Origin of the sequence: Burkholderia sp. MSMB1078WGS (assembly GCF_001528895.1) — a bacterium.
In the GTDB taxonomy this organism is placed as follows: domain Bacteria; phylum Pseudomonadota; class Gammaproteobacteria; order Burkholderiales; family Burkholderiaceae; genus Burkholderia.
The window spans coordinates 1-115,343 of the sequence record NZ_LPDI01000071.1; the positions used below are offsets into that span (position 1 = coordinate 1).

General features: G+C 66.6%; 102 protein-coding genes and 1 pseudogene (1 of these 103 running past the window's edge). 46 read left to right on the plus strand and 57 right to left on the minus strand.

From position 1 onward, the window contains the following. Positions 1 to 862 precede the first annotated feature (862 nt). The 4 genes from WT24_RS17050 (at position 863) to WT24_RS17060 (ending at position 4,504) form a co-directional block, all read left to right on the plus strand. Positions 863 to 1,069 (plus strand): DUF2191 domain-containing protein, encoded by a 207-nt coding sequence (locus WT24_RS17050; protein WP_059506299.1) that lies wholly within the window; start codon positions 863 to 865, stop codon positions 1,067 to 1,069. Next, positions 1,066 to 1,449, plus strand: a complete 384-nt coding sequence (locus WT24_RS35820; RefSeq protein WP_082742207.1) for a type II toxin-antitoxin system VapC family toxin — start codon at positions 1,066 to 1,068, stop codon at positions 1,447 to 1,449. Before WT24_RS17050 ends, WT24_RS35820 begins: the two co-directional genes overlap by 4 nt. Positions 1,450 to 2,011: 562 nt before the next feature. Next, positions 2,012 to 4,057 carry a transketolase gene (tkt, locus tag WT24_RS17055; protein ID WP_060035087.1) on the plus strand — a complete coding sequence of 682 codons (2,046 nt, stop codon included), beginning with the start codon at positions 2,012 to 2,014 and terminating at the stop codon, positions 4,055 to 4,057. 132 nt (positions 4,058 to 4,189) lie between these two features. After that, positions 4,190 to 4,504 carry a hypothetical protein gene (locus WT24_RS17060; RefSeq protein WP_034209161.1) on the plus strand — a complete coding sequence of 105 codons (315 nt, stop codon included), beginning with the start codon at positions 4,190 to 4,192 and terminating at the stop codon, positions 4,502 to 4,504. A gap of 107 nt (positions 4,505 to 4,611) precedes the next feature. Here WT24_RS17060 and WT24_RS17065 read toward each other — a convergent pair whose 3' ends face one another. The 8 genes from WT24_RS17065 to WT24_RS17100 form a co-directional block, all read right to left on the minus strand. Continuing rightward, entirely contained in the window at positions 4,612 to 5,805 is a 1,194-nt protein-coding gene (locus WT24_RS17065) for a porin (protein ID WP_060035089.1), read from the minus strand. 144 nt (positions 5,806 to 5,949) lie between these two features. After that, the gene (locus WT24_RS17070; RefSeq protein WP_060035243.1) at positions 5,950 to 7,359 is read right to left on the minus strand and encodes an MFS transporter; all 1,410 of its coding nucleotides are present in this window, start codon (positions 7,357 to 7,359) and stop codon (positions 5,950 to 5,952) included. Positions 7,360 to 7,524: 165 nt separating this feature from the next. Then, complete coding sequence (locus WT24_RS17075; RefSeq protein ID WP_060035091.1) at positions 7,525 to 8,850, minus strand: FAD-dependent oxidoreductase; 1,326 nt, start codon at positions 8,848 to 8,850, stop codon at positions 7,525 to 7,527. 34 nt (positions 8,851 to 8,884) lie between these two features. Then, positions 8,885 to 9,340: an aconitase X swivel domain-containing protein gene (locus WT24_RS17080; protein ID WP_082742208.1), complete on the minus strand. Its 456-nt coding sequence runs from the start codon at positions 9,338 to 9,340 to the stop codon at positions 8,885 to 8,887. Next, positions 9,337 to 10,623, minus strand: a complete 1,287-nt coding sequence (locus WT24_RS17085; protein ID WP_060035092.1) for an aconitase X catalytic domain-containing protein — start codon at positions 10,621 to 10,623, stop codon at positions 9,337 to 9,339. The genes WT24_RS17080 and WT24_RS17085 overlap by 4 nt, the downstream gene beginning before the upstream one ends. Then, positions 10,624 to 11,541 carry a TauD/TfdA family dioxygenase gene (locus WT24_RS17090; protein ID WP_060035094.1) on the minus strand — a complete coding sequence of 306 codons (918 nt, stop codon included), beginning with the start codon at positions 11,539 to 11,541 and terminating at the stop codon, positions 10,624 to 10,626. Beyond that, positions 11,531 to 12,913, minus strand: coding sequence for an MFS transporter (locus tag WT24_RS17095; RefSeq protein ID WP_060035095.1), 1,383 nt, complete (start codon positions 12,911 to 12,913; stop codon positions 11,531 to 11,533). Before WT24_RS17095 ends, WT24_RS17090 begins: the two co-directional genes overlap by 11 nt. A 1-nt stretch (position 12,914) precedes the next feature. Continuing rightward, a complete protein-coding gene (locus WT24_RS17100) occupies positions 12,915 to 14,630 on the minus strand; it encodes a dihydroxy-acid dehydratase (protein WP_060035097.1) in 1,716 nt (571 codons plus the stop codon). 88 nt (positions 14,631 to 14,718) lie between these two features. Between WT24_RS17100 and WT24_RS17105 the strand changes: the two genes are divergently transcribed. Continuing rightward, entirely contained in the window at positions 14,719 to 15,681 is a 963-nt protein-coding gene (locus WT24_RS17105; protein WP_060035098.1) for a LysR family transcriptional regulator, read from the plus strand. 19 nt (positions 15,682 to 15,700) lie between these two features. On the opposite strand, the gene WT24_RS17110 is transcribed toward WT24_RS17105, so the two are convergent. Continuing rightward, entirely contained in the window at positions 15,701 to 15,988 is a 288-nt protein-coding gene (locus WT24_RS17110) for a helix-turn-helix domain-containing protein (RefSeq protein ID WP_236872845.1), read from the minus strand. Positions 15,989 to 16,175: 187 nt separating this feature from the next. Here WT24_RS17110 and WT24_RS17115 point away from each other — a divergent pair, with 187 nt between their 5' ends. Continuing rightward, positions 16,176 to 17,030 carry an SDR family oxidoreductase gene (locus WT24_RS17115; protein ID WP_060035100.1) on the plus strand — a complete coding sequence of 285 codons (855 nt, stop codon included), beginning with the start codon at positions 16,176 to 16,178 and terminating at the stop codon, positions 17,028 to 17,030. A 209-nt stretch (positions 17,031 to 17,239) separates the two neighbouring features. Here the strand turns inward: WT24_RS17115 and WT24_RS17120 are convergent, their stop codons facing one another. From WT24_RS17120 to WT24_RS17165, 10 genes are all read right to left on the minus strand, one after another. Beyond that, positions 17,240 to 18,136 (minus strand): amidohydrolase, encoded by an 897-nt coding sequence (locus WT24_RS17120; protein WP_060035102.1) that lies wholly within the window; start codon positions 18,134 to 18,136, stop codon positions 17,240 to 17,242. Between the two features lie 88 nt (positions 18,137 to 18,224). Then, complete coding sequence (gene rhaM, locus WT24_RS17125; RefSeq protein ID WP_034209484.1) at positions 18,225 to 18,539, minus strand: L-rhamnose mutarotase; 315 nt, start codon at positions 18,537 to 18,539, stop codon at positions 18,225 to 18,227. Between the two features lie 17 nt (positions 18,540 to 18,556). Further along, positions 18,557 to 19,345 (minus strand): SDR family NAD(P)-dependent oxidoreductase, encoded by a 789-nt coding sequence (locus tag WT24_RS17130; RefSeq protein ID WP_059506121.1) that lies wholly within the window; start codon positions 19,343 to 19,345, stop codon positions 18,557 to 18,559. Between the two features lie 93 nt (positions 19,346 to 19,438). Continuing rightward, on the minus strand, positions 19,439 to 20,617 hold the full coding sequence (rhmD, locus tag WT24_RS17135; RefSeq protein WP_059506123.1) for an L-rhamnonate dehydratase: 1,179 nt from the start codon (positions 20,615 to 20,617) through the stop codon (positions 19,439 to 19,441). Between the two features lie 104 nt (positions 20,618 to 20,721). Further along, on the minus strand, positions 20,722 to 21,657 hold the full coding sequence (locus tag WT24_RS17140) for a dihydrodipicolinate synthase family protein (protein WP_060035104.1): 936 nt from the start codon (positions 21,655 to 21,657) through the stop codon (positions 20,722 to 20,724). A 78-nt stretch (positions 21,658 to 21,735) separates the two neighbouring features. Then, entirely contained in the window at positions 21,736 to 22,620 is an 885-nt protein-coding gene (locus WT24_RS17145; protein ID WP_034209155.1) for a glycosyltransferase family 2 protein, read from the minus strand. 155 nt (positions 22,621 to 22,775) lie between these two features. Next, complete coding sequence (locus tag WT24_RS17150; protein ID WP_059506129.1) at positions 22,776 to 23,477, minus strand: GntR family transcriptional regulator; 702 nt, start codon at positions 23,475 to 23,477, stop codon at positions 22,776 to 22,778. Between the two features lie 90 nt (positions 23,478 to 23,567). Then, the gene (locus WT24_RS17155; RefSeq protein ID WP_059506131.1) at positions 23,568 to 24,365 is read right to left on the minus strand and encodes an aspartate/glutamate racemase family protein; all 798 of its coding nucleotides are present in this window, start codon (positions 24,363 to 24,365) and stop codon (positions 23,568 to 23,570) included. Continuing rightward, positions 24,362 to 25,738 (minus strand): D-amino acid dehydrogenase, encoded by a 1,377-nt coding sequence (locus WT24_RS17160; protein WP_156441825.1) that lies wholly within the window; start codon positions 25,736 to 25,738, stop codon positions 24,362 to 24,364. The genes WT24_RS17155 and WT24_RS17160 overlap by 4 nt, the downstream gene beginning before the upstream one ends. Continuing rightward, positions 25,630 to 25,980, minus strand: a complete 351-nt coding sequence (locus WT24_RS17165) for a RidA family protein (RefSeq protein WP_059794321.1) — start codon at positions 25,978 to 25,980, stop codon at positions 25,630 to 25,632. Before WT24_RS17165 ends, WT24_RS17160 begins: the two co-directional genes overlap by 109 nt. Positions 25,981 to 26,298: 318 nt before the next feature. On the opposite strand from WT24_RS17165, the gene WT24_RS17170 reads away from it, so the two are divergent. The 15 genes from WT24_RS17170 to dctA all read left to right on the plus strand — a co-directional run bounded on the left by WT24_RS17170 (position 26,299) and on the right by dctA (position 39,923). After that, positions 26,299 to 27,399, plus strand: coding sequence for an ABC transporter substrate-binding protein (locus WT24_RS17170; protein WP_059794324.1), 1,101 nt, complete (start codon positions 26,299 to 26,301; stop codon positions 27,397 to 27,399). A gap of 36 nt (positions 27,400 to 27,435) precedes the next feature. Further along, positions 27,436 to 28,329: a branched-chain amino acid ABC transporter permease gene (locus WT24_RS17175; protein WP_059506137.1), complete on the plus strand. Its 894-nt coding sequence runs from the start codon at positions 27,436 to 27,438 to the stop codon at positions 28,327 to 28,329. Next, the gene (locus WT24_RS17180) at positions 28,322 to 29,209 is read left to right on the plus strand and encodes a branched-chain amino acid ABC transporter permease (protein ID WP_082742209.1); all 888 of its coding nucleotides are present in this window, start codon (positions 28,322 to 28,324) and stop codon (positions 29,207 to 29,209) included. Before WT24_RS17175 ends, WT24_RS17180 begins: the two co-directional genes overlap by 8 nt. Continuing rightward, positions 29,206 to 29,991, plus strand: a complete 786-nt coding sequence (locus tag WT24_RS17185) for an ABC transporter ATP-binding protein (protein ID WP_060035108.1) — start codon at positions 29,206 to 29,208, stop codon at positions 29,989 to 29,991. The genes WT24_RS17180 and WT24_RS17185 overlap by 4 nt, the downstream gene beginning before the upstream one ends. Continuing rightward, positions 29,988 to 30,707, plus strand: coding sequence for an ABC transporter ATP-binding protein (locus WT24_RS17190; RefSeq protein WP_059794332.1), 720 nt, complete (start codon positions 29,988 to 29,990; stop codon positions 30,705 to 30,707). Before WT24_RS17185 ends, WT24_RS17190 begins: the two co-directional genes overlap by 4 nt. Beyond that, positions 30,704 to 32,101, plus strand: coding sequence for an MFS transporter (locus tag WT24_RS17195; RefSeq protein WP_060035110.1), 1,398 nt, complete (start codon positions 30,704 to 30,706; stop codon positions 32,099 to 32,101). Before WT24_RS17190 ends, WT24_RS17195 begins: the two co-directional genes overlap by 4 nt. Before the next feature lie 108 nt (positions 32,102 to 32,209). Continuing rightward, entirely contained in the window at positions 32,210 to 33,106 is an 897-nt protein-coding gene (gene rfbA, locus WT24_RS17200; RefSeq protein WP_059506144.1) for a glucose-1-phosphate thymidylyltransferase RfbA, read from the plus strand. Next, entirely contained in the window at positions 33,103 to 33,684 is a 582-nt protein-coding gene (rfbC, locus tag WT24_RS17205; RefSeq protein ID WP_060035112.1) for a dTDP-4-dehydrorhamnose 3,5-epimerase, read from the plus strand. Before rfbA ends, rfbC begins: the two co-directional genes overlap by 4 nt. Beyond that, positions 33,681 to 34,565, plus strand: coding sequence for a dTDP-4-dehydrorhamnose reductase (rfbD, locus tag WT24_RS17210; RefSeq protein ID WP_060035115.1), 885 nt, complete (start codon positions 33,681 to 33,683; stop codon positions 34,563 to 34,565). The genes rfbC and rfbD overlap by 4 nt, the downstream gene beginning before the upstream one ends. Then, positions 34,562 to 35,578, plus strand: a complete 1,017-nt coding sequence (gene rfbB / locus WT24_RS17215; protein ID WP_059794342.1) for a dTDP-glucose 4,6-dehydratase — start codon at positions 34,562 to 34,564, stop codon at positions 35,576 to 35,578. The genes rfbD and rfbB overlap by 4 nt, the downstream gene beginning before the upstream one ends. 369 nt (positions 35,579 to 35,947) lie before the next feature. Then, a complete protein-coding gene (locus WT24_RS17220) occupies positions 35,948 to 36,391 on the plus strand; it encodes an Hsp20/alpha crystallin family protein (RefSeq protein WP_060035116.1) in 444 nt (147 codons plus the stop codon). Positions 36,392 to 36,427: 36 nt separating this feature from the next. Beyond that, the gene (locus WT24_RS17225; RefSeq protein WP_059506302.1) at positions 36,428 to 36,853 is read left to right on the plus strand and encodes an Hsp20/alpha crystallin family protein; all 426 of its coding nucleotides are present in this window, start codon (positions 36,428 to 36,430) and stop codon (positions 36,851 to 36,853) included. A 172-nt stretch (positions 36,854 to 37,025) separates the two neighbouring features. After that, the gene (locus WT24_RS17230) at positions 37,026 to 37,322 is read left to right on the plus strand and encodes a hypothetical protein (protein WP_060035118.1); all 297 of its coding nucleotides are present in this window, start codon (positions 37,026 to 37,028) and stop codon (positions 37,320 to 37,322) included. A gap of 311 nt (positions 37,323 to 37,633) precedes the next feature. Further along, a complete protein-coding gene (locus WT24_RS17235; RefSeq protein WP_059506156.1) occupies positions 37,634 to 38,557 on the plus strand; it encodes a LysR family transcriptional regulator in 924 nt (307 codons plus the stop codon). Positions 38,558 to 38,591: 34 nt separating this feature from the next. After that, entirely contained in the window at positions 38,592 to 39,923 is a 1,332-nt protein-coding gene (gene dctA / locus WT24_RS17240) for a C4-dicarboxylate transporter DctA (RefSeq protein WP_060035120.1), read from the plus strand. A 24-nt stretch (positions 39,924 to 39,947) separates the two neighbouring features. Here the strand turns inward: dctA and WT24_RS17245 are convergent, their stop codons facing one another. Then, a complete protein-coding gene (locus WT24_RS17245; protein WP_034209133.1) occupies positions 39,948 to 40,730 on the minus strand; it encodes a substrate-binding domain-containing protein in 783 nt (260 codons plus the stop codon). A 55-nt stretch (positions 40,731 to 40,785) separates the two neighbouring features. Beyond that, entirely contained in the window at positions 40,786 to 42,081 is a 1,296-nt protein-coding gene (locus tag WT24_RS17250; RefSeq protein ID WP_059794353.1) for an MFS transporter, read from the minus strand. A 324-nt stretch (positions 42,082 to 42,405) separates the two neighbouring features. Here WT24_RS17250 and WT24_RS17255 point away from each other — a divergent pair, with 324 nt between their 5' ends. Continuing rightward, entirely contained in the window at positions 42,406 to 43,926 is a 1,521-nt protein-coding gene (locus WT24_RS17255) for a diguanylate cyclase (protein ID WP_060035249.1), read from the plus strand. A 94-nt stretch (positions 43,927 to 44,020) separates the two neighbouring features. Here WT24_RS17255 and WT24_RS17260 read toward each other — a convergent pair whose 3' ends face one another. Further along, a complete protein-coding gene (locus WT24_RS17260) occupies positions 44,021 to 44,920 on the minus strand; it encodes a LysR family transcriptional regulator (protein WP_060035122.1) in 900 nt (299 codons plus the stop codon). A 110-nt stretch (positions 44,921 to 45,030) separates the two neighbouring features. On the opposite strand from WT24_RS17260, the pseudogene WT24_RS17265 reads away from it, so the two are divergent. Further along, a pseudogene (locus WT24_RS17265) lies at positions 45,031 to 45,893 on the plus strand (SDR family oxidoreductase). A gap of 80 nt (positions 45,894 to 45,973) precedes the next feature. Here WT24_RS17265 and WT24_RS17270 read toward each other — a convergent pair. From WT24_RS17270 to WT24_RS17335, 14 genes are all read right to left on the minus strand, one after another. Then, positions 45,974 to 46,876 (minus strand): GNAT family N-acetyltransferase, encoded by a 903-nt coding sequence (locus tag WT24_RS17270; RefSeq protein ID WP_060035251.1) that lies wholly within the window; start codon positions 46,874 to 46,876, stop codon positions 45,974 to 45,976. 196 nt (positions 46,877 to 47,072) lie between these two features. Further along, positions 47,073 to 48,260 carry a M20 aminoacylase family protein gene (locus WT24_RS17275; protein WP_082742210.1) on the minus strand — a complete coding sequence of 396 codons (1,188 nt, stop codon included), beginning with the start codon at positions 48,258 to 48,260 and terminating at the stop codon, positions 47,073 to 47,075. Between the two features lie 65 nt (positions 48,261 to 48,325). Further along, entirely contained in the window at positions 48,326 to 49,783 is a 1,458-nt protein-coding gene (locus WT24_RS17280) for an aldehyde dehydrogenase family protein (protein ID WP_060035123.1), read from the minus strand. Then, positions 49,780 to 51,057 (minus strand): FAD-binding oxidoreductase, encoded by a 1,278-nt coding sequence (locus WT24_RS17285; RefSeq protein WP_059506309.1) that lies wholly within the window; start codon positions 51,055 to 51,057, stop codon positions 49,780 to 49,782. The genes WT24_RS17280 and WT24_RS17285 overlap by 4 nt, the downstream gene beginning before the upstream one ends. A gap of 123 nt (positions 51,058 to 51,180) precedes the next feature. Next, positions 51,181 to 52,506, minus strand: a complete 1,326-nt coding sequence (locus tag WT24_RS17290; RefSeq protein ID WP_060035125.1) for an FAD-binding oxidoreductase — start codon at positions 52,504 to 52,506, stop codon at positions 51,181 to 51,183. Positions 52,507 to 52,508: 2 nt separating this feature from the next. Further along, positions 52,509 to 53,243, minus strand: coding sequence for a cupin domain-containing protein (locus WT24_RS17295; RefSeq protein WP_060035127.1), 735 nt, complete (start codon positions 53,241 to 53,243; stop codon positions 52,509 to 52,511). Between the two features lie 120 nt (positions 53,244 to 53,363). Next, complete coding sequence (locus WT24_RS17300; RefSeq protein WP_059794367.1) at positions 53,364 to 53,795, minus strand: helix-turn-helix domain-containing protein; 432 nt, start codon at positions 53,793 to 53,795, stop codon at positions 53,364 to 53,366. 23 nt (positions 53,796 to 53,818) lie between these two features. Beyond that, positions 53,819 to 55,096, minus strand: coding sequence for an FAD-binding oxidoreductase (locus tag WT24_RS17305; protein ID WP_060035129.1), 1,278 nt, complete (start codon positions 55,094 to 55,096; stop codon positions 53,819 to 53,821). A 194-nt stretch (positions 55,097 to 55,290) separates the two neighbouring features. Then, entirely contained in the window at positions 55,291 to 57,165 is a 1,875-nt protein-coding gene (locus WT24_RS17310) for an ABC transporter ATP-binding protein (RefSeq protein ID WP_060035131.1), read from the minus strand. Next, on the minus strand, positions 57,165 to 58,124 hold the full coding sequence (locus WT24_RS17315; RefSeq protein ID WP_059506177.1) for an ABC transporter permease: 960 nt from the start codon (positions 58,122 to 58,124) through the stop codon (positions 57,165 to 57,167). The genes WT24_RS17310 and WT24_RS17315 overlap by 1 nt, the downstream gene beginning before the upstream one ends. A 31-nt stretch (positions 58,125 to 58,155) precedes the next feature. Further along, a complete protein-coding gene (locus tag WT24_RS17320; protein WP_059506180.1) occupies positions 58,156 to 59,109 on the minus strand; it encodes an ABC transporter permease in 954 nt (317 codons plus the stop codon). Between the two features lie 79 nt (positions 59,110 to 59,188). Further along, positions 59,189 to 60,772 carry an ABC transporter substrate-binding protein gene (locus WT24_RS17325; RefSeq protein WP_060035132.1) on the minus strand — a complete coding sequence of 528 codons (1,584 nt, stop codon included), beginning with the start codon at positions 60,770 to 60,772 and terminating at the stop codon, positions 59,189 to 59,191. A 693-nt stretch (positions 60,773 to 61,465) separates the two neighbouring features. Continuing rightward, entirely contained in the window at positions 61,466 to 63,004 is a 1,539-nt protein-coding gene (locus tag WT24_RS17330) for a methyl-accepting chemotaxis protein (protein ID WP_060035134.1), read from the minus strand. 174 nt (positions 63,005 to 63,178) lie between these two features. Beyond that, on the minus strand, positions 63,179 to 63,847 hold the full coding sequence (locus WT24_RS17335; protein ID WP_060035136.1) for a haloacid dehalogenase type II: 669 nt from the start codon (positions 63,845 to 63,847) through the stop codon (positions 63,179 to 63,181). A gap of 465 nt (positions 63,848 to 64,312) precedes the next feature. Between WT24_RS17335 and WT24_RS17340 the strand changes: the two genes are divergently transcribed. The 6 genes from WT24_RS17340 (at position 64,313) to WT24_RS34445 (ending at position 70,168) form a co-directional block, all read left to right on the plus strand. Continuing rightward, complete coding sequence (locus WT24_RS17340) at positions 64,313 to 65,173, plus strand: GNAT family N-acetyltransferase (RefSeq protein ID WP_059794380.1); 861 nt, start codon at positions 64,313 to 64,315, stop codon at positions 65,171 to 65,173. Positions 65,174 to 65,185: 12 nt separating this feature from the next. Then, positions 65,186 to 66,112, plus strand: a complete 927-nt coding sequence (locus WT24_RS17345) for a glyoxylate/hydroxypyruvate reductase A (RefSeq protein WP_059794383.1) — start codon at positions 65,186 to 65,188, stop codon at positions 66,110 to 66,112. Positions 66,113 to 66,273: 161 nt separating this feature from the next. Continuing rightward, positions 66,274 to 67,674 (plus strand): aspartate aminotransferase family protein, encoded by a 1,401-nt coding sequence (locus WT24_RS17350; RefSeq protein WP_060035139.1) that lies wholly within the window; start codon positions 66,274 to 66,276, stop codon positions 67,672 to 67,674. A gap of 85 nt (positions 67,675 to 67,759) precedes the next feature. Continuing rightward, positions 67,760 to 68,251 (plus strand): Lrp/AsnC family transcriptional regulator, encoded by a 492-nt coding sequence (locus WT24_RS17355; RefSeq protein ID WP_006749694.1) that lies wholly within the window; start codon positions 67,760 to 67,762, stop codon positions 68,249 to 68,251. A 109-nt stretch (positions 68,252 to 68,360) separates the two neighbouring features. Then, positions 68,361 to 69,833 (plus strand): NAD-dependent succinate-semialdehyde dehydrogenase, encoded by a 1,473-nt coding sequence (locus WT24_RS17360; protein WP_060035141.1) that lies wholly within the window; start codon positions 68,361 to 68,363, stop codon positions 69,831 to 69,833. Between the two features lie 14 nt (positions 69,834 to 69,847). After that, on the plus strand, positions 69,848 to 70,168 hold the full coding sequence (locus tag WT24_RS34445; protein WP_156441826.1) for a hypothetical protein: 321 nt from the start codon (positions 69,848 to 69,850) through the stop codon (positions 70,166 to 70,168). Here WT24_RS34445 and WT24_RS17365 read toward each other — a convergent pair. After that, the gene (locus WT24_RS17365; protein WP_060035143.1) at positions 70,140 to 70,853 is read right to left on the minus strand and encodes a DUF4396 domain-containing protein; all 714 of its coding nucleotides are present in this window, start codon (positions 70,851 to 70,853) and stop codon (positions 70,140 to 70,142) included. The two genes, WT24_RS34445 and WT24_RS17365, sit on opposite strands and share 29 nt — an antisense overlap. A gap of 389 nt (positions 70,854 to 71,242) precedes the next feature. Here WT24_RS17365 and WT24_RS17370 point away from each other — a divergent pair, with 389 nt between their 5' ends. Continuing rightward, positions 71,243 to 71,476, plus strand: a complete 234-nt coding sequence (locus WT24_RS17370; RefSeq protein WP_011549124.1) for a hypothetical protein — start codon at positions 71,243 to 71,245, stop codon at positions 71,474 to 71,476. A 184-nt stretch (positions 71,477 to 71,660) separates the two neighbouring features. Here WT24_RS17370 and WT24_RS17375 read toward each other — a convergent pair whose 3' ends face one another. After that, positions 71,661 to 72,311, minus strand: coding sequence for a GntR family transcriptional regulator (locus tag WT24_RS17375; protein WP_257127506.1), 651 nt, complete (start codon positions 72,309 to 72,311; stop codon positions 71,661 to 71,663). A gap of 53 nt (positions 72,312 to 72,364) precedes the next feature. Here WT24_RS17375 and WT24_RS17380 point away from each other — a divergent pair, with 53 nt between their 5' ends. Beyond that, positions 72,365 to 73,528 (plus strand): pyridoxal phosphate-dependent aminotransferase, encoded by a 1,164-nt coding sequence (locus tag WT24_RS17380; protein ID WP_060035147.1) that lies wholly within the window; start codon positions 72,365 to 72,367, stop codon positions 73,526 to 73,528. Positions 73,529 to 73,705: 177 nt separating this feature from the next. Here WT24_RS17380 and WT24_RS17385 read toward each other — a convergent pair whose 3' ends face one another. Further along, positions 73,706 to 75,052 (minus strand): MFS transporter, encoded by a 1,347-nt coding sequence (locus WT24_RS17385; RefSeq protein ID WP_059794416.1) that lies wholly within the window; start codon positions 75,050 to 75,052, stop codon positions 73,706 to 73,708. Positions 75,053 to 75,350: 298 nt separating this feature from the next. Here WT24_RS17385 and WT24_RS17390 point away from each other — a divergent pair, with 298 nt between their 5' ends. From WT24_RS17390 to WT24_RS17420, 7 genes are all read left to right on the plus strand, one after another. Further along, a complete protein-coding gene (locus tag WT24_RS17390; RefSeq protein ID WP_082741971.1) occupies positions 75,351 to 76,388 on the plus strand; it encodes a LacI family DNA-binding transcriptional regulator in 1,038 nt (345 codons plus the stop codon). Between the two features lie 189 nt (positions 76,389 to 76,577). Then, positions 76,578 to 78,359: an IlvD/Edd family dehydratase gene (locus tag WT24_RS17395; protein ID WP_059506212.1), complete on the plus strand. Its 1,782-nt coding sequence runs from the start codon at positions 76,578 to 76,580 to the stop codon at positions 78,357 to 78,359. A gap of 32 nt (positions 78,360 to 78,391) precedes the next feature. After that, positions 78,392 to 79,573: a fumarylacetoacetate hydrolase family protein gene (locus WT24_RS17400; protein ID WP_060035149.1), complete on the plus strand. Its 1,182-nt coding sequence runs from the start codon at positions 78,392 to 78,394 to the stop codon at positions 79,571 to 79,573. Positions 79,574 to 79,857: 284 nt separating this feature from the next. Further along, positions 79,858 to 80,799 carry a LysR family transcriptional regulator gene (locus tag WT24_RS17405; protein WP_059506215.1) on the plus strand — a complete coding sequence of 314 codons (942 nt, stop codon included), beginning with the start codon at positions 79,858 to 79,860 and terminating at the stop codon, positions 80,797 to 80,799. A gap of 74 nt (positions 80,800 to 80,873) precedes the next feature. Beyond that, entirely contained in the window at positions 80,874 to 82,280 is a 1,407-nt protein-coding gene (gene tcuA / locus WT24_RS17410) for an FAD-dependent tricarballylate dehydrogenase TcuA (RefSeq protein WP_059506217.1), read from the plus strand. Then, complete coding sequence (gene tcuB, locus WT24_RS17415) at positions 82,267 to 83,469, plus strand: tricarballylate utilization 4Fe-4S protein TcuB (RefSeq protein WP_095211876.1); 1,203 nt, start codon at positions 82,267 to 82,269, stop codon at positions 83,467 to 83,469. Before tcuA ends, tcuB begins: the two co-directional genes overlap by 14 nt. A gap of 66 nt (positions 83,470 to 83,535) precedes the next feature. Next, positions 83,536 to 84,852, plus strand: coding sequence for an MFS transporter (locus WT24_RS17420; RefSeq protein ID WP_059506220.1), 1,317 nt, complete (start codon positions 83,536 to 83,538; stop codon positions 84,850 to 84,852). A gap of 86 nt (positions 84,853 to 84,938) precedes the next feature. Here the strand turns inward: WT24_RS17420 and WT24_RS17425 are convergent, their stop codons facing one another. Then, positions 84,939 to 86,756, minus strand: coding sequence for a methyl-accepting chemotaxis protein (locus WT24_RS17425; protein ID WP_060035151.1), 1,818 nt, complete (start codon positions 86,754 to 86,756; stop codon positions 84,939 to 84,941). 253 nt (positions 86,757 to 87,009) lie between these two features. Here WT24_RS17425 and WT24_RS17430 point away from each other — a divergent pair, with 253 nt between their 5' ends. Further along, positions 87,010 to 88,596 carry a methyl-accepting chemotaxis protein gene (locus tag WT24_RS17430; protein WP_060035153.1) on the plus strand — a complete coding sequence of 529 codons (1,587 nt, stop codon included), beginning with the start codon at positions 87,010 to 87,012 and terminating at the stop codon, positions 88,594 to 88,596. 188 nt (positions 88,597 to 88,784) lie between these two features. Beyond that, complete coding sequence (locus tag WT24_RS17435) at positions 88,785 to 90,746, plus strand: phosphatase PAP2 family protein (RefSeq protein ID WP_059506226.1); 1,962 nt, start codon at positions 88,785 to 88,787, stop codon at positions 90,744 to 90,746. Here the strand turns inward: WT24_RS17435 and WT24_RS17440 are convergent. From WT24_RS17440 to WT24_RS17480, 9 genes are read right to left on the minus strand one after another with little or no spacing between them, the layout of a single operon-like run. Further along, the gene (locus tag WT24_RS17440) at positions 90,727 to 91,023 is read right to left on the minus strand and encodes a hypothetical protein (protein WP_059506228.1); all 297 of its coding nucleotides are present in this window, start codon (positions 91,021 to 91,023) and stop codon (positions 90,727 to 90,729) included. The genes WT24_RS17435 and WT24_RS17440 overlap by 20 nt on opposite strands. Before the next feature lie 55 nt (positions 91,024 to 91,078). Then, positions 91,079 to 92,602 (minus strand): UxaA family hydrolase, encoded by a 1,524-nt coding sequence (locus WT24_RS17445; protein WP_060035155.1) that lies wholly within the window; start codon positions 92,600 to 92,602, stop codon positions 91,079 to 91,081. After that, the gene (locus WT24_RS17450) at positions 92,599 to 93,777 is read right to left on the minus strand and encodes a D-mannonate oxidoreductase (protein ID WP_059506231.1); all 1,179 of its coding nucleotides are present in this window, start codon (positions 93,775 to 93,777) and stop codon (positions 92,599 to 92,601) included. The genes WT24_RS17445 and WT24_RS17450 overlap by 4 nt, the downstream gene beginning before the upstream one ends. 31 nt (positions 93,778 to 93,808) lie before the next feature. Continuing rightward, positions 93,809 to 94,819 (minus strand): zinc-binding alcohol dehydrogenase family protein, encoded by a 1,011-nt coding sequence (locus tag WT24_RS17455; protein WP_060035157.1) that lies wholly within the window; start codon positions 94,817 to 94,819, stop codon positions 93,809 to 93,811. A gap of 22 nt (positions 94,820 to 94,841) precedes the next feature. Further along, positions 94,842 to 95,717 carry an amidohydrolase gene (locus WT24_RS17460; protein ID WP_060035159.1) on the minus strand — a complete coding sequence of 292 codons (876 nt, stop codon included), beginning with the start codon at positions 95,715 to 95,717 and terminating at the stop codon, positions 94,842 to 94,844. Further along, positions 95,714 to 96,730, minus strand: a complete 1,017-nt coding sequence (locus WT24_RS17465) for an aldo/keto reductase (protein WP_060035161.1) — start codon at positions 96,728 to 96,730, stop codon at positions 95,714 to 95,716. Before WT24_RS17465 ends, WT24_RS17460 begins: the two co-directional genes overlap by 4 nt. Before the next feature lie 36 nt (positions 96,731 to 96,766). Beyond that, the gene (locus tag WT24_RS17470) at positions 96,767 to 97,714 is read right to left on the minus strand and encodes an ABC transporter substrate-binding protein (RefSeq protein WP_059794465.1); all 948 of its coding nucleotides are present in this window, start codon (positions 97,712 to 97,714) and stop codon (positions 96,767 to 96,769) included. A 42-nt stretch (positions 97,715 to 97,756) separates the two neighbouring features. Next, the gene (locus WT24_RS17475) at positions 97,757 to 98,788 is read right to left on the minus strand and encodes an ABC transporter permease (RefSeq protein ID WP_060035162.1); all 1,032 of its coding nucleotides are present in this window, start codon (positions 98,786 to 98,788) and stop codon (positions 97,757 to 97,759) included. Beyond that, positions 98,781 to 100,325 carry a sugar ABC transporter ATP-binding protein gene (locus WT24_RS17480; RefSeq protein ID WP_060035165.1) on the minus strand — a complete coding sequence of 515 codons (1,545 nt, stop codon included), beginning with the start codon at positions 100,323 to 100,325 and terminating at the stop codon, positions 98,781 to 98,783. Before WT24_RS17480 ends, WT24_RS17475 begins: the two co-directional genes overlap by 8 nt. Positions 100,326 to 100,558: 233 nt before the next feature. Here WT24_RS17480 and WT24_RS17485 point away from each other — a divergent pair, with 233 nt between their 5' ends. Together WT24_RS17485 and WT24_RS17490 are read left to right on the plus strand one after the other, a co-directional pair. After that, positions 100,559 to 101,260, plus strand: coding sequence for a FadR/GntR family transcriptional regulator (locus WT24_RS17485; RefSeq protein WP_034209092.1), 702 nt, complete (start codon positions 100,559 to 100,561; stop codon positions 101,258 to 101,260). Between the two features lie 147 nt (positions 101,261 to 101,407). Then, on the plus strand, positions 101,408 to 101,935 hold the full coding sequence (locus tag WT24_RS17490; protein WP_257127507.1) for a hypothetical protein: 528 nt from the start codon (positions 101,408 to 101,410) through the stop codon (positions 101,933 to 101,935). Here WT24_RS17490 and WT24_RS17495 read toward each other — a convergent pair. After that, positions 101,932 to 103,341, minus strand: a complete 1,410-nt coding sequence (locus tag WT24_RS17495) for an alpha/beta hydrolase domain-containing protein (protein WP_257127508.1) — start codon at positions 103,339 to 103,341, stop codon at positions 101,932 to 101,934. The genes WT24_RS17490 and WT24_RS17495 overlap by 4 nt on opposite strands. 688 nt (positions 103,342 to 104,029) lie before the next feature. Here WT24_RS17495 and WT24_RS17500 point away from each other — a divergent pair. Together WT24_RS17500 and WT24_RS17505 are read left to right on the plus strand one after the other, a co-directional pair. After that, positions 104,030 to 105,334 carry an alginate export family protein gene (locus tag WT24_RS17500; RefSeq protein ID WP_060035167.1) on the plus strand — a complete coding sequence of 435 codons (1,305 nt, stop codon included), beginning with the start codon at positions 104,030 to 104,032 and terminating at the stop codon, positions 105,332 to 105,334. 253 nt (positions 105,335 to 105,587) lie between these two features. Then, positions 105,588 to 106,541 carry a helix-turn-helix domain-containing protein gene (locus WT24_RS17505; protein WP_060035169.1) on the plus strand — a complete coding sequence of 318 codons (954 nt, stop codon included), beginning with the start codon at positions 105,588 to 105,590 and terminating at the stop codon, positions 106,539 to 106,541. Between the two features lie 209 nt (positions 106,542 to 106,750). Here the strand turns inward: WT24_RS17505 and WT24_RS17510 are convergent, their stop codons facing one another. The 7 genes from WT24_RS17510 to WT24_RS34465 form a co-directional block, all read right to left on the minus strand. Then, positions 106,751 to 108,007 carry an NAD(P)/FAD-dependent oxidoreductase gene (locus WT24_RS17510; RefSeq protein ID WP_060035257.1) on the minus strand — a complete coding sequence of 419 codons (1,257 nt, stop codon included), beginning with the start codon at positions 108,005 to 108,007 and terminating at the stop codon, positions 106,751 to 106,753. Between the two features lie 378 nt (positions 108,008 to 108,385). Further along, a complete protein-coding gene (locus WT24_RS17515; RefSeq protein WP_257127509.1) occupies positions 108,386 to 108,739 on the minus strand; it encodes a 2Fe-2S iron-sulfur cluster-binding protein in 354 nt (117 codons plus the stop codon). Between the two features lie 62 nt (positions 108,740 to 108,801). Continuing rightward, positions 108,802 to 109,803 carry a sterol desaturase family protein gene (locus WT24_RS17520; protein WP_060035172.1) on the minus strand — a complete coding sequence of 334 codons (1,002 nt, stop codon included), beginning with the start codon at positions 109,801 to 109,803 and terminating at the stop codon, positions 108,802 to 108,804. A 184-nt stretch (positions 109,804 to 109,987) separates the two neighbouring features. Beyond that, complete coding sequence (locus WT24_RS34450; protein WP_156441827.1) at positions 109,988 to 110,242, minus strand: hypothetical protein; 255 nt, start codon at positions 110,240 to 110,242, stop codon at positions 109,988 to 109,990. Positions 110,243 to 110,364: 122 nt separating this feature from the next. Beyond that, a complete protein-coding gene (locus tag WT24_RS34455; RefSeq protein WP_156441828.1) occupies positions 110,365 to 111,663 on the minus strand; it encodes a hypothetical protein in 1,299 nt (432 codons plus the stop codon). 565 nt (positions 111,664 to 112,228) lie between these two features. Further along, positions 112,229 to 113,557: an MFS transporter gene (locus WT24_RS17530; protein ID WP_060035176.1), complete on the minus strand. Its 1,329-nt coding sequence runs from the start codon at positions 113,555 to 113,557 to the stop codon at positions 112,229 to 112,231. 258 nt (positions 113,558 to 113,815) lie between these two features. Beyond that, positions 113,816 to 114,148: a hypothetical protein gene (locus WT24_RS34465; protein ID WP_179949363.1), complete on the minus strand. Its 333-nt coding sequence runs from the start codon at positions 114,146 to 114,148 to the stop codon at positions 113,816 to 113,818. On the opposite strand from WT24_RS34465, the gene WT24_RS17535 reads away from it, so the two are divergent. Together WT24_RS17535 and WT24_RS17540 are read left to right on the plus strand one after the other, a co-directional pair. Next, the gene (locus WT24_RS17535) at positions 114,137 to 115,045 is read left to right on the plus strand and encodes a helix-turn-helix domain-containing protein (protein WP_257127510.1); all 909 of its coding nucleotides are present in this window, start codon (positions 114,137 to 114,139) and stop codon (positions 115,043 to 115,045) included. The two genes, WT24_RS34465 and WT24_RS17535, sit on opposite strands and share 12 nt — an antisense overlap. A gap of 291 nt (positions 115,046 to 115,336) precedes the next feature. Beyond that, a protein-coding gene (locus WT24_RS17540; protein WP_060035178.1) for an APC family permease crosses the window boundary here: on the plus strand, positions 115,337 to 115,343 show its beginning. 1,433 nt of this gene lie beyond the right edge of the window; the window shows 7 of its 1,440 coding nt (coding positions 1-7); it begins with the start codon at positions 115,337 to 115,339; the stop codon falls past the right edge of the window.

The following is a 115,343-nucleotide window of genomic DNA, read 5'->3' on the forward strand; positions in this document are numbered from 1 at the left end:
CTCGGTCAGCATCTACAACCCCGAGAACGTCGCGGCCTATACGGACGCGATCGCCGCCCTCTATCGCGACGCGTGACGCGCCGCCCTTTCCGGACTCCGACATTAACGCGCACCAGCACCTCACCCGCGCCAAATGACTGATTGGCCGCGCCGTTCGTGTAGACGCGCTTCAAGCAGGACCACTTCGCGGCGCAGATGCAGCAGGCACGCCGGTCGGTCAGTGCGGTCAAGCGAATCAGTCGAATCGATCTGGAGCGGTATTCGACGTATCGCGATCTTGCCTGTATGCGTACCGAGAGCGTGCCCAGCGCGTTGACGCCGAGCGCGTGGCGTTGCGTAGCCGAGTACACGAGCTATTCGTCGAGAGCCGAAGCTCTGTTGGCAGCCGCAGCATCATGGGCAAATCGGACAGCGCGGGCATGTTGACAGCCCAACCGGTTCTGTTGGCAGAATGACTTAACATAATGCTGTTTATCGCTTTATTGGGGTCCGAGTTAAAATTTACAGTCCGGACTAGGCAGGCATGTCGGTTTCCGGCTATGCCGAAATAATACAAATAAGCCTTCAATCGCAACGGCTTTCCAGTGCCGGTAATTGTGCAGCAGCCCATTACACAATTATCGTGGTGGCACGACATGCTTGACGACACCTCACACCCGCCTTGGTGCGAGCATAGAGATCGAAACGGTTGCCCATGCGGGCGCCAGCGACGTTCGCCAACTTCTAACGCCACCGTAGTCGGATCTCCTTGGCGAAAGCGTCACGGCCCCACTTCAGGCCGATTGGTGATCCGCTTGTCAATGACCGAATCGCTGTTGAATTGATGCTAAAATTGATGCGGAAAAGCATCAAAGGAGCCATCATGCGTACCACCGTCACCGTCGACGACGCTCTCTATGCGCGCGCACTCGAACTCGCCGAACCTGGCATGCCGCCGGCCGACCTATTCCGGACGGCACTTGAAACCTTCGTGCGCGTCCAGGCCGGTCAACGCCTGGCCGCCCTGGGCGGTCGCGCGCCCGACATGGCAGATGTCCCGCGCCGCGCTCCCGAGGTAATCGTCCGATGAGTGTGTTGGTCGACACGTCCGTGTGGGCCGAGCATTTCCGGCGGCCACTACCAGTGCTTATCCAACTTCTGAGCGTCGATAACGTCCTTACACATCCACTGGTGATACTTGAGCTCACGTGCGGGACGCCGCCCGAACCGCGGGCACGAACGCTGGGAGATCTCGCGTTATTGCGCCAAACGCGCCGCGCGACGCCAGGCGAAGTAGCGGACTGGATCGAGCGGGAACGGCTGTATGGGCGCGGATGCGGTGCCGTGGATTGCACGCTGCTTGCATCGGTGCTGTTGACCCCGAACACCCGACTCTGGACGCGCGATCGGCGGCTCGCGCAACTGGCAGAGCAATTCGGGGTTCACTACGTACCGCCTGACCTGCATTGAGCGAAGCAGTTGCCGACTTCTTTGCGCGGTCTGTCGCCGTGCCTAGGCGCGGTCCCGCTTCGCTCCTCGCGATTAGGTCGCCCGCTTCTGGGCGGGCCGCCCATCCGTGCGGCAAGTGCCAGAAAAACCAGATCAGACTGCAGGCCTACCGATTCGTTGCACGTCCGCAGTGCGTGGCGTTGATAGATCACGGCCCGTTACCAATCCAGAATGCCTTTTAGCGCCTGCTCCATCTCTTTCTGCTTTGGGGACATAGTGTGGTGGCGCCCCATCCCGGACGCTGCGTTAAGTTTCGCATGCGTCGAGTTGGTCGCGCGGCGGGCTGAATCGAACTGAACCGCTATTAAAGCAGGGGCAGTTGGCGTGGATCTCGTGTGGATACCGAGACGAGGTCGACATCCTTCCCGACACGTTGCATCCAGGCAATGACGGGGACGCGCACCCCATCAACGATTAAGTCGAAGACAAACGCTTCGAACATCTCCGCATATCCTCGCCATCGCCGAGAAGGTATGCATATTGCACCGTGGCCTCATCTTTCCCAGCCAACACAGGAGAACCGATGAGCGATCCCACCGCAAATTCCGGGACGACTGCGAAAGCGGTGCCGTCCCCACGAGACCCCCATCTGCGCGCGCTGGCGAACTGCATCCGCTTCCTCGCCATGGATGCAGTCCAGAAAGCCGACAGCGGTCATCCCGGTGCGCCAATGGGGTTGGCTGACGTCGCGACGGTCCTGTTCAAGGAGTTCATGCAATTCGATGCATCGGACCCTCACTGGATCGACCGAGACCGGTTTGTGCTTTCCAACGGACACGCGTCGATGCTCCTCTACAGCCTTCTCTATCTGACGGGCTATTCGGACATGACCATCGACGAGCTGAAGCGGTTCCGGCAAGTCGGCAGCAAGACACCCGGTCATCCGGAGTACTCGCACGCCGAGGGAATCGAACTGACTACCGGCCCCCTCGGACAAGGCATTGCGGACTCCGTCGGCATGGCGTTGGCCGAGCGCGTCATGAATGCGCACTTCGGCGACGATCTCGTCGATCACTACACGTATGTATTTCTCGGTGACGGTTGCCTGATGGAAGGCATCAGCCACGAGGCCATTTCGTTGGCTGGCCACCTCCGGTTGGGCCGACTGATCGCGTTCTGGGACAACAATTCGATTTCGATCGACGGCGCCACCAAACTCGCGGTCTCGGACAACGAGATCGAGCGCTTTCACGCAGCTGGATGGCACGTCCTGGAAATCGACGGCCACGACACGGATGCGATACGGAGCGCCATCGAGACCGCCCGGACAACGCATGATCGACCGACCTTGATCGCATGCAGGACGATCATCGGATTCGGCTTTCCGACGAAGGCTGGAACCGAGAAAGCCCATAGCGATGCCCCGGGCGAAGATGAAATCTCGGGCGCACGCCAGGCGCTCGATTGGCATTCGCCGCCGTTTGAAATCCCGGATGACCTGCTGCAAGCATGGCGGGAGATCGGCGCGCGTGGCCGCAAGACGAGGCTCGCGTGGGAGGAGCGCGTCCGCCAGGCGCCGCATGCGCTGCGTACCGAATTCGACCGGCGCAATGCCGGAAAGCTTCCGGATAACTGGAAGGCGGCGATTGCGGCGGCACGGCAGGCGTTTATTGCCGGTGGCAGTGCAATGGCCACCCGCAAGGCCAGCGGTGCGGTGCTCGACTATCTCGTCGACGCGATTCCGGAATTGCTGGGCGGCTCGGCCGACCTTACGCAGTCCAACAATACGAAAACGAAGAATCAAGTCGCGATCGAGCCCGGCCGGTTCAACGGTTCGTACCTTCATTACGGCGTCCGCGAACACGGCATGGCCGCCGCCATGAACGGCATTGCCCTTCATGGCGGCCTGATTCCGTACGGCGGCACCTTCCTTTGTTTTTCGGACTACTGTCGACCGGCAATCCGGTTGAGCGCGATGATGCGGGTGCGGTCCATCTTCGTGATGACGCACGATTCCATCGGCCTCGGAGAAGATGGCCCGACTCATCAACCCGTCGAACACCTTGCCGCCCTTCGGGCCATTCCCCAACTCGCGGTCTATCGGCCAGCCGACCCAGTCGAAACGGCAGAGTGCTGGGAACTGATTCTCGAACACCCCCGCCGGGCTGCCCTCCTCGCATTGTCACGACAGCCGGTCCCGCTCCTGCGCAACGAGCCTGGAAACGAAAACAAGTCGGCACGCGGTGCCTATATTTTGCGGGAGGCCGATGGCGGGCCGCGCCAACTCACGTTGCTCGCGACAGGTTCGGAGGTCGACCTCGCCGTCCAGGCACGCGACGTCCTGCAGCACGAAGGCGTGCCGACGGCCGTCGTATCGATGCCGTGCCGCCTGCTGTTCGAGGAGCAGCCACGCGATTACCAACGGGCCGTGCTGGGCGCTTCTCCCGCGAGGGTCGCGGTCGAGGCGGCGGTCGAACTGGGATGGGAGCGGTACATCGGTCCGGAAGGCCGGTTCGTCGGCATGCACAGCTTCGGCGAGTCCGGGAAAATCAAGGACGTGTACGACAAGTTCGACATTACGGTCGATGCGGTTGTTCGCGCGGCGCGTCAGGTGTTATCCGAAGTGTGACATTGCTGCGATCCGCTCGAGATGCGATGACCTCGCAGGGTTCGTGGATGTGCCTGGAGAAGTGGGCGCGGTCGATTTTCGATGGATTCTCGCGTAGCGTTAGAATAGCGCCCCTTCTCATGGGAGACGACAATGTCCTGGTTCGTTTACGAAGTGCCTGAATATCACGAAGACGCTGCGCGCATCGAGCCCTTCAGCGACCTGCGCAGCCGTGTGCTGCAAGTCAGTGGCGTGGCCATGGCCGACGAGTTGGAAAGCGTTCGCGAGAATGCCGCGGCGACGGCGGACACCCCCGATCGTCCCCTGCGTACGCCGGAAAATCCGCATGTCTTTCCGATTCCTTACGCCGACTCCATGATCCTCGTCGGGTTCATCTTCGATTTGAAACGCGAATTCCGGCAACTGGTCGTGTCACCCGTGGAAATGCCCTGGCTGAAAGACGCGTAAAGCGTTGCGTCGGCGGGATTTCATACTCGGCGGCCTATTCGTTGCTCGTCGCGACGATGCTGTCCCGTTCGGCAACGCGCGCAGGCCCGCCGCGCGCCGTTCGTACGCTAGAAACGATGCCGCAGCCCCGCCAGCACCGCGATCTGACTGCTACGCCCCACCCCCGCCGGTCCGAAGAAGTTGATCGCGACAGTGCTCGCATCGCCGGCTCGCCGCTGATAGACCATCGACATGTGCAGATCCGTGCGCTTCGACAGCAGGTAGGTGACGCCCGCATCCACTTGATGCCATTTCGGTCGGTCGCCGGTCGCGAACGACGTCGCGCCGCTACCGGCATACCCGTGGCCATCCGTGAAGATGTAGCCGACCCCGCCGATCAGCACCGGTGTGAAGTTGTAGCGCCCGTTGATCTCGTAGTTGTCGATGCGCAGGCTGTGGCCGCCGCGATAAACGAGGCGCGTGTCGGTGACGACCAGATTCACCGCTGCGGCGCCGAACGAATAGCCGGCGCCCAGCGCCGAGATTCGCTGATGCTCGACGAACCCCGCGTTGTAGAAGATGCTGGTCGAGCCACTGTACTCGTCGCCGATCGCGCCGTTCGGATTGTTCCCCGACGACGCAATACCTGCCGACGGATTGTTCAGTTGCAGGTAGCTCGCGACCACATGCAACGGTCCGCGCAGGTAATCGAGCCCGAAGCCGTACGCGCGGTTGTTGGCGAAGCCCTGCCCGGCGCCGCCGCCCGCCTGGTTGCTGAACGCATAGATCGCGCCCAGCTTCAGTCCCGCGAGCGGACTCGCCTCGTACTTGACGCTGTTGTTCAGGCGAAACGTCTGGAAGCTATCGTCGACGTCCCCGATGTGTGCGCCATAGATGCTGCCGAACTGAAGCCACGCCATCAGCGGTGCGACGTAGTCGAACGTGTAGTCATACTGACGGCCGAGCGTCAGCTTGCCGTACTGCTTGCTTGACAAGCCGACGTACGCCTGCCGCCCGAACAGCCGGCCGCCCTGCGAAGACGTGCCGTTCAATCCGCTGAAACCCGCTTCGAGCTGGAACACTGCGGAGAGGCCGCCGCCGAGATCCTCGCGTCCGAGGAAGCCCAGGCGGTCGCCGCTGCCCCAGCCGGTCGCCATCGACCAGCGCGACGCGCCCCGGGTCCTGATCGACGACGCGACCGTATTCGTCCAGGCGATGCCCGTGTCGATGATGCCGTACAGCGTGACCGAGCTTTGCGCATGGACCGCGAACGGCGCCGCGAGGGCGCAAGCCGCCGCAGCAGTGCAGACTGCTGTTTTCATCGTGCTTCTCCGGTTTCGATGGAGTGAGGTGATGCGGATCGAAGGCGGCGGGAGCGAGCGTCGGGCGCGAACGCGCCGCATGTATCGCTCCGGCGACCGTGCGCGGCACGGCGCCCCCGGCCTCCCCCGCCGCTGCCGCTATTCCTAGCGTTCCGCCGCAGGCAGCGAAGGCTCGGCGCCCGCGGGATCGCACGCCGCGAGCCCGTCGTCGTGCGTATCGACCGGCCGATACATGCGACCGAGCATGAACATCAGCGCCGCGACGGTGACGACCGGCAGCGCCGCGACCTGGAACAGCTCGCGCACCGGCACATGCGCGGCGAGCAGCATCCCGCCGATCATCGGGCCCGAGATCGAGCCGATCTTGGCCACGCCGATCGCGGTGCCGGTGCCTTTCGAGCGGAAGCTGGTCGGATAGACGATCGACGCGACGGCATTGAGGCCGGCCTGAGTGCCGGCGACGCAAAAGCCGACGCCGAACACGGCGGCCGTCAGCCACGCCGTATCGAGGTTCATGCCGAGCGCGGCGACGAGCGGAAAACCGACGAGCGGCAGGCAGGTGACGAGCCGCACGCCATGGCGGTCGATGAAGCGCATCAGTACGAGGCCGCCGAGCGTGCCGCCGACCGAGAACAGCGTGGTCATCAGCGCGGCGCGATGGGCGGCAACGCCGGTCGCCTCGATCAGCACCGGCAGCCAGTTTTGCAGGAAGAACAGCGCCATCGAATTCGCGATGTACGCGAGCCACAACGCGGTGGTCACGTAGCGCAAGCGGCCGGCGAACAGCATGCGCGGAGAGAACTTCGCGACGCGGCGCTCGTCGGTCACGACGAAGCGCGCATCCGGCGGCAATGCGAGTTCGGGCCGCATGCGTGCGGCGGTCGCGGCAATACGGTCGCGCGGCCAGCCGTTGAGCACCTGATAGCGCAGCGACTCCGGCATCACGAACGACAGCGCGGCAGCCACCGCGAGCGGCGCGAGCCCGCCGACCACGAATACCGCGGGCCAGCCGAAGTGCGGCACGAGCCACACGGCGACGCCGCCGCCGAAGCCCGCCCCGAGCGTATAACCGGTGAACATCAGCGTGACCCAGGTGGCTCGCAGTCGCTTCGGCGCGAATTCCGATACGAGCACGAACGCGTTCGGCACCGCGCCGCCGATGCCGATGCCGATGCCCGCAGCGAAGCGCAGCCACAGCAGGTGGTCGACACTCGATGCCCATGCGGTCGCGAGCGTGACGAGCCCGTACCAGCACGCACCGAACAGGATCGCGCGCTTGCGTCCGATCCGGTCGCCGATATAGCCGAACAGGATCGAGCCGATCATGATGCCGAAGACGTTGGCGCCGAACACCGGCCCGAGCACGCTGCGCTCGATGTGCCACGCGCGAATCAGCGAAGGCGCTGCGAACGCCAGCGCACTGAGCTCGTAGCCGTCGGTCAGCATCACGAGCCACGTCGACGCGATCAGCACGAACGCGAAGCGGCCGATCCGTTGTTCGTCGATCAGGCGCGACACGTCCACCGTGCGCGCATCGGGCAGGGTTTGAATCATCGTCTCCTCCTCAGGTACCGCGTCGGCGCGCCGGCAGATCCGGCGCGTCGCGCGTTCCGTCATTGCGTCTCTGGCCGGCGCGGCAGTGGGTGCTGGTCGCGAGCGCGCGTTGCGGAGCGCCCGATGCACCTCTTTGGTATTGCCGCGCCGCCGGCTAGTCGTGCGTCAGTTCTTCAGATGGGGTGGATCGATTCGATCGACGTTGTCGGCGAGTCGCTCGCGCAGCATGCCGCGATCGATGTCGTGGACACTGCCGCCATCCGCGAGGTCGAACGCGTGTGCCGCGGCCGCACCCATCGCGATGCACGGTCCCATCACCCGCACACTCGACAGCGCGGTCGCGTCCGCGTCGATGCAGCGGCCGACCGCGATCAGGTTGTCCGCATCCTTCACGACGAGGCTGCCGAACGGCACGGTATGCAGATGGTCGTCGCCGAACGGCTTCCATTCGTAGCCTTCGGCGCGATCGTGCAATTCGATCGGCCAGGAGGTGCGTGCGACCGCGTCCGGAAACTGCGTGGCGGCGATCACGTCCGCCGAGTTCAACTGCTGGGCGCCGACGATCCAGCGCGTCTGCCGGATGCCGGGCAGCCCGTAGCTGCGGATGTGCGCGTTGCGATAGATGTGCGGATACTCGGCGCGCAGAAACTCGAATGCGCGGTCCGCCTGATCGCGGCCGACGAGTGCGGTGCGCGACGCCGCCATCGGTTCGAGGGGCGTCTCGATGTGCGTCATGTTCGCAATGCCGATGTTGCGGCCACGGAAATAGAACACGAGCCCGTCCTTGCGCCCCAGCCCATACGCGTGCGCCTTTTCCTCGACGCGCTCGCGAAACGCGGTCGGCGTCGGCAGATCGGTCTCGTCGAGGTTCTCGAGCACGATCATCTGCGTACCGCGAATCGGCGTTTCCGGCTCCTGGCAGTCGAACCCGGCCAGCCACGTGAGCGCGGCATCGCCGCTCGCGTCGACGAAGCCGTCGGCCGCGATGCGCACGTCGCCGTAGCGCGTCGCGACGTCGAGCTCGCGCACCCGCCGCCCTTCGCGTACCACGTCGCGCAACACGGCGCCGAGCACGACGGTGATGCCTGCGTCGAGAATCCTCTGCTCGATCCAGCGCGCGAGCGCGACTTCGTCGTACAGCACGACGGTCGTCAGCGGCCCTTCCTTGTAGTGCAGCGCGCCCTTCTCGCCGAGATCGCGCAGGATGCCGTCCGCGATGCCGTGCGTCACCTGGAAGCGCTTCGGTCCGTTCGAGAACAGCCCGCAGAACGTGCCGATGATCGAGTTGACCGCCTGGCCGCCGAGCGCGGGCAGACTGTCGACCAGCACGACCTTGCGTCCCAGCGCGGCCGCTTCGAGCGCCGCCGAGGTGCCGGCGATGCCCGCGCCGACGATGCATACGTCGGCGTCAAGTTTCCAGCCCGTCGGTCGGCCGTCGCGGCGGACGATACGAGTACCCGTGTTCAAAACATGTTCTCCTTGAAAATCCATCGCGGTGGCGCGCGGGCGACGCCGCGCGCCGGAATCAGGCGCGGCCGCGCTTGAGCACTTCGACGACGCCACGCTCGGCATCGACGCGCACCCAGTCGCCCGTTTCGATCACGTCGAGCGGATCGATGTCGAAGTCGGTCAGCGACGGCGCGTGGGTCACCACCGCGCCGAGCGCGATCTTCGTGGTCATTTCGTTGAACAGCATCGCGGCCGGCGCGGTGCCGGCGATCCGCGCGATATGGAACTGGCTGGACCATCCCGACGAACCCTTCGCGCCGGGAAATACCAGCACCTTGTTCGCGAAGCTCTGGCCGCGCAGCTCGTGACGCGTCTCGATGATCGTGCCGGTGCGTGGGTCGATGCCGCCCCAGCCGGAGATACGGTCGCGCGTGACGAGCGCCTCGCCCTCGACACAGCCGCCGACCACCTTGCGTCCGCGCAGCACGACCGGCGTGCCGGCCTTGCCATTCATGCCGTGATGCGTGCTCATGCGCGCAGTCCTCCGTTCCAGCGGCCGCTCACCGCGGCCTCGATACAATCGGCCGTGGTGCCGAACCAGGCCTGCACGCCCATGATTGCCGGCAGGTAGTGCGCCTGCTTCGCCGAGTCAAGCGCGACGACGCGCGTGCCCTTGGGCATCACGCGGCCGATCGCCGAGCATGTGTCGGTCATCAGCACGCCGCCCGCGTCCTCGATCAGCTTCGTATAGCCGGCCTGGTCCGCCAACTGCCGGGTCGCGCGCGCGGTGAATATCCACAGTTCGGTATTCGCGCCGATACGGCGGCCTTCGAGCAACTGGCAGACCTCCCAGATCTGCTCGATCGAATAGTGCGGACAGCCGAGCATCACGAAGTCGACCTGAGCGTCTTTCGCGGTGGTGTTGACGCGCTCGTACGCGATGCGCCGCTCGGCCGCACCGTAGCGGATCGTCTCGACCGGCTTGCGGCCGCGAAACGCTTCGTCGCGCGTGCGCGCCTCCGGCGTCTGACCGACGATGTGGTACATCTCGACGCCGCCCGACGAGGCCGCGGCCGCGCCGAAGTGCTTGAGCTTCGGCAAGTTCGGCACGTCGCGCAGCCCGTCGATCACCGGAATGCGGTCCTGCACGAGTTCGCCGACGTAGTAGCCGAGCAGCCCCCAGTCCTGCACCGTGTTCACGTCGACGTCGAGTTCGATCAGATGCGTGCCGCCGCGGTTTTCGTCGAGGTGCAGGCCCCAGTACGGAATCTTGCCGGTCAGCATCGCGGCGCCGGTGCTCTCCCGCCCCTCGGCATTGGTGCGCGCGCCGAGCACCGCGTTGATGTAGATCACCGCGGACGACTCCATCCACGCGCAATGCTCGCCGCGCACCGGCACGTTGCCGGTCAGGTACGGCGCGCAGGTATTGAGCGGCTGAATGCCGAGCCGCCCCGTGAACGCCTCGCCCTGGCGGTACAGCTTCACGATCTCGCCGTCGACGCCCTGACGCTGCGCATGCTGAGGGTCCAGCCCCTGCTGCAGATGGCTACTGAACACCTTCGCCTTCGGCACCTCGACCACCTCGGGGCTATCGAGGTTGAATTCGGAAAACACCGCGTCGAGACCGCCGTGCTTGGCCGCGTAATCGCGCAGGAACGGCATCGTCGCGCCGACCGTGCCGCACACGTTGTTCGTGTCCACTAGGCGGGACGCGCCGAGCGCTTCGCCGTAGCGCACCAGCAGATCCATCGCACGCTGCACGGCCGCGCCGTCGCGGCCATCGAGCATCGCCCGTTCGTCGTCGTTCAACTGCATTTAGCATGCTCCCTGTACAGGTTCGAGTTGCTCCGCCGGTGGCGCCGCGTGCCGGTCGACGTCGACCGTCGTCGCGCGTCGCAGTTCGCGGCGCACCGACGGGTCGTGACGGCGGCCGCGGTGCAGCGTGCACCGGTTGTCCCAGATCACGAGGTCGCCGGGCTGCCAGCGATGCGAATACACGAAACGGCGTGCGGTCGCATGTTCGAGCAGATCCATCAGCAACACGCGGCCTTCGGCCAACGTGCGATCGACGACATGCGTCGCGTGCGCGCCGATGAACAGATGCCGGCGCCCCGATCCGGCGTGCTTGCGCACGAGCGGCCAGCGCACCGGCGGCAACGCGTTGCGCTGCTCGTCGGTGTAGTCGGTATCGCCGAGCAGGAAGCGCGAGTGCAGCGCGTAGTGTTCCGCTTCGAGCCCGTCGAGTTCGCGTTGCGTGCGAGGTTCGAGCGCATCCCACGCGGCGCGCATGTCCGCGTACTCGGTCTCGCCGCCCCACTCCGGCACGACGACCGCATGCAGCATCGAATAGCGCGCCGCCGGTTGCTGAAACGAACTGTCGCTGTGCCACAGCTGGTTCGCGAGATTCCCGACGATGCGCCGGTGCGCGCGGTCCGCGATCCGTCCGGACTCGTCCACGTTCGAGATGTCCGCGAGTTCCGGGTATGCGAGCCGCGCATGCGGACGCGCCACGCGCTTGAAACCGAAATCGAGCGGCCCGAGCGCACGCGCGAACGCGAGCTGCTGGTCCTGCGTGAGCGGCTGACCGCGGAACACCAGCACCGCGTAGCGGTTCATCGCGGCGTCGATCGCGCACGCGAGCGATTCGGAAACGGGCGCCGTCAGATCGATGCCGTTCGCGAGGCCGACGAAATCCGGACGCGCGGCATCAATGGGAACGACTTCAAGCGACATGGGCAGCTCCTGTCTGAGAATTGTCCGGTGCTGCATCGTCGCGACGACGATGCAGGCGGCCGAGCGCGAACGCGAGCAGCGCGACGCATGCGACCGGTACCGCGCCGAGGAAGAACATCCGCTCGACCGGCAGATGCGCGGACATCAGCATCCCGCCGATCACCGGCCCGGCGATCGCGCCGATCTTCTGGATGCCGACCGCCGCGCCCGTGCCTTTGGCGCGCAGCGCGGTCGGATAGACGAGCGCCGCGACCGCGTTCAGGCCAAACTGCGTGCCGACCACCGTGAAGCCGGTCATGAACACCGCCGCGACCAGCATCGGGGCGGGCAGTCCGGTGCCGAGCAACGCGACGAGCGGCGTACCGACGAGCGGCAGCACGGTGATGATGATGGCGCCGCGCGTGTCGACGAAGCGCATCAGTGCGAGCCCGCCGAGCGTGCCGCCAAGCTGGAACATCGTCGAGACGAGCGCCGCGTCGCGCGGCGCGAGACCCACGCTTTCGATCAGCGCCGGCAGCCAGCTACTGAGAAAGAACAGCGCCATCGAGTTCGCGATGTAGACGGCCCACAGCACCGGCGTCAGCGCGCGCAGCCGGCCTGCGAACAGCAGCCGCAGCGAGCCGTCGCGGCGGCGCTCGTGTGCGTGAGCCTGCGACGCGCTGCCGATCACGAAGCGGGCACGCGGCGCGACGACGACACCCGGCGCGATCCGCGCGACGATTCGCGCGACTTCGGCGTGACGGCCCTTGAGCGTCAGGAAGCGGATCGACTCCGGCACCGCCCACCACAACATCGCGCTCGACACGAGCGGCGCGATGCCGCCGATCACGAAAACGACCTGCCAGCCGAACTTCGGGACGAGCCACGCCGACACGAGACCGCCCGCGCTGCTGCCGATCGTATAGCCGGAATACATCAGCGTGACCCACGTCGCGCGCCAGCGTTTCGGCGCGAACTCCGTCGTGTACGCGATCGCGTTCGGCACCACGCCGCCGATGCCGATGCCCGCCAGAAATCGCAGCACCAGCAGCTGTTCGAGGCCGGTTGCGCGCGACGCGGCGAGCGTGAAGCCCGCGAGCACGACGCTGCCGATCACGATCATGCGTTTGCGGCCGATCACGTCGCCAAGATAGCCGAGCACGAACGCGCCGATCATCGTGCCGAACACGAATGCGCCGAACACCGGGCCGAGCACGCCGTGTTCGAGGTGCCACGCGCGGCTGAGCGCCGGGGCCGCGAACGCCATCGCGGCGAGGTCGTAGCCCTCGGTCATCATCATCACGCCCATCGCGACGATCAGCAGCACGCCGAAGCGGGTGGTCTGCTGCCGCTCGATCACCGTGCCGATGTCGATTGCGGTTTCGTCGCTCATCTCAACGCTCCCGGGCCGGCCGGTCAGCGCCGAGCACCGCGCCTTGCGGCATCGTGCCGACCGTCGCGCGGTAGATCTTCAGCCAACCGGTATCGTTGACCGGCGCGGGTCGCTGCCACGCGGCGCGGCGGCGCGCCAGTTCGGCTTCGTCGACCTTCAGATCGCAGACGCGCCGGTCCAGATCGATTTCGATCGTGTCGCCGTCCTCGACGAACGCGAGCGGGCCGCCGGTCGCGGCTTCCGGGGCCACTTCCGCGACCACCAGCCCCTTGCAGACGAGCCCCGACAGATGCCCGTCGGTGAGCATCGCGACCTGCTCGGACAAGCCCGCGCCGTCGATCGCGAACACCACGCGCGACGCCCCGCCGCCCATCGCCGGGCCGCCGCACACGCCCGCGCCGCGCATCACGACGACCTTGCCCGGTTGCACGCGGCCGTCCTTGATCGCGGCGATCGCCTCGTCGGAGGTCGAGAAGCAGATCGCGTCGCCGGTGAACGCGCGCTGCTTGGTCGGCGAGATGCCGAATTTGACGATGCCGGCCTGCGGTGCGAGGTTGCCGCGCACCAGCACGATGGCCGGATGGTTCGCGAACGCGCGCTGCGGCTGACGGATCACGTCGTCGTCGGCGACGCGCGCATCGGCGAGGTTGTCCTTCACCGTGCGCCCGGTCACCGTCAGCGCACCGGTGTCGAGCCAGGCTTCGAGTCGCTTCATCACGCCGCGCCCGCCGCCCGCCGCTTCCAGTTGCTCGATCGTATGCGCACCGACCGGACGCACGCCGGTCAGCACCGGGATCTGCGCGGCGAATTCTTCGAACAGCGCGTACACGTCGACGTCGAGCCGGCCTTCGGCCGCGATCGCCTGCAAGTGCTTGACCGTATTGATCGAGCCGCCGACCGCAAGCACCGTCTTCACCGCATTCCCGAACGCACCGCGCGTGAGGATGTCGCGCGGCTTCAGGTCGTCGCGCACCATCTCCACGATGCGCGCGCCGGCTTCGCGCACGAACGCGAACATCCTGTCGCTGTTGGCGGCGACCGGTGTGCTGCCGGGCAACGACATGCCGAGCGCCTCGCTGACCATGTGCATCGAGTTTGCCGTGCCGAGGCCCGAACACACGCCGGGGCCGCGAATCGCGTTCTGGCTCATGCCGATCAGGTCCTCGACGGGCAGCTTGCCGGTCAGCGCATGCATCGCGCCGACGAACACGTCCTCGATGTCCACGTGCTCGCCGCGATATTCGCCGCTCGGCTGATAACCGCACGCGACGACGATGGTCGGGATATTCAGCCGCGCGGCGGCCATCAGCTGGCCCGGCACGGTCTTGTCGCACGACGCGAGGCACACCATGCCGTCGAGCTGTGCGCCCTCGACGGCCACTTCGATGTCGTTCGTGACGAGGTCGCGCGCGGCCAGCATGTAGGCGCCGCGCGCGCCCGCGCCGGTGATGAAGTCGCTCGGCGCCGCAGTGCGGATCTCGAACGGCAGCGCGCCCGCGGCGCGGATCGCCTGTTTCAGTTGCGCGGCGATGCCGTCGAGGTGGCTGAAGCAGGTGGCGAGTTCGGACGAGGAATTAACGATGGCGATTTTCGGCTTGTCGAGGTCTTCCTCGCTGATGCCGAGATTGCGCCACTGGGCGGCGCGCACCGCGCCGAGGTAGGAACCGCGCGGGAAATTGCTGCGCAACGGGCGTTGCGGCTTGCGTCCATCGGACATGGTGTCTCACTCCTTTGTTGTGGAAACGATGGTAGGAAGCCCGATAAAATCCGTCAATTATGTGAAATCGATAGGTATCATCCAAACCATGGATATTCGTCAGGTCGACCTGAATCTGCTGAAAGTGTTCGATGCGCTGCTGAAAAAGCGCCATGTGACGCAGGCGGGCGTCAGCATCGGGCTCAGCCAGCCGGCGATGAGCTACGCGTTGTCGAAGCTGCGCGAGCTGTTCGAGGACCCGCTGTTCGTGCGCACGGGCCGCGGCATGGAGCCGACGCCGCGCGCGCAGGCGCTTGGCGAGCCGGTGGCGCGGCTACTGGATCTGGTGCAGACCGAAATCCTGCCGATGCCCGAGTTTCGTCCCGCCGAGTCGTCGCGAAACTTCGTGCTGTGTATGTCGGACATCGGCGAAATGGTGTTCCTGCCCCGCCTCGAGCACTTTCTCGACAAGGCTGCGCCGCACGTGAGCATCAAGACGGTCGCGCTCGGCATGGCGGAGCTGGAGGAAGGGCTGGCGAGTGGCGACGTCGACCTCGCGATCGGTTACTTTCCGGGGTTGAACAGCGAATCGCTGAAGCGCAAGGCGCTGTACCGGCATTCGTACGTGTGTATCGCCCGCGACGGCCATTCGGAAATCGGGGACACGCTGTCGCTCGATCAGTACCGTGCCGCCGCGCACGTGATGGTGCACCCCGAAGGCCGCGAGCAGGACGTGCTGGCTCGCACGCACGAGCGCCTCGGGATTCGCGTCAACGTCCGCTTCAGTACGCCGCGTTTCATCGGCGTGCCGTTCGTCGTCGCCGGGTCGGACATGATTGCGGCGGTGCCTCAGGCCGTCGGGCGGCGCTTCGCGGAACTCGTGAACGTCAAACTGTTGCCGCTGCCCTTCCCGGCACCCACGTACGAGCTTTATCTGCACTGGCATCCGCGCTTTCATCACGAGCCGGCCAACCGCTGGATCCGCGACGCGATGAGCGAACTCGTCAAAGGGCCGATGCAGCACGAGCCGTTGCCGAATACGAAGCGCAGGCGTTCGACGGGGGCTCGCTAGCCCGTGCGGTCGCGAATGGCTAGCGAGGCCGGTCGCGAAGCAGCAGACGCGACCCGACTTCCACGATCGACGTAATCGCCGGCAGCAGTTCCCGGCCCAGCGACGTCAACTCGTATTCCACGGACGGCGGCGACGTCGGCAACACGCTTCGCCGGATCACGCCCCGCTCCTCGAGATCGCGCAGCCTGCCGGTCAGCACCTTCGCGGTGATGGTCGGGTTGTCGCGCCGCAACTCCGAAAACCGACGCGGGCCGTTGCTCAGGCACCAGATCAGTTCGGGCGTCCACAGGCCGCCGATCAACGCCATGCATTTCGACATCGGACAGCCGGGAAGCGGCTCCACCTTCTTTCGCATTCTCAAGCCCATCGTCGTCCCACCGAGGTTTCCATTTGGTTACTTGAAAATGATGGTAACCGATGGATAGGTGGTTTCCAACGGAAACCTTCATCCCTACACTTGGAACCTCACCTACCGATACACGGAGAGAACGAACATGTATGCAATAACGGGAGCATCCGGACAGCTCGGGCGCCTTGTGATCGACGCGTTGCTTGAAACCGTGCCGGCCAGCCGGATCGTCGCGGCGGTCAGGGATCCCGCGAAGGCGCGCGACCTCGAGGCGTGCGGCGTGGTGGTGCGCGAGGCCGACTACAAGCGGCCTGAAACGCTCGCCACCGCGTTCGTCGGTGTCGACAAGCTCCTGCTGATCTCGTCGACCGAAGTCGCCGGCCGCTTGCCGTTGCATCGCGCGGTGATCGATGCGGCCGGGCAGGCCGGCGTCTCGTTGCTCGCCTATACGAGCATGCTGCACGCCGACACTTCGCCTGCCCGGCTCGCGATCGAGCATCGGCAGACGGAAGAAGTCATTGCGGCGTCGGGCCTCCCCGCCGTCATCCTTCGCAATGGCTGGTACACCGAGAACCACATGATGGCCCTTCCAGCGGCGCTCGAGCACGGCGCGTTCATCGGGGCCGCCAAGGCGGGGCGCTTCTCTGCCGCCGCGCGGAAGGACTATGCCGAGGCGGCAGCCGTGGTACTGACGACGGACGGCCACGCAGGAAAGACGTATGAACTCGCGGCCGACGATGCGTTCACGCTGGCGCAGCTAGCCGCGGAGGTTTCGCGGCAGTCCGGCAAGACCGTCGTCTACAACGATCTTGCGCAGGACGCCTATGCGGACGCGCTGACGAGCGCCGGGTTGCCGCCCGAGCTTGCCGGCATCCTGGCCGATGCCGACGTGGCCGCCTCGCGCGGTGCGCTGTTCGACGACGGCGGCGCCCTCGCGCGACTGATCGGTCGACCCACGACGCCGTTGGCGAACGTCGTCGCGACTGCGTTGCGCGGTTAAAGCAGGCAAGCTCCGGGAAGGCGCGGGCCAGCACCGCTCGACGTCGGGCAGTGTGGCCGGCGCCTGCACAGCCGCATCGATCTCGCCGGCTGCCCCGCTGCTCGCGGCCCGTCGGAACCGGCGGATGCGCGCGTTGCGGCGCGGTGCAAATCACGCCGATCGACGACGCGCGCATTGCACGTCCGTTGACGTTCACAGTGGCACGTGGCTCACAACCGGTAAGTTCGCAGCGCATTGTGGACGAACAGTGCTTCGCGCTCATCGTCGCGGGCGCCCGCGACGATCTCCGCATAAGCGTGCCAGAGCGCTTGATAGCCGGCATGGAGCCGATCGACCGGGAAATTCGACGCGAACATGCAGCGCGCCGCGCCGAACACGTCGATCGCCTCCAGCACGTACGGGCGGAAACTCTCGACCGACCAACGATGGTCGAACATCGCGAGCCCGGACAGCTTCATCGTCACGTTCGCTCGCCGCGCGAGCCCGCGCAGTCCGTCGCGCCATTCGCGCCAGCCGTGCACGCTGGTCCGGTCGACGAACATGCCCGTATGGTTGACGATCACGGGCGTGTCCGGGTGCGCATCGATGACGGCGAGCGCGGCGCCGACCTGGGCCGGGTACAGCTGCAGGTCGAACGACAAACCGAACTCGCTCAGCAGCCCGAAGTTCTCGCGCCAGCGCGGCTCGGCCAGATAGTCCACGTCGACGTAGTTGTACCAAGGGTCCGGATGCCGGTTCAACACTTGCCGGATGCCGCGCACGTTGGGATGCGCCGCCGCGTCGGCGAGCCGGATGCGTGCGTCCGGCGCGAACAGGTCGACGCCGGCGACGATGCCGTCCGGCATCCCGCCGCTCGCCGGCGCCTCGGCAAGCGCCTGCAGCCAGTCGACTTCGCTCGGCGTTGTCCACGCATCGTGGATCGCCTCGACATGCACGACCTTCAGCACGTCGATATCCGCGCCGGCGTCCGCACGCAGGTCCGCGGGCAGGTAGCGGCGAGGCAAATCCGCCACCGCGCCGGAGAATGCCGGCTGAGCGCGATCGAGCCAGCCGTAACTCAGCGCATCGGCGTCCCAGAAATGGACATGGGGATCGACAACCTGCATGTGGGCTCCGTGAGTTCATGCGACACGATGATCCGCTGCAACGGTTCGGCGCACGTCGAGCGCTGCCGATCCGTTGAACGGGCCGACCTCATTCCAGATGAAACATCGGCGCCAGCGCTTTCTCCACAGGACGTCCGTCCGGTCCGGTCGCCATCAGGTCGGCCATGTACGCCCACCAGCGACGCATCACGTCCGTTTCGGCAAGTTGCGCGATCCGATGATCGGCCGGCCGTTTGAGCACGGCGAATAGGTGATGGGTGTCGTCGTCGAGAAAGATCCAGTAGTCCGAGATGCCCGCTGCACGAAGCGCGTCGGCCAGTTCCGGCCAGATCGCATCGTGCCGGCGCCGGTATTCGTCCTGCTTGCCGGGGTGCAGGCGCATCCTGAAGGCGATCGTTTCCATGCCCATGCCTCGCGGTGTCATTGCAGGTTCACGTACATGCCGCCGTCGACGAGCAGCGCGGCGCCATTCACGTAGCGCGCCATGTCGGACGCGAGAAACACGACGCAGTCGGCGACGTCGTCCGGCTCGCCGAGGCGGCCGAGCGGAATCCGGCGCTCGAAGTACTCGGTCTTGCCGGGCGCGGCGAGATCGTCGTCGTTGATCTCGGTGCGGATCGTGCCGGGCAGCACCGAATTGCAGCGAATCCGATGCGGCGCGAGCGCAACCGCGCACGACTGCATCAGCGCATGGACGCCGGCCTTGGTCGGCGTGTAGTGCGTCTGCATGCCGCCGCCGACCAGCGCGCTGATCGAACTCGTCGCGACGATCGCGCCGCCACGCCCTTGCGCGGCCATTTGACGTGCGGCGGCCTGGGTCATGTAGAACGCGCCGTGCAGGTTCACTGCCATCGTTCTTTGCAGCAGTTCGGGCGGCAAGTCCAGGAAGCCATGGAACGGGCAGATTCCGGCATTGCTCGCCAGCACGTCGATCCGGCCGAATCGCTCGACCGCGGCCGCGACGAGCGCGCTGGCCGTGTCGGGCTGCGCGACGTCGCCCGGTACGGCCAGCGCATCGCGCCCCGTCGCGCGGATCGCGTCGACGAGCGCGTCGATCTCGTGATCGGCCTGCGCAGGCAGCAGCGGGTTCGTCCAGTAGTTCACGACGATGTCGGCGCCATGCCGCGCACACGCCAGCGCGATCGCGCGGCCGATCCCGCGCGATCCGCCTGTCACGACGACGATCCTGTCTTCGAGCAACTTCGTCATTGCGCCCTCCTCTCTCGACCATCACGCGTTCGGTAGCGGCCGCCGCCGTTCGAGCCGGCCGGCCTCACGATGCGGGTGCACGCCTGCGCGCGCTCAGTGTTCGTACGGGCGCTGCATGCGCACGTCCGGATTCAGGCGCACGCCGAAGCCGGGCGTGTCGGGCACCTTCATCCGTCCGCCGACCGGCACCGGCTCGTCGAGTAGCAGCGGATCGAACATCGGCACGACACGATCCGCCTGCGGCGCCATCATCAGGAATTCGGCGAACGGGCTGTTGTGCCGCGTCGCGACGAAGTGGTAGCTGTAGACCGACGAGCCGTGCGGAATCACCAGCACGCCGCGCGCGTCGGCGAGCGCCGAAATCCGGATCAGCTCGGTGAGCCCGCCGCACCAACCCACGTCCGGCTGAATGATGTCGCAGCACTCCATCTCCAGCAGCATCCGGAAGCCCCAGCGGGTCGCCTCGTGCTCGCCGGTCGTGACGAGCATGCCGCGCGGCACGTCGCGGCGCAGCTTCGCGTAGCCCCAATAGTCGTCGGGCGGCAGGCATTCCTCGATCCATTTCAAACCGAGTGCGTGCGCTTCGTGCGCGAGCCGCGTCGCATACGGCACGTCGAGACTCATCCAGCAATCGAGCATCAGCCAGAAATCGGCGCCGACGCGCGAACGCATCTCGGCCAGCGCCTCGAGATTGCGGCGCAGGCCGGCCTCTCCCTCGGCCGGGCCGTGATGCAACGGCAGCTTGCCGCCGATGAAGCCCATCTCCTTCGCGAGATCGGGCCGCGCACCGGTCGCGTAGAACTCGAGCTCGTCGCGCACCTTGCCGCCGAGCAACTGATGCACGGGCTCCCGCCGGACCTTCGCGAGCAGATCCCACAGCGCGAGATCGACGCCGGAAATCGCATTGAGTACGACGCCCTTGCGTCCGTAGTACAGCGTCGCGTAGAACATCTGATCCCACATCTTCTCGATGTCGGTCACGCGCTGCCCTTCGATGAAGCGCGCGAGATGCCGCTCGACGATGAACGCGCCGATCTCGCCGCCGGTCGTCACCGCAAACCCGACCGTTCCATCGCTGGCCTCGACTTCGATCACGAGCGTGCCGAGCACGTTGATGCCGAACGACTGGCGGCTCTGCCGGTATTCGGGGTAGCGCGACATCGGCGTCGCAATGTGGTCGTCGATCCAGTGACCGGTATCCTGATCGTGATAGTCGGCACCGCCACCACGCACCGTCAGCGCGCGGACCGCGCGTATCGTCGGCATGCTCATTCTTCGGATTCCTTGGTTGGGTTATCGGGTGCGAAGGCCGCCCGTACGCGTCGTGCGCACCGGCTGCGGCGCAAATCGCCACGTCGTGCCGCGAGGCGGCCGCGTCAGCGTGCCCAGCGCAGCACCAATGCGTCGAGCCGTCGCGCAATCTCGATCAGGCCCGCGCGCGTCGCCGGATGCAGCGGCGCGAGCGGGCGGCGCGGCGCGTCCGATGCGATCACGCCGCCCTCCTTCATCAGCGCCTTCGCCGCCAGCAGGCCGGCCTGACGGTTCTCGTAATTGATCAACGGCAGCCATTGCTCATAGCGCGCGACCGCGTCGTCACGCTGCCCGGCCAGATACGCGGCGAGAATCGGCTGCAGCCCGTCCGGGTAGCCGCCGCCGAGGATGCTGCCGGTCGCGCCCGCATCGAGATCGGCGAGCAGCGTGATCGCTTCCTCGCCGTCGAACGGCCCTTCGATCGCATCGCCGCCGAGCGCGATCAGTTCGCGCAGCTTCGCCGCCGATTGCGGCACCTCGATCTTGAAATAGCGCAGATTCGGAATCGTGTGCGCGATGCGCGCCAGAAACGCGGCCGATACCTGCGTGCCGCTCATCGGCGCATCCTGGTACATGATCGGAATCGCGATCGCGTCGGAGAGCTCCGCATAGAACTGCTCGATCGCGGCCTCGCCGCAACGGATCGTCGCGCCGTGGTACGGCGGCATCACCATCACCATCGCCGCACCGGCCGCCTGCGCGGCGCGGCTGCGCGCCGCGCAGATCGCCGGATTGAAATGCGTGGTCGTCACGATCACCGGCACGCGCCCCGCCACGTGCTCGAGGATCGCCGCGATGAGCCGCTCGCGCTCGTCGTCGGTCAACGAAAACTGTTCCGAGTAGTTCGCGAGGATGCACAGGCCGTCCGCTCCGGCGTCGATGATGAAGTCGACGCAGCGCTTCTGGCCCGGCATGTCGATCTCGCCCGACTCGGTGAAGATCGTCGGCGCGACGGAGAACGCGCCCGTATAGCGGCGGTGAATCGGCTTGGTCAAGCTCATCTGGAATCCTCTCTTGTAATAAGTGGTCCGAATTTCATGGCGCATGGGTCGTGCGCCAATACCACGATAAATCACGCGTCACACGCGCCCGTACCGTCCTCGCAGCCCGTCCGTCACGCCGCAATAGATCGCCTTCAGCTTCAGACGCTTGTTGCGCGCATGCAGCAGCACGAACGCGACGTGCTTGAGCGTGATGAGATTGATCAGCAGCATCGCCGGATAGCGCCGCCAGTAGTCGCGGGCGACGAGGATGCAGTTGCGCGCCGCATAGTAGTGGCGCAGCGGGCTCTGGTCGAATATCTCGACACGCGGCCAGTGCTGCTGCGCGGACGGGCTGCCGAGTTCGTGGGGCAGCGACACGTCGGCGTTGACGCATACCGGCACGCCGTGCGCTTGCGCGCGCATGCAGTATTCGGCGTCGACGTGGTCGATGAAGAAATCCTCGCGAAAGCGGCCGAGCGCGCGATACGCGTCGAGCGAGATCGCGGTGCCCGACGAGATGATGACCGAGCACGACAGCAAGCCATGCGCGCCGCCGTGGATCGGCGTGATCTGCGCGGACCAGCGGCGCACCGTGAACAACGGCAGGTCGCGCTGAAAATTGCGGTTGAAGATCCGCGGCCCGACCAGGAAGCGGCTGTCGCCCACCCGCGCGCAACCGGCCAGCATTCGGTCGAAATAGTCGTCCGGAACGTACGAATCCTGATCGAAGATGAAGAAGACGTCGCAGCCGCGGCCGATCAGGAATTCGACGCCGGCGTTGAACGCCCCGGCGATGCCGCCGCGATTGTGATTCGCGATCACGTCGACGCCGCCTTCGGCAAGCCGTGCGTACAGTGCACGATCGGCGACGGGTGAATTGTCGACCGCGACGACGGCGGGGCTTTTCGCGGGCAAGGTCAGCAAATGCTCGATCTGCGCTGCGGACGGCTTGTACAGCGTGACCAACGTACCGTGTGTCATGACGGCACCTCGTGACGATCAAGTAGCGATGCGCCGCGCCGGTCGATCCGGGCGGCCCGTCCTCCTTTGCACGACTGCTTGTCTCGTCGACCGGCCCACGCTGCCCCGCTCGCGTGCTGCGCGCGAGCGTCGCAGGCGCCGCGGCCGGTCTGGTTTTATTTTGCGTACAGCTTGACGACGCTTGCCTGGACGACGCGCGTGATCTCCTCCATCCGCCAGCGGATATGCGTGTCGGTCAGCGCCGCGCAACGTGCCGCATCGCGTTCCGCGAGCGCGTCGAGAATCTCGAGATGCTCGGTAAACGCCTCGTTGCGTCGCTGATCGACATCGACCCAGCGCACGTAGTGAATCCGCGCGTTGATTCCTTGCAGCACCCGGCCGATCTCGGCGTTGCCCGACAATGCGGCCAGCTCCAGGTGAAACTCCTCGTCCTTGACGACCAGTTCCGACGACGACATCCGCGCGGCATTCTTCATCACCTGCTTCCAGAAGCGTCGCAGCGCCTTGATGTCGTTGTCCGATGCGCGCTCGCACGCGAGCATCGCCGCGGTCGTCTCGATCGAGCGACGTAATTCGAACAGATCGAACACATCCTTCCCCTCCAGTTCCCGAATGAAGAAACCGCGGTTCGGCACGAACACCAGCAGGTTTTCGGCAACGAGCCGGTTCAGTGCCTCGCGAATCGGCGTACGACTCACGTTGAAGCGCTCGGCGAGCTCCAGTTCGTTGAACCGTTCGCCCGGCCGGATCTCGTACAGCACGGCCATCTGTTTCAACTGCTCGTAAATCTCGTTGACCGTGAGGCCCGTGCGCATCGGCGCCGCGGTCTCCCGGCCAGCCATAACGGAAGTCGACATCTCGTCTCCTGGATCCACCTGTTGTCACCGCGCGTCATTATCCACCGGCAGTTCGCCCGCGCGCGTCTTGTTGCATGCACGAGCCATGCGTCAGCGCATCAGCAAGCTGCCGAAGCCCGGCACGGGATCGTCGATGCCCGCGAGCCGCAGTGCGTGCCACGCGAGCGCGTGATTGCTCGACAATACGGGTTTGCCTGCGCGCGCCTCGATGTCGGCCAGCGCATCGACGATGCGCAGGCTCGTGCACGACACGAACACGGCATCGACGGCCGGATCGGCGGCGAGCGTCAGCACCGCATGCTCGATGGACGCGCGCTCGATGCGGGCGACCTCGTTGTCGTCGCGGTGCTCGAACGAGCCGACCCGCACGATATCGACGCCGCGCGCGCGCAGGTACGCGGCCATCGCATCGTTGATCGTGCGCTCGTACGGCGTCAGCAGCGCGACGCCACGCGCGCCGAGCGCCGTCAGCGCGACGCGCGCCGCGGTAATCGGCGTGGTGCACGCGACGCCGGGCCGTGCCTCGCGGATGCGCTCGAAGACGCGCTCCTCGCCCAGCACCATCGAGGCCGACGTGCAGCCGAATGCGACGACGTCGAGCCGCTCGCCCGGCCGGATCAATTCAACCGCGGCGCAGATCCCGCCGTCCATCTGCGCGAGCGTCTCGGCCGTGATCTCGGCCGAATTCGCAATCCGGCTTTCGTAGAACGCGACGCCATCGATCGCGAGCAGACGCCGCCACTCGTATTCGATCGTATGATCGGTCGCCAGCACGACGAGGCCGATCGCCGCGCGCCGCGCGATGCCGGCGTCGAGCGAGAAATCGAAGCGGGCGTAGGCGCCGACGCCCGGATCGGACGCCTCGGAGGGTGACAGAAGTTCGCTCATTGCAGGGTCATCCCGGTAATGTCGATGTCGGGCCGCTTGCCGTGGATCAGATCCGCCACGATCTTCGCGGTGCCGCACGACATGGTCCAGCCCATATGGCCGTGGCCGGTGTTGAAAAACAGGTTGCGGTGCCGGGATGCGCCGATGATCGGCGTGCCCTCCGGCGTCATCGGCCGCAGCCCGGCCCAGTACGACGGCTTCGCGTAGTCCGCGCCGTTCGGGAACAGTGCCTGCGCGGTCGCGAGCATGTGCGCGAAATCGTGCGGCGAATGCGTGGTGTCGTAGCCGCTGAACTCGGCGGTCGCCGTCAGCCGCAGCCGGTCGCCGAAGCGCGCCCATGCGACGAGCTGGTTCTCCTCGACGCCGCCGAGCGCGGGCGGCTCGTGCGTGTCGCCGATCGGCAGCGTGACCGAGTACCCCTTGACCGGATAGATCGGCAGCCGGTAGCCGAGCGCGCGCGCGACGAACGGCGAGTACGCACCGAGTGCGAGCACGTATCGATCGCCGGTCACGCGCCCCTGCGACGTCTCGACATAGTCGATCGCATCGGCGCTCGCGCGCACCCCGTCGATCGACGCGCCGAAGCGGAATTCGACGCCGAGCGCGCGGCAGCGCTCGGCGAGCGCGCGCGTGAAGAGGTGCGCGTCGCCGCTCTCGTCGCTCGGACAATGGATCGCGCCCGCGATCCCGGCCGCCGCGTGGCGCAGCGCCGGCTCGCGTTCGACGGTGGCCCGTGCATCCAGGATGTCGAGCGGCAGACCGTTGTCGGTCAGAATCCGCATGTTCGCGACACCCCGCTCAAACGACGCCGGATCGCGATACAGGTACAACAGCCCGCCGCTCGTCCGGTCGTACTCGAGCCGTTCGTCGCGCGTCGCCTGCTGAAGCCGCTGCTGCGCGTAACGACACAGCCGCACCTTGATCGACGTATTGCGTCGCGAGCGCTCGGCCGTGCAGTTCTGCAGGAACAGCGCGCACCAGGCCCACATGCGCCAGTCGGGCGTCCATTTGAGCCGCAGCGCCTGGCCGTCGGCAAACAGCGACTTGAAGAGAATCCTGGGCGCGCGCGGCGATGCCCAGGTATACGAATGGCCCGGCGCGATCAGCCCCGCATTCGCGAAGCTCGTTTCGAGCGCGACGCCGTCGCGACGTTCGATCACCGTCACCTCGTCGCCTGCCTTCGCGAGAAAATACGCAGTGGTCACGCCGACGATGCCGCCGCCGAGCACGATCGTCTTCATCGTCCGGTTCTCCTGTCCTGGTCCTAGCTCGCGGCGATCGCCGCAATCTCGACCGTGTACTGCGGAAACGCGAGCTTCGATTCGACGCACGCGCGCGCCGGCGGCTCGCCCTTCGGCACCCACGCGTCCCACACACTGTTCATCTCGGCGAAGCTGCGATAGTCGGCCAGCCAGATGCTCGCGGACACGATCCGGCGCTTGTCGAGCCCCGCGCTTTCGAGCAGCCGGTCGATCTTGTCGAGAATCTGCCGGGTCTGCCCCGCAACGTCGAGCGACGTGTCGTCCGCCACCTGCCCGGCGACGAATGCCAGCCCGCCCGCGACCACCAACTGGCTCATCCGTTCACCTGCGCCGTATCGCTTGATCTCCACCATCTGACAGTCCTCCAAGGTCGTGTCGAGTTGGGCTGATTTAAGCACTGCAATTCACCTCTGTATACACTTTTTTCAGAAATATTCGCCATTGCGCCAGATTGGCGCGCCCGTGCACCACGACTATCCACGCTCTTTATAGGCGTGCATAAATGCATGAAAACAGGGCGATTTTTCTGCAGACAACAAGAATTCCACGATTCCTCGCAGCGACTTGAAAATTTATTTGCAAACGATTTTTGATCTGTGATTCTGTCGACACTTCTGTATATCAAACCATGCCGCCAACCGTGCGGCCGACCATGCGACGGGAGAACGAAGATGAAGGCAAGTCAGTGGAGTGTCGGTGTCTGGATCGCGCTCGGTGCACTTGCGTCGGGCGCTGCGCAGGCCGACGTCAGCGTGGGCGCGGTGCTGCCGCTGACCGGCGCGAGTGCGTCCATCGGCGAAGACCAGCGCCGCGGCATCGAACTCGCCGTCGCGCAAATCAATGCGAAAGGCGGGGTGCTGGGCCAGAAGCTCGCCGTGCGCATCGAGGATTCGGGCGGCTCGGCCAATACCGCGCTCGACGCCGCGCGCAAGCTCGCGACCGTCGAACACGTGCCCGTCGTGCTCGGCGAGTTCTCGTCGTCGGTGACGATTCCGGTCGGACAGTTCCTGGTGCGTCAGGGCGACGTGCACATCAACATCGGCTCGTCGAGTCAGCAGGTGCGCAAGATCGGCGCGGGCTCGTTCAGCGTGATCGGGCTGGACGACCTGTCCGCGCGCTTCGCCGCGCAGGACGTATACGCCCGCAAGCTGCGCCGCATCGCGCTGATCGCGCCGAACAACGGCTACGGCCAGGGCATCGCGGGCGAATTCAAGAAGCGTTTCGAGGCGCTCGGCGGCACGGTGGTGTCGACCGTGCTCTACACGGAAGGACAATCGACCTATCGCCGCGAACTGGAGCAGGCATCGCGCGCGCAGCCCGACGCGTATGTCTACAGCGCCTATGGCCAGGAGGCCGCGACGCTGAACCGGCAGGCATTCGAGATGCGGCTCAACCAGCATCCGTGGTACGGCATCTACCTGACGATGTGCACGAGCGACACGCCCGCGCAGATCGCGCAAGGCCAGATCGGCCTCGAAGTCGCCGCACTCGGCGCGGGCGCGAAAGCGTATGCGAGCGCCTATCAGGCCGCATACAACGAGGCGCCGCGCTCGGCGTTCGGCAGCTATGCGTACGACGCGACGCTGTTGTCCGCCGCGGCGATCGGCCGCGCGCAGTCCGTCGACCCGGCGAAGATTCGCACGGCGCTCGCGGCATTGGGCAAATCGTATACCGGCGTGACCGGTGCGATTGCGTTCGATGCGGACGGCCAGCGGGAAGTCCAGCCGTACGAGAAGGTGGTCTACCGCCAATCGGTCGTCGCGCAGCAGTGAACGACCGCCCGCCTGGACGAACCCGAGGACATCGCCATGCTGTCATTCATTGTCGACGTATTGATCCGCACCGCCGATCTGCTGCTGGTGTCGGTCGGCCTGTCGACGCTCTATTCGCTGATCCGTTTTCCCAACATCGCACATGTCCAGTACGCGATGCTGGGCGCATTCGCGACCCTCTGGCTGGAACGCGCCGGGCTGCCGTTCGCGCTCGCGACGGCCGTGTCCTGCGCGCTGGTCGGCACCGCCGCGACGCTGCTGAACCTGCTCGTTTTCGCGAGGCTGCTGCGCTCCGGCAGCGCGGTGGCGATGATCGGCTCGCTCGCGATCTCGATGCTCGCGGTCGCGCTGGTGCTCGGCGTCGCCGGCTCGCGGCCGCAGCAGTATGCGCAGGACGTGCATCCGCCGATGGTGATTGCCGGCGTCGCGCTGTCCACGCCGCAGCTGGGCTCGATCGCATGTGGCGCCGGCGCGCTCGCGATATTCGCGGCGCTGCTGTACCGCACCGGGCTCGGGCGGGCGATGCGTGCGCTCGCGTCGAATCGCGCGCTGGCGCTCGCGACCGGCATCGACGCGACGCGCGTGACCAACGTGATCACGTTCGCGAGCGGCGTGCTGGCGGCGCTCGGCGGCACGATGCTCGGCGCCACCGAAAGCGTGCATGTGAATCTCGGCTATGGCTTGCTGATCCCGGTGTTTTCCGCGGCGATCCTGGGCGGGCTCGGCAACCCGCTCGGCGCCGCGGCTGGCGCGCTGTTGATCGCGGTGGCCGAAACCGTCGCACTGAACGTCGATTTCGGCGGGCTCGTCGATCGGCCGATGCAATTCTTTCCGGTCGAGTACGTCGGCGCGGTGTCGTTCGCGATCCTGCTCGCCGCACTGATCTTCCGGCCCTATGGCATCTTCGATCGGGAGGTGCGGCGTGTCTAGCTTCGTCATCCATCTGCTGACCGTCGGCTGCCTGTACGCGACGATGGCGCTCGGGTTGAACCTGCAGGCCGGCTATGCGGGACTCGTCAATTTCGGCTTCGTTGCGTTCAGCGGGCTCGGCGCGTACGCGGCCGGCATCGCATCGCAGCTCGGCTGGCCGTTGCCGTCGGCCCTGGCGCTCGCGCTGGCCGCCGCGGGTGCGCTGGCGGTCGTCGTCGCGCGGCTCGGGCGGCAGCTCTCCGCCGACTACTGGGGGATCGCGACGCTCGCGATCGCCGAGATCCTGCGCACGATCGCGCTCAACGAAAGCTGGCTCACCGGCGGCGCGCAAGGCATCGGCGGAATCGCGCCACTGTTCCCCGGGCTGCGCGCGCCGTGGGCCGAGCTCGCCTTTCTCGCGGTCACGGCTGGCTGCCTCGCGCTCACCTACGCGGCGTACCGGCGCCTGACCGCGAGCCGCTTCGGCCGCGCGCTGAAGGTGATGCGCGAAGAACCTGCGCTCGCGGTCTGCTTCGGCTACGATCCGCTCGCGCTGAAGACGCGTGCATGCATCGCGGGTGCGCTTCCCGCCGCACTGGCCGGGGCGCTCGCCGCGTGGTACATCGGCTATGTCGGGCCGGACGCGATGATCGCGTCCGAGACCTTCGCGCTCTGGACCGTCGTGATGGTCGGCGGCCTCGGCAGCCACCTGGGCGTGCTGGTCGGCACGCTGATCGTGCAGGCCGTCTACGCGCTCGCGCCGTTTCTCAAGGATTGGCTCGACGTCGGCAGCGACCTGACCGGCGCGGTGCGGCTGGGCCTGGTCGGCGTGATGCTGCTCGCGTGCGTGCTGTGGCGGCCGCACGGGCTCGTGCCCGAACGCCTGGAGGTGCGGCCATGAGCGCGCTGCTCGATCTCGACGGCGTAACGATCCGCTACGGCGAGAACGTCGTCTTGTCCGGGGTCACGCTGTCGGTCGACGGCGGCGAGATCGTCGGACTGCTCGGCCCGAACGGCTCCGGCAAGAGCACCGCGCTCAACGCGATCACCGGCTTCGCGCCGCTCGCGGCGGGCGCCATCCGCTTCGACGGTCGGCGGATCGACACGCTGTCGCCGCACAAGATCGCGCGGCTGGGCGTACGCCGCACGTTCCAGTTGCCGTCGATGCCGGCGCGCATGTCGGTGCTCGAACTCGCGATGGCGGCTTCGTCCGCCCGCCACGGAATCGCCGCCGCCCTCTGGCGCGGCCGTGCGACGCGCGCGCTCGATGCCGATACCCGTGCACGCGCCGCCGCGTTGCTGGACGAACTGAAACTGTCCGGCGTCGCGCACCTTGGCGCCGCGTCGATTTCCGGCGGCCAGAAGAAGCTGCTGGGCATCGCGTGCGCGATGATGACCGAGCCCAAACTGCTGCTGCTCGACGAGCCGACCGCCGGCGTGCACCCGAACCTGCGCGGCGAATTGATCGACGAGTTGCAACGGATTCGCAAACAGGGCGTCACGCTGGTCGTCATCGAGCACGACATGCATTTCATCCGCGAGCTGTGCGACCGCTGCGTCGTACTCGACCGTGGCGTGACGATCGCGAACTGCCGGCCGGCCGAGCTGGAGCGCAACCGTCGCGTACTCGACGCGTATCTCGGGCGTGCCCACGCCGCCCCTCGTCCGCTGGAGGCGTCATGATCGACGTGCGCGAACTCGTCGCCGGCTATACGCCTGAAGTCGACATCCTGCATGGCGTGTCGCTCACGGTCGGCGCCATCGACATCGTGACGATCCTCGGCCCGAACGGCTGCGGAAAATCGACGCTGCTGAAGGCGATCGCGGGCTTCGTGCTGCCGCGTGCGGGCAGTGTGACGATCCAGGGCACGGACGTGGCACGCGTGCCGGTTCATCGAAAGATCCGCGAGTACGGGATCGGCTTCGTGCCGCAGACCGACAACGTGTTCGCGTCGCTGACCGTGCGGGAAAACCTGATGCTCGGCGGCCAGTCGATGTCCGCGTTTCCGCGCGAGGCGCGGATCGACGAACTGTGCGAGCAGTACCCGGTCCTGCGGCGTCGCTACCGGTCGCTCGCGGGCGCCTTGTCCGGCGGCGAGCGGCAAATCGTGTCGCTCGCGCGTGCACTGATGCCGCGCCCGGTGTTGCTGCTGCTCGACGAGCCGTCGGCCGGCCTGTCGCCGAAGATGGTCGACGAGGTGTTCGACGCGATCGTCCGGATGCGCGACACCGAGCACATCGGCGTGCTGATGGTCGAGCAGAATGCGATCGAGGCGCTGCGCATCGCGGATCGCGGCATCGTGCTGACGATGGGGCGCGTCGCGCTCGAAGGCCCCGCGGCCGCGTTGCTCGACAGCGACGAGATGCGACGCCTGTACCTCGGCGGGAGAGCCGCATGAGCGGCGGGAGCGTCACGCCGGCCGCCGGCGCATACCCATCCGCCGCGGCGCGCCCCGTGCTCGTGATGGTCGCGCTCGCGTGCGGCTTCGTGATGGCCATGCTCGACGTAACCATCGTCAACGTCGCGCTGAAGGCGATGGAAACCAGCCTGTCGATGTCGCTGACCGCGCTGGTGTGGGTCGTCGATGCGTACACGCTCAGCTTCGCCGCGCTGCTGCTGCTCGGCGGCGCGCTCGCGAACCGCTACGGGTCGAAGGCAGTCTACGTCGCCGGCCTCGCGCTGTTCGTCGGCGCATCGGTGCTGTGCGCGGCCGCGCAGTCCAGCGGCGCACTGGTCGCGGCGCGCCTTGCACAGGGTGTCGGCGCGGCGCTCTTCATGCCGAGCTCGCTGAGCCTGCTCACGCTCGCGTTCCCGCCAGGGCCGATGCGCACGCGGATGATCGGCATCTGGGGCGCGCTGGTGTCGGCCGCGATGGCGCTCGGCCCCTGCGTCGGCGGCGTACTGGTCGACGCGATCGGCTGGCGCGGCATCTTCTGGGTGAACCTGCCGGTCGGTGCGGCCGGCCTGTGGCTCACGTACCGGCATATCGCGCGGGCGCCGCGTCATCCCGGCCCGTTGAACGCGCTCGGCCATCTGTTCGGGGCGCTCGCGCTCGCCGCGTTGAGCTTCACGTTGATCGAAGGGCCCAGCGCCGGCTGGCGCTCGCCGTCGATCGTCGCCGGCGTGGCCGCGACGTTGGCCGCCACCGCGGCATTCGCGTTGCGCGAGCGCTACGCGCACTCGCGCATCCTGTCGCCGGCGCTGCTCGCGAACCGGCGTTTCGTCGCGGGCAGCATGCTGGGCCTCGCGATCAACTTCGGCATTCTCGCCGAGATCTTTCTGTTGAGCCTCTATTTGCAGAACGTGCGCGGCGCGAGCGCGCTCGTTGCCGGATTCGAGCTGTTTCCGCTGATGGCGATGTTCGGCATCGGCAATCTCGCGTCCGCGAAGGTCAGCGCCCGGCTCGGCACGCGCCGCACGCTGCTCGTCGGGCTCGCGCTCGCCGCGCTCGGCAGCGTGGCGCTCGTCGGCGTCTCGGCGATGCCGTATCCGGTGCTGGCCGTCGCGGTCGGCCTCGCGAACTTCGGCGCCGGGCAGGCCATTCCGGCGATGAATCTCGTCGTGATGCAGTCGGCCGATGCGGCGGACGCGAACCTTGCCGCCGCGTCGCTGAACGCGAGCCGGCAGATCGGTTCGCTCGTCGGCATCGCGATCGCGTCGGTGATCCTGCACGTGATCGACGACCCGGACCGCGCGACGGCCGCCGGCTTCGCGGTGATCGCCGCGTTGTACGCGTTCGGCTTCGCGATCGTATTTCGCGCGATTCACGCCGGGGGGGCCGAGCAGCCGTAGCCGGGCGCGCACGGTATCGACGGCCATCGGGCGCAGTCGGTGCAATCGAAGCATTCGGTGTATTCCGCGTATCACGCACGCATTTTTCCTCTTGCAGCGAGGGACCTCATGCAAACAGCGATTGGCCGTAAAGGACTGATTCTGGCGGGCGGCTCGGGCACCCGGCTCCATCCGCTCACGCATTCGGTATCGAAGCAATTGATGCCGGTGTACGACAAGCCGATGATCTATTACCCGCTCAGCACGATCATGCTGTCCGGCATCCGCGACGTGCTGATCATCTCGACGCCGCGCGATCTCGACGCGTTCCAGCAACTGCTCGGCGACGGCAGCCAGTGGGGCATGAGCTTTTCGTATGCGGCGCAGCCGAGCCCCGACGGTCTTGCGCAGGCGTTCGTGATCGGTGCGCCGTTCATCGGTCGCGACGCGGCGACGCTCGTGCTCGGCGACAACATCTATCACGGGCCAGCGCTGTCGTCGCTGCTGCAACAGGCCGCCGCGCGGACGACCGGCGCGACCGTGTTCGGCTATTACGTGCGCGATCCGGAGCGCTACGGCGTCGTGTCGTTCGACGCGGATGGCCGCGCGATCGACCTCGAGGAGAAGCCGCGCGAGCCGAAGTCGAACTATGCGGTCACCGGCCTCTATTTCTACGACAACGACGTCGTCGAACTCGCGAAGGCCGTGCGACCGTCGGCGCGCGGCGAACTGGAAATCACCGACCTGAATCTCGCGTATCTCGCACGCGGCGCGCTGAATGTCGAGATCCTCGGGCGCGGCTACGCATGGCTCGACACCGGCACGCACGAATCGCTGCTCGACGCGGCCAATTTCATCCAGGTGATGCAGGCACGGCAGGGCCTGCAGATCGCGTGCCCCGAGGAAATCGCGTACCGGCTCGGCTGGATCGATGCGGAGCGGCTCGAAACGCTCGCCCACAAGCTCGCGAAAAGCGGTTACGGCCGCTATCTGCTCGATCTGCTGAGCAAGGAGGTCGCGGCATGACACGCGTGATCGAAACGCCGTTGCCCGGCGTGCTGGTGATCGAGCCCGGCGTGTTCGGCGATGCACGCGGCTTCTTCGTCGAAAGCTTCCGCGCAAGCTGGCTGCGCGACGCAGGCGTCGACGCCACCTTCGTCCAGGACAACCAGTCGCGCTCGCGTCGCGGCGTGCTGCGCGGGCTGCACTACCAGCGGGTGAATCCGCAAGGCAAGCTGGTGCACGCGGCGCGCGGGGCGGTGTACGACGTCGCCGTCGACATCCGGCGCGGCTCGCCGTTTTTCGGCTGCTGGTTCGGTGCGCGGCTCGACGACGTATCGCACCGGATGCTATGGATTCCGCCCGGCTTCGCACACGGCTTTTGCGTGTTGTCCGACGAGGCCGACTTCGCGTACAAGTGCACGCAGTACTACGATCCCGATTCGGATGCGGGCGTGCGCTGGGACGATCCGGAGATCGGCATCGACTGGCCGGATGCCGGCGCGCCGTATCAGCTGTCGGACAAGGATCGTCGGCAGCCTCCGCTCGCCGAGCTGGCCGCCGGCGCGCCGGCGCTGCTGCCGGCATACGGGGAGGCGCGATGACGATCGTCGTGACCGGCGCGCTCGGCCAGGTCGGCCGCGAACTGGTGCTGCGCGCGGGTCGGCAGCCGCTCGTCGGGCTGTCGCGCGCCGCGCTCGACATCGCCGATGCAGGCGCGGTGCGCCGCGCACTCGACGAACACCGGGCCTCGCTCGTGATCAATGCCGCCGGATGGACCGCCGTCGACCGCGCGGAGGCCGAGCCCGATGCAGCCTGGCGCGCGAACCGCGACGGGCCGGCCGTGCTGGCCGACGCGTGCGCCGCGCTCGGCATTCCGTTGATTCATCTGTCGACCGACTACGTGTTCGACGGCCGCATGCCCGGGCCGTATGCGGAAACCGCCGCCGTCGCGCCGCTCGGCGCGTACGGCCGGAGCAAGCTCGCGGGCGAGGAAGCGGTGCGCGAGCGGCTGCCCGACCGTCATCTGATTCTGCGAGTCGCATGGGTGTTCGGCGCGCACGGCAGCAATTTCGTGCGCACCATGCTGCGCCTGGCGCGCGAGCGCGAGGTCGTCGGCGTCGTCGCCGATCAGTACGGCGGCCCGACGCATGCCGGTGCGATCGCCGACGCGCTGCTGACGATCGCGGCGCGATACCGGGCCGGCGAAGGGCTGCGCTGGGGTACCTATCACCTGTGCGGCACGCCCGTGACCACGTGGCACGGCTTCGCCGAAGCGATCTTCGCCGGTGCGCGGCGCACCGGCCTCATCGATCGCGTGCCGTGGGTCCGGCCGATCCTGACCGACGCCTATCCGTTGCCTGCGCCGAGACCGGCGAATTCCGCGCTCGACTGCAGCCTCCTGCGAGAACACTTCGGGGTCGAATCGCCTTCGTGGATCGCGGGTCTCACCGAAGTGTTTGCCACCTGGAAGCGAACCACATGAGCTATCGACCGAAACATGTTCTCGTGACGGGCGGCGCCGGTTTCATCGGCGCCAATTTCGTTCGTCATCTGCTCGAAAGCGATCCGCAGCTCAGCGTGACCACGCTGGATTTGCTGACCTATGCGGGCAGCCTCGACAATCTCGGCGACGACTTGCCGGGCGCCGATCGTCATCGGTTCGTCCTCGGCGACATCTGCGACCGACCGCTCGTCGAGTCGCTGCTGCGCGACCATGCGATCGACACCGTCGTCCACTTCGCGGCCGAAAGCCACGTCGACCGCTCGATCGACGGTCCCGGCGAATTCGTCCGCACGAACGTGCTCGGCACCTGGACGCTGCTCGATGCGTGCCGCCAGCTGTGGCTGAACGATCAAAAGCTGGGCAAGGCCGACGCTCACGCGCGCCGCCGCTTTCACCATATCGGTACCGACGAGGTGTACGGCTCGCTGGGCCCCGACGACCCGCCGTTTTCCGAAACGACGCCGTATGCGCCGAATTCTCCGTACTCGGCCACCAAGGCAAGCTCGGATCATCTCGTGCGTGCCTATTTCCATACGTACGGATTGCCCGTCACCACGACGAACTGCTCGAACAATTACGGGCCGCGCCAGCACGGCGAGAAGTTCATTCCGACCGTGATCCGTCATTGCATCGAAGGCACCGACATCCCCGTGTACGGCGACGGCGCGAACGTGCGCGACTGGCTGTACGTCGACGACCATTGCCGCGCGATCGATGCGGTCATCCGGCGCGGGACGGTCGGCGAGACCTACACCGTCGGCGGCTGCAACGAATGGCGCAACGTCGACATCGTCGCGCTGATCTGTACGCTGCTCGACGCGCGGCGGCCCGAACACGCGCCGCATGCGCGCCTCGTGCGGTTCGTCACCGATCGCGCGGGTCACGACCGGCGCTATGCGATCGACGCAGGGAAACTCGCCCGCGAACTGCAATGGCGGCCGGTGGAGAGCTTCGAAACGGGGATCGTGAAGACGCTGGATTGGTATGTGTAGAGGCGGCGGCGCACGGCACGTCGATGTCGCGCCGTGCTTCTGAGCGAGGCCGATAGGCAAGCCCGGTTGCTGCGGTGCCCGCGAATCTTTCGATTTGAAAGCTTTGTATGCGGCCCGCCGGCTACGACTCTGCGCCGCCCGTTCGACGACTGAATGCAATCGGCGCGAAGGTCGACCGGGCTGGGCCGGAATGACGCCCTCCCCCCTTGAAATTCACTCGACGTATCCTATTTTAGGTATCGCTCAAGGCAGTCGCGGTTGACGCGCTGCGTGTTTCGATTTGTTAGTCAGCGAGCTTCTCGCGGATGGACGAACTGGAGCGCGTGGTCCGGTTCGTCCCTTCGCAGGGCGGCACAACAGGAGCCAGTCATGAGCGATATCTTCTTCCCCACCGACCTGCTGGCGGAATTCGACCGCCTGCAACGGCAGATGGCCAGCGTGTTCACGGGTTTTCCGGCCAGCCTGCGCGCTCCGCGTCCCGGTGCATTTCCTCCGGTCAATATCGGCAGTACCGACGACACGGTCGAGATCGTTGCCTTCGCGCCGGGGCTCGACCCCGCGAAAATCGACATCTCCGTCGATCGCCGGCTGCTGACGATCAGCGGCGAGCGCACTCCCCCGGACGACGGAACGACCGACGACGAGCGACGCGTCTACGCGAACGAGCGGTTCATGGGCGCGTTCCGCCGCGTGGTCGAACTGCCGCAGCACGCCGACCCCGACAAGATCGAGGCACGCTATACGAACGGCTGCCTGACGATCAGCGTCGGCAAGTCGGAAGCATCGAAGCCGCGGGCGATTACCGTCCAGTAAACAGCACGACGTCACAAGCGCATGACGGAGGACATCATGAGTGACACGAACACGACCGAACTGACCACCCGTGCGGCCGATACGCGAACGGCCGTGACGAACCGTGAATCGGCTCAGCGCGACACGCCGCGCACGCGGATTGCGCCAGCCGTCGACATCGTGGAGGATGCGCACGGCATCACGTTGTACGCGGACCTGCCGGGCGTGCCGCGCGACAAGCTCGACGTCCGCGTGCACGACGGCAGCCTCGCCATCGAAGCGGAGGCCGTCGTGCCGACGCCGGCGGGCTTGCGTCTGCAGCACGGCGAAGTGCAGCATCCGCACTTCTCGCGCGCATTTACGCTGAGCGCGGATTTCGACGTGTCGCGCATCGACGCGCAACTGCGCGACGGCGTGCTGAAACTGAGCATCCCGCGGCGCGAGGAAGCGAAGCCGCGGCGGATCGCGGTGACGGCGGGGTAAGTGGACGCGCGGGAGTCTGTCATCGACCCGACGCGGTGCGCGCGCTTGTGACGCGTCAACCGCCGGGCGTGGGCCTCCCGCGCTTACGCTCCCGACGTGAAGTGCCGGCGCCGCGCTTGCTCGGCGCCGGCGAGTCGCCGCACATGTCGCATTTCAGTGCAGGAGGCATCCGATGCATACCCACACGACGATCGAACATGGCGGATATGCGGTCCGGGCCGTGGTGACCGACACGGAGACGGGCCGCTATTCGGCGACGGCGATCCTCATGGATCGCGACGGTGAAACCCGGGCGCTCGGCGTCGACGGCGACTTCGCCGATACCCGCGAAGCGTGCGACCAGGCGCTCGAACTCGCTCTCGCATGGATCCAGCGACGGTCGGTCGTGTCGGACCGTTATGTGAGACGAAATCGAGCCGCGCCGAGCTGCGCTTTGCGTAACGTACCGCGCGTACGCCGACAAGCGTGACGCGGATTGTGGTTGCTATCGGCGACGGCCCGGCTGCCACGCCAGCGCATCGGGGTGCGGTGCGCGAGCAGCCCGGTCGCTCGCCGATGCTCGAACCGCCGCGCACCGGTATTTGACGGCCCGACGCTCGCCAATGCCGGCATGCGCCCCGTCGCGGCCGATTCCCGACCGCTTCGCATCGATCGATTACCCGAGCCACGACCTGATCGAAACGGTAATCGTATTCAACGCTGCCGCCCGGACGACGCGTCACGCATGGCGTGGACGGAATCATGCACAATGCTGCCCATCTGAGTGGTGGAGAGAGACCGGTGGGCATCAATTTCGATTTGACCGACTTGCAGGCGTTCCGTGCGGTCGTGGAAACGGGCAGTTTCCGCAAGGCCGCCGAAGCGGTCAGCCTCTCCCAACCTGCGTTGAGCCGCCGGATCGACAAGCTCGAAGACGCGCTCGGCGTGCGGCTCTTCGAGCGCACCACGCGCCGCGTCGCGCTCACCACCGTCGGCCGCGTGTTCGCGCAGAGCGCCGAACAACTGCTCGACGATCTCGACGCCGCGCTGCTCGGCATCCGCGACGTGTCGTCGAGCCGCCTGGGCCATGTGACGATCGCCTGCGTGCCGTCGGTCGCCTACTACTTCCTGCCGCCCATCATCGCCCGCTATCATCGGCGCTTTCCGCGCATCCGGGTGAAGCTGCTCGACGCCGGCGCCAACGAGGTGCTCGGCGCCGTGATCAGCGGCGAAGCGGATTTCGGCGTGAGCTTCATCGGCAGCCAGGAGGCGGAGATCGAGTTCAAGGTGCTGCTCCAGGAACGGTTCGTCGCCGCGTGTCGCCGCGACCACCCGCTCGCGCGCAAGAAGCGCGTGACCTGGAACGAACTTTACGAACACGATTACGTATCGGTGGACAAGACTTCCGGGAACCGCCTACTGCTCGACCAGGCCTTGGCCGCCGTCGCGCCGCGCAAGCCGAGCGTGTGCGAGGCGCGCCACGTCACGACCCTGCTCGGGATGATCGAGGCGGGGCTCGGCGTCGCCGCGGTGCCGTCGATGGCGATGCCGGGCCACGACCACCCTGTCCTCACGAGCGTGCCGCTCGTCGAGCCGGCCGTGAAACGGCGCGTGGGCATCGTCAAACGGCGCGGGCGCTCGCTGACACCGGCCGCCGAGGCGTTTCACCGGATGATCGTCGACGCGAAGCGCGGCGACGCCGCCGGCAGCGGCGCATCGGCATGACGACGACAGAACGGAAACGAAGGAAGACGGCATCGTGAGGTGGGCCCGGCTGTTCAAATCGCTTTACGTGCAGGTCCTGCTCGCGATGATGCTCGGCATCGGCATCGGTCACGTGTGGCCGACGGCGGGCGCGATGCTCAAGCCGTTCAGCGACGCCTTCGTCGCGCTCGTGAAGATGACCATCGCGCCGATCGTCTTCTGCACGATCGTGTCGGGCATCACGTCGTTGTCGAACGGGCGGGCCATCGGCCGCACGATCGTGCGGGCGCTCGCGCTCTTCTATCTGTTGACGGCCGCCGCACTCGCGTTCGGGCTCGTCGCCGCGTACGTGCTGCAACCGGGCGCCGGCATGCACATCGACGCCCGTCATCTGGATGCGAGCGTCCTCGCGCCCTATGCGAAGCATGCGGAGCCGCGCAGCCTCGTGGCGTTCGCGCTCGGCGTGATTCCGGACACGATGCTCGGCGCATTCGCGACCGGCGAAGTGTTGCCGGTATTGCTGCTGTCGCTGTTGTTCGGCTTCTCGCTGAATGCGCATCCGCACGCCGCCCGGCCCGTGCTCGCGCTGATCGACGGCATCGCCCAGGTCGTCTTTCGCGTACTCGCGATGATCATGCGGCTCGCGCCGCTCGGCGCATGCGGCGCGATGGCGTTCACGGTGGGCCGCTTCGGCATCGGCTCGATCGGCTCGCTTGCGAAGCTGATGATGTCCTTCTACGTGGCTTGCGCGCTGTTCGTCGCGCTGGTGCTCGCCCCGCTCGCGCGACTGCACGGTTTCGCGCTGTGGCGGCTCTTGCGCTACCTGCGCGAAGAGTTGCTGATCGTGCTCGCGACGTCGTCCACGGAGCCGGTCCTGCCGCGCCTGATCGTCAAGCTGGAAGCGCTCGGCTGCGACAAAGGCGTCGTGGGGCTTGTGCTGCCGGCCGGCTATTCGTTCAATCTGGACGGCACCGCGATCTATCTGACGCTCGCGGCATTGTTCATCGCGCAGGCATGCGACGTCCCGCTTTCCGCGCCGCAGATCGCGACGATGCTCGCGATCATGCTGCTCACCTCCAAGGGGGCGGCCGGCGTGTCCGGCAGCGGGCTCGTTGCGCTGATTGCGACGCTCGCCGTGATGCCCGACCTGCCCGTCGCCGGGGTCGCGCTGCTGGTCGGCATCGATCGCTTCATGTCGGAGGCGCGCGCGCTGACCAGCGTGATCAGCAATGCGTGCGCGGTGATCTTCGTGTCGTCGTGGGAAGGCGCGTGCGACCGGTCGCGTCTCGTGCAGCGGCTCGCGGCGGCCGGGCCGTCCTTGCCGGACGGGGCCGATGAAGACAGTGCCGCGGCAGACGGCGGCGGTCGTGACGGGAAGACGATCTGATGCGCGCCCTCCCGTCGATCCGGCTCAATGCGCGGAGACGGAATCCAGGCCGGTCGATTTCACGTCGGCCTGCACGTCGGGCGACGCAAGATAGTCGAGCAGCGCCTTCGCTTCCTGCGGATGCTGCGCGCCGACCGGGATGCCGGCGGCGAAGCGCGTGACGGACTGCAGCGATTCGGGGATCTTGCCGACGAAGGTCGCGCCCTTGACGGGCAGCAGCTCGCTGACCTGCTGGAAGCCGATTTCGTAGTCGCCGTTCGCGACGACCGACGCCACCGGAATCCGCGGAATCATCTTCGCCTTCGACTTCACCTGCTCTTCGATCCCGAGCTTCTTGAACAGCTCGCGTTCGATATACACGCCGCTCGCGCTGTCCGAATAGGCGATCGATTTCGCGTGCAGCAGCACCTGCTTGAGGCCGTCGGCGGTGCTGATGTCGGGCTTGGCCGCGCCGTCGCGCACGACCATGCCGATGCGCGAGTCGGCCAGCTCGACGCGGGATTCGGGGATGACCTTGCCCTGCTTGATCAGATCGTCGAGCGCGTAGCCGACCATGATCACGGCGTCGGCGGGCTCGCCGCGCGCGAGCCGGTTCGGAATCGCTTCGGGCGACTTGCCCATCGACGGGCCGAGCGCGGTGGCGAGCGTATTGCCCGTCGTGGACGCGAACCGCGGGCCGAGCACCTTGTAGGCGGCGGTGAAGCCGCCCGAGCTCATCACGTGCAGTTCGGCGGCCTGTACGTTGGCCGCGACCGCCGCGGTGGCAACGAGCGCGGTCGCGCAGAATTTCAGGAGCAGGTTTCTCATGGTCGTGATCGTGCGGATGGGTGGGTGTGAGTGAACGTTCCGGATGCGCTCGACGTCAATGCGCGGGCGTCAACGTCGCCGTGCGATGACGATAGAGCGCGAACGTCGCGAGCAGCGCGCACACGGCGGCGAAGCTCATCCAGTAGCCGGGTGCGGCCTTGTCGCCCGTCGCGTGAATGAGCGCGGTCGAGATGGCCGGCGTGAAGCCGCCGAACACGGCCGTCGCGAGGCTGTACGCGAGCGAGAAGCCCGCGACGCGCACCTGCACCGGCATCACTTCGGTGAGCGCGACGACCATCGCGCCGTTATAGACGCCGTACATGAACGACAGCCAGAGCAGGACGAGCAGCATGTTGGCGAACGACGGCGCGTGAGCGAGGAACGACAGCGCGGGGTAGGCGGTCACGACGGTGAGCATCGTCATGCCGACCAGCAGCGGCCGGCGGCCGATCCGGTCGGACAGCGCACCGCCGATCGGCAGCCACACGAAGTTCGACACGCCGACGCAGAGCGTCACGAGCAGGCTGTCGGCGGTGCTCAGATGCAGCACCGTCTTGCCGAAGGTCGGCGCGTAGACGGTGATCAGATAGAAGCTCGTGGTGGTCATCGCGACCAGCATCATGCCGGCGATCACGACGCCCCAGTTCTGGGCCAGCGTACCGAACACTTCCTTCATGCCCGGACGATGCTTGCGGGCCTTGAACTCCTGGGTTTCCTCCAGGTTGCGGCGCAGCAGGAAGATGAACGGCACGATCATGCAGCCGACGAAGAACGGCACGCGCCATCCCCAAGCGGCGATCTGCGATGCGCTCAGCCACTGATTGAGCGCAAAGCCGAGGGCCGCGGCGATGACGATCGCCACCTGCTGGCTGGCCGATTGCCAGCTCGTGAAGAAGCCCTTGCGGCCCGGCGTCGCGAGCTCGGCGAGATAGACCGACACGCCGCCCAGCTCGGCGCCCGCGGAGAAGCCCTGCAGCAGCCGGCCGATCAGCACGAGCACGGGCGCGAGCAGCCCGATCGTCGCGTAGCCCGGCACGAACGCGATCAGGATGGTGCCGCTCGCCATGATCGACAGCGTGACGATCAGGCCCTTGCGGCGGCCGACCTCGTCGATGTACGCGCCCAGCACGATCGCGCCCAGCGGCCGCATCAGGAAGCCGGCGCCGAACACGGCGAAGGTCATCATCAGCGACGCGAACTCGCTTTGCGCGGGGAAGAAGACGTTGGCGATCTGCGTGGCGTAGAAGCCGAACAGGAAGAAGTCGAACTGCTCGAGAAAATTGCCGGCCGTGACGCGAAAGATCGCGGCGGCCTTCGAGCGTTCGGCCGGAAGGCGGGACGAGGGATGCATCGGGGTGTCTCCTGAAAATCCTGGAATACGCGGGAGGGGCTGGTCGATTGTCGTTTTCCGGCATGTTGGCGCGGGATCGGTCAAACGATAAGTGCAATTTTTGGAATGATTGATGCAGCAGCGTTATCAATCTACGCGATCTGCGCGAATTCGGGCCGCGCTCGGGCCGTATCGCCGCACGGCCGCACACGTTTGCGTCGCCGAGCCAGGCCGGATCGTCGACGGGCGGTCATGCCGGCCTCGATTTTTCGTTAACCGTGCCGTTAACCGGGATTGGACCCGCGCCGGCGCACGTGCAGCCGGCATCTCAAAACGAGCCCGAGCATGCCCGCATTCACTTCGATCGAGAAAATCGCCGACTGGGCCGGACGCCACCCGTTCGTCGTCGGCGCGTTGGGCACGCTGATGTCGCTCGCGATGCTCGCGATCAGCGCGGTGACGCTGTGGGTGGCGCGCAGCGAAGTCGTCGAGCATGCGCACGAGACGTCGCGCAACGTCGCGGCCGTGCTCGCGAGCCAGATCGCGAGGACGGTCGAAACGTCGAACAACGCGTTGATCGCGCTGGCTGCCGACCTCGGCAAGCCGGCCGTCCAGCGGATGGACGCCGGGCTGCGGCACGACCTGCTGTTCGAGCGAACCGCCGCCCAATACGTGACCGGCATGGGCGTGACCGACAGGCACGGCCGGCTGATCGACGGATGCTGCAGCACGACCCACCGGTGGGACTTCGCCGATCGCGACTACTTCAAGGTCCATCGCGATGCGGACGACGTCGGGCTCTACGTCTCCCAGCCCTATCGCGCACGCTCGCGCGGCGGCAAGGAGTCCATCGCGCTGTCGCGGCGCATCGAGCGGCTGGACCATGCGTTCGACGGGATCGCGGTCGTCGCCGTCGATCTCGCTTACTTCGAGCAGTTGCTGTCCCGCCTCGACGTCGGGCCGAACGGGGTCAGCGCGATCGTGCGCGCGGACGGCACGATCCTCGCGAGAAACCCGTCGTTGAACGATGGCCAGATGAACCTCCTGCGTCGCTCGACATCCTTCAAGCGGATGGTGAACAGCGAATCGGGCTTCTATCCCGCGCGCTCGAGCATCGACGGCATCGTGCGGTTGTATACCTATCAGCGGATACCGGGCACGCCGCTGATCGCGGTCGTCGCGCCGGCCGAGAGCGACGTGCTGGCCGGCGTCCGGCGCCTGTCGTGGACGGTCGGCGTGTCGGCATCCGTGATCGGCGCATCGTTCTGCGCGGCGGTCTGGCTGCTTGCCTTCGCATTGCGGGACAACTTCCGCAAGCAGACGCTGCTGACCGATCTCACGCGTACCGACCCGTTGACCGGACTGCGCAATCGTCGCGCGCTCGATACCGCGCTGGCCGACGAATGGGCGCGGCTGCAGCGCGGCAGCGGCGGCAGCCTGTCGGTGCTGTTCATCGACGCCGATCACTTCAAGCAGTACAACGACCGGCACGGGCACGCGCAGGGCGACACCGCGCTGCGCTTTCTCGCCGAATGCATCCGCACGCATACGCGACGGCGCGGCGACCTCGCCGCGCGCTACGGCGGCGAGGAGTTCGTCGCGGTGTTGCCCGATACCGACGAAAACGGCGCCGCGCAGGTGGCCGACGCGATTCGCCGCGAGGTGGAACGCAACCGGCTCGACGGGTTTGCGGAGACCGTTCCGGATTTCACGGTCAGCATCGGCTGTGCGACCGGTCGGCGCGCGCGGCATGCTTCCGTGCACGCGCTGACGCATCAGGCGGACATGGCGCTCTATCGCGCCAAGCGCGAAGGCAGGAACCGCGTGTGTTGCGCGCAGACGGAGCCGGTCGCGCAGCCGGCGTGAAGGCCCCGGTTCGAGTCGGGACGGACGACGGCACCGCTCGTGCCGATTGCGACGGCATCCCCGTCAGGACATCGCTGTCGCGACCGCGGCCGTTTCACTGCCCGGGTTCGATATACGCCGCCAGCTCTTCCGGCTCACCCGACGGAAACGCGTCCTTCAGGTGATCGAGAAACGCGGACACGCGCGCGCTCAATAATCGCCTCGACGGATACAGCGCCCACAGGGCGATATCGGACCCCGGCACGTCGCCCCAACTGACGAGCGCGCCGGCGGCCAGGTCGCGGCTCACGAGCGATATCGGCAGGCATGCGGCGCCCAAGCCGAGGCGGACCGTATCGCGCACCATGACCAGCGACGACAGCCGCGCCACGGGGTCGACCGGTATACGCGCCGGCCCGGCCGGGCCCGTGATCTCCCATACGGCGCGGGTGTCGTGCGCGCCGCGAACCACGGCCGGCGCAGGTGCGTCGCCGCTCGGCCGCGCCAGTTCGGGCGTCGCGACGACGACCAGCCGGTCGCGCAGGATCACGCGCCCGATCAGGCTCTCGTCCGGGTCCGGATTCACGCGGATCACGAGGTCGTACCCTTCCTCGATCATGTCGACGGGCCGATCTTCGGTCGTCACCTCCAGCCGGACGTCCGGGTATCTCAGCGCGAACGTCGCCACCAGCTTCCCCATCGCGAACTGGGAAAACAGCATCGGCGCGCTGATCCTCAGCCGGCCGCGCGGCCGCTCGCTCCCCGCTGCGATCGCCGACGCGCTGTCGGCCAGCTCCGCGAGCAGCGCGCCCGTCCGCTCGTAGAGCGCGCGCCCTTCCTGCGTGAGCTTCACGCCGCGCGAGCCGCGCTCGAACAGGCGCAACGACAGACTGTTCTCCAGTTCCGCCACGCGGCGCGACAGCGTCGCCTTCGGGCGATCCGCGATCCGAGCGGCCTCGCCGAAGCTGCCATGGCGGGCGACGAGATTGAAATCGGCGAGAGCGAGCAGGTCCATGTGTTCCACCAGTGAGACGCCATGTCTATTTATCACATCTTCCGGATCATGGGTGGATCACATAACTTGGGTGGGCAGTCCATCCCATCGTTACCTCAGGAGTGAACATCATGACCATTCTCGTTACCGGCGCCACCGGCCGTGTCGGCCGCCAGGTCGTCCGTCAACTCGTCGATCGCGGCGCCGACGTGCGCGTGCTGGTGCGCGATCCGGCCAAGGCAGATTTTCCGGCGGCCGTGACCGTCGCGAGGGCGACATGCTCGACGTCGACGCGTTGCGGGCGGCTTTCTCCGGCGTGCGCACGCTGTTCCTGCTCAACGGCGTGGCGGGCGACGAATTCACGCAGGCGCTGATTGCGCTGAACCTGGCCCGCGAAGCGGGCATCGAGCGCGCCGTCTATCTGTCGGTCCTCCATGCCGATCGCTTCGTGAACGTGCCGCACTTCGCGGTGAAATCCGGCGCGGAGCGGATGATCGAGCAGATGGGGTTCAGCGCGACGATCCTGCGACCCGCGTATTTCATGGACAACGAATCGATGGTCAAGGACGTGATCGTCGGGCACGGCGTGTACCCGATGCCGATCGGCGGCAAGGGCGTCGCGATGGTCGACGTGTGCGATATCGCGGAAGTCGCGGCGATCGAGTTGATCCGCCGCAACGATGCGCCGGGCAAGCTGCCGGTCGAAACCCTCAACCTGGTCGGGCCCGACACGCTGACCGGCCCGCAACTGGCGTCGATCTGGTCGGACACGCTCGGTCGGCCGGTTACGTATGGCGGCGACGATCCCACGCCGTTCGAACGCAATCTGGCGCAGTTCATGCCGAAATGGATGGCCTACGAAATGCGGCTGATGGCCGAGCGCTACGTCAGCGACGGGATGGTGCCTGAGGCCGGTGACGTCGAGCGGCTGACCGCGATCCTCGGCCGCCCGCTGCGGACGTATCGCGACTTCGCGGCTGCGCTTGTCCGCTGAGCGCGATGCCGCGCCTTCAAGCCGGGGCGGCTGCGCGGGCAGTCGCCCCGGGAGAGCCGGCCGCCGTGCGCGGCCGGGGTTTACAACATGGCCTGACTGACCAGCGCGTACAGTCCCCAGGCCGGATCGGCCGCGCCCTCATGCGCCGCGGCCGATGCGTTGCGAACCATCTTCGAACAGGTATCCACCTGTTTCAAGCCCTGCTCGCTCAGCCACGCCGGCAGACCGGTCCCGTCAGGCACATCGATACGCACGAATTCGCCGTCTCGTTTCGTCAGCCAATAGCCGATCAGCGCTTTCGCGCGCGCATCGTCGCTCGAACGCGGCGCGACCACCGGGCCGATCACGTAACCGCGACCGAAGCGCCGCAGCACCGAAAACCCGACGACCTCTCCGTCGCGTTCGAGCACCACGCTTTCGCCCCGCGTCTGCAATGCGGACAACAGCGCGTCGCGCTCGAGGCCGGACGCATGCGCGTCGAGTTCGACCAGGCGCGGCCAGTCGGCCGGCGCACCGGCACGCAGCCGCTCGCCGTCGGGCACGGCAACCGCGGCGGGCCGATCCACGTTGCCCTGATATTGGCCCAGCGATCCGCACACGGTGAACCCCAGTTTCTCGTAGAGTGGCCGACCGGCCGGCGTCGCATGCAGAAACGTGATGCGCTGACCCAGTTCGTCCAGGAGCGTCTCCATCAGTTTGCGGCCGATTCCGCGGCCCTGATGCGCGTCGGAGACGATCACATGCCCGATCGCCGCGCGATCCGCACCGTACTTCCAGCACATCGCCGTGCCGATGACCACGCCGTTTTCCTCGGCCGCGAACGCGGTCGACGTTTCAGCGGAAAACTGCCAGTCTTCCGCCCTGAACGGCCAGCGAAGCGCCGTGGAAAGCGCATGGGCGGCGGGGATGTCCGCCGCGGTGAATCTGCGGTAGCGAAGCGGGGACGCCGCGCCTTGCTCCTTCACTTCAGGTTCCTGATTCATCAAGCAGTCCTTTCGAACAATGTGGTCGTGCGACACGGTACGTCGGAAAAAATACGCGGCGATCACACCGAAGCGACGATAGATTGCACGGTTCACGCCGGCTGGCATGGGCGCACGACGATCCGGAAGCACGCGTGCCCCGGACTCGGCGCCCGATCGACCAGACGTCCACCGGTTTCCACGCCGCCCCGACGCATCACGGCGATCGCGCGAAGTAATGCTGCGCCAGCGCGACCCAATAGCGGACGCCGGCCGGAATGATGTCGTCGTTGAAGTCGTATTTCGGGTGGTGCAGCGCCGGAGAGGCCGCGCCGTCCCGTGCATTGCCGATCAGCACGTAAGCGCCCGGCCGCTCCTCCAGCATGAAGCCGAAGTCTTCGGACGTCATGTTCGGCGGCACGTCGCGGTCGACGCGCGCGTCGCCGAACGTGTCGCGAATCACCGTTTCGCACAGCGCCGTCTCGGCCGGCGTGTTGACCGTTGCCGGGTAGTACTGGAAAAACTCGACGTCGACCTGCGCGCCATAGGCCGCCGCGAGCCCCTCGCACGCGAGCCGCACGTCGCGCTGCAGCTTCTGCTGCAATGCCGACGACAGCGTGCGGATCGTGCCGCGCAGTTCGGCGGTGTCGGGAATCACGTTGTCCGTCGTGCCCGCATGGAACATGCAGACGGAAATGACCGCAGGATCGACCGGGTCCTTGTGCCGTGCGGCGATGGTCTGGCACTGCAGCACCATCGAGCACGCGAGCGGCACCGGATCGATGCCCAGATGCGGCTGCGCCGCATGCGCGCCCTTGCCCGTCACCGTGATCCTGAAGCGCGAGCCCGCAGCCATGATCGGGCCGGTGCGCAACCCGAAATGCCCGGCCGGCAGACCGGGCCAGTTGTGCATGCCGAATACCGCTTCCGTCGGGTATTGCTCGAACAGCCCGTCGTCGATCATCCTGCGCGCGCCCGCGCCGCCCTCTTCGCCCGGCTGAAACACGAAATGGACGGTGCCGGGCAACTGTGGCAACGCCTTCAGCACGCGCGCGGCGCCGAGCAACATCACGGTATGGCCGTCATGGCCGCACGCGTGCATGATCCCGTGCGCGCACGATGCATGCGCGAAGTCATTGGCTTCGTGGATCGGCAACGCGTCCAGATCGGCGCGCAGCACGATGCCGCGGCGCGGATCCGCGCCGGGCAGGCTTGCGACGACGCCCGTGCCGCCGAGCCCGCGCGACACCGCATAGCCGAGCGCCTCGAGCTCGCGGGCGACGACGTCGGCCGTCCGGTGTTCTTCGAATCGCAACTCGGGATGCGCGTGCAGGTCGCGGCGCAGTGTCGCCCAGTGCGCGTGATGCGCGTCCAGCGACGCGTCGGGGATGATGGCGTTTTCCACTCTCGGCACCCTTGCAAAGCAAACCGGTTCACATCGCGACCGCCGCATCGCACGCGGCAGCCGCATCAATCGTAAAAGCCCAGGACGGACTTGACCTCCATGTACTCCTCCATCCCTTCGACTCCGTACTCGCGGCCGTTGCCCGACTGCTTGTACCCGCCGAACGGCGCCTGAGGATCCCATGCGGGGTAGTTCAGATGCACCTGCCCTGCCCGGATGCGTGCGGCCACCGCGCGTACGCGTTCCTTGTCGGTGCCCTGCACGTGCGCGCCGAGCCCGTAGACCGTGTCGTTCGCGATGGCGATCGCTTCGTCGACGGTATCGTAAGGCAGGATCGCGAGAACCGGACCGAAGATTTCCTGCTGCGCGATGGCCATGTCGGTGCGCACGTCGGAGAAAATCGTCGGCCGCGCATAGAAGCCCTTGTCGAAACCCGCTGGCCGGCCCGGGCCGCCGGCGATCAGCTTCGCGCGTTCGTCGATGCCCACGTCGATCATCTGCGCAACCCGCCCGAACTGCGCGCGATTGGCCAGCGGCCCGTGCGTCGTGGCCTCGTCGAACGGATCGCCGACCACGAGCGTTTGCATCGCCGCGACGGCCAACGCCTCGACCTCGCCGAGCGCGTCGCGCGGCACGATCATGCGGGTCGGCGCGCTGCACGATTGCCCCATGTTCCGGAACGCGGCGGCCACGCCCGGCGGGATCGCGCGCGACAGGTCCGCATCCGGCAGCACGACGTTCGGCGACTTGCCGCCCAGTTCCTGCGCGACGCGCTTGACGGTCGGCGCGGCCGCCTGCGCGACGAGCACGCCCGCGCGCGTCGATCCGGTGATCGACACCATGTCGACCGCCGGGTGCGACGAAAGCGCGGCCCCCACCGTCTCGCCGCTGCCGCTCACGAGATTGAATACGCCCGCGGGCACGCCCGCATCGGCGAGCACTTCCGCGAACAGCAGCGCGCTGAGCGGCGACAGCTCGCTCGGCTTCAGCACCACCGTGCAGCCGGCCGCGAGCGCCGGCCCGACCTTCGCGGTGATCTGATAGATCGGCCAATTCCACGGCGTGATCAGCGCGCACACGCCGATCGGCTCGCGCACGACCGCAGTCGTCCCGCGCCGCTCGACGAACGGGTAGCGCGCGAGGTTGTCGCGTGCGACGCGGATATGTTCGGCCGCGAGCGGCACGTGCGCGCCGCGTGCATAGCCGATCGGCGCGCCCATCTCCAGCGCGAGCGCGGTCGCGAACAGCTCGGCGCGCTCCAGCATCAGCGCATGCACGCGGTCGAGCAGCGCCGCGCGTTCATGCGGCGACGTCGCGGACCAGCGTTCGAACGCTTGGCGCGCAGCCTGCACCGCGCGGTCGGCGTCGCGCGCGTTGCCGAGCGGGATCTCGCACAGCGTGTCTTCGGTGGACGGACTGACGACCGCGAACCGGTCGCGGCCGTCCGGCATGACCCAGTCGCCGTCGATGAAAAAGCGATCGAGCCGGCCGGCTTGCATCAGGCGAACAACAGGTGAATTCATTGCAAGGTGTCCTTGAGTCGATACCAGGCGCCGACGAACGGCAGGAACCAGGGTTTGCCGAAGTGGCCCGGAATCGCGGGCCAGTCGAAACCTTTCCACGGGTTGAGGTCGGCGCGTCCGTCCATGATCTCGGCCATCAGCGTGCCCATCAGCGTGGCCATGTGCGTGCCGTGACCGCTATAGCCCATCGAGTAGTAAACGCCGTCGCGCTCGCCCGCGCGCGGCAGCCGGTTGGCCGTCATGTCGACCATCCCGCCCCAGCAGTAGTCGATGCGTACGTCGGCCAGCTCGGGAAACACGGCGGCCATCTGCTGCCGCAGGATCGCCCCGCTCTTTTCGTCGGAGCGCGGATTCGACGCGGCAAAACGCGCGCGCCCGCCGAACAGCATCCGGTTGTCGGGCGTGACGCGAAAGAAATTCACGAAGTTCTTCGTGTCGGTGACCATCCGGCGCGTCGGCAGCAAGCGGTCGAGCAGGTCGTTCGGCAACGGCTCGGTGACGATGATGAACGCGCCGACCGGCACGATCCTGCGGCGAACCCAGCCGAACGGCCCGACCTGCGAAATGCCGCTCGCGAGCAGCACCTGACGCGCGCGGATCTCGCCGAGCGGCGTACGTACCGCGTAAGCGCCGCCCGCTTGCCGCTTCAGGCCGAGCACCGGCGCATGCTCGAGAATGTGCGCGCCGCGTGCTTGCGCGGCGCGCGCGAGGCCGCGCACATAACGGCCGACATGCATCCCGGCGCTCTTGCCGAACAGCAGCCCGCCGTGATATCGGTTCGAACCGATCTCGTCGCGTAGCTCCGCCTTCGTGACCATGCGCGTGTCGGGGTCCACGCTCGCCGCGAGCAGCGCCTGGCTGCGCACGAGCTTGTCGTAGTGCTCGGGCTTCGCCGCGAGCTTGAGCTTGCCGCGGCGCACGAAATCGCAATCGATCGACTCCTCCCTGACCAGCCGCTCGACCGTGTCGACACCCGCGTCGAACGCGAGATAGAGCCGGTTGGCCAGTTCCGTGCCGATGCGCTGCGACAACGATGCGTAATCCTGAGCGAAGCCGTTGTTGCACATGCCGCCGTTGCGCCCCGACGCCGCCTGCCCGACGGTGCCCGCCTCGCAGACGATCACGCGCGCGCCTTTTTTGGCCAGCGCCAGGGCGGCCGCCGAGCCCGTGATCCCGCCGCCCACCACCACCACGTCGCAACTTCCGTCATGCAACGCCGGCGAGTTGCTCGCGAACGGCTCCGACGTATCGAGCCAATAGGAACTGAAACGCATCGGAAACTCCCAAGTTACCGCATCGCACTGCACCGCACTGTCGGGCCGGCGGACGTTCGCCGCACCGATCCGGCCGCGCATGCGATCCGGATCGGCGCGCGTCGCCCGCGTGACGGCCTTGCACTAGAAATCCGCGACCTTGCCCCATGCGGACTCGCTGAACCGGCCGGGCCGGTACGGCGTCGGGTCGACGAACGGTTGCGCACCGGACGCGAGATCGGCGATCAGGTGTCCGGCGCCCGGCCCGATCCCGAAGCCGTGCCCCGAAAACCCCGCCGCGAGGATCAGCCCCGGCACGCCCGGCACTTCGCCGATGCCCGGCACGCCGTCCGGCGTGCTGTCGACGTACCCGGCCCACGCGTGCGTGATCTTCGCGTCGCGCAGTTCGGGCAACAGTTCGGCCGCGCGGCGGTACGTTTCGGCGACCGTCGGCATGTCGGGCTTCGGATCGAGAATGCGCACCGCTTCCATCGGCGTCGGCGCATCGAGGCGCCAGCGCTTCAACGTTTCATGGCCGCCGCGCACGCCTTCGAGCCCGCCCGGCAGCAGGTTGCGCCAGCGCTTCGCGAACATCGGCACGAATTGCGGCGCGAAGCGCAGGAACTGCGGCGTCAGGTCCACGCGCGCGCGGCCGCTGATCGCCAACGCGTAGCGGCCGTCGCTGCGGCGCGTCACGGACACGCCGGACGTATACATCGCATCCGGCAGCGGCGTTTCGACGGGCGACACGCTCAGGATCGACTGACGGATCGATGCCTGCGGAAACCGGATGCCGAGCTGGCGGCAGAACGACGACGCCCATGCGCCGCCCGCCATCACGGCCGTTCGGGTCTTGATGACGCCGGCCTCGGTGACGACGCCGGCGACGCGGCCGCCTTCGAGCTCGATGCCGCGCGCCGCGCAGTGCTGATGGACACTGCCGCCCAGCTTGATCAGCGCGGCGGCCACGGCCGGCGCGGCCTTGCCCGGATCGGCCGTGCCGTCGGTCGGCGAGAACACGCCGCCCTTCCATTGCCGCCCGGTTGCCCGTCCGCGCTCGGCCGCCTGCTTGCTGTCGAGCATGTACGTGGTCACGCCCGCGGTCTTCGCGAATTCGCCCCAGCTGGCCCAGCGGGACAGCTCGGCCTCGTCATTGCTGAGATACAGCAGCCCGCAGCGATGAAAGCCGGTGTCTTCGCCGGATTCGGCGGCGAATCGTTCCCACAGATCGATGCTCTTGCTCGCCATCGGCAACTCGCGCGCGTCGCGGTTCTGCTGCCGGCACCAGCCCCAGTTGCGGCTCGATTGTTCGGCGCCGATGCGCCCCTTCTCGACGAGTGCGACCGATATACCGCGGCGGGCCAGATAGTAGGCGGTGAAGACGCCGATGATGCCGCCGCCGATCACGACGACGTCGGCCGCGGCCGGCGGCGTGGACAAGGTTTCGATATGACGCAGCGGAGGGGACATGCTCAGTCTCGTTCGGTGGAGGGTTTGACGTTCTGCATCACGTAGAACTTCGCCACGCGCTCGCTGCTTTCCCACCCGATCGCCGCGCCGCGCGGCACGAACAGCGCATCGCCGGCGCCGAGCGCCAGCACGCTGCCGTCGGGCGCCGCGAACCGGACGCCACCGTCCAGCAGGAACATGAACTCGTTCGCGCGATGCGGCCGGACGATCCGGTGATACGGCGTCGAATCCCATGTGCCCGCGCAGTACCCGGCGCCGTCGTCGGTGAACACGTTGTCGCTGCGGCATTGCGGCGCGGGGCCGAGCAATACCTCGGCCGGCAGCGTGGCGGACGGTTTGAAGTCCGCGTCGGCGCGCAGCGCAAAGAGGCCGCGTTTCGTCGGTTGCGCGCACGCTGCCGCGCAGAACATCAGCAGCACCGGCGCTTGCGCGGCGATGCGCAGCGCCGTGCCGCCGCCGATGACGGCGCCCTGTCCCGGGCCGACCACGAGCGGTGCGGCCCCGGCCGCTTCGAGCGTCAGTTCGCCCTGGACGACGACGAGGGTTTCGATGTGCGGAAAATTCGCCACATCCAGTTCGCCCGCGAAGCCGATGCGCCCCGCGGCCATCGCGTCGGGGCCTTCCCACGCGATCTCGCGATGCGACGCGAACGGATCGCTCGCCCCGAACGCCTGCTTGCGGAACGTGGTGGAAGAAGGTGCGCCGTCGGCACGATGCAACACGAAAACTGCGGTCATTTCTGCTCCTGTGCGGTGCGTGACGGATTCGTTCGGAAGCTGTCACGCGATATCGGAAATCGTCGTTCGCCGGCGCGCCTGCCGGACGTCCTCAGCGTGGCACGCCGTCCATGCCCGTGCTCAAGCCGCGTGATACGACGCATCGCGGCGTTCGTTGCGCACGCGCGTCGCCGTCGCTCGCACCGGGGCGCCGCCCGTTCGGGCGACCACGTAGTCGCGCGGCGTGATCCCGAGCACACGCCGGAAATGCCGGCACAGATGGCTCTGATCGAAGAAGCCGACGTCGGTCGCGACGACCGACGGCGCGAGACCGGCGCGCAACAGGTCCTGCGCCCGCCGTACCCGCACGAGACACAGATACCGGTGCGGCGACAGCCCGGTTTCGCTGCGAAAGCGCGCGGTGAAACGCGACACGCTCAGCCCGGCCACCGCCGCGAGCGTATCGAGGTTCAGCGGCTGCGCGAACGACACGTCGATCGTGCGCAGCACGTCGCCGATCGCCGGCGAGACGGGCCGCGCGACACGCGGCGAGCCAACGAATTGCACTGTCATATCGAGTTCTCCCGGCGCTCGCATCAATGCAGGAAATCCTGCATCCGGTAATACGCGCCGACGAGCGGCAAGAACCACGCGTGCCCGAAATGGCCGGGCATCGCCGGCCAGTCGAGTTCGCGCCACGGGTTCGACGCGGCCGCGCCATACAGCACGTCCGCCATCACGCGGCCCATGTGCACCGACATCTGCACGCCGTGGCCGCTGTAGCCCATCGAGTAATAGAGCCCGTCGTGCTGGCCCGCGCGCGGCAGCCGGTCGGCGGTGATGTCGACGAGGCCGCCCCAGCAGTAGTCGAGCCGCACGCCGGCCAGTTCGGGGAAATAGCCGGCCATGCCGGCGCGCAGGATGTCGCCGCTCTTCGCGTCGGAGCGCGGGCTCGACATCGCGAAACGCGCGCGGCCGCCGAACAGCAGCCGGTTGTCGGGCGTCACGCGGAAGTAGTTGCCGATCTGGCGCGACGTCACGTACGCACGGCGATGCGGAAACAGCCGGTTCAACTGCGCGTCGGGCAGCGGCTCGGTGACGACGATGAAGCTGCCGACCGGCGCGATGCGCCGCCGGAACCACGCGAACGGCCCGTGCTGCGACGCGCCGGTCGCGATCAGCACGCGGTCGGCGACGAGCGTGCCGCGCGTGCAGGCGACCCGGTGGCGCTCGCCGTCGAGCCGCTCGAGCTGCGTGACGGCCGCATGCTCGTACACGCGTGCGCCGGCCCGCACGGCCGCTTGCGCGAGCCCGACGCCGAACTTGCCCATGTGCATCTGCGCGCCGTTGCGCTGCAGGAGCCCACCGTAAAAACCGTCGGATGCGATTTCATCGCGGATCCGCGACGGCTCGATCAGTTCGATATCCGGATCGACGTCGCGCCGCAACGCGTTGAAGGTCTTTTCGAGCCCCGCGAAATGCTGCGGCTTCGCGGCGAGCTTCAGCTTGCCGGCGCGCCGGAAATCGCAGTCGATCGCCTGTTCGGTCACGATCGCCTCGACGCTCTTCACCGCGCTTTCGTACGCGAGATAAAACTGCTTCGCCTGCGCGGCGCCGATGCGCGCGGCCAGCGACGCGTAGTCCTGCGCGACGCCTGTATTGCACTGGCCGCCGTTGCGGCCGGACGCTTCGCCCGCGACCTGCGCGGCTTCGAGCACGACCACCGATACGCCGCGCTGCGCGAGCGCGAGCGCCGCCGACAAGCCGGTGAAGCCGCCGCCGATCACGGCCACGTCGGCGCGCCCTTCGACGGGGCCGACGCTGCCGGCGCGAAACGCGGGGCGTGTATCCAGCCAGTACGATTCCAGTTTCATCGGATCCTTTGTGCATGCCGGCAACGACGAACGGCACCCATTCAATGCGAATCATTTAACCACTGGCAAAAACCGCAGTTGCCGCGTATTCGCGCACGGCACGCGTACAAATTGCCGTTTTGCGCGACCGTCGCAGCAGACTATGCGGCGGGCCGTCCACCGCACCGCGCGATGAACGGTTCGCGCGGTGCGTACTACAGCTGCACCGGCGTGACGCCGGCGGAAACCGGCTCCGCCTGGAAACGCGCGAGATCTTCCTCGCTGCGATGGCACAGCACCTGCGCGCCGTTGCCGAGCGTGCGCAGCGACGGGGCCGTCCGGTTGCACACGCCGTCCACGCGCATCGTGCAGCGCGCCAGGAACGGACACAGCTCCGCCTCGTTCTCGCGCTCGCCGATCGGCACCAGCGGCCGGTGACAACGCTCGGCCGCATCGTCGAGCCAGCCCGAACGCAACTCCGGCGCGGACGACACCAGCAAGTGCGAATACGGGTGATAAGGCGGCGCGCACAGCGCGTCGCGGCTGCCCGTCTCCACGCGGCGGCCCGCATACAGCACGACGATGTCGTCGCTGATCGCGCGCACCTTCGCGATGTCGTGCGTGATGAACACGTACGACACGCCGAGCTTCGCCTGCAGGTCGCGCAGCAGCTCGATGATCGCGGCGCCGACCACCGTGTCGAGCGCCGACGTGACCTCGTCGCACAGGATCAGGTCGGGCTCGGCCGCGAGCGCACGCGCGAGGTTCACGCGCTGCTTCTGCCCGCCCGACAGCTCGCCGGTACGCCGCGAGGCCACCGCCGGCGGCAGCCGCACGAGCTCGAGCAGCTCCGCGACGCGCTGGCGTGCACGCGTGCCCTTGATCCCGTGGTAGAACGCGAGCGGCCGTGCGAGCGTGCGCTCGACGGTATGCATCGGGTTGAGCGCGGTATCGGCGTTCTGGAACACGATCTGCACGCGGCGATGCTGCTCCTTGGTGCGCTTGCCGATATCGCGCGCGAGCGGCACGCCGTCGAGCAGGATCTCGCCGCCGGTCGCCGGCACGAGGCCCGCGATCACCTTCGCGAGCGTCGTCTTGCCGGAGCCCGATTCGCCGATCACGCCGACCGTCTGCCCGCGCCCGATGCGCAGGTCGACTTCATGCAGGATGACCTTCGCGGGCCAGCCGTTCGCGGTGCGGCCGCCATAGCCCGCGATCGCGCCGCGCACGTCGAGCAGCGGCGCCGATGCGGCCGGCTCCGGTGCTTGCGCCTGCGCGCCGCGTTCGGCATCGTTCGGCGTGACCGCCGCGATCAGGCTCTGCGTGTACGGGTGCGTCGGCGCATGCAGGATCTGTTCGGTGTCGCCCGCCTCGCGGATCACGCCGTCGCTCAGCACGACGATCCGGTCGGCCATCTGCGCGACCACGGCCAGGTCGTGCGATACGTACACCGCACTCATCCCGTAGCGCCGGATCACGTTCTTGAACGCCTGCAGCACGTCGATCTGCGTGGTCACGTCGAGCGCGGTGGTCGGCTCGTCGAGGATCACCAGCTCGGGATCGGTGATCAGCGCCATCGCGGCCATCAGCCGCTGCAGTTGGCCGCCCGATACCTGGTGCGGATAGCGCTTGCCGATCGTCTCCGGCTCCGGCAGCGCGAGCGCGCGAAACAGCTCGATCGCCTTCGCCTGCGCGTCGCGCTTCGTCATCGTCTTGTGGATCAGCGCGCTCTCGATCACCTGGTCGAGAATCGTGCGCGACGGATTGAAGGCGGCGGCCGCGCTCTGCGCGATATACGCGACCTTGCGGCCGCGCAGCGCGGTCAGCGCTTGCGCCGAAAGCGTACATACGTCGGTGCCGTCGAGCTTCACCGTGCCGCCGGCGATCCGGCATCCGGCGCGCGCATGGCCCATCAGCGACAGCGCGATCGTCGTCTTGCCGGAGCCCGATTCGCCGATCAGCGCGAGCACCTCGCCGCGCCCGATCTCGAAGTCGACGCCGTGGACGATCGTCGTTTCCTCGCCGCCCGGCCGGCCGCCGACCACGCGCAGCCCGCGCACCTCGACGAGCGGATTCGATTCGTGTCGCATCAGTGTCCTCCGGCGGCGCCGGCCGCGCCCTTGCGGCGGCCGCGATGCGGCAGACCGTCGATCATCAGGTTGACGCCCACCGTCAGGATCGCGATCGCGACCGCGGGCATGATCGCGACGGCCGAGCCGTCGCCGAGGCTCGCGATGTTCTCGCGCACGAGCGAGCCGAGGTCCGCATACGGCGGCTGCACGCCGAGCCCGAGAAAGCTCAGGCCGCTCAGCAGCAGCACGACGAACGTGAAGCGCAGCCCGGTGTCCGCCAGCATCGGGTGGATCATGTTCGGCAGCATCTCGACGCACGCGATGTACAGCGCGCTTTCGCCGCGCGCCCTGGCCACCTGCACGAATTCGAGCGTGCTGATGTTGACGGCCAGCGCGCGCGCGATCCGGTACGAGCCCGGCATGTAGCTGACCGCCGCGGTGAGGACCAGCAGCGGCAGCGACGAGCCGAACGCGGCGACGAACATCAGCGCGAACATCTTCGACGGAATCGACGTGAGCGCGTCGAGCAGCCGGCTCATCGTCTCGTCGACCGCGCGGCCCGACACGGTCGCGAGCAGCCCGAGCGTCGTGCCGGTCACCGCGGCGAGCAGCACCGCGGCCAGCGCGAGCAGCACGGTCAGCCGCGTGCCGTACAGGATGCGGCTCAGCATGTCGCGGCCGAGGAAGTCGGAGCCGAACGGCAGCTTCGCGCTGAACGGCGCGAACACGTCCGGCGTGACGATCGCGCCGACGTCGTGCGGCGCGAGCAGCGGCGCGAACACCGCGACGAACAGCATCAGGCCGGCCATCGACAGGCCGACGCGGCCGCCGGCGGTCAGTCCGATGCGTGCGCCGCGACGCTTGCGCGGCTGGTCGGGGGACGGCGCCGCGGGCGGCGTCGCGCCTCCCCACGGCGAGCGCGGCTCGCCTGACGGCGGCAGCGCGCTGCTGCGATGAACGGGTTCGGTCGGGTGCATGGGCGGCATCTCGGAAGGTGGACGGGGGCGCTCAGGTCCGCAGTCGCGGGTTCGACACGATCGAGCACAGGTCGGCGAACAGCACGAGCGTCAGGTAAGCGACGCAGAAGATCAGCGTGCACGCCTGGACCAACGGGAAATCGCGGTTGCTGACGGCGTCGACCATCAGGCTCGCGAGGCCCGGATAGTTGAAGATCGTCTCGACGACGATCACGCCGCCGAGCAGATACGACAGGCTCAACGCGATCGCATTGGCGATCGGGCCGATCGCGTTCGGCAGCGCGTGGCGCAGCACGACGCGCGCGGGGCTCGCGCCCTTGAGCACGGCCATCTCGACATACGACGCGCTCAACTGCTCGATCACCGCGGCGCGCGTCATGCGCGCCATCTGCGCGATCACGACCGCGCACAGCGTCAGCACCGGCATCGCATACGCACGCAGGAAATCGTGCAGGCTGTCGATCGGGCCGCCGTACGACAGCGCGGACAGCCAGCGCAGCTTCACCGCGAACACGAGCACGGCGACCGTCGCGATCAGGAACTCCGGCGTCGCGACGAGCGACAGCGTGCCGAGGCTGATCACGCGGTCGATCGCCGACTCGCGCTTGACCGCCGCGAGGATCCCGAGCAGCAGCGCGATCGGCACCGATACGGCGGTCGTGATCGCCGCGAGCGCGAGCGACTTCGGCAGGCGCCCGCCGATCAGCTCCGACACCGGCATGTCGCCGGACAGCGACCGGCCGAAATCGCCGTGCAACAGCCCGGCGAGCCAGTGCACGTAACGCACGTGCGCCGGCATGTCGAGACCGAACTGCTGGCGCAGCGCGGCGACCGTCTCCGGCGTCGCCGACTGGCCGAGCGCGGCCTGCGCGGCATCGCCCGGCAGCAGGTTCGTGATCGTGAAGATGATCGCGGACACGATCAGCAGCGTCAGCGCGGTGACCGCGATGCGCCGGCCGATCAGTCCGATGAGAATTCGGTTCATCGAGCGGGACTCCCGAAAAAAACGCGCGTGGCCGGCGCGGTGGCCCGCACCGGCCGCGCGACGGCGGCCAGCGACAACGTCATGCGTTCCACCACACGTTCTCGGCGAACATGAAGCCCATCATCCCGCCGGTCGGGATCGAACCGAGGCCCGCGAGCCGCTTGTCGTATCCGTCGAGGAAGCTGATGAACGCCGGAATGCCGACCCGGCCCTGCTGCGACACGATCGCCTGCATGTCGCCGTACATCTGCTTGCGCTTCGCGTCGTCGGTTTCCGAGCGCGCGGCGAGCAGCAACTGGTCGAACTTCGCGTTCTTCCAGCCCGATTCGTTCCACGGCGCATCCGACTTGAAGAACTGCGTGAACAGCACGTCGGCGCTCGAGCGCGGGTTGATGTTGCCGAAGGTGAGCGGGTGCTTCATCCAGTGGTTCGACCAGTAGCCGTCGGGCGACGCGCGGTTGACCTGCAGGTTCAGGCCGATCTTCTGGCCGGCCTGCTGCAGCAGCACGGCCATTTCGATCGACCCGTTCGCGTCGGAGGTCGCATAGAGCGGCGGCAGCGTGGCGCCGAGCGCACCGGCTTTCTGGAACAGGAATTTCGCCTTGTCCGGGTCGTGCGGCCGCTGCGGCAGCGATGCGTTGAAGTAGCGATGGCCCGGCGGAATCGGCTGGTCGTTGCCGATCACCGAGTAGCCGCGAAACACCGCCGAGCGGATCTGCTCGCGATCGAACAGGTACTTCATCCCTTCGACGAAATCGGGATTCGCGACGATCGGGTTGTCGCTGCGCGCGATCAGGTCGGTATAGAGGCCCGACTTGGTTTCCCTCAGCGCGTAGCCCGGCGTCGACGAGACCCGCTGCGTCGAACGCGGATCGATCGCGTTGATCAGGTGCACGTCGCCCGACAGCAGCGCGTTCAGGCGCGCGGCGCTGTCGCTGATGCCGATCAGCTCGATCTCGTCGAGATACGGCCTGCCCGGCTTGAAGTAGCTGTCGTTGCGCACGCCGACGGTCGATACGCCCGGCTTGAACGATTTCAGCTTGTACGGGCCGCAGCCGATGCCGGTCGAGAAGTCGGTCGTGCCGTCCTTGACGATCACGAGCTGCGGCGTCGCGAGGATCACCGGCAGATCGGCGTTCGCGCTCGCGAGCGTCAGCGTGACTTCGTCGGGGCCGGTCGCCTTCGCGTCGGCGAACTGCTCGGCGAGCGGCTTGACCTTCGACGCGGTGGCCGGGTTCTTGTGGCGCATCAGCGAATACACCACGTCGGCCGGGCCGACCGGCTTGCCGTCGTGGAACGTGACGCCCTTGCGCAGCTTGATGACCCAGGTCTTCGCATCGGTCGTCTGCAGCGACTCGGCGAGGTTCATCTGCGGCGTCAGGCTCGCATCGAGCTGTGTGAGGCCGCTGTAGAACATGAAGAAGCGCGTGTAGTCCGCGCCCGTCGAGCCCTTGGCCGGGTCGAGCGTATCGGCCGTCGAGCCGGATTCGTTCGCGACCCGGATCTTGCCGCCGCGCTTCGGCGCGGGCGCGGCGAATGCCGAGCCGGGGGTCGTCAGCAGTCCGCCGGCACCGGCAGCCATCATGCCGCCCGCCGCCATGACCTTCATCATGTCGCGGCGCGTGAAGCCGCCCTTGCCGCCATTGTCGATATCGTCGCTCATCCGAACTGCTCCTGACTGTGGAAAGTGGGTCCAAGGGTCCAGCGTGGTTGTTCAATCTCGCCGCGCCCGCTTGCTGGTGGCGGGCGCGGCGTCGTTCACATGCAATTCATTTAAGCATCGCCAAAATGCGGTTTGTCGCGATTCGGGCGGCCCTCACAATACGAATCGACCGTTTTGAGCCGCCCGCGCAGCATGAATTGCTGCGTGCGTGCACGTGTCGACGTGTGCCCGGCGGCGTGTCGCGGCGGCTGGCCAACCCGTGTCGATGCAGGAAATCGTAAGGCCGCCGCCGCAGCAGATTGCGCCGACAAAATTGCCCGTTCGGCATCCGGCGCGCGTTTGGCTCACGCAAACCGCACGTTTGTGTCGAATGCGTGTGCGCCTGCCCACGACGGCCGAAACGAGCGGCACGTTGCGGCAGATCGCCGCATGCACGGGCGTCGACGGTGGGGATCGCGACGGGACGTCGCGCAGGAAAGTTCGGAAGAATGCCGCTCGGGCGGAACGGCTTGGCGGGAAGACGGGAAGATGACGGGACTGCCGGGAAAGCGGGCTCGTGCAGCCGTCAGGCGCGGGCACCCGCGTGCCGCGACGCGGGCGTCACCGGCATGTCGACGCGCACGCCAGCCGGCCGCGGCGCGGCGCCCGGGAGGCCGGACGATGCGCCGGCCGCGGGCGGACGGCGCGAAGCCGTCACGCGGCGAGCCGGAATACCGATACGGCGGCCCGCAGGCGCGCCGCCTGCTCGTCCAGCGACGAGGCGGCCGCAGCAGCCTGCTCGACGAGCGCGGCGTTCTGCTGGGTGACTTCGTCCATTTGCGCGACCGCCAGCCCGATCTGTTCGATGCCGGTGCTTTGCTCGGCCGATGCCGCCGAAATCTCGCCCATGATGTCGGCCACCCGGTCGATCGACCGGACGATCTCCGTCATCCGCTCGCCGGCCGTCTCGACCAGCCGGCTGCCGCTACCGGCCCGCTCGACCGACGCGTCGATCAATCCCTTGATGTCCTTCGCGGCCGCGGCGCTGCGTTGCGCGAGCGAGCGGACCTCCGACGCGACGACGGCGAACCCGCGCCCCTCCTCGCCGGCCCGTGCGGCTTCCACCGCCGCGTTGAGCGCGAGAATGTTGGTCTGGAAGGCGATGCTTTCGATCACGACGGTAATGTCGGCGATCCGCACCGACCCGTCCGAAATCTGTCGCATCGTTTCGACGACCGCCTGCACGGCGGCGCCGCCGAGCTCGGTCGCATCCTTCGCCTGGGCCACGAGCGCATTCGCCTGGCGCGCGTTATCGGCGTTCTGTTTGACCGTGGACGTGATCTGCTCCATGCTCGCCGCCGTTTCCTGCAGCGACGCGGCCTGCTGCTCCGTGCGCTGCGACAGATCCAGGTTGCCTTGCGCGATCTCGCCGGTGCCGGTGGCAATCGAGTGGGTCGTGGTCTGGATCTCGGCGATGGTGTCGGTCAGTCGCGCCTTCATGTCGCCCAGCGCGACGAGCAGGCTGCCGGGCGCGGCGTGCGCCGTATCGAACTGCACGTCCAGTTCGCCGGCGGCGATGCGCGCGGCGATCTGCGTCGCATGCGCGGGCTCGCCGCCCAGCGTGCGCCTGACGCTGCGCAACACGCCCCATGCGATGGCCGCGAGCGCTGCGGCGATGACGAGCGCGACGGCGCCGAGCACCATCGCGAGCCGGGCAAACGCCGCGTTGATGTCGTCGTAGAAAAATCCGGTGCCGATCCACCAGTTCCAGTCCGGAATCGCGACCACGCCCTGCAGCTTCGGCTCCAGGTCCGCGTCGGGGCTGCGCTTGATCAGCACGTCGACGAGCGCGAAATGCGCCTGCGCCATCCCCGCGCGGTACGCCTCGCTGTCGGTCAGGCCGCTGGTCGTGCGGTTGCCTTTCGCGCGCGTGCCGATGAACTTCGCGTTCGGGTGCACGAGGTTGACGCCGTCGGACGTCGTGACCCAGAAATAGCTCTTCGAATTCGCGTTGAGCGCCGACAGCGCCGCCTTGGCTTGCTGCTGCGCCTGCTCCTGCGTCAGCGTGCCGCTCGCCTGCATCGCGCGATACGAATCGACCAGATGCTCGGCCTTGGTCAGCAGAATGACGATCTCTTCGCGGCGGCTGTCGATCAACGCGTCGCGCAGCGTGTGCAGCGACAACGCGGCGAGCAGCACGACGCCGAGCAACGCCGCGGCGACGAGCACCAGCAGTTTGGTGGACAACTTCATGCGAGGGCCTCGAAATATTAACCGTTCGGTACATATATCGGCCCGGGCGGCCCAGCCTTGAACGGCTCAATATCGGTAATTACCCTCGTTTCGTCCGCTGATCGAACGCGTGACGGGACGCGCCGGCCTCGCGGCCGCGCCCCGTCGCTCGATGGATCTGCCGGCGCAGGCGGCTTACAGCCCGAGCTGCGTCGCGAGCTGGCCGATGTCCGACACTTCGTAATAGTTGTAGAACGGCGTGCCCGGCTCGTGGCCGCGGTTCACGAACGCCTTGTGCTTGATACCGAGATCCTCGGCCGTCATCAGGTCGTAGCGCAGGCTCGACGACACGTGCAGCACGTCCTCCGGCTTGCAGCCCAGCTTGTCGAACATGTATTCGAAGCCCTGCATCCGCGGCTTGTACGATTGCGCCTGCTGCGCGGTGAACACGGCGTGGAACGGCGCGCCGAGCTTGTCGACGTTGCTCATGATCTGGTCGTCCATCGCGTTCGACAGGATCACCAGCTTGTACTTCGACGCCAGCCGCGACAGCCCTGCCGGCACGTCCGGGTGCGGGCCCCAGGTCGGCACCGCATGATAGAAGCGCTCGGCCTCGGCTTCGTCGAACTTCACGCCGAGCCGCGCGCAGGTGCGGCGGACCGCGTTGACCACGACGTCGCGGTACGGCTTCCACGCGCCGAGCACCTCGTCGAGCCGATAGGCGGCGAACGCGCGCACGAATGCCTCCATCGCGGCCAGCGACAGCCGGTCCGCATAGATTTCGCGCGCCGTCTCGGCCATCCGGAAATGGGTCAGCGTGCCGTAGCAGTCGAAGGTGATGTACTTCGGTTCAAACTGGATCATGGTGACGTCCTGTCGGTGTGAAGCCCCGGCAGGGCCGGGGATGGCTGGGTTCAACGAAATTGAATCAGGGCAAAAAGTCGTTCGCGCGTCGTTCCGCGCCGCTCAAAACGCAGAATCGCCGCGTGTTGCCCGCCACATGCAGCACGATCTGCGGCGCGATCGGGCGCGGCGGGGCCGGCCGAGGGGCGCCTCGCTACCGCAGCGGGCTCGCCTGCCGGTGCGGCGCTTCGGCAGGCGGCGGCTGCGGCTGTGGCGTGCTTCATCGTAGTGGCATTCCACAGCACATGTGACCGGATCGACGTGCCGCGCCGGCACGATCCGCGCGTTCGTTCGCGCCGATCGCGCCGGTTTGCATCGATCTCGCGGGCACGCCCGCCGCCGCCGGAAAACAGGCGAATCGTCCTATCCGTGCCGCCACCGCGCTGGCAGAGTGAACGGATCGTTCCCACCCATCCGGAGTCCGGCGTGTCCGACCTCAATCCTTCCCGCACGCTCATCTATCGCCCGTTCGCCGAATCCGACCTGCCTGCCGCCCATCGACTGTCGGAGGCGGTCAAGTGGCCGCATCGGCTCGACGACTGGCGCTTCGCGTTCCAGCTCGGCAGCGGCTTCGTCGCCGAAGACGAAACCGGCGTCGTCGGTACCGCGCTCGGCTGGCGCTTCGGCGAATCGCACGCGTCGCTCGGCATGGTCATCGTGTCGCCCGAACGCCAGGGTTGCGGCATCGGGCGCGAGCTGATGACCCGCGTCGTCGACAGCCTCGGCACGCGGACCATTTTTCTGCATGCGACGCCGGCGGGCGAGCCTCTGTACGCGAAATTCGGCTTCGACGCGATCGATACGATCGATCAGCATCAGGGCGCGGCCTTCCAGCCTCCGCTGATCTCGCTGCCGCCCGGCGAGCGCCTGCGCCCGCTCGGCACCAACGACGGGCCGCGCCTCGCCGCGCTCGCGTCGCGCGCGGCCGGCTACGAACGCGGCGCGGTGATCGAGGCGCTGCTCGACGTCGCGAACGGGATCGCGCTCGATCGCGACGGCGAGCTGCTCGGCTTCGCGCTGTTCCGCCGGTTCGGCCGCGGCCACGTGATCGGCCCGGTGATCGCGCCGGATGCGCTGCGCGCGCAAGCGCTGATCAGCCACTGGCTCGCGCTGCACGAGGGCATGTTCGTGCGGCTCGACGTACCGGGCGACAGCGGGCTGTCCGACTGGCTGCAGGGGCTCGGGCTGCCGCGCGTCGACACCGTCGTCGCGATGGCGCGCGGCGCGACGCCCGAACGCAACCCGGCGCTGCGCGCGTTCGCGATCGTGAACCAGGCGCTCGGCTGAGCGGAGCGCACGATGAGCTTTCTCTACAAGGCCGACCCTGTGCGCGGCGCGCAGTGGGCGGCGCGCTTCGCGCAACAGGCGCCGGACCTGCCGTTCCGGATCTGGCCGGACCTCGGCGACGCCGAAGCCGTCCGCTATCTCGCCGCATGGCAGCCGCCGGACGATCCGGTCGCGCTGCTGCCGAATCTCGAAGTCGTGTTCTCGGTCGGCGCCGGCATCGACCAGTTCGACCTGTCGCGCGTGCCGCCGCACATCCCCGTCGTGCGGATGATCGAACCAGGTATCGTCGAAGGGATGGTCGAATACGTGACGCAGGCCGTACTGACGATCCATCGCGACCTGTTCGACTATGCGGCCCAGCAGCGCGACCAGGTGTGGCGCGAGCATCCCGTGCGCGCGGCCGCGTCGCGACGCGTCGGCGTGCTCGGGCTCGGCACGCTCGGCCAGGCTGTGCTCGACACGCTGCGGCGCTTCGGTTTCCCGTGCGCCGGCTGGAGCCGCACGCCGCGCACGCTCGACGGCGTCGACTGCTATGCAGGCGATGCGGCGCTCGATGCGTTTCTCGCCCGCACCGACATCCTGATCTGCCTGCTGCCGCTTACCGACAGCACGCGCGGGCTGCTCGGCGCGCGCGTGTTCGACGCGCTGCCGGCCGGCGCATCGCTCGTGCAGGTCGGGCGCGGGCCGCAACTCGATGAAGCCGCACTGCTCGCGGCGCTCGCGAGCGGCCGCGTCGACAGCGCGATCCTCGACGTGACGGATCCCGAACCGCTGCCGGCCGGCCATCCGTTCTGGACGCATCCGCGCATTCGCATCACGCCGCACATCGCCAGCGCGACGCGGCCCGACACCGCGGTCGACGCCGTGCTCGCGAACCTCGCTCGCCATCGCGCGGGCCAGCCGATGATCGGCGTCGTCGATCGCGCGCGCGGCTACTGACGGGCACGCCCGGCCCTGTCGGGCGCGCAGCAGAAAATGCCGAAGCGCCCCGCACAAACGCCGCGCGCATACGTTTCGAGCCGCAAATTGAAGACACGGTCGGATTTCTCGCCCGGTAGCATGAACTCACCGCTGACACCTGACGAGAGTCCTGCCTTCCCATGAACCAAGCCGCGCTGATCGAAGCCGATCGTCAACACCTGATCCATCCCGTCGTCAACTACCGTGCGCACGAGGCGCGCGGCGTCACCGTGCTGGAATCCGCGGACGGCGTGTTCCTGCGCGACGCCGCGGGCCACACGCTGCTCGACGCGTTCTCGGGCCTGTGGTGCGTGAACGTCGGCTACGGCCGCGACAGCATCGTGAAAGCCGCCGCCGACCAGATGGCGAAGCTGCCCTACGCGACCGGTTATTTCCATTTCGGCTCGCAGCCGGCGATCGAACTCGCCGAACGCCTCGCCGCGCTCGCGCCGCCGTCGCTGAACCGCGTGTACTTCACGCTCGGCGGCTCGGATGCGATCGACTCGGCGGTGCGTTTCATCACGCATTATTTCAACGCGACCGGCCGCCCGTCGAAGAAGCAGATGATCGCGCTGGAACGCGGCTATCACGGCTCGTCGTCGATCGGCGCCGGCCTCACCGCGCTGCCGGCGTTCCACCGCCACTTCGACCTGCCGCGCGCAGACCAGCACCATATTCCGTCGCCGTACCCGTACCGCCATCCGCTCGGCGACGATCCGCAGGCGCTGATCGCCGCGTCGGTCGCCGCGCTCGAAGCGAAGGTCGCCGAACTCGGCGCGGACAACGTCGCCGCATTCTTCTGCGAACCGGTGCAGGGTTCCGGCGGCGTGATCGTGCCGCCGGCCGGCTGGCTGAAAGCGATGCGCGACGCGTGCCGGCGCCTCGGCATCCTGTTCGTCGCCGACGAGGTGATCACCGGCTTCGGCCGCACGGGCCCGCTGTTCGCATGCGAGGCCGAACAGGTCGACCCGGACCTGATGACCGTCGCGAAGGGCCTGACCGCCGGCTATGCGCCGATGGGCGCGGTGCTGATGTCCGACGAAATCTACGAAGGGATCGCGGGCGAGCGCGCCGATTCGCCCGTGGTCGGCCACGGCCATACGTATTCCGCGCACCCGGTCAGCGCGGCGATCGGCCTCGAGGTGCTGAAGCTCTATCACGAAGGCGGGCTGCTCGCGAACGGCCAGGCGATGGCGCCGCGCTTCGCCGCGGGGCTCGACGCGCTGCGCGCGCATCCGCTCGTCGGCGACGCACGCTCGGTCGGCCTGCTCGGCGCACTCGAACTCGTGACCGACAAGGCCCGCAAGACGCGCTTCGACGCGGCGCTGAACGTGCCGGACAAGATCGCGGCCGCCGCGTACGCGAACGGCGTGGTGTTTCGCGCGTTCGGCGACGGCGTGCTCGGCTTCGCGCCGGCACTGAGCTTCACCGCGGGCGAGTTCGACCTGCTGTTCGAACGCGTGCGCAAGACGCTCGACGACGTGCTGGCCGACGCGGGCGTGCAGCGCGCGCTCGACGCCGCGCACGCGCAGCCGGCCTGACAGGCCAAGGGAAAGCCGGGCTTGTGGCCGCCATCGTTCGACTCTAAAGTAACCGGACATTCCATTTTTGCCCTTTCACGTGAACATGACGGACAGCAAGCTGGATCGCATCGACCTGCGCATCCTTTCCCAGTTGCAGAAGCGCGGCCGCATGACCAACGTCGAGTTGGCCGATGCGGTCGGGCTGTCGCCCAGTCCATGCCTGATCCGCGTGAAGCGGCTCGAGAAGGCCGGCTACATCGGCGGCTACGGCGCGCACATCCAGCTCGAGAAACTCGGCGACGTGCAGGTCGTGTTTACCGAGGTCACGCTGGCCGACCATCGGCGCGAGGATTTCGACCGCTTCGTCGCGGCGATCCGCAACGTCGACGAGATCGTCGAATGCCACCTCGCGAGCGGCGGCTACGACTATCTGCTGAAGTTCATCACGCGCAGCGTGAGCCATTACCAGACGATCGTCGAAGGGCTGCTCGAGCAGAACATCGGCATCGAGAAGTATTTCAGTTACGTGATCATCAAGTCGCCGTTCGTCAAACGGCACTACCCGCTCGAATCGCTGTTCGGCGAACGTCACTGACACCCGGCGTGCGTCGCTCCGTCACGCGGCAGCCGGCTGTCCGCGTGGGCGGGGTCGCGCCCGCCGCGCGTCGCCAGCGTCGCCGAACCGCTTCACTCAAGGAACTGTCATGCCGCTTACGCTGTCCCGAACCGAACTCGTTCGCACCGCCAACCTGATCGACGGCGTCTGGCGCGATGCGCTCGACGGCCGCCGCTTCGCCGTCACCGATCCGGCCACGCTGGAGACCGTTGCCCACGCACCCGACAGCGGCGCCGCCGACGCCCGCGCGGCGACCGACGCCGCGGCACGCGCGCTGCCCGCGTGGCGCGCGACGCCCGCGCGCGAACGCGCCGCGATCCTGCGTGCATGGCATGCGGCGATCGTCGCGCACACCGACGATCTGGCGAAGCTGATCTCGCGCGAACAAGGCAAGCCGCTTGCCGAAGCGCGCGGCGAAGTCGCGTACGGCGCGTCGTACGTACTGTGGTTCGCGGAGGAAGCGACGCGCACGTACGGTGACCTGATCCCGCAGCAGCAGCGCGGCAAGCGGCTGAGCGCGGTGAAGGAGCCGATCGGCATCGTCGCCGCGATCACGCCGTGGAATTTCCCGCTCGCGATGATCGCGCGCAAGATCGCGCCCGCGTTCGCGGCCGGCTGCACGGTCGTGGCGAAGCCGGCTGAGGACACGCCGCTGACCGCGCTCGCGCTCGCGTTTCTCGCGCAGGAAGCCGGCGTGCCGCCCGGCGTGCTGAACCTGATTACCGCGTCGCGCGAACGCGGCATCGACGCCGCGGCCGACTGGCTCGCCGACAGCCGCGTGCGCAAGATCACGTTCACCGGCTCGACGTCCGTCGGCAAGCTGCTCGCGCGCGAATCGGCGGCGACGTTGAAGAAGCTGTCGCTCGAACTCGGCGGCAATGCGCCGTTCATCGTGTTCGACGACGCCGAGCTCGATGCCGCGGTCGACGGGCTGATGGCCGCCAAGTTCCGCAACGGCGGGCAGACGTGCGTGTCGCCGAATCGCGTGTACGTGCAGGCCGGCGTCTACGACGCGTTCGCCGCGAAGCTCGCCGCGCGCGTCGCCGCGCTGAAGGTCGCGCCGGCGACCGACCCGGCCGCGCAGATCGGCCCGATGATCAACGCGCGTGCGGTCGACAAGATCGCGCGTCACGTCGGCGACGCCGTCGAGCGCGGCGCACGCGTGCTGACGGGCGGCAAGCGCCTGAGCGAACTCGGGCCGAACTATTACGCGCCGACGGTGCTCGCCGACGCCACTCGCGACATGCAGCTGACCTGCGAGGAAACCTTCGGCCCGGTCGCCGCGCTGTTTCGCTTCGACTCCGAGGAAGAAGCCGTCGACGCCGCGAACGACACGCCGTTCGGGCTCGCCGCGTATTTCTACACGCAGGACGTGCGGCGCATCGCGCGCGTGTCGGCGCGGCTGGAGACTGGCATCGTCGGGATCAACGAAGGCGCGCTCGCGAGCGAGGCGGCGCCGTTCGGCGGCGTGAAGGAATCGGGCTATGGTCGCGAAGGCTCGCGCTATGGGCTCGACGATTATCTGTCGATCAAGTATCTGTGTCAGGGCGGGCTCGACTGAACCGGCGTCGCCGCGTGTTCGATTTCCCGTTGCGCTTTCCGCACCCGCTGGCCTGTCCTTGCGGGTGCGGGCGCCGCGAAGCGGGCGGCGCGGGCGTCATGTCGAATCATGCGTGCCCGACGCGCCGTCCCGTCGCCCGCGGCGGCCCCGCATTCGCTGCCCCGGGTAAAAACGCATTGCCGACCGGAGTTTGTGTGCGCATCGTCGGCGGACGCTTCGTCCACGGCTCCACCCGCCATGCATTCCGCTCCGCTGCCGAAGATGTCACGCCACGGGTCGCCTTCGCCGTGCTGGCGGTCAAGGCCATTACATTTTTTCCTTCATACCCGAATTGATCAGCCACCAGTTAACGGGATAGCTGGTGGCGAACCCTGCCAGCATCGCGAGCTGCATGGCGAACCAGAATTCGGGGCTCGCAACTTTCGCGATACCCCCGTAAGCCGGCTTGAACCACAGGAACTGGATGATGGCCATAAAGCCGTACATGCCTACCTGCCAGGCAGTAATCGACGCGATATCGGCTCTGACGGCCGCCATCAAACCTGCACCTACCGAAAGCCCGCGCATCGGTTTGATCGTGAAGTACTGAAAAACGATGCCGAACAGAAAGGCGGCGATGAAATCGGGGATCCAGACGGCAAACGTTTTTTCATTAAATACCGTGTGCCAACCGAACCAGACTGCCAAGGCGGGGAAGGCAAAAGCCGACCACTCGACAATGATGTCTCCGAGCGTACAGCCCGCGCCGCAATGACTCGTACCCTTCATCACCATCGCGACGAACGGCTGTTCGTCGGCGTCGTGTCCCGAGTCAGCGACATTCCGTCCCCACACGTAGTAGGCGGCAACCCATAAGACCGTCCCGAACAACGCCGTCAGGGGCCAGACGACGTTCATGATCCACATCTTCTGAGGATGCCGAACTTCGTCAGCGACGATTGCAACGGCACAGACCGCACCCAAAATGATCCAGGTGGCCGATAGCGTATGCAGCCAAGGTGGAAAGGCTCCGTAAATCATCAATATTCCTGCTGGCGAGTCCAATGCCAGACACGCAGCAAGGCACGTTCCGTTCACAGGGGGAAGTTTTCCGTCGTTAGGGCGGCCGATTCACTTGGCCGAGTGTCGTCTCTTGGCCGACTGCTGTCGGACGTGTTCGGCCGTAGCCGACCCTGAACGGCCCTTCAGATTTATCCAAAGCGGCCAATCGTTGTGACCTGCGGTTGGATTTTGTAGCCACGCTCGACGAGTATCTTGGCCTCGGCGCGACTGCGGAATCATTCCCGATTAAATCGCTTCTCCCGCAGCGTGCCGTTGGAACCTTCAACGGAGTCGTTCTGCCAAGGGCGGCAAGAACGGACACAGCGCGTATGATTTGGTCTTCAAAAAAACCATCCAAGGAGAGAGGAATGAATCCGGAACAAGCCCGAGCCGAAGAAACCCAGGCGATGGAGCGCATGGTGGCCGCCACGCTGCGCGTGCAGAGTACGTTCGCCTCGATGCAGAAGCAATTTCCGCCGCAAGGCAGCGGCGAGCCTTCGCCGTTCGCGCTGCAAACCTTTGATGCCGCCCTGCAGGAACTTGAAGACGCACAGGCCGCGTTCGATGCGCTGCTGAACGATCTGATCGACGGTAACCGCTAAAGGCTACGCTCTTAACGCCCTAATGTACGGCCCGGATTGTCGACGATTGGCGTGTGGTTGTCGAACGGCCGCTCGTGGCCGCATGCCGCCCGACGCGTTTAGCTATAACCGTCCCGCAGAAGACGCGAGCCATTCCCGAAACCGGCTTTGAGACCGCTTGACGCCCCCGGCTCGACCTTCCTCCCTACCGCCTGCACAACGCCTGAGCCAGCGCGTCCCCCGCAGCCAGAATGTGCGCGGACAGAGCCGCACACGCTGCGTCCACATCCCCATCACGTATTGCCCGAACGATGTTCCGATGCTCGTCGTTCGAGCGATCCTGCCAGTCCAGTTGCTGCCACGTCGCATACAAATGCCGTGCGCTGGCCCGATGCATGTCGCCAATCGCAGCGACGAGCCGCGGCATCCCGCACCGCGCGGTCAATGCGCGATGAAACCTCAGATTCAGCGTACCCAGCACGGCTATGCCACGCGCCGCCGCCTCCTGATCGAGGATCGCATCGAGTTCCTCCAGCGCACGTGCGTCGAGAGCGGGCATCGCCTCGCGCAGCGCCAGCGCCTCGAAAGCGGCACGCATCTTTGCCATCTCAAGCACGTCCGCCGGCTCGAGCGGCGCCGCCCGCACGCCTCGTCGCGGTTCCACCACCGCCAACCCCTGCGCTTCCAGCCGTCTGAACGCCTCGCGCACCGGCACATGGCTCGCGCCGAACTCTGCCGCGATGTGGTCCTGACGCAGCCACTCCCCCGGCGCGATGACGCCCGAGATGATGCGGTCCGCCAATGCGGCAGCGATCCGATCGGCCAGCGAGCGATCGTCCTTGACTTCAACCTTCATGCCGACCACCATGTATATATTATCTATTAAATTGTAACAAGATCGGAGGCTCGATGCGCCACCACCGTCCTGTGCGTCTGCAGCACATTGCCGGCATCGGCGTCGATCGCATGGGCTCGATCGCCGATCGTGCCGACGTCGACCTCTTGCGACTCGAAAATCTCGATACCGACATCCCACCCACTTCGGAAGCGCTCGCCTTCACCCGGGACGCAATCCAGCGGGACTCGGCCAATTCATATTTGCCCTTCGTCGGCCAGGATCGGCTACGCGCGAGCTCTGCCGCCCACGTGTCGGCGCTTTCGGGGCAGCGCTTCACGGCCGACCAGGTGGTGGTGTCGGCCGGCGGACTCTCCGGCATTCTGAATACGCTGCTCGCCACCGTCGAGACCGGCGACGAAGTCATCGTCACCGATCCGACGTACGCGGGTCTGCTGAACCGCGTCCGCCTTGCGGGCGGTGTGCCCCGGCAAGTCCCGTTCGCCTTCACGCCGGGCGGCGAATGGAAGCTGGACCGGGCCGCGCTACGGGCAGCGATCGGTCCGAAAACGCGGGCCATGCTGCTGATGTCTCCGTCGATGCCGTCGGGCGGCTTCTTCGATGCGTCCGACTGGCAACTGATCGCGAGCTTGTGTGTGCAGAACGATCTGCTGCTGATCCTCGACAGCGCGATGGAACGGCTGCTCTTCGATGGACGCACGGTCATCCATCCCGCCGGCCTGCCCGGCATGGCCGAGCGTACGGTCACGGTGGGCGCCGCGTCGAAGGAGCTGCGCATGATTGGCTGGCGAGTCGGCTGGATCGTCGCGCCGGAATGGCTGATTCCGGATCTTGTGGCCGTGTCGCTCGCCAATGTCGTGGTGCCGGTCGGCATAGCTCAGGAGGCCGCGGCGGTTGCGCTCGAGCATTCCACATCCGATCTGCCTGGCTACGTGAGCGAACTCGAGAGGCGGCGGGATACCGTCGCCGCCGAACTGTCGGGACTCCCGTTCGGCATGCCGGCGGGGGGCTGGTCGATGCTGCTGCGCGTGTCCGATTTCGGCCTGACCGGATCGCAGATGTCGGAGCGGTTGCTGAACCACGGCGTGTGTGCGACGGCCATGACCGGATGGGGCGTTGCACACGGCGAGCAGTACGTCCGATTCGTGTTCTCGAACGAACCGGTCGAGCGGTTACGCACGCTCGGGGACAAGGTGCGCTTCGCACTGGAAGGTTGACGGCCGCCCACGAGAAAGCCGAGTCGCGTGCAAGGCCTCGCCGGTTGGAGGCCTCCGGCATTCCGTCCGTGATGGTCGAACGAACTCAAACGAGATCAATCCACGTCGCGTGACGCATCCGGCGCCGGGGCGGCACGATATCGCAGCCCCGGCCGGACGTAACGTCGCGCGAACGCCCTACCGCCCCGCCGGCGGTCGCAGAATATCGCGCGGAATCGACGCGATCAGCACGCAGCTGATCAGCAGACAAGCGCCCAGCGCATAGGTCCCGTTGTTGATGTCGCCGGTCATCTGCTTGGCGACGCCGGTGATCATCGAGCCCGTGAAGCCGGACAGGTTGCCCACCGAATTGATCAACGCAATGCCGGCGGCCGCGGCCGTGCCGGACAGGATCTGCCCCGGGAAGGTCCAGTAGATCGGCATCAGCGCGAGAATGCCGCACGTGGCAATGGTCAGGAATACGATCGACAGCGCCACGTTCTGCGCAAACGCCGCGCTCAGGATCAGGAAGACGCCGCCGATCAGCGCGGGAATCGCCGCATGCAGGCGGCGTTCGCCGGTCTTGCGCGAGTGCGACGCGTTCCACACCATCGCGAAGATCGCCGTCAGGTACGGAATGGCCGTCAGCACGCCGATGTGCAGCGGGCTGTGCACGCCCGACGCGCGAATGATCGACGGCAGCCAGAAAGCCAGCCCGTAGAAGCCGGTATTGAACGTCAGCAGGATGAAGGTGAGCAGCCACACGCGCGGGCTGCGCAGCGCGGCGCCGATGCTGTGCGACTTGTGCGCGGCCTCGGATTCGAGGTTGCGCGACAGCACCGCCTTTTCGTCGGCGGACAGCCACTTCGCCGACTGCGGGCCGTCGCCGAGGCAGGCCAGCACGACGAACGCCACCACGATCGACGGCAGCCCTTCGAGCAGCAGCATCCATTGCCAGCCGCTCATGCCCGACAGGCCGTGCGTCTGCTCCATCAGCCAGCCGGACACCACGCTGCCGAGCGTCAGGCTCAGCGGGATCGCGACCAGGAAGCCCGACATCGCCACGCTCTGGCGGCGCGCCGGGAACCAGTAGTTCATATAAAGGATGACGCCCGGGAAAAACCCGGCTTCGCACAGCCCCAGCAGGAAGCGCAGCGTGTAGAACATCGTGGTCGTCTGCACGTGGAAGAACTGCGCGAGCGGCACGATGAACGCCATCGACGACGACACGATGCCCCACGTGATCATGATCCGCGCGATCCAGAAGCGCGCGCCGTAGCGGTGCAGCAGCAGGTTGCTGGGCATCTCGAACAGGAAATAGCCCCAGAAGAAGATGCTGGCGCCGAGCGCATAGACGCCGTCGCTCAGGTTCAGGTCGTCCAGCATCTGCAGCTTCGCGAAGCCCACGTTGACGCGGTCCAGGTAAGCCACGACGTAGCAGAGCAGCAGCAACGGCAGGATGCGCCGCATGACCTTGCGGTAAAGGGCGTCTTCGGACGAGTCGGCCGCGGCCGGTGCGGCAGCGGCCTGCGTAATGGATGGCATCGGTCTGTCTCCTGATTGTGTAGATCTTCTTCGTACCGTCGCGTGCGCCTTGCGCATCGATGTTACCGATAACATCCGGTGGCAAAAAAAAGCCGACGAGGCGACGGGAGCGATCGGCAAGTTGATACCGGTAACAAAGACTGAAGGTAGCACGCTGCGATACGCGCGTACAAGTGCCGCCGAACGCGTGGTTTCCCTAGTACGGACCTCACCGCGACGAGCACGCCGCGGCCAGCCTGCACGGTACGCCGCCCCGGTATGATGTAGCCTTTCCGGCTTTCTCCCGATCGCGATTCCGATGCCCAGTCCCACCGCCGTCCGGCCCGCCGGGCCGCCCCGCATGTCCGACGTAGCGCGCCTCGCCGGCGTATCGAAGATGACGGTGTCGCGCGTGCTCGCTGGCCACAGCGTGGCCGCCGAGACGCGCGCACGGGTTTGCGAGGCCATCGAGCAGCTCGGCTACGTGGCGGATGCTGCCGCCGGTGCGCTGTCGTCGGGGCGATCGGAATTCGTCGCGGTGCTGGTGCCGTCGCTGTCGAGTTCCAACTTCTCGGACACCGTGCGCGGGCTGACCGATGCGCTCGAGCCGCACGGACTCCAGTTGCTGCTCGGCGACACCGACTACGACCTGGAACGCGAAGAACGGCTCGTCCGGTCGATGCTGCGACACCAGCCGCGCTGCATTGCGCTGACGGGGTCGCAGCACACCGAGGCGACACGCAAGGTATTGGAGCGCTCGGCGATTCCGGTGGTCGAGATGTGGGACCTGCCCACGCGCCCGATCGACACCGCCGTCGGCTTCTCGAACGTGCGCGCCGCCCGTGCGATGGTGCGCCACCTGGCCGAGCGTGGCTATCGGCGCATCGGCTTTCTGGTCGGCGCGAGCGAACTGGATCGCCGCGGCCTGGACCGGCTCAAGGGCTACCAGGCGGAGATCAAGGCGCTGGGCCTGGGCGAACCGCGCGTCGTGCGGCTCGGCGAATCGCCGATCACGATGAGCCACGGCGGCCCCGCAATGGCAGCGCTGCTGGAGCAATGGCCGGATACCGACGCGGTGATGTGCGTGAGCGACATGTCGGCATTCGGCGCGATCATGGAGTGCCACCGGCGCGGGCTCGCCGTGCCCGCCGACATCGCCGTGGCCGGCTTCGGGAACTTCGAAGTGGCGACATGCTGCCACCCGACCATCACCACCGTGTCGGTCGACGCGTACGGCATCGGGCTGCGCACCGGCGAAGCGTTGCTGGCGGCGCTCCAGGCGCGTGACGGCGGCGAGCGGACCGACGCGAAAAGCATCCGTATCGACTACACGATCATCCCGCGGGAAAGCGCCTGACGAGCCGACGGCCGCGCGCATCCCAACGCGCGACGCGCGCGGCTTCGTACCGACCCCCTGCCCCACTCCTTCGCCACGCGCGCACGAAATCCCTTCCGCTACGCAAAAAACCCGTGCTAACATCCAGGCGATGTTACCGGTACCATCCGGCACGCAAAATGAGAAAGGCCCCTTAGGAGACAGCCTGCCATGTCACAAATCCCTCGCCGCTTGCGCAGCCAGGAATGGTTCGACGATCCCGCGCACGCCGACATGACCGCGCTCTATGTCGAGCGCTTCATGAACTACGGGTTGACGCGCGAGGAACTGCAGTCGGGCCGCCCTGTCATCGGCATCGCGCAGACGGGCAGCGATCTCGCGCCGTGCAACCGCCATCACATCGAGCTGGCCGAACGCACCAAGGCCGGCATTCGCGACGCGGGCGGCATTCCGATGGAGTTCCCCGTGCATCCGCTGGCCGAGCAGAGCCGCCGGCCCACGGCCGCGCTCGATCGCAATCTCGCCTACCTCGGGCTGGTGGAAGTGCTGCACGGTTTTCCGCTGGACGGTGTGGTGCTGACGACCGGCTGCGACAAGACCACGCCGGCCTGCCTGATGGCGGCCGCGACCGTCGACATGCCCGCGATCGTGCTGTCGGGCGGCCCGATGCTCGACGGCTGGCACGAGGGCAAGCGGGTCGGCTCCGGCACGGTGATCTGGCATGCGCGCAACCTGCTCGCCGCAGGCGAGATCGACTACGAAGGCTTCATGCAGCTGACCACGGCTTCGTCGCCGTCGATCGGCCACTGCAATACCATGGGCACCGCGCTGTCGATGAACAGTCTGGCCGAGGCGCTGGGCATGTCGCTGCCCGGTTGCGCGAGCATTCCCGCCGCCTATCGCGAGCGCGGCCAGATGGCTTACGCCACCGGCAAGCGCGCGGTCGAACTCGTTCGCGAAGACCTGCGCCCGTCGGCGATCATGACGCGCGCGGCGTTCGAGAATGCGATCGTCGTCGCGTCGGCGCTCGGCGCGTCGACCAACTGCCCGCCGCATCTGATCGCCATCGCACGCCACATGGGCGTCGAGCTGAGCCTGGACGACTGGCAGCGCTTCGGTGAAGCCGTGCCGCTGCTCGTGAACTGCATGCCGGCCGGCGAATACCTCGGGGAGAGCTTCCACCGCGCCGGCGGGGTGCCGGCCGTGCTGCGCCAACTCGATGCGGCGGGGCTGCTGCGGCGCGACTGCCTGACCGTATCGGGCCGCGCGATCGGCGAGATCGCCGACACCGCGCAGGACGCCGACCGCGACGTGATCCGTACGCCCGACGCGCCGCTCAAGCACGGCGCCGGCTTCATGGTGCTGTCGGGCAACTTCTTCGACAGCGCGATCATGAAGATGTCGGTGGTGGGTGACGCGTTCCGCCGGACCTACCTTGCCGAACCGGGCGCGGAGAATACGTTCGAGGCGCGCGCGATCGTGTTCGACGGCCCCGAGGACTACCACGCGCGCATCGACGATCCCGCGCTGAACATCGACGAGCGCTGCATCCTCGTGATCCGCGGCTGCGGCACGGTCGGCTACCCGGGCAGTTCGGAAGTCGTGAACATGGCGCCACCTGCCGAGCTGGTGAAACGCGGCGTCACGTCGTTGCCGTGCATGGGCGACGGACGCCAGAGCGGCACGTCGGCCAGCCCGTCGATCCTGAACATGTCGCCGGAAGCCGCGGTGGGCGGCGGCCTCGCGCTGCTGCGCACGAACGACCGCGTGCGCGTGGACCTGAATCGCCGCAGCGTCGACGTGCTCGTCGACGAGGACGAACTCGCGCGCCGTCGCGAGACCGCAAGCTTCACCGTGCCGCAGGCGCAAACGCCGTGGCAGGAACTCTATCGCCGGTTCGTCGGCCAGTTGTCCACCGGCGGCTGCCTCGAACCGGCCACGCTGTACCTGAAGGTCATCGAGCAGCGCGGCAACCCGCGCCATTCGCACTGACTCCATCGCCCCCGACTCTTGCCGAGCTGACCATGCGTACTCCTTCCGTTTCCGACTGCCTGCCGCACGACCTCGCCCACGCGCTGCTGATCGGCCGCGTCTGGCGGCACGACGGCGCCCACGCGGGCCCGAGCGTCGTCGCCGTGCGCGGCGGCGAAGTGTTCGACATCACGCGCACCGTGCCGACCACCGCGGACCTGTTCGACCGCCGCGATGCGCTCGCCATCGCACGCACCGCGTCCGGCGATTCGCTCGGCCGCGTCGAGCCGCTGTTGCAGGCGGCGCTGGACGGCACACCCGGCGCCACGCACCTGCTCGCGCCGTGCGACGTGCAGGCCATCAAGGCGTGCGGCGTCACCTTTGCGGTCAGCCTGATCGAGCGCGTGATCGAGGAACAGGCCGGCGGCGATCCGGCCAAAGCGGCGGAGGTACGCGACACCATCGCCTCGACCATCGGCACCGATCTATCGAAGATCGTGCCGGGCTCGGAAGCCGCGCTGCGCCTGAAGGCGGAACTCGAGCGCCGCGGCGCGTGGTCGCAATACATGGAAGTGGGCATCGGCCCGGATGCCGAGGTGTTCTCCAAGTCGCAGCCGATGTCCGCGGTCGGCTTCGGCGCGGACGTGGGGCTGCTGCCCGTGTCGGCGTGGAACAACCCGGAGCCGGAAATCGTGCTGGCGGTCGCCAGCGACGGCCGGCCGGTGGGCGCGACGCTCGGCAACGACGTGAACCTGCGCGACGTCGAAGGCCGTTCGGCGCTGCTGCTCGGCAAATGCAAGGACAACAACGGCTCGTGCGCGATCGGCCCGTTCGTGCGGCTGTTCGACGACGGCTTCACGCTCGACAGCGTGCGGGAATGCAGCGTGTCGCTGCGTGTCGAAGGCGCGGACGACGGCTTCGTCCTCGACGGCATCAGCCACATGCGCGAGATCAGCCGCGACCCGGCGGACCTCGTCGCGCAGACCTGCGGCGCGCATCACCAGTATCCGGACGGATTCATGCTGTTCCTCGGCACGATGTTCTCGCCGATCCAGGATCGCGACGCGCCGGGCGGCGGATTCACGCATCACCTCGGCGATCGCGTCACCATCTCCACGCCCGCGCTCGGCGCACTCGTCAACACCGTGCGGCTTTGCACGGAGATCGCGCCGTGGACCTTCGGCGTGCGTGCGCTGTATGCGAATCTGGCCGCGCGCGGGCTGCTTGCCGAGTGAAAGTGGGACACGCGGCGACATGAAGCCCCTGCGCGAACGACATCGACTGATCGTAGGCGAAGCGATATGAAGTGGTCGTTCGCGCAGGCACGCACGCAGCCGGCCTTCACTGCGCGACCTGAACACTCGCCGAGCCGGAACGGCCGCCGCAAGCGGGGCCGCCAGCCGATTCCGCAACCCCATGGTCTTTCCGGCGGCGATCAGCGGGTTCGGAGGGCACGATTCGTCCCACCAGCGCCTCGTCGGCTGCGACAATACCGCGGCTGAGTCAATTCGAGGTGTCGATGGAACTGAGGCAACTGCGCTATTTCGTCTGCGTCGTGGAACACGGCAGCATGGGCAAGGCCGCGCTCGAACTGGGCGTGGTGACGTCCGCACTGAGCCAGCAGATCAGCCGGCTCGAGAGCGAGCTGTCCACGCGCCTGCTGCAACGCACCTCAACGGGCGTCGTTCCGACGGACGCCGGTCTTGCATTCTGGAGACAAGCGCAACTCGCGTTGCGCCACGTCGACGATGCGGCGCTGGCCGCGCGTCAGGCGCGCCTGTCGGGGCACGTCAGCGTCGGGCTTGCGCCCAGTACGACCGGCGTACTCGGTCTCGCGTTCATGCAGGCGATGCGACAGCGCTATCCGGATGTCCGGCTGCGCATGGTCGAGAGCCTGTCGGGCTATCTCGGCGCGATGCTGAGTGCGCGGCAAATCGACCTGGCGATCCTGTTTCGTGAAGAACCCGCGCAGCGCTGGAGCGTGATGCCGTTGCTCGACGAGCATCTGTTCGTGATCGGCGCGCCCGGCCTGCCGGGCATGCCCGGCGGGCCGCACGTGCACCTGGCGAACCTCGGCGCCGTGCCGCTGATCCTGCCGAGCGGTCCGCACGGCCTGCGCGCGTTGCTGGATGTCGCCTTCGCCCGCACCGGCTTCATCCCGCGCATTGCCGCCGAAGTCGACGGCCTCGCGATGTTGATGGATGCGGTGCGCGGCGGGCTCGGTGCGACCATTCAACCGGGCGCGGCGCTCGCGCGGTTCGAGAACGCGGCGCTCGCGAGCGTCCCGGTCGCGGACGCCCAGGCGACGCGGCCGAACCTGATCGCAAGCGTCTCCGACGACGAGTTGTCGCCCGCCGGGCTCGCGGCGCGGGTCGTCCTCGCCGACGTGGCGCGCGAGATCGTCGCGGCAGGCGGGTGGCCCGGCGCCACGCTGCGCGAGCCGCCTCTTCACAAAAACTGAAGACGTGTTGCCGGCTCCCTGATGGCGGCAGGCGAGGCCGATCCGTAGAGTGCGTCTCAAAGGAGACAACTCAGATGGTCGATGTTCTCGTAATCGGCGGCGGCAACGCGGCGCTGTGCGCCGCCTTGATGGCGCGCGAAGCCGGCGCGTCGGTGCTGCTGCTCGAAGCGGCACCGCGGGCGTGGCGCGGCGGAAACTCCCAGCACACCCGCAACCTGCGTTGCATGCACGACGGCCCGCAGGACGTGCTGGTCGGCGCCTATCCGGAAGAAGAGTACTGGCAGGACCTGCTGAAGGTCACGGGCGGCATCACGAACGAGGCGTTGGCCCGGCTCGCTATCCGCGCGTCGGCGCACTGTCGCCCATGGATGCGCGCACATGGCGTGCGGTTTCAGCCGCCGTTGTCCGGCGCACTGCACGTGGCGCGCACCAATGCATTCTTCATGGGCGGCGGCAAAGCGCTGGTGAACGCGTATTACCGCAGCGCCGAAGCGCTGGGCGTACAGATTCGCTACGACACGCCCGTCGACGCCATCGAACTCGACGGTGAACGCTTCGTCGCCGCGCATAGCGGAAACCGGCGCTTCGAGGCACGCAGCTGCGTGCTCGCGGCGGGCGGCTTCGAATCGAACCGCGCATGGCTGCGCGAGGCGTGGGGACAAAACGAGCGCGGCGAGTGGCCCGCCGATAATTTCCTCATCCGCGGCACGCGGTTCAACCAGGGCGTCCTGCTCAAGGCGATGCTCGCCGCCGGCGCGGATGCGATCGGCGACCCGTCGCAGTCGCATTGCGTCGCGATCGACGCGCGTGCGCCGCTCTACGACGGCGGCATCTGCACGCGGATCGATTGCGTATCGCTCGGCATCGTCGTCAACCGCGATGCGCAGCGCTTCTACGACGAAGGCGAGGACTTCTGGCCGAAGCGTTATGCGATCTGGGGCCGCCTCGTCGCGCAGCAACCGGAGCAGACAGCCTACTCGATCATCGATGCCAAGGCCGTCGGACGCTTCATGCCGCCGGTATTTCCGGGTGTCCGCGCCGATTCGTTGCCGGAACTCGCGCGCCTGCTGAACCTGCCAGAACGCGCATTCGTGGAGACCCTGCGCGCGTACAACGCCGCATGCCGGGCAGGCACGTTCGATCACACCGTGCTCGACGACTGTCGCACCGAAGGCATCGGCCCCGCGAAAACCCACTGGGCACGACCGATCGATACGCCGCCCTTCTTCGGCTACGCGTTGCGTCCGGGCATCACGTTTACGTATCTCGGGCTCAAGGTCAACGAGCGCGCGCAAGTCCACTTCGGCGGACGGCCGAGCGACAACCTGTTCGTTGCCGGCGAGATGATGGCCGGAAACGTGCTGGGCAAGGGCTACACGGCCGGCGTCGGAATGTCGATCGGCACCGCGTTCGGCCGTATCGCGGGCACCGAGGCGGCGAAGGCCGCGCAAACGACTGGAGTTCAACGTGCACGATATTGAAGAACACGTTCGCGACGCGCAGGCGCTCGCGCCCGCCGGCCAGACGTCGGCACGCTCGAGCGGCGCCGCCGTGATTCGCATCGTGCCCGTCACCGACAGCGAAGCGGAAGTCGCGCGCCAGATGCAGATCTGCAATGCGTGCCGCTACTGCGAAGGATTTTGCGCGGTCTTTCCGGCGATGACGCGCCGGCTCGAGTTCGCGAAGGCGGACGTCAACTACCTGGCCAACCTGTGCCACAACTGCGGCGCGTGCTACCACGCATGCCAATATGCGCCGCCGCACGAATTTGCGGTGAACGTGCCGAAGGCGATGGCGCAGGTCCGGGTCGATACGTATGTCGAATATGCGTGGCCCGCTGCGATGGGACAGCTTTACAAGCGCAACGGCCTGACCGTCGCGCTCGCCCTCGCGATCGGGCTGGCGCTTTTCCTGATGCTCGGCATCGCAATGCACGGCTCGCTGCTGAATGGCCCGTCGGGCGGCCGTTTCTATGCGATCTTTCCGCACAACCTGCTCGCCGCGATGTTCGGCTCGGTGTTCGGCCTCGCCGTGCTGGCGCTCGGGGTGGGCGTGACGCGCTTCTGGCGCGACGTGTCGTCGGGTACCGCAAGCATGCCCGCCATCGCCGAAGCGGCGAAACACGCGCTCGCGCTCACCTATCTCGACGGCGGCCACGGTGACGGCTGCAACGAATCGGACGACGCGTTCACGCTCGCGCGGCGCCGGTTTCACCACTTCACGTTCTACGGCTTCATGCTGTGTTTTGCCGCCACGCTCGTCGCGACCTTCTATCACTACGCGCTGGACCTGCACGCACCGTACGCGTTCCTGAGCCTGCCCGTGCTGCTCGGCACCGCCGGCGGAATCGGCCTGCTGATCGGGCCTGCCGGCCTCTTGTGGCTCAACCTGCGTCGCGACCCCGCGCGGACCGATCCGGCACAACGCCCGATGGACCGCGGCTTCATTGCGCTGCTGATGCTCGTGAGCATGTCGGGACTGGCTTTGCTGGCGTGGCGCGACACCCGCGCGATGGCGACGCTGCTCGCGGTTCATCTCGGCATCGTGATGGCGCTTTTCGCAACGTTGCCGTACGGGAAATTCGCGCACGGCATCTTTCGCTGCGCGGCGCTGCTCAAGTCGTCGATAGACAAGCGCCAGGCCGACCGCCTGCAACTCGGCTCGGACTGAACCGATCCCATCGAAGCGGTCCGGCGTTCGGGCCGCTTCGCACAATACATTCAACGGAGACACCCCATGCATCCCTCACCGTCAACCGCGCCGGACGGCGCGGCCGCAGGCACGTCGAGGCTCGGCGCGGTCCTGCGCGTGACCAGCGGCAATTTTCTCGAGCAGTTCGATTTTTTCCTGTTCGGCTTCTATGCGACCAGCATCTCGCGAGTCTTCTTTCCGGCGGCAAGCGAGTTCGCGTCGCTGCTCCTCACGTTTGCCGTGTTCGGCGCCGGCTTCCTGATGCGCCCGCTCGGCGCGATCGTGCTCGGCGCCTACATCGACGAAGTGGGGAGACGCAAAGGCCTGATCGTGACGCTCTCGATCATGGCGAGCGGCACAATCCTGATCGCGTGCGTGCCGGGGTACGCGACTATCGGGCTCGCCGCACCGGCGCTGGTGTTGCTTGGGCGCCTGCTTCAAGGCTTCTCGGCCGGTGCCGAGCTGGGCGGCGTGTCGGTCTATCTCGCGGAAATGGCCACGCCCGGGCACAAGGGCTTCTATACGAGCTGGCAGTCGGCAAGCCAGCAGGTGGCGATCGTCATCGCGGCGGCCCTGGGCTATCTGCTGAATCATTTGCTGACGAGCCAGGAAATCGGCGCGTGGGGCTGGCGCATCCCGTTCTTCATCGGTTGCGCAATCGTGCCGGTCATTTTCCTGCTTCGCCGAACGCTGCAGGAAACGGACGAATTCAAGGCGCGCACCCATCGTCCGCGTGCACGCGAGGTGTTCGCGACGATGCTGGGGAACTGGCGCATCGTGTTTGCCGGCATGCTGCTCGTCGCGATGACCACGACGACGTTCTACCTCATTACGGTCTATACGCCGACGTTCGGCAGGGCCGTACTGAAACTGTCCACGGCGGACAGCCTGATCGTTACGCTGTGCGTGGGGGTGTCGAATTTCTTCTGGCTGCCTGTCGGCGGTGCGCTGTCGGACCGCGTCGGACGCAAGCCGATCCTCGTGGCCATCGCCGTGGCGGCCATCGTGACGTCGTATCCCGCGCTCGCGTGGCTTTCATCCGCGCCCAGCTTCGGGCACATGCTGGCCGTGCTGTTGTGGCTCTCCTTCTTCTTCGGCATGTACAACGGCGCGATGGTCGCGGCGCTGACCGAAATCATGCCCGCCAGTGTTCGCGTGGCCGGTTTCTCGCTCGCGTTCAGCCTCGCGACCGCGGTTTTCGGCGGCTTCACGCCCGCGGTGTCGACCTATCTGATCGAGGTGACGGGCGACAAGGCCGCGCCCGGCTACTGGCTCAGCTTCGCCGCGTGCTGCGGGCTGCTCGCGACGCTGTCGCTGTATCGCAAAGGCGGGACGGTGCGGCGTTCGGCGTCGCCTGCGTGAGCCGCGGTACTCGCCTGAACGGATCGGCTTCGCGGCGCCGCCATCCCGCACCAGTGCGTCCTGTCAAACCGGGCCCGCCGACCCCGTCAGGCCGCCACCGGCCGCTCCGCGAGCTTGAACTCGCCGACCGTCTGCGCGAGCCGGGCCGCCTGCTCGCGCAGCGACGTCGCGGCAGCCGCCGATTGCTCGACGAGCGCCGCGTTCTGCTGCGTCGTATCGTCGAGCTGCGACACCGCCTGATTCACCTGCTCGAGCCCCGTGCTCTGCTCCTTCGCGGCGACGCTGATTTCGGCGATCACGCTCGTGATGTTGCGCACGCCGTCGACGATTTCGTCCATCGTCGCGCCGGCCGTCTGGACGAGCCCGGAGCCGCCCTCGATCTTCTCGACCGACGCGTGGATCAGTTGCTTGATTTCCCGCGCGGCCTGCGCGCTGCGCTGCGCGAGCGCACGCACCTCGCCGGCGACGACCGCGAAGCCGCGGCCATGCTCGTTCGCACGTGCCGCCTCGACGGCGGCGTTCAACGCGAGAATGTTGGTCTGGAATGCGATGCCGTCGATCACGCCGACGATGTTGGCGATCTCTCCCGATGCCTGCGTGATGTCGTTCATCGTCGAGACGACCTCGCGCACGACCGTGCCGCCGCGCAGCGCGACATCCGACGCCGATTCCGCCAGACGGTTCACCTGGCTCGCCGCATCGGCCGAATTGCGGGCCGTGCCCGCGATCTCCTCGAGCGCGGCGGCCGTTTCCTGCAAGCTCGACGCCGCGTGTTCGGTGCGGGCCGACAGATCCTGGTTGCCCTGCGCGATCTCGGCACTTGCGAGGTTGACGGACGTGCTGAACTCGCGGATCTGCAGCAGAATCGCACTGATCTTCTCGGCGAAGGCGTTGAACGCTCGCGCGATCTGCGCGGCTTCGTCCGCGCCGTCGGCGGGCAAGCGCTTCGTCAGGTCGCCGCTGCCGCTCGATACGTCCGTGAGCGCATCGCGCACCATCAGGATGCGCTTGAAGGCCGCGTTCGTCATCGCGCCGACGAGCGCGGCCGCGACGACGGCGACGATCGCGATCGCCAGCAGCGTCGTCGTCGCGACCGCCCGCATGCCGGCCGTCACGTCGCCCTTGTCGAGCGCGAGCACCAGCGACCAATCGGTGCCGACGATCGGTTGCGCGCGCATCAGCTTGACGGCGCCGTCGATGTCGACCGCGACGGGCGCGGACGCCGTCTGCAGTGCACCGAGGCGATCGGCATCGAGTTCCGGCGACAGACCGGTGGCCGGCTTCATGATCAGGTCGGTCCTGGCCGACGCGATCACGCGCCCGCTCTTGTCGACCAGAAACGCGAAGCTCGCCGGGGTCGGGTGAACGGAAGTCACGATCGAGCTCACGTTCTCCATGAACAGGCTGGCTGCCAGCACGCCTTTCACCGCGCCGTCGCGCACCACGGGCACCGCGAACGCCACGGCCGGCTTGCCGCTCGTCGCATCGCGGTAAAGCGCCGTCACGACCAGACGGCCCGCGCCGACGGCCTGCTTGTACCAGGGCCGGGCGGTCGGATCATAGCCGGGTGCGAGCGGCACGTTCGAGAACGCCGTCTTGTCCGGCAGGCCGAGCGTCAGCACCGCGAAGCCGCCCGACTTGCCGAGCAGCTTCAACGCCGGCACCGGATCGCCCTCGCCGATCGCGATCGTGTCCGCGAGCGCCTGGGTTTCGCGCGCCCGGCTCGCCACCCATTCGTCGATCGCGAGTGCGTGGCCGGCGAGGATCGACTTGTGATTCTGGTCGATGGCCTCGTCGTTGTGGGTCTTGACGACGTAATAGACGAGCCCCCCGGTTACGGCCAGCGCCGTCACTACGATGGCGACGCACGTCGCCAGTATCCGGGCGCGAATTGATGACAGCATGATGACTTGGGTCTCCGTTACCGCGTAATTGAACTGGATCGGTGAACAGGCCGATCCTGATCCATTTAACGGCACCGGAGGCAGGAAGTTGAGCGATGTCGGAACGACGGCGTGATGCGCGCGGCGCGCGGCCCGAATTTTTTGCGATGATCGGGCACGCGCAAACGATTGCCGCGGGCGGCGGTCCTAAATTGTTCATTCACCATTCCGATAATAAGGAAAGCTATTTGATACTCACGACTGGAATTCCCCCATGAACGATCGACGGTTAACGGTTCGCACGAAGCTGATCATCGCTTTCGGACTGCTTACGTGCACGGTTGTGCTCGTCTCCCTCCTCGGCATCGTGTCGCTCGGCGACGCGAACGCGACATTCGAGAATTACGTCAACGGCACCAACGCCCGCGCAATGCTGGCGGACAGGGTTCGCGTCGCGGTCGACCGGCGCGCGATCGCCGCCCGCAACCAGGTCCTGGCGACCGGGCCGCGCGATGCGGACGTCGAGAAGGAAGCGGCACTGCAGGCCGACCGCGACGTCGGTGCGCTGCTGGGCGAGCTGACGAACGCGGTCCGCGAGGGAAGCGGCGCGTCCGACAAATCGCGCGAACTGGTTCGGCAAATCGCGGCGGTCGAGGCGCAGTACGGCCCCGTGGCACGCGCCATCGTCGATGCGGCGGCCAACAACCGGCGCGATCAGGCGATCACGATGATCAACGAACAGTGCCGCCCGCTGCTGGCCCAACTCGTCGCGGCCACCGACGCGTATGCGAGGTACACGCGCTCGCGGGCCGCCCAACTGGTGACGGAATCGAACGACCGCTATACCTCGCGACGACTGATGCTGATCGCCATCTGCATCGCGGCGGCGGCGGCGGCGGCAATCTCGGGCCTCTTCATCACCCGCGGCCTGCTGCGCGCGCTGGGCACGGAGCCTGCCGCGCTCAGCGAGATCGCCGGCCATATCGCCGCCGGCAACCTCGGCGCCGAATCCACGACCGGCGCCGCGCCGCCCGGCAGCGTCCTGGCTTCCATGCGCGACATGCAGGCGAACCTGATCCGCCTGATCTCGGAAGTCCGTACCGCATCGGGCAACGTCGCGACAGGCGCCGGCGAAATCGCGTCCGGCAACCAGGACCTGTCCTCCCGCACCGAGCAGCAGGCCGCATCGTTGCAGGAAACCGCGTCGAGCATGGAGCAGCTGACATCCACCGTGCGCCTGAACGCCGACAATGCGCAGCAGGCGAGCGGCCTGGCCAACAACGCATCGGAGGTCGCCCAGCGCGGCAGCGCGGCGGTCGGCCTGATGGTCGACACGATGACGGACATCAGCACGAGCTCCACCAAGATCGCCGAGATCACCGGCATCATCGAAGGCATCGCGTTCCAGACCAACATTCTCGCGCTCAACGCAGCCGTGGAGGCCGCCCGCGCCGGCGAGCAGGGTCGCGGCTTCGCGGTGGTGGCCAGCGAAGTCAGGAGTCTTGCGCAGCGTTCGTCGAGCGCCGCGAAGGAGATTCGCGAGCTGATCTCGCAATCGGTCCGGAAAATCCAGGACGGCTCGCATATCGCGAACAATGCGGGCGAGACGATGAGCGAGGTCACGCATGCGATCTCGCGCGTGACCGACATCATGGGCGAGATCGCCGCGGCGTCGAGCGAGCAGAGCCGCGGCATCGAGCAGGTCAATCTGGCCATCACGCAAATGGACGAAGTCACGCAGCAGAATGCGGCACTCGTCGAGCAGGCCGCCGCCGCATCGAAGTCGCTCGAGGAACAGGGCAGCCGGCTTGCCGAGGCCGTATCGCTGTTCCGGCTCGACGCGCGTGCGACGGGCGCGTAGGCCGGCGTCTGCCGCCCTGTATCGGTGACGGGTGCACGCGTTCGCGCACCCGTCATGTTAAGTAGCGGAAATTAACCAGATAGTGGGAATTGTCGCGTATCGACGACGACGCGAAACAATTCCGTAACGGCCGCGTAACGATCGCTCACCACAATCCTCCCTCTTCGACCATCAGGATGGAGTCTTGCATGTTTGCGTCACGAAGCCGTTTCCCGCTGCACGTCGCGGCATTGTCGAGTGCGATCGTACTGGCTGCCTGCGGCGGCGGCGACGACGTCGCGTCGACCGGCACGATCGCCGCGGCCGTGCCCGCGCCGCCCGCCGACCCCGGCTTCGTCGACAGCGCGCCGATCCCGAGCGCGCCCGCTTTCGTCGACAACGTCGCGACCAACCAGCGCGGCGATGCGCGCTATGCGACGCTGTCGACCAACGCCGCGGTACGCGTGTTGAGCCGTTTCCTCGATCTCTGGCAACCGTCGACGATGCTGGTCGACGCGGGCGTGTCCGCGCCGGCGAACGGCGCGTTTCCGGCCGTCTCGCCGTCGACCTGCTCCGGGCTGCCGAACAGCGGCGTGCCGTGCGGCACGATCCTGAACGATGCGGTGCTGTCGGCCAACGTGCAGTACGTGATCGACGCGACGACCGCGCGCACGCCGCAACAGGCCGATGCCGCGTACTACGACGACCGGCGCGGCAAGGGATACAGCGTGACCGACGGCATGGGCCCACTCACCGCCGCGTGGCGCACCGCGGCCCAGCAGACGACCAGCATCACCAGCGTGCCCGCCGATGCGACGACCGTGCTGTACAACGACGCAGGCAACAACGTCGGCGTCGGCAGCAGCGGCGGCAACGCCAGCTTCGGCAAGGTCGTCGACCTGCTCAACGAAATGGGCAACAACGCGTCGACCGAACCGTCCAAGCGCTTCTTCAAATACGCGCGTCCGTACCGCTGGAGCACGAGCGTGATCGTCGCGCCGACGCTCGTGCCGGCCGAAAGCGCGACGCCCGCGACCGACGGCGGCTTCATCAGCGGCCACACGGCCGAGGCGGTGCGCGATGCGACGACGATGGCGTGGCTCGTGCCGGAACGCTTCCAGGAAATGGTCAGCCGCGGCCTCGAGCTCGGCGAGAACCGGATTCTGGCCGGCATGCATTCGCCGCTCGACGTGATCGGCGGCCGCATGCTCGCCCTGGCCGTCAGCGCGGCGAACCTGACCGCGTACGCCGGCGACGCGCAGGCCGCCTACACGCAAGCCCATCAGACGCTGCAGCAACTGACGGGAACGAGCGCCACGACGTTCTCCGCATTCGCGCATTCCGGCACGACGGCCACCGACCGGTTCGCCGACTACACAGCGAACCGCGCCGCGTTCCTGCGCCGCATGACGTTCGGCTTCGGCGCGCTCGAATCGACGAACGCACCGCCGGTCGTACCGAAAGGCGCGGAGATCCTGCTGCAGACGCGTTTTCCGTATCTGAGCGCCGACCAGCGGCGCGTCGTGCTGAAAACGACCGAGCTGCCGTCCGGCTATCCGGTCATGGACGACGCGGAAGGCTGGGGCCGCCTGAACCTGTTCGCCGCGGCCGACGGCTACGGCGCGTTCAACGGCAACGTGATCGTGTCGATGGATGCGTCGCAGGGCGGCTTCAATGCCGCCGACCTGTGGCGCAACGACGTCGCGGGCGCCGGCAAGCTGACGCTGCAGGGCAGCGGCACGCTGACGCTGGCGGGCAACAACGGCTACACGGGCGGCACGCAGGTGAGCGGCGGCACGCTGGCAGCCGCGTCGACGACGGCGTTCGGCAAAGGAGACGTGTACGTCGGCCCGGGCGGCAGCGTGCGCATCGCGGCCGCCGCGCCGGTGACGATCGCCGCGCGCTACACGCAGCTCGACAACGCGACGCTCGAACTCGACATCGACGGCAACGGCGGCGGGCGGCTTCGCGTGGGCGGCCCGCTCACCATCGCGGGCGGCACGCTGCACGTGAAGTTCGTGAACGGCTACGCGCCGAAGGCCGGCGACACCATCGCGCTGATCGACGGCGCGGCGGCTGCCGCGAAGTTCTCGACGGTGACGGTCGACGGCTTCAAGGCCACGCCGGTCTACACCGCGACGGGTGTGTCGATCACGCTGTCGGCGGCGTAGCCGGCCGCGAGGATCGATCCTGCAACGGCGCCGCCCACGGGCAAGACCGCGTACCGAAGCGCCGTTGCAGTTCGATGATCGTCGGCAGGTTGAAATCGTGAACATCCGGCGCGGCGCCGCCCTGCCGCCGGCTGACCTCGACACAGAGTTCCAGCGCACGCGCGCGCGTCTCGGCGAGCAGCCGCAGCGCCTCATCGAGCAATCCCTTCTCCAGTTCCGACAGCGAGCCGCCGTGGCCGGTTTCGCCGATCGCCGGCTCGCTCATGCGGGTTTCCATCGCGGCTTCTCCTTCGCTGTCCGATTGCGCACGCGGTCGCACATCGCCTTTCGCGTCACATGACCGCGCCGCGCAGCCACGGCACGAACTCGCGTTCGCCGATACCGTTGTCCTCGCTGCGGGAGCGTCGTCCGGAGGCGACGTCGAGCATCAGCCGAAACAGCCGCGCGCCCGCTTCGTCGACCGTGAGCGAACCGGCGACGATCCCGCCGCTGTCGAAATCCATGTCCGATCGCATCCGCTCGAACAGGCCGGTCGTCGTCGCGATCTTGATCGTCGGCACCGGCTTCGACCCGAACACCGAACCGCGGCCCGTCGTGAAGCACACGAGATTCGCGCCGCCGGCGATCTGCCCGGTCGCCGACACCGGGTCGTAACCGGGCGTATCCATGAACACGAGCCCGGCTTGCCGCACCGGCTCCGCATAATCGTAGACCGCGCGCAGCGGCGAGCGCCCGCCCTTCGACACCGCGCCGAGCGACTTCTCGAGAATCGTCGTGATGCCGCCGGCGAGGTTGCCAGGCGACGGATTGTTGTTCATTTCGCCGCCGTGATCGGCGACGTAGCGCTCCCACCACTGCAACCTGCCGCGCAGACGCTCGGCTACGTCGCGCGAGGCCGCCCGCGCGAGCAGCAGATGCTCGGCGCCGTAGATCTCGGGCGTCTCGGACAGAATCGCGGTGCCGCCGTTGCGGACCAGCAGATCCACGGCCGCGCCGAGCGCCGGGTTCGCCGTGATGCCCGAGTAGCCGTCGGACCCGCCGCATTGCAGGCCGACCTTCAGCCGCGAGGCCGGCACCGCGCTGCGACGCGCGCCGTCGGCCGCCTCCACCAATTCGCGCACGATCGACACGCCGCGGGCCACGGTATCGCGCACCCCGCCCTCGTCCTGGATGACCAACGTGCGCACGGTGCCCGGCGCGGCCGCATCGAGCCGTTGCGCGAGCGCCCCGACCTGGTTGACCTCGCACCCGAGGCCGACGAGCAACACGCCGGCGAAGTTCGGGTTCCGTGCATAGCCGACGAGCGTGCGCCGCAGCAGTTCGATGCCGTCCCCGGTTGCCGACATGCCGCAGCCGCTCTGATGGGTGATCGCGACGACGCCGTCGACATGACCGAACGCATCGAGCGCGCCGTGCCGGTATGCATCGGCGATCGCATGACAGACGCTCGCCGAACAGTTGACGCTCGCGATCACGCCGACGTAGTTGCGGGTTCCCACGCTGCCGTCGGGCCGCACGAATCCGTCGAAGGTATCGGCGCGATCGGCCGGAACCTCGTGCGCGTCGCCGGCACGCGCGTCGTCATGCGCATGCCGCTCGGGCATCCCGACGTTGTGCACGTGCACGTGCTCGCCCGCGTCGATGTCTCGCAGCGCGATGCCGATCGGCTGCCCGCATTTGACGATCGCGTCGCCGCGCGCGATCGGCGCCGTGGCGATCTTGTGGCCGGCCGGCACCGCGGCCGCCGGCCGCAACGGCGCGCCGCGCACGTCGATCGGCACGTCCGGCGCCAGTGCGTCGAGTGCGACGGCGACGTTGTCGTCGCCGTGAAGGATCACGATTGCCGGTTGCTTCACGATGCATGTCTCCCTGTCGTTGCGCCGGCCGCCGGATCGCCGGCCGCCGGATCATGGCGGGCGACGAGTTGCCGCAACCGGGGTTGTTCGGCCGTCAGCGTCAGCGAATCCGCGAGCGCGAGCAACGGCTCGATCCGCCGCGCCACCTTTTCGCGATGGTTGACCGCGATATCGGCGATGCGATGCGCGAGAAACGGATTGAGAAAACGCTCGCGCACGCTGTCGACGTACCGTTCCGCCGTTTCGCGCAAGCCCAACGCGACGAATACCGGCGCGACTTCATCGCGCCACACCGCCTCGAGGCCGTCGCGCAGCCGCGCATCGTGCATCGCGTCCAGCACGGTTTCCGATGCGTCGCGCCCCGCCGCGAGCCACTGCTCCGCGAGCCAGCTGTGCCCGAGATTGAGGAAGAACAGCTTCAGGCGCTCGTGGCTGCGCAAATCGTCGGTGACGACGATCTGCGCGTGCCGGCACGGCAGCGCCATGCCGGCACGCCGTTCGATCGCCCACAGCGCATAGGGCTCCGCGATCGCGCCGACCGGATGCAGCGGCTCGGACACGATGCGGTCGACGAGCGAGTTGACCCACACGCAGCGGTTGCACAGATAGTCGGCGAACGCGTCGGGCAGCCGCCACCGGCGCGCGAGGTCCAGCACGATGTCGCGCAGCGTGTCGCCGTTGTTGGTCACCAATTCGCAAGGCAGGACGGAGATGCCGTCGTCGGGTCGCACCTGCCAGCGCGCATGCAGCAGCGCGAGCAGCTTTGCCGGAAAGCCGCGCGGGGTTTGCTCCGGCCGGTCCAGCAAGTCCGCGGCGTCGCGCGGATCGGCGCGATAGCCTGCGTCGCCGGTGTTCGACACGATGACGCGCACCGTCTCGACCGCGGCACGGCGTATCTCCGCCCAGTCGCGCTCGGCATCCCACGCGCGCTGCACGGCGCGGCATTCGACGACTTCGTCGACGATGCCGCCGCGGTCGCGCCCGCGAATCCGCACCGGATAGCGACCGGTGGCGCGCAGCGCGTCGATGCGGGCGCGGCTGGCCGGATTGCCGGTCGTCTGCACGATACCGATGCCGCCCATCGCGTTGCCGTCGTCCAGCGCCTGGGACACGAACAGGTCGACGTGCGCCAGCAGGAAGCGGCTCGTGCCGAACTGCAGGATCGGCGGCGTCATCGCGTGCGCTCCGCGTGCCGGATTCGGTCGCTCAGCATTCGACGAGCGCCTTCACGACGGTCTGCCCCGCTTCCAGCAGACGCGGAAACGCGTCCGGCACCTCTTCGAGCCGCATCCGGTGCGTGTTCAGCGCGCGATCCGGAATGCGCCCCGCGCGCATCGCGTCGAGCACCGTCGCGAAATCCTCGGCGGTGGCATTGCGGCTCGCGAGCAGCGTGGTTTCCCGTTTGTGGAATTCGGGATCCGAAAACGCGACGTGCCCGCGCACGATCGAGATCAACGTGTATTTGCCGCCGTGCGCGACGAATTCGAAGCCGCGATTCATCGCATCGAGGTTGCCCGTCGCGTCGAATACCGCATCGAAATACTCGCCGTTCGTCAACGACGCGAGGCGCGCCGCATCGTCTTCCCCCACCTCCACCGCCGCATCGACCGCCAGATGCTGGCGGCAAAACGCCAGCCGGTCGGCCCGCGTGTCGAGGCACGTGACGTCGGCGCCGCGCAGCTTCGCGAAAATCATCGCGGCCATGCCGATCGGCCCGGCGCCGACGACCAGCGCCCGCTGCCCGGCACGGACGTCGGCGCGCCGCACCGCATGCGCGCCGATCGCGAGAAATTCCAGCATCGCCGCCTGGTCGAGCGAAATGCCGTCGGCCTTGTGGACGAATTGCGCGGGGACGCTGAGGTATTCGGCCAGCGCGCCGTCGCGATGCACGCCGAGCACCTTGATGTTCACGCAGCAGTTCGTGTTGCCGTGACGGCATGCGACGCAGTGTCCGCACGACAGATACGGCATCACGTACACCGCGTCGCCGGCGCCGAGCCCCGACTCGGGTTCCGCCTCCACGACGACCGCGGAAAGCTCGTGCCCCATCACGCGCGGATAGTCGAGATACGGCTGGTTGCCGGTGAAGATGTGCAGATCGGTGCCGCAGATGCCGACGCGCTGCACGCGCAACAGCACTTCGCCGCTGCCGCGCACGGGCAGCTCGCGCTGCTGTACGCGCAGCACGCCGGGGGATTCGCAAATCACGCTGAGCATGTCGGGTTCCTTTCGTTATGGTTCATTCGTCGTGGCGTGCGGTGTCGATCCGGTAAAAGCGGCACGCGTTGCCGCCGAAGAGGTCGGCCAGCGCAGCGGAGCCGAGCAGCCGCGCGCAGTCGTCCTCGCATGCAGCCAGCCATTCGCCGTAGCCGCCGCACGCCGACGCCAGCCGCAACACCGGCCAGTCGCTGCCCCACATCAGGCGCGTCGGCCCGAACAGCTCGGCCAGCGCATCGACATACGGCCGCGTGCGCGCGCGCACGGCATCCGGGCCGGCCGACGGCCCGGCCTCCGTCCACAGGCCGGACAGCTTGCAATGCAGGTTCGGCAGGCTCGCGAGCCTGCGCATCGCCGACAGCCACGGCTGCAGCACGCCGCGCTCGATGAAAGGCTTCGCGCCGTGGTCGATCACGATCGGCAGATCCGGATGGCGTCGCGCGAATGCATGCAGCGCATCGAGATGGCGCGGCATCACCAGCGCATCGAAACCGAGCCGATGCTCGAGCATCGCGGCGACCGCGCGATCCAGTTGCGGATCGTCGATCCACGCGTCGTCGGGCAGATCCTGCAGCATCGGTCGCAAGCCGCGCGCCTTCGGCGCGGAGGCGAACGCGGCGATCCGCGCCGGCGCGTCGTCGGCCTTCATGTCGACCCAGCCGACCACGGCGCCGACGCTCGGCGTGGCGGCCGCGAGATCGAGCAGAAAGCGCGTGTCGGCTTCGCTCGACAGCGATTGCACGAGGACGGTGGTGTCGATGCGCGCGGCATCGAGCAGCGGCGCCAGATCGGCGGGGCCGAAATCCCGGTGAATCGTGTCGAGTTCGGCCGGCGGCCAGCAGCCGGCCCGCGCGCCGATTCGCCAGTAGTGCTGATGGGCGTCGATGCGAACGGTCATGCGCGTGCTCCCGGAGCCGGTGCGTGCGCAGCGATGAGGCCTTCGTCGCGCAGCGCATCCCATAGTTCGGCCGGTGCGGGGCGCTCGAACCATGCGATGTTCTGCTTCAACTGGGCCACGCTGCGCGCGCCGACCACGCACGACACGACGGCCGGATGGCCGAACGGAAACTGCAACGCAGCGGCGGGAAGCGGCACGTCGAAGCGGTTGCACAGCGTGCCGAGCCGCGTGGCCTTGTCGATCACGTCGGCGCTCGCGTCCGCATAGTTGAACTTGCCGTTGCCGGCGAGCAGGCCGGAGTTGAACACGCCGCCGATCACGATGCCCGTCCTTTCACGGGCGCACGCGTCGAGCAGCGGTTCAAGCGCCGTCTGTTCGAGCAGCGTGTAGCGGCCGGCCAGCAGCACGGCGTCGAGCGCCGCTTCGTTCAGCGCATCGGCCGCGACTTCCCATTCGTTCACGCCGAGACCGAACCCGCCGATCTCGCCGCCCGAGCGCAGCGCCTCCAGCGCGCGAAACCCGCCGCCGCGAGTCAACTGTTCCCAATAGTGCGCGTGACGATCGCCGTGCGTCATCGCGCCGATGTCGTGCACGTACAGCATGTCGATTCGCGCGAGCCCGAGCCGTTGCCGGCTATCGTCGTGCGAGCGCATGATCCCGTCGTAGCTGTAGTCGTAGACCGGCCGGAACGGCAGCGGCTCGGCCCAGCCGTCGTCGCCCGGCCGCACGCTCGCGTCGGCGCGCATCAGCCGCCCGACCTTCGTGCTGAGCGTGAAGGCGCCGCGCTCGCGCGAGGCGAGCGCCGCCCCCACGCGCCGCTCGGACAGCGTGTAGCCGTAAAACGGCGCGGTATCGAAATAGCGCAGGCCGGCCGCCCACGCGGCGTCGACGAGCGCAGCGGCATCGACGGCCGACATCGGGCGATAAAGGCCGCCCAGCTGCGAGCAGCCGAGACCGAGGGCCGACATCGTCATCCCGCTGCGCGGCAAGCTGTGCGTGTCGTTTGCGTTCATGAGTCGCGACTCGATACGAGAAAGCGGCACGGCCGGTCAGTACAGGACATTCTTCGCCGCCTGCGAATCGAGGTTCTGCTTGTCGACCATCACGACGCCGGTATCGATCAGCTTCGGCGCGGGCTTGCGCGCGATGACGTCGAGCGCCGTGCGCACGCCCTGGTTCCCCATCTGCCAGGATCCCTGCACGGCGATCGCCTGCACGGTGCCGTCGCGCACGAAGCCCTGCAGATCCTCGTTGCCGTCGAACCCGATCGCCACCACCTTGCCCGCCTTGCCCGACTGCTTCAGTGCGCGGCCCATCCCGACCGCGGTCGGCTCGTTCGCGCCGAAGATGCCCTTCAGGTCCGGGTTCGCCGACAGCACGTCGGTCGTCTGGTTCAGCGCGGTCGCCATTTGCGATTGCGAGTAGTACGGACCGACGATCTGCAGCTTCGAATGGCTCTCGATATATTTGCGGAACCCGCCGACGCGGCTGACCTCGGAGCCCGCGCCCGGCACGTACGACATGATCGCGATCTTGCCGGATTGCCCGACGCGGTCGATCAGCGCTTTCGCGCACAGCGCGCCCGCCTTCTCGTTGTCGGTCGACAGGAACGCCTGGTAATACGGCTTGCCGGCGTCCGCGATGGCCGAGTCGATCAGCACGACGGGAATGTGCGCTTCCCACGCCTTCTTGATCGCGGGGACGAGTGCATCGGGGTCGGACGGCGCGAGCACGATGCCTGCCACATGACGCGTGACCGCGTTGTCGACCATGTTGACCTGCCCGCTGATGTCCGACTCGGCCGCCGGCCCCTGGAACGTCATCGTGTAGCCCTTGGCCCCGTCGAGCGCCGCCTTCGCGCCTTTCTGCACGTTCTGCCAATAATTCGAATTGACCGTCTTGACGATCACGGCGATCTCGCCGCCCGCCGCCTGCGCGCCGCTGCTGCATACCGCGAACACGCACGCCGATGCCGCCAGCAGGATGGATTTGTTCATGTCTCGCTCCGCTTCTCGTTGGTAGGGACTGCTTGCTGCCGGTCAGGGCCGGCGATTGCGCAACTGGTCGATCCACACCGTGCCCAGGATCACGACGCCGATGATGATCTGCTGGATGAAGCTCGACACGCCGTTCATGTTCAGGCCGTTGCGCAGCACGCCGATCACGAACGCGCCGATCGCCGTGCCGGAAATCGTGCCGACTCCGCCCATCAGCGACGTGCCGCCGATCACCGAGCTGGCGATCGCGTCGAGCTCGTACATCACGCCCTCGTTCGGCTGCCCGGTGACGAGCCGCGACATCAGCACGCAGCCGGTCACGCCCGCGAGCGCGCCGGACAGCACGTAGGTGAACAGCTTCACGCCCTGCACGTTCACGCCCGACAGCCGGGCCGCCTCCGCGTTCGACCCGACCGCGTAGATATGACGGCCGAGCGCCGTTCTCGACAGCAGGACGGACACCACGACGAACAGCACGACCATGATCACGACCGGATACGGAATGCCGGGAAAGGTCGTGTCGGGGAACCCGTCCGCGCCGATGCGCGAGATCCGCAACAGCGCGCCGTTGCCGAGCGCGCCGAACGCGTCGCCGAGATCCGATACCGGCCGCGCGCCCGTGATCTGCAGCGCGATGCCGCGCGCGACCAGCATCATGCCGAGTGTCGCGATGAACGGCGGCAGGCCCATCTGCGTCACGCAGATGCCGTTGACGAGCCCGCACAGCGCGCCGACCAGGATGCCGGCCGCCATCGCGGCGGGCACCGGCACGCCGGCCTTGACCAGCAGCGCCGCGCACACGCCGGCCAGCGCGAGCACCGAGCCGACCGACAAGTCGATGCCGCCCGTGATGATCACGCAGGTCGCGGCCACGCCCAGATAGGCGATCGACGTGACCTGCAGGCCGACCGTCATCAGATTGTCGACCGAGAAGAACGCCGCGCTCGAGATCGAGAACGCGAACACGAGCACGACGAGACTGCCCAGCGCCGCGAACTTCTGGATCAGGTCGCGCCGCCGCTGTCGCGCCGCCCGTTCGTCGGCCTGGCTTCGATCGGATGTCATTTCAAGCATGGGAACGCCCCGACGCGTAGTGCATGATCTCCTCCTGACTGGTGTGTTTCGTGTCGAGCAATGCGGTCAATCGACCTTCGTGAAAAACGGCGATCCGGTCGGTCATGCCGAGCAGCTCCGGCAGTTCCGAACTGATCAGCACCACGCCGACGCCGTCGGCGGCGAGCCGGTCCATCAGCCCGTAGATCGCGAATTTCGCGCCGACGTCGATGCCGCGCGTCGGCTCGTCGAAGAACAGGATCTTCGAGCCGCGGTAAAGCCATTTGCCGATGACGACCTTCTGCTGGTTGCCGCCGGACAGGTTGCGCACGCGCTGATGCACGGACGGCGTGCGAATCGCGAGGTCCTGCACGTAGCGGCGCGCCACGTTCAATTCGTCGTCGAAGCGCAGGAACCCGAGACGCGACGCGATGCCGCGCACGTTCGCGAGCGTGAGATTCGCCGCGACGGGCATCGACAGCGCGAGCCCCTCCGTCTTGCGGTCCTCCGACAGATACGCGATGCCGTGCCGGATCGCCTCGCGCGGCGAGCGGATCGTCACGGGCCGGCCGTGCAGCGCGATCGTGCCGCCGTCGGGACGGTCCGCACCGAAGATCGCGCGCGCGATCTCGGTGCGCCCGGCGCCCATCAATCCCGCGAAACCCAGGATCTCGCCGCGGCGCAATGCGAACGACACCGGCCCGAACACGCCGTCGCGGCGCAGGTCCCGCACGTCGAGCAGCACGTCGCCCGTCGGCGCCGACTGCCGCGACGGATAGGCGTCGTCGAGCGAGCGTCCGACCATGCGCGCGACGATGTCGTCGATGCTCACGTCGGCGAAATCGTCCGTCGAGATATGGCGCCCGTCGCGCAACACCGTCACGCGATCGACGATCTGCGCCATTTCGTCGAGCCGGTGCGAGATATACAGAATCGCCACGCCGTCGGCGCGCAGTTCCTCGATGATGCGAAAGAGCTGCACCGTTTCCGCTTCCGTCAGCGACGACGTGGGTTCGTCCATGATCAGCACGCGCGCATCGAGCGACAGCGCCTTCGCGATCTCGACCATTTGCTGCTGCGCGATGGACAGCACGCCGACCTTCGTCGTCGGCGCGACGTTCAGGCCGATTCGCGCGATGCAGCGCGCCGCATCCGCATTCATGCGCCTCGTATCGACGAACGGCCCGCGCCGCGGCTCGCGTGCGAGGAACAGGTTCTCCGCCACGCTCAGGTGCGGGACGAGATTGAGCTCCTGGTGAATGATCGCGATGCCGGCCGCCTGCGCTTCGGAGGCCGAACGAAAGCGCACCGGCGCGCCGCGATAGCGAACGACGCCCTCGTCGGGAAGGTACTGACCGCTGATGATCTTCATCAGCGTGGATTTGCCCGCACCGTTTTCGCCGCACACCGCATGCACTTCGCCGCGGCGCAGGTCGAGGCGAATGCCGTCGAGCGCCAGCACGCCCGGAAAACGCTTGCGAATCCCTTCCAGGCACAGGATCTCCCGGTCCGCTTCGTCCTGGACGACCTGATCGGGCAGATTGCGAGGCAATGCCATTGCGTCTCCTTGGGGTGGATCGACCTCGGCATCCTCTGGTCAGTCCAATTTAGACGAATTACAGCAATCAAACCAATTTTGGTCAAGCCAATTTAACTATTCACATCCGATCTTACCAATGGTGAAAACCCGGACATCGGGATCAACGGGCCGCCGCACTGGGCGAAGCGGCGCACGTGATAGACTCCGCGACACGCGCTTGCGCCGAAAGCGCATTGATCCCACTGCATCGGATGAAATCGACAGAACCCAAGCGGCTTTACCAATCGGTCGCGGCCCAGATCGTCGCGTTGATTCGCCAGGGCGAATTCGCGATCGGCGAGCGGCTGCCGCCGGAACGCGAGCTGGCGCTGACGCTCGGCGTCTCGCGCCCGTCGCTTCGCGAGGCGCTGATCGCACTGGAAATCGGCGGCCAGATCGAGATCCGGATGGGCTCCGGCGTGTATGTGCGCGACACGGCGGCCGATGCGGTCGGCCCGATGGCCACGCTCGGCGACAGCCCGTCGGAATTGATGCAGGCCCGCGCGGCCGTCGAAGGCAGCGTCGCCGCGCTGGCCGCCGCGCGGATGACGGCCGCGATGCTCGAGCGCCTGCGCCGCACGGTGCAGCGCATGAAGCGGCTCGCGGAGGCCGGCAAATCCCCGGTCGAAGCCGACCGGCAGTTCCACATGCTGATCGCGGAAGCCGCCGGCAATTCGGTGCTCACCCGCTTCGTCGGCGAGCTGTTCGACAGCCGCCACGACCCGATCGCGACGGCCATGCGCGGCCACGCGGAGAATCCTCAGACCTGGACCGCCGCCGTGCGCGAGCACGAGGACGTGCTCCTCGCGTTGCAGGCCGGCGATCCGATCGCCGCGCAGACGGCGATCCGCGCACATCTTCGTGCGTCAGAAGCGCGGTGGATCGAAGGCGGGCTCAAAGCCGATCCGGATTGAGCTCACGTGCTCGCCGGCACGCGTCGGCGAGCGCGTCGTCACGCGAGGCCGGCCCGGCTTCCGTCCCGGTCCTGGTTGAAAAACCCGGGTGCTTGCTGCGCGAAGGCGCCAGGATCGTCGCGTCCGGCGTCGACTGACCCCGCCCGGTTGGCCGGTGTACTGGCCGCGCAGATCCACGGCGGTATCGCTGTGCCTGTTGCGGTGGGACTCCCGCCGACGCAAGCACTGACGCTGATTGCTGCGGCGCTGCTGGTCATGTCGTCCATTGAGCTCGGCATGGCATCGATGTTCTTCGCATGCTGCCTGCTGGCAACAAACATCGCCCTTGCGCATGCACTGGTCCACTGCGATGGACTCAACGTGTACCTGCGTGCCTGGCCGTCTTTCATTCAGGAGACCCGCGCTGCGCCGCGAGCAGATGCACTGGTGACCATCGCAGCGGTCGGCTTTCTGGTGATCACAGGATCGGACTATCAACAGTTCGCCATCGCTGCGTGCCGAGCGCGCGATGCGTGGCTCGGCTGCTTGCTCGCGAGCCTTTTTCTCGTAATAAGCGGGTTTCTTCCGGCGGCGACGATTGTCGCGGCGCTTCACGCCGGCAAGCTCGCCAACTTGGCGGAATTGCAAAGGAAAAGGAGGGGATTCCCCCTCCTTGTTCAACATCGTCTTGATTAGAAATCCCCGGGTTTCGCAATCGGCCGAAGCGCAGCTGCGTCGTCCGGCAAGAGGTAGCCCTCCTTGACCGCCTTTTCTTTCGCCTTCTCGAATGCGCTCTGGTAGTTTTGATAATTTCCGTACATCTTGACCAGCTTGCTCTTCGAATACGGAACCTTTGTGTCGTAGATCAGACCGCAACCCGTTTCCTGATCAGTCATGTAGGTGGCGGACGGCACCTGGATCCACGGCGGGCGGACTCCGCCCTCCATATTGCCGGTCACCGGATCGCGCACGACGGCCTTTCCGTTGCGGATGACCCTTGGCGCCTTCGGCATGATCTTGCCGTCTCGTACCCACTTGTCCATACCGTCCAGGACGGCGGAGACAACGTCCTCGACCGGCTCGTCGTAGAGCGTTCGACAGCGCGGATCGTTACCCTTGCCAACGTCGGCGGCCAACAGCTCCTTCTCATCCGTGCCGAGATCGGCCTTCCGCAGATGCGGCATCCCGGTTACTTCGTAATAGCGAAGTTGAGGGCTGTCGGTGTCCGGCGGCACCGGAATGCCGGCGAGCACATCGTGCATCAATTCGGATTCGCTGAAGATTGTCACGAACGGCGCGCCATCCGGCATCTTTTGTGGAACGCGAATCGACTCGCCCCCGACCTCGCCATAGGCCATGCGCCCTGCCATGTACGCATCGATCAAAGGACGACCGTCCGGCATCCGCCATTGCTGGTGGCGTCCCTGATCGAGGTAGTCCATCCACACCTGCGCCGTCACCGCCCAACTATCGACATAGACGCGCTGAACGTTCAGCGGCGCGAGCGGACTTTCCGGCGTATTGGATTTCAACAACAGCGCCAACTGCGCGCCGATACCTTGTGATTGCGGAATAAAAGGATCCGGTACGTTGCCGAGCTTGAAGTGTTCCGGATCGTAATACACACCCAGCGGCGCATAACGCGCGTAATCGAATCGACGCATGAAATCAAAGTTGACGATCTTTCCATACAATGCGATCTGGTCCGCCTCTTCTTTGGGTGTATCCGAGATGAACTTGGGGTCGACCGCAGGCTTGTTGCTGTTGAGCGTATATCCGACGTAAGCGTATCCGCGACTCAGCAGATATTTCCGGGTAAGGATCCAGCCGGCGCCGCGCTCTCCGAACCAGCTGAACGGCTCGATTATCACGGTCCCGTTGAAGCGGGACGGGTCCGTCGGCGCGCGAACGAGAATCCGTGTCAGGTACGGCGCCTGGAACATCGTCTTTCCGGTCGAGGTAATGACCGGCGCGACACCGGATAGGTAGTACTCCTTTTCGGCGTACCCGTATCTGGCCAAATCGATGTATTCGGTTCCAGGGCGGGAAGCCGATGACAGAGGCAGCTTACCGGAGGGCGGGACTTCGACGACGTTGGGCATTCGTGGGACCTCCGCGTTAACCGGTGCGGACGCGCCTGACGCGATCATGATTCCCATCAGGACAACGTATCGAGCTTTCTCTATCAGACCGTGCATGTGAATGTTCCACTATTGATGAGTCTTGTCACTGCGCGAAGCGCGCGATGTACGACATCGCTTCACGAACGTCATTCGGGCGTCCCACGCCACGTCGCGACGAAAGCGCCGGCCCTTCCATTTCCAGCATCTCGTATTCGCTGACGAACAGTATTCCGGCATGGGTTCTTCCTTCGGACAGTTGGCGCCACCCTCGATTTCGGCAAGACCCGGTCACCTTCTCTCCGCAATGTCGATCGAGGGAGCGCACGCTGGCTGCTCGACGAAGAATTAAACAGCGTCTCCAAGCAGCCGAATATCCAGAAACGGCAACTCCGTACGCAACCGGGGGAATACCCTTCCGGAAGGAAACCGCTGACGGCAACGGCCCTATCGCGTCGCCACGTTTCGCATCGCCTCCTGCACCCGCCCCGCGTACTTTGTGCTGATTTGGGCTACCACCTCGTGACATCACAACTCAACACTCGAACCCGCAATTCGCAGTGCTCGTCACGACTTCAATGACGCGCCATCTCCTGTCGGCGGCGCGCTGTACGCACGGCACCACGAGTAGAGAAAAATTCCAACCGGTCGCACATTTCAGGACAATCCCATGCATTCCGTTATCCGAATTTTGTTTCCAGCGCTGCTTGTGGGCACATTTTCGTCGCCCGCAAGCGCATACGAGTTCTATCATGACGGGGTCACGAACCTTGACGCGAATTTGAGCGTGGGCTACGGGTTTTTCAGCGTCCAGCGCAGTTATATCGACCGTCCGGGGCCTACCCGGTGGCAGGAGGGTTATCTCAAGTATGGCTTGAGCGGTAGCACGGTACTCTCCGACGCAGCTTCGATCTACGGTGCCGTGAGTCTTCTCGGCTCGGCCACGTGGGGCGAGGGCGATCCTGGCGGCTTTACGACCGGTCGCGAACGCCGCAACGCGCTCGAGGACGCCTACCTCGGCTGGAAATCCGGCGACTTGATTCCGGCATTGGGAAAGGACGGTATCGACATTTCCGCGGGCAGCCAGTACGTCAACGTGGGCTCCGGTTTCCTGATCAAAGGAGACAAGGTCAGCGCTGGCCGAGCCGTAGACGACGGCCGCTATGATCGTGGTGGCGCTTACTATCTGGCATCGCGCGTGGCTTTCTCGCGAACCGCGGTGCTACGGCTAGGCGGCGACACCGGATGGCACGGAAGCGCCATCTGGCTCAAATCGAACAATCATCTGCAAGCCGATACCGAGTTGGCCGTCGGCACCCTGGACTATACGGCCCAGCCGGGAACGCTCGGGCTGACCTTTATCCATGGCATCAGCATCGACAAGCGATATGTCAGCACACCGAGCCGCCTCGATCGCCCGGGGATGAACACGTACAGTATTCGAGGCGGCGGTGACGCGGGCGTCCCCAATACGCATTTCGCGTTCGAATATGCGTACCAAACCAAGCGATCCGGGAACGACAACGGATGGTATGCCGAAGCCGGATATACGTTCCAGAATGTCCGGTGGCAGCCGTCGCTGAGCTATCGCTACACGCGTTATTCGAAGGATTTCGACTCTCTGTTCCAGGGAGGATTTGGCGATCGCTACCAGGGTGAAATCGCATCCAACTACTCGTTTTCATACAACTTCAACACGCGCATCCAGGACGTCGGGCTCACAGTCCACCCGTCCGAAAAATTGACCGTGACCCTGATGTATTTCAATTTCCGGACGTTGTCCAATCGCTCCACCCTCGATCTCGACGCGTCCGAGCTGACGCTCTATCTGGATTGGGCCATCACCAAGAACCTCCAGTTTTCCCCGAACTTCGGTGTCTACAAGCCACGCAAATACGCCGCAAACGGCGGAAACCAGACCGGTAGCGCGGCCGCGAACTTCTACGCCAACCTCATGATCGTCGCGAATTTCTAGCGTGATCGCCGACCGGCCTGCCGCACATTGCAGCGCCGGCATCGGACTCCATAGCAATCGCATTCGCGTACGCCCCTCGGCGCATCGCACTTGACGGAACTGCTGGATCGGCGAAGGCGCCCCGCTTCCTGGCATGGCATCCGCGGGTTTCTCCCGCTGGGACGACGCGCGATTTGTTTGCAGAATTTCACCTGGCCAAAAACAATCAATCGCCCTACGCACTTCCGTCGCCCCCCCGCCGAGATTTCTTGTCATGAAGAGCATCGACCGATTTGATGACGTGAATGCCCACGCAGCGTCGATCAAGCACTGGAATCAAACCTACAGCCAGATATCGGCGGGTTCGCTCGAAAGCTCGCTGATGCAACTTACGAGCGTGCGCTGCCACCTTTTTCGGGAACGGATAAACCAGCGCGTCGTTCAACACGGCGCAGCTCCGTCAGAAAAGATTTGCTTCGCCATACCGATTTCCGCGTCCGGATCGGTCGTCATGCAAGGCCGCAAGGCAGACTGCAACAGCGTTCTCTTTCTGCGTGGCGGCGAGGAGTTCATGTTTCATATGCCAACGGGCATGGATATGCTCTCGATCAACTTCGATCGCGACATGTTCGAATCGGCACTATCGACCCTCACGAACGCCCACGAGATCACGACGCTCCTCAAGCAACCCGTCATCCGGTTGCCCAAACCGCGCCTGAACGCGTGCCGCCGTCGCCTGCTCGCGATATTCTCGGAGGCGTTCTTCGACGACGAAGGCAGCACCATCCAGCATGACGAAGGCGCATTCGAGCAATTCGTTCTTCACGAAATTATTCAACTGATCAGCAGTCCAGATTGCAATCTACGTCAACGCAACGGCAGCTCCACCCAAAGTTTCATCGTCGAGAAATGTCATCACCTGGCCATGTCGGAGAGAATCGATGTTCCCAGTGTGATGGAGCTGTGCCAGCAACTGCAGGTCAGCCGGCGCACGGTGCAAAACAGCTTTCGATCGGTGACCGGAACGACACCGTCGAATTACCTTCGGTCCGTGCGGCTCAACGGCGTGCGTCGCAGCCTGATGTCGACGCATCCATCCAAACTCCTGATCGGCGATGCCGCCGCCCGATGGGGATTCTTCCACTTGAGCCATTTCGCCGAGGACTACCTTGAACTCTTCGGCGAGTTGCCTTCGCATACCAAAAGGCCGGTTCGGAACGACGGATAGACGATCGGCGAGCCGGCATGATCCGATCGCCGGGCCCGGTGGTCATGCGGGAGCCTTGCATCCATTCCGACGGCCGCGGCCACCGCCCTGCCCCTCGTCTTCCGCGACCGAAGTCGCTGCCGGAGCGCGTGCGCAGATTCACGTGATGGCCGATAGGCGAGCGGCGACCCGCGTATGCGAAGCACCCGACGTACGCCGAGGATGACGGGTCAATTCACCTGTCCGACGTCAATCAGGGATTTGAGATCCGCTGTCGGGTCGGCCAGCATCGCGGCAGGGATACGCGTTCGCTGCACGATCAGCTTGCGCGCCAGCACATGTTCCGACGGCCGATTGACGGAATGCGCGGCCGCCACCGCACCGGCCCGAAGGTAGAACACCGTGAAGCGATCGCTGGCGGGTGCTCCGCGCAATACCATCTGGTCTCCGGATGCGGGCAGTCCGGCCATCTGGAATCTCAGGTCGTGCTGCTCGCTCCAGAACCACGGCACGGCCGAAAGCGGTCGAGGCCGACCGACCAGCACCGAGGCCACCGCACGCGCCCCGTCGCTGGCGGCCTGGATGGATTCAAACCGCATTCTGGCCGGACTGCCCGGAAAAGACGGCTGCGTCATGTTCGCCACATCGCCGACGGCCAGTACGTTCCGCACCGAGGTGCGGCCCAACGCGTCGACAAGGATGCCGTCGTTGCAGGCGATGCCGGCGGCATCGGCAAGCTCCACGTTCGGCAACACGCCGATACCCGCTACGACCAGGTCGCAATCCACCGTGCGGCCATCGTCGAACTGGACGGCCTCGACGCTACCTTGGCGGCCCGTCAGCGCCCGTACGCTGCGGCCCAGCTCCAGCGAAACCCCGCGCTGACGGTGCGCCTGCGCCACATAGTCCGACATGAACGCCGGAAAGGCGCGTGCGAGGAGGCGCGTCTGGCTTTCGACCACGGTAACCCGGGTTCCGGCGGAGATCAGCGCGGCCGCGACCTCCAGGCCGATAAATCCGCCGCCGACGATGCACGCGCTCGAGCAACGGCCGAGCCTGCGCTGCACCGCCAGCGCGTCCTCCAGCGTGCGCAGCTGATGCACGCCCTGAAGTTCTGCGCCGGGAACCGGAAGCGGGCGGCAGCGCGCTCCCGTAGCGAGTGCAAGCCAGTCGTATTCGAGGCTCTCGCCGTCCGCCAGCCGCACGCGGCGCGCGGCCAGATCCAGCGCTGTAGCGCGTTGCCCCACGCGCAGATCGATGCATTGCTCGGTGTAGAAATCCGGGCTGCGCAGCGCGAGTTGGCCGATACCGGTCTTGCCGGTGAGCAGGCCCTTGGAAAGAGGCGGGCGCTGGTAGGGCGCGTGCGGCTCGTCTCCGATCAGGACGATAGGTCCATCGAATCCCTGTTCGCGCGCGGCCGCGGCGAGATGGGTTCCGGCATACGAGGCCCCGACGATAACGAGCCGGGCTTTTTTTGAGGATGTCAAAATTGTCTCCCGAGGAAACACCCCGGCGGTCCATGGGTTCGAACCGGATCGGTGCACGGCGCGCAACGTGCGCGCCGAAACTGGCCTTCACGGACGACGTGCGGGGCAAGCCGACGCTTCGACAACCGCGCGGCCGCACCGATGTTCGACGACGCGGATCATTTGCCGGGCAGTACGGTTTGCAAGTGCGTTGAAGAGGATGACGAGCCTGTCTCGCCCGCAGACGATCGGAGACGTCCATCCGAGAACGTCTCCGATCGCCGAACGGTCGCGGCGCCCGTCGATGTACAACGCATACGAAGGGGCACGAAACACGAAGCTCCGTATTCGAGCCCGGGTTCATCGCCGTCAGGAACAGGGGTGGGATAGCCGCCCCTCCTAACCTTGCTTCTCCGGCATTCTCAGGACCAGACCGTGCAATTCTCGTGTCAACTTGATCTGACAAGCCAGCCTGCTGTTCTCCTTCGTTGCACCCAACGGCTCGAGCAAGGCAAGCTCGATCGCCGGATCGGCTTTGCCGGTCACGCCGAGCCAGGATTCGTCGACATAGACATGGCAAGTCGCACATGAGGCCTGGCCGCCGCAAAAGCCGTCGATACCGGGCACTCCATTTTCCAGTGCCGTCTCCATTGCATTGGCGCCGTCCAGCGCGACCACGACGTGTTCGTCGCCATTCGATTCGATATAGGTAACTTTTGGCATATTCAAGAAAGATAGTTTTTCAATGAGCACGCGTGACTCTGTTCGATATCGAGTCCTGCGTGCGAGTTGGATATCCGCCCGCCGGCGAAAGCTCATTCGTGGGTTGGCGTCACGGTATCCTGACGAGCGCCGATTTGACGCAAACCCTGCCAGAACGAAACGAATGGCTCGAGATAGAAACCTCTCAGGGTTTTGTGAGGATTCTTTTCCCCAAACTCCACTTCATTCAGCCCCCAGCGCCATGTTTCGTTCTTTTTCGGCAGATAAAGGGTCCCGAACATCCAGTCCCATAACGTCAAGATAACCCCGTAATTTTTATCTCGATGCGGCACCTCGATGCTGTGATGGAGGTTATGCATGACGGGTGCGAGGACGATACGATTCACCCAGTTGCCGTAGGAAACGTGCACGTGTACGTGAGACATCGTGTCTACGACAAAAAAGGAAACGTAAACCTGAATTCCTATCACCGTCACGGTCCCCGGATTGACAGTGGTTCCCGTGGCGTAAAGCAGCAAGCCCAGCGCGACGCCGGCAAAGAACGACGGAATCGTGTTCAGAAAAAAGAATTCAACCGGGTGTTGACGAAACAGCGTCCATGGCGTCAGCGTTTCGGCTGTATGGTGCGGCTTGTGCAGCGGCCACAGGACGGGAACCTCGTGGCACCAGCGGTGCACCCAGTAGCCGGAAAAATCCAAAGCCAAAAAATATACGGTGAACTGAACCGCGACCATCTTCCAGTCGGTGTGCATCAGGGGGGATTGCGCGCCAAAATGCGCCGCCAGAAAACCCGCGAGATTGTCCGCTACCGAGATCGCATTAATCGCGACAAACACGGACAGTGGAAAACCGATCGCCAGGACAATAATGCCGTTCCATCGATCCACACGAGCCGAAGCATGATCGTACTGATCCTTCGGAAATACGGACCTCACCACCGCCCGTAGCGTCACCGGGCCGCGTTCTTTTCTTGCCAGGAAACCGACCCACGCAACCACCACGAAATAAAGCGGAAGACCCCATGCCCACTGCTGCAGCATTTCGATGGTAGGGTCATAAAAGTCGGCAATCGAGCTCCATGTCTCATTTATCATCTTCGTCTCCGGGATTGCATATTGTTACGAGCCAGGACAGGGCCGCGAGTCGCATACGCCGCTCTTGTCAGGTACCGTCTATGCCCGGCGGCCCGCTCGATGAGGAAAACGTTGCCGCCGGGATAGTGAGTTCATGGTGGTCTGCAGGCTCGCTGCGGGCCAGTAACGAACGGTGGATGAACGGTTAACGAACGGTTTTTCCGACGTTTTCGCGTGACCGGACATCGCCGGTTCCGGGGGGTAAACCCGGCTTCATCGCATGGCGGATGCATGCGGATCGCGGGAACATCGATTCCGACATGCGTTGCTTGCGCCTTGCTGCTCCGCTCGCTGCCGGCACGCTCCAGTTCGGCCCAGCCGAAAAACGACCAGCCGAAAAACGACGTTTCAAGACGAGAGAAACGGAGAAAGAAATAGAAGACAGCGCGATATCAAGCATTCAATCTCGATGTGGCATCGAGAGCACATCCTGATTGCTGTCGAAATAGACGCGTCCTGCAAGCCAACCACGATCTCAATCCTGGACCGGCCCTCTGGATTGTCGTACGCAACGCTGTTTTTTTATTTTGCTTCAGCGGGTTCGGCGGCTCCGTTTTTTTTGGGAGCAAGCTCGCTTTCTCTTACAGGCCACATCTGACCGACCTTGAGATGGCGAACAATGACCAGCTTGTTACCGACATTCGACGGCCCGAATGTACGGACTTCGTACAGTGCTTCGAATGTGTTATCAGCACCAAGACTCGTTTTCAGTTTATCCAGTTCGGATTTACTCGACGCAACATTTATCGCCTCCATAAGCGCAGGATCCCGGGTTCCTGCAATAACGACGATATTATTTCCCGATGATCCCGGAAAGCTGGCTATATAAGCATAGTCACGACGCATAATCCCCTGGGTCGAAGGGTTATCCCAATCGGATTGAAACTTATTCCCGCTCGCCCGATCGACAAGCGTATCGCCATCGTCCGACAAAGAGAAACCCGAAATATCGCAAAGGGGTTCTTTGAGGTCCGCCAGACTCCTCAACAAGCCAACATAAACAAGATCGTGAGTCCGTAACATATTGTTGGTAAAGCGCGACATCGCGATGGATTGCAGCGACGGTAGTTCACCGGCTCGCGCGGTCGCAATGATGGGAGTAATGGCAGCCATAGCCGGCGCCACTCCTTCGGGGAGGGTGTAGGTGTTCAGGTCGATATATTTCTGATTCGCCCCCGGCGTCCGCAATTTGTACTGACCCAACTCATCAGCAGAATGAATTCGGGTGTCGAATATCAGGCGGGAAACCTCGTTGTTGGAATCCAGTTCGCCGAAAACATAATCACCGCCATAAACTATAAGAGTCGGAATATGGCTGCCCGCTAGCGCACGCCAGAGATTGGTATCGAGGCGAGCGTCTCCGGCGGATGTGCTTGCGAACCAGCTCCAGCAAATCAGATTGAGCCCGACGAGAAGCATGACGCCCCCTGCGAACCAAACCCTGGCGCCGCGCAGAGGGCGGCGAGGCGACGCGGCACAATCGTCTGCCTCGGCCTCAGCAGGCGGAATGACGACGAGCCGATATTCCCCGCGCGGAAGGGCCAAGCGTTCGCCATGCTCGTCCGGAGGCAGTTCTTCGAGTTTCTTCCGTAGCCGGTGGACGTGCACCCTCACGGTCGCATCAGCGGCAAGATCCATGTCGATGGATTTGCCGAAGACCGTTTGCGCAATCTCGATTTCCTTCGGTGCGGCGCCGGCCAGCGAGCGTTCAAGCAGCAATTCAAAAAGACGATTGATCTGCGCCGATTTTCCGAGCACGCCACTTTTTTGAATGCGTTCCCCGTGAGCAACGAGCCGCCTTGTGTCTTTGTCCTCTAGCATGCTGGGCCTCCCTGGATTGTGCGGGGACATGCCCGGACACTTGCTTTCGTCAGCCGGGCGCCCGTACCCGCCAGGGCGGCACGCAAGCGGCCACGCTCGCAACCGGCGCCGATGATTGCGTCGGTCATTCGTTCCGACCGACTGCATCCCGATCGCGACAAGCTGCGATGATAGGAACTCGCGCCCGAAGGCCATAGCCCAAAACGGCAACCGTAGCGGACGCTAGGGAACTCACTAGCTGGCTGTTGAACTTCTCAACGGTGTAACCGGGCGTTGCGAGCGGTGCGTTAGCGATATCGTTCATGACCTTGGGCAAATGAGAATGATGCGCGGAATGCACGAATGCAGGAACCGCTGTTCGCGGCGGCGAAGCTGGAAGCCTTCGTGCCGGCCGATCACCCGTTGAGGCCGCTTCAGCTGCTGGTCAACCAAGCGGTGAAGCGGCTCAATGTTACGCCGTGCTGCTCCCAGGCGTCGCGCGCCTTGATCCAGCCGGTTCGCCCGAGCCGATGGCGGCGACGCGGCAGGGGCCGTCGGCGTCGCGACACGCGGCCCCGGCAACGCGCTATTCGAGACCCTGCAACGCCGCCCGTTCGCTCGCCGTGCGGCGCGGCGGCAGTGTGCGCGGCACCAGGCTCGTCACCAGCACCGAGCCGACCACCAGCAGCCCCGCAGCCACCGCGAGCCCGGCATACGGCGTGCCGGTCCGCGCAAACAGCGCGCCGACCAGCCATGAACTGAACGCGCCGCCCAGCGAACCCAGCATGCTGATCACCGCGATGCCCGCCGCCGCCGCGCGGCCGGTCAGTTGGGCCGCCGGAATCGTCCAGAACACGATCGGCACGGTGAACGCGCACAGTTGCGCGATCGCAAGCAAGGCCACGGTGATCCACACATGACCGACCGAGAAGCGCAGGAGCAACAGGCTGCACGCTGTGACGAGCATGCACACCACCGTATGCCACCGGCGCTCGCCAAATCGGTCGGAACTCCATGCGATCGCCACGTTGCCGATCATCGTGAACACGGAAATCAGTCCGGACAACCAACCGATTCCGGAGACGCTCGCCACACCGGCCGCCTTGAGCACCGTGGGCGACCAGAACGTCACCGTCCCCATGCCGACGTAGACGCAGAAATAGATCGCCGCAAGCCCCAGCACACGACCGTTGCGAACGATGTCGAGCACGCCGACCCGGCCATGGCCGACCACGGCCGAGGCCCGCTCCGCGTCCAGATCACGCAGGAGCGCCTGCCGCTCCGGCGGCGACAGCCATGCCGCCTGTTCCGGCCGGTCGCTCAGCATCAGCGGCGCAACGAGGCCGAGCGCGATGGCCGGCAATCCCTCGATCAGGAACAGCCACTGCCATCCGCGCAACCCCATCGTGTCCTGCATGTGCGCCATGATCCAGCCGGACAGCGGCCCGCCGATCATCCCGGCCACCGGAACGGCGAGCAGCAGCACGCTGTTGACACGAGCGCGCACCGCATCCGGAAACCAGTACGACAGGTACAGGATCAGGCCCGGAAAGAAGCCGGCCTCGGCGGCGCCGAGCAGAAAGCGCACCACGTACAGCGACACGCTGCCGGTCACGAACATCTGCGCCACCGTGCAAAGGCCCCACAGCACCATGATCCGCATCAGCGTGCGGCTCGCGCCGATGCGCGCCAGCACCAGGTTGCTCGGCACCTCGAAGGCGGCGTAACTGATGAAGAAGATGGCCGTCGCGGAGCCGAACACGGCTTCGCTCAAGCCGAGGTCCTGCAGGAACTGCAGCTTGGCGAACCCGATGTTGACGCGATCGACGAAGTTGACGACGTAGCAAAGGAACAGGAACGGAATCACGCGCAGCGCGATCCGGCGGTACAAGACGGCAGGGGGTGATTCGGACATGGACCGCTCCCGGTAGGTGGAAATGCGTCGGCAGCCGCCTGCATTGCTCGGGGCCGCGATCGACGGCGCCGACGTGCGTTGCGCGTGCACGAGCAGGGAAAGTGCCGCAGGGTAATTATACAAATCCCGTATTTCGGGATTTATTGGTAGTTAACACGAGGGAATATGCCGGACCCCGCGTGCGCCGTCCCCCTCCCTGCATTCGTCAGAATTGTAAGAAAATAGCGATGCTCTACGGTTGCATTGATCACCGCGCCTTCATTGCAAGGTATCGCACGACGCCATGCGTAAACCCCACCTCGAAAATAAATTGAATCCCTTAAAATGAGATTTCAAAAAAATATGGTCGTCAACGGGTTTCGATCGCGTCACCGGCTGTTTTTTTCTGGATATGATCGCCGGCAGCACCGGTCGCGTCGCACGACGCCTTCGGAAGCGATCCATGCCGGCCGCACGCATGTCGCGATCGCGCTGCCCGCGCCCTGGCAGCATGAACCGGCTTCTGCCGGCATCGAATTTGAGACGGAATGCATTAGCCACGCCATGAACCTGCGCGCCGAAACACTGTGCTTCTCGGATGTGTTCCTCCATTCCCAGGCGATCGTGAACTGGTCGCAGCACTACGACCAGATCAGTCCGGGCACCGCGACGACCACACTGCGCCAGGTCGCCGGCCAGCGTTTCCACGTCTTTCGCGAACGCATCAACCAGCGCGTGATGCAGCACGGCCTCGCGCCGCGCGACCGGCTCTGCTTCGCGCTGCCGATCGCCAGTGCGGTCGCGCCCGTGGTCCAGGGGCGCACCGTCGAGCGCCCGAGCCTGCTGACTCTGCGCGGCGGCGAGGAGTTCGTCGCGCATCTGCCGTGCGACACCGAGGTGCTCGCCTTCACGATCGACAGCACGCTCACGGCCGATCGCGAACTGAACGAACTCGCGAACCTGCCCGCCCGCATCCTGAAGCAGCCGGTGCTGCCGATCTCGCCCGCACGCTACGGCCAAGCGCTGGACGCGCTCGAGCGCGTGCTTTGCCAGGCGCTCGACAGCGGTTCGCTCACCGCGCGCGATACATTCGACGAACGCGTGCTCGCGTACAGTGTCGTCGGCATCCTGCTCGACCTCGTGCAGTCCGACGATGTGGATGCCGGCGCGTTGCCGTCGGCCTCGACGCAAAGCTACATCGTGCGCCGCAGCCAGGAAATCGCACTGGAATGCGACGACGTGCCGACGGTGATCGATCTCTGTCACCACCTGCGCATCAGCCGCCGCACGCTGCAATACAGTTTCCAGAACGTGGCCGGCACCACGCCGACCGCCTATCTCCGCTCGATCCGGCTGAACGCCGTGCGCCGCTTCCTGATGACGACGCCCGACACGATGCGGATCGGCGACGCGGCGGCGCAATTCGGCTTTTGTCACTTCGGACGCTTCTCCGCGTACTACCAGCAGCATTTCCACGAGCTGCCGTCGCACACGCCGCGCCTGAGCTGAGCGCACGACAGACGCATGGCGGCGGCGCATCCGGGTAATCCCCTGCCGCCCCAGCGCATGCGGATTGCCGATAACGGACAACGCCCGTCTTTTCGGCACCGTAAATTTTGTCGTCGGCCCTGCTCGCTTGCGCGCTGCACCGCATCGAGCGGCCGTCGAAGCGCACACCCGTGTCGTCAGCGGAGGTCGGCATCGATTGCCGGCTCGTCAGGATCGGCGCACGGCACGGGAATATCGATCAGGCATGCCGGTGTCGACTCCTGACGGACGATCCGGCCAGCAGGACTACCCATGAACG

Coding starts and splice junctions, on each gene's coding strand:
- WT24_RS17050 (WP_059506299.1), top strand. CDS start 863: ATGCGTACCACCGTCACCGTCGACGACGCTCTCTATGCGCGCGCACTC.
- WT24_RS35820 (WP_082742207.1), top strand. CDS start 1,066: ATGAGTGTGTTGGTCGACACGTCCGTGTGGGCCGAGCATTTCCGGCGG.
- tkt (WP_060035087.1), top strand. CDS start 2,012: ATGAGCGATCCCACCGCAAATTCCGGGACGACTGCGAAAGCGGTGCCG.
- WT24_RS17060 (WP_034209161.1), top strand. CDS start 4,190: ATGTCCTGGTTCGTTTACGAAGTGCCTGAATATCACGAAGACGCTGCG.
- WT24_RS17065 (WP_060035089.1), bottom strand. CDS start 5,805: ATGAAAACAGCAGTCTGCACTGCTGCGGCGGCTTGCGCCCTCGCGGCG.
- WT24_RS17070 (WP_060035243.1), bottom strand. CDS start 7,359: ATGATTCAAACCCTGCCCGATGCGCGCACGGTGGACGTGTCGCGCCTG.
- WT24_RS17075 (WP_060035091.1), bottom strand. CDS start 8,850: ATGGATTTTCAAGGAGAACATGTTTTGAACACGGGTACTCGTATCGTC.
- WT24_RS17080 (WP_082742208.1), bottom strand. CDS start 9,340: ATGAGCACGCATCACGGCATGAATGGCAAGGCCGGCACGCCGGTCGTG.
- WT24_RS17085 (WP_060035092.1), bottom strand. CDS start 10,623: ATGCAGTTGAACGACGACGAACGGGCGATGCTCGATGGCCGCGACGGC.
- WT24_RS17090 (WP_060035094.1), bottom strand. CDS start 11,541: ATGTCGCTTGAAGTCGTTCCCATTGATGCCGCGCGTCCGGATTTCGTC.
- WT24_RS17095 (WP_060035095.1), bottom strand. CDS start 12,913: ATGAGCGACGAAACCGCAATCGACATCGGCACGGTGATCGAGCGGCAG.
- WT24_RS17100 (WP_060035097.1), bottom strand. CDS start 14,630: ATGTCCGATGGACGCAAGCCGCAACGCCCGTTGCGCAGCAATTTCCCG.
- WT24_RS17105 (WP_060035098.1), top strand. CDS start 14,719: ATGGATATTCGTCAGGTCGACCTGAATCTGCTGAAAGTGTTCGATGCG.
- WT24_RS17110 (WP_236872845.1), bottom strand. CDS start 15,988: ATGGCGTTGATCGGCGGCCTGTGGACGCCCGAACTGATCTGGTGCCTG.
- WT24_RS17115 (WP_060035100.1), top strand. CDS start 16,176: ATGTATGCAATAACGGGAGCATCCGGACAGCTCGGGCGCCTTGTGATC.
- WT24_RS17120 (WP_060035102.1), bottom strand. CDS start 18,136: ATGCAGGTTGTCGATCCCCATGTCCATTTCTGGGACGCCGATGCGCTG.
- rhaM (WP_034209484.1), bottom strand. CDS start 18,539: ATGGAAACGATCGCCTTCAGGATGCGCCTGCACCCCGGCAAGCAGGAC.
- WT24_RS17130 (WP_059506121.1), bottom strand. CDS start 19,345: ATGACGAAGTTGCTCGAAGACAGGATCGTCGTCGTGACAGGCGGATCG.
- rhmD (WP_059506123.1), bottom strand. CDS start 20,617: ATGAGCATGCCGACGATACGCGCGGTCCGCGCGCTGACGGTGCGTGGT.
- WT24_RS17140 (WP_060035104.1), bottom strand. CDS start 21,657: ATGAGCTTGACCAAGCCGATTCACCGCCGCTATACGGGCGCGTTCTCC.
- WT24_RS17145 (WP_034209155.1), bottom strand. CDS start 22,620: ATGACACACGGTACGTTGGTCACGCTGTACAAGCCGTCCGCAGCGCAG.
- WT24_RS17150 (WP_059506129.1), bottom strand. CDS start 23,477: ATGTCGACTTCCGTTATGGCTGGCCGGGAGACCGCGGCGCCGATGCGC.
- WT24_RS17155 (WP_059506131.1), bottom strand. CDS start 24,365: ATGAGCGAACTTCTGTCACCCTCCGAGGCGTCCGATCCGGGCGTCGGC.
- WT24_RS17165 (WP_059794321.1), bottom strand. CDS start 25,980: ATGGTGGAGATCAAGCGATACGGCGCAGGTGAACGGATGAGCCAGTTG.
- WT24_RS17170 (WP_059794324.1), top strand. CDS start 26,299: ATGAAGGCAAGTCAGTGGAGTGTCGGTGTCTGGATCGCGCTCGGTGCA.
- WT24_RS17175 (WP_059506137.1), top strand. CDS start 27,436: ATGCTGTCATTCATTGTCGACGTATTGATCCGCACCGCCGATCTGCTG.
- WT24_RS17185 (WP_060035108.1), top strand. CDS start 29,206: ATGAGCGCGCTGCTCGATCTCGACGGCGTAACGATCCGCTACGGCGAG.
- WT24_RS17190 (WP_059794332.1), top strand. CDS start 29,988: ATGATCGACGTGCGCGAACTCGTCGCCGGCTATACGCCTGAAGTCGAC.
- WT24_RS17195 (WP_060035110.1), top strand. CDS start 30,704: ATGAGCGGCGGGAGCGTCACGCCGGCCGCCGGCGCATACCCATCCGCC.
- rfbA (WP_059506144.1), top strand. CDS start 32,210: ATGCAAACAGCGATTGGCCGTAAAGGACTGATTCTGGCGGGCGGCTCG.
- rfbC (WP_060035112.1), top strand. CDS start 33,103: ATGACACGCGTGATCGAAACGCCGTTGCCCGGCGTGCTGGTGATCGAG.
- rfbD (WP_060035115.1), top strand. CDS start 33,681: ATGACGATCGTCGTGACCGGCGCGCTCGGCCAGGTCGGCCGCGAACTG.
- rfbB (WP_059794342.1), top strand. CDS start 34,562: ATGAGCTATCGACCGAAACATGTTCTCGTGACGGGCGGCGCCGGTTTC.
- WT24_RS17220 (WP_060035116.1), top strand. CDS start 35,948: ATGAGCGATATCTTCTTCCCCACCGACCTGCTGGCGGAATTCGACCGC.
- WT24_RS17225 (WP_059506302.1), top strand. CDS start 36,428: ATGAGTGACACGAACACGACCGAACTGACCACCCGTGCGGCCGATACG.
- WT24_RS17230 (WP_060035118.1), top strand. CDS start 37,026: ATGCATACCCACACGACGATCGAACATGGCGGATATGCGGTCCGGGCC.
- WT24_RS17245 (WP_034209133.1), bottom strand. CDS start 40,730: ATGAGAAACCTGCTCCTGAAATTCTGCGCGACCGCGCTCGTTGCCACC.
- WT24_RS17250 (WP_059794353.1), bottom strand. CDS start 42,081: ATGCATCCCTCGTCCCGCCTTCCGGCCGAACGCTCGAAGGCCGCCGCG.
- WT24_RS17255 (WP_060035249.1), top strand. CDS start 42,406: ATGCCCGCATTCACTTCGATCGAGAAAATCGCCGACTGGGCCGGACGC.
- WT24_RS17260 (WP_060035122.1), bottom strand. CDS start 44,920: ATGGACCTGCTCGCTCTCGCCGATTTCAATCTCGTCGCCCGCCATGGC.
- WT24_RS17270 (WP_060035251.1), bottom strand. CDS start 46,876: ATGAATCAGGAACCTGAAGTGAAGGAGCAAGGCGCGGCGTCCCCGCTT.
- WT24_RS17280 (WP_060035123.1), bottom strand. CDS start 49,783: ATGAATTCACCTGTTGTTCGCCTGATGCAAGCCGGCCGGCTCGATCGC.
- WT24_RS17285 (WP_059506309.1), bottom strand. CDS start 51,057: ATGCGTTTCAGTTCCTATTGGCTCGATACGTCGGAGCCGTTCGCGAGC.
- WT24_RS17290 (WP_060035125.1), bottom strand. CDS start 52,506: ATGTCCCCTCCGCTGCGTCATATCGAAACCTTGTCCACGCCGCCGGCC.
- WT24_RS17295 (WP_060035127.1), bottom strand. CDS start 53,243: ATGACCGCAGTTTTCGTGTTGCATCGTGCCGACGGCGCACCTTCTTCC.
- WT24_RS17300 (WP_059794367.1), bottom strand. CDS start 53,795: ATGACAGTGCAATTCGTTGGCTCGCCGCGTGTCGCGCGGCCCGTCTCG.
- WT24_RS17305 (WP_060035129.1), bottom strand. CDS start 55,096: ATGAAACTGGAATCGTACTGGCTGGATACACGCCCCGCGTTTCGCGCC.
- WT24_RS17310 (WP_060035131.1), bottom strand. CDS start 57,165: ATGCGACACGAATCGAATCCGCTCGTCGAGGTGCGCGGGCTGCGCGTG.
- WT24_RS17315 (WP_059506177.1), bottom strand. CDS start 58,124: ATGCACCCGACCGAACCCGTTCATCGCAGCAGCGCGCTGCCGCCGTCA.
- WT24_RS17320 (WP_059506180.1), bottom strand. CDS start 59,109: ATGAACCGAATTCTCATCGGACTGATCGGCCGGCGCATCGCGGTCACC.
- WT24_RS17325 (WP_060035132.1), bottom strand. CDS start 60,772: ATGAGCGACGATATCGACAATGGCGGCAAGGGCGGCTTCACGCGCCGC.
- WT24_RS17330 (WP_060035134.1), bottom strand. CDS start 63,004: ATGAAGTTGTCCACCAAACTGCTGGTGCTCGTCGCCGCGGCGTTGCTC.
- WT24_RS17335 (WP_060035136.1), bottom strand. CDS start 63,847: ATGATCCAGTTTGAACCGAAGTACATCACCTTCGACTGCTACGGCACG.
- WT24_RS17345 (WP_059794383.1), top strand. CDS start 65,186: ATGAGCTTTCTCTACAAGGCCGACCCTGTGCGCGGCGCGCAGTGGGCG.
- WT24_RS17350 (WP_060035139.1), top strand. CDS start 66,274: ATGAACCAAGCCGCGCTGATCGAAGCCGATCGTCAACACCTGATCCAT.
- WT24_RS17355 (WP_006749694.1), top strand. CDS start 67,760: ATGACGGACAGCAAGCTGGATCGCATCGACCTGCGCATCCTTTCCCAG.
- WT24_RS17360 (WP_060035141.1), top strand. CDS start 68,361: ATGCCGCTTACGCTGTCCCGAACCGAACTCGTTCGCACCGCCAACCTG.
- WT24_RS17365 (WP_060035143.1), bottom strand. CDS start 70,853: ATGATTTACGGAGCCTTTCCACCTTGGCTGCATACGCTATCGGCCACC.
- WT24_RS17370 (WP_011549124.1), top strand. CDS start 71,243: ATGAATCCGGAACAAGCCCGAGCCGAAGAAACCCAGGCGATGGAGCGC.
- WT24_RS17375 (WP_257127506.1), bottom strand. CDS start 72,311: ATGAAGGTTGAAGTCAAGGACGATCGCTCGCTGGCCGATCGGATCGCT.
- WT24_RS17380 (WP_060035147.1), top strand. CDS start 72,365: ATGCGCCACCACCGTCCTGTGCGTCTGCAGCACATTGCCGGCATCGGC.
- WT24_RS17385 (WP_059794416.1), bottom strand. CDS start 75,052: ATGCCATCCATTACGCAGGCCGCTGCCGCACCGGCCGCGGCCGACTCG.
- WT24_RS17390 (WP_082741971.1), top strand. CDS start 75,351: ATGCCCAGTCCCACCGCCGTCCGGCCCGCCGGGCCGCCCCGCATGTCC.
- WT24_RS17395 (WP_059506212.1), top strand. CDS start 76,578: ATGTCACAAATCCCTCGCCGCTTGCGCAGCCAGGAATGGTTCGACGAT.
- WT24_RS17400 (WP_060035149.1), top strand. CDS start 78,392: ATGCGTACTCCTTCCGTTTCCGACTGCCTGCCGCACGACCTCGCCCAC.
- WT24_RS17405 (WP_059506215.1), top strand. CDS start 79,858: ATGGAACTGAGGCAACTGCGCTATTTCGTCTGCGTCGTGGAACACGGC.
- tcuA (WP_059506217.1), top strand. CDS start 80,874: ATGGTCGATGTTCTCGTAATCGGCGGCGGCAACGCGGCGCTGTGCGCC.
- WT24_RS17420 (WP_059506220.1), top strand. CDS start 83,536: ATGCATCCCTCACCGTCAACCGCGCCGGACGGCGCGGCCGCAGGCACG.
- WT24_RS17425 (WP_060035151.1), bottom strand. CDS start 86,756: ATGCTGTCATCAATTCGCGCCCGGATACTGGCGACGTGCGTCGCCATC.
- WT24_RS17430 (WP_060035153.1), top strand. CDS start 87,010: ATGAACGATCGACGGTTAACGGTTCGCACGAAGCTGATCATCGCTTTC.
- WT24_RS17435 (WP_059506226.1), top strand. CDS start 88,785: ATGTTTGCGTCACGAAGCCGTTTCCCGCTGCACGTCGCGGCATTGTCG.
- WT24_RS17440 (WP_059506228.1), bottom strand. CDS start 91,023: ATGGAAACCCGCATGAGCGAGCCGGCGATCGGCGAAACCGGCCACGGC.
- WT24_RS17450 (WP_059506231.1), bottom strand. CDS start 93,777: ATGACGCCGCCGATCCTGCAGTTCGGCACGAGCCGCTTCCTGCTGGCG.
- WT24_RS17455 (WP_060035157.1), bottom strand. CDS start 94,819: ATGCTCAGCGTGATTTGCGAATCCCCCGGCGTGCTGCGCGTACAGCAG.
- WT24_RS17460 (WP_060035159.1), bottom strand. CDS start 95,717: ATGACCGTTCGCATCGACGCCCATCAGCACTACTGGCGAATCGGCGCG.
- WT24_RS17465 (WP_060035161.1), bottom strand. CDS start 96,730: ATGAACGCAAACGACACGCACAGCTTGCCGCGCAGCGGGATGACGATG.
- WT24_RS17470 (WP_059794465.1), bottom strand. CDS start 97,714: ATGAACAAATCCATCCTGCTGGCGGCATCGGCGTGCGTGTTCGCGGTA.
- WT24_RS17475 (WP_060035162.1), bottom strand. CDS start 98,788: ATGCTTGAAATGACATCCGATCGAAGCCAGGCCGACGAACGGGCGGCG.
- WT24_RS17480 (WP_060035165.1), bottom strand. CDS start 100,325: ATGGCATTGCCTCGCAATCTGCCCGATCAGGTCGTCCAGGACGAAGCG.
- WT24_RS17485 (WP_034209092.1), top strand. CDS start 100,559: ATGAAATCGACAGAACCCAAGCGGCTTTACCAATCGGTCGCGGCCCAG.
- WT24_RS17495 (WP_257127508.1), bottom strand. CDS start 103,341: ATGCCCAACGTCGTCGAAGTCCCGCCCTCCGGTAAGCTGCCTCTGTCA.
- WT24_RS17500 (WP_060035167.1), top strand. CDS start 104,030: ATGCATTCCGTTATCCGAATTTTGTTTCCAGCGCTGCTTGTGGGCACA.
- WT24_RS17505 (WP_060035169.1), top strand. CDS start 105,588: ATGAAGAGCATCGACCGATTTGATGACGTGAATGCCCACGCAGCGTCG.
- WT24_RS17520 (WP_060035172.1), bottom strand. CDS start 109,803: ATGATAAATGAGACATGGAGCTCGATTGCCGACTTTTATGACCCTACC.
- WT24_RS34450 (WP_156441827.1), bottom strand. CDS start 110,242: ATGCTTGATATCGCGCTGTCTTCTATTTCTTTCTCCGTTTCTCTCGTC.
- WT24_RS34455 (WP_156441828.1), bottom strand. CDS start 111,663: ATGCTAGAGGACAAAGACACAAGGCGGCTCGTTGCTCACGGGGAACGC.
- WT24_RS17530 (WP_060035176.1), bottom strand. CDS start 113,557: ATGTCCGAATCACCCCCTGCCGTCTTGTACCGCCGGATCGCGCTGCGC.
- WT24_RS34465 (WP_179949363.1), bottom strand. CDS start 114,148: ATGGAGGAACACATCCGAGAAGCACAGTGTTTCGGCGCGCAGGTTCAT.